The organism is Methylocystis iwaonis (assembly GCF_027925385.1).
In the GTDB taxonomy this organism is placed as follows: domain Bacteria; phylum Pseudomonadota; class Alphaproteobacteria; order Rhizobiales; family Beijerinckiaceae; genus Methylocystis; species Methylocystis iwaonis.
The window spans coordinates 57,672-170,726 of record NZ_AP027142.1 but is presented as its reverse complement, the minus strand read 5'-3'; the positions used below and the strand labels follow the sequence as shown (position 1 = coordinate 170,726).

Here is a 113,055-nt window from a genome sequence, read left to right as displayed (position 1 = left end):
TCATCGAGCAGCCGGCGGTGCGTATCGACCGGGTCGATGACGGTGAACCGGCTCTTGTCGAAGTCGAAATGGCGCTCGATCAGGGGCAAGATGCCGCGTCCGATGGAGCCGAAGCCGATCAGGACGATCGGGCCGGTGATTTTGCCATAGACGGGCCATACGGACATTTACTCTTGCCTCCTTGTGCGAATGGTGCGCCGCGATAAAGCAGGCGCGGGCGTCTTAATCAAGTATCGCGCCGGTTTATTGCGTCGCCTGCGCTTGACCTCGAGCGCCTGGCGCCCAAAATCCTGAGCATTCCGACAGGAGCAAGCATGGAACGGCCCGCGCGCCATGACGTCTCACCCGAGGCGATCGCCCCGACGGCCGACGTGCGCCCTGAGCCTGCCAAGGTCGCCAAGCCGGCGGGGCCGCAGAAGGCCCGGCCGGTGAAGCTGCTTGCGACCGACACGGTCGAGGACGCCGCCGTCTGCGTCTTTTCCTCCGCGCTCGACCATTTCGAGGCCAATGCGCCGGTCTTTCTGGCCGAGGAGCTGGCGGAAAGCGTGCATCAAATGCGCGTGGCGCTACGGCGTTTGCGGGCGGCGATCGGGACGTTCCGGGACGCGCTGGCCGGCCCTGCCCTCGCCGCGGCGCGCGATCGGGCCAAAACGCTTGCCTCAACTCTCGGGCAGGCGCGCAATTGGGACGTTTTCCTCGACATGCTCGCGGAGGGCCCCGGCGCGTCGCTCAAGGACGAAGCGAGCTACGAAGCGCTTCTCGCCGAGATAAATACGCGCCGCGCCAAGGCCTATCGCGCCGCGCGCGCGGCGGTCGAGGGACCGGAGGCGCGCGCTTTTCTTGCCGAATTTCGCGAGGCGATCGCCAAGCGCAATTGGACCGCGCAGCCGGAGGCCCGCGAAGAGGGTTCGGCGAAGGACTTCGCACAAGCAGCCCTCACCAAGCTGCGCAAGCGCGTCGTAAAGAAAGCCAAGGGTCTCGCCGAGCTGACGCCCGAGGAGCGGCATCAGGTGCGCATTGCTTTGAAAAAAGCGCGCTATGGCGCGGAGTTTTTCGAGAGCCTGTTTGCGCATGTCGACGACGCCGAGGAATTCTCCGCCGCGCTCGCCAAGCTGCAGGACGGGCTTGGCGACTATAACGACATGGAGACGGCGAATACGCTGCTCGACGAGATCGACGCCGAGGGCGCCACGGTCCTGCGCGCCTCGGGCTTCGTGCGCGGCTGGTTCGCCCATGCGGCCCAGGCCGGCGCGGCGCATGCAAAGAAGAGCGAGAAGCGATTGAGGAAGCTGGAGCCGTTTTGGGAGTAGCGCTTGCCCCCTCCCTGTCCCTCCCCCGCTTCGCGCAGGGCTGTCCGGGGAAATCATAGGGCCGCGAGCTGGAGCTGCAGACTAGAGAAGTCTCGGCCGGGCTTGGGCCTGATTGGCGGCTTGTCGATAAGCGCGATCGGCCGGCGGTCGAAGAGGAAGCGGCCGACGAGCTCGGCGAAACGCAGTGCCGCCATGTCGATCTTGTGGACGCAGGCGGCGATGCGCAGCAGGGTGAAGGCGATCATCGCGGCGAAGAGCTGCAGGCGCACGGCGTTTTCGGCCTCGCCGATGAAGCTCTTGATGTTGAGATGCTGCTTGATCCAACGGAACAGCAGCTCGATTGCCCAGCGGCCCTTGTAGAGCGCGGCGATTTCCGCGGCCGGGCGGCGCATGTCGTTGACGATGAGGACGATGCGGCCTTTGGCCTCGTCTCTTTCCACGGTGATGCGCCGCAGCGGCATGGGCAGCTTGGAATCGCCTTTGCTGGCCAGCGCCACCTCCTCGTCGGCGATCACGGCGAAGCCGTCGCCCCGCGCGCTTTCGGGGTCGAGCGGGCGGGCGGCGATCGCCCGGAAGCGGGCGTTCGCCTTCGGCCGGGTGACGAAGAAAGCGCCTTGCGCGGCGATCTCGGTCCACCAGCGATAGTCGCAATAGCCTTTGTCGAAGACATAAGCGGCGCCCGGCTCGATATCGGTTTTCTTGCCGATCTCTATGTCGTTCACATTGGCGGGCGTGACTTCCGCGCGAAGGGGCCGATTGGCGCGCGGGTCATGGACCACGTGCATTTTGAGGCCGTGAGTGCGGCCGTTGGAGCGGGCGTAATCGAGGAATTTGCTCAAAGGGATGGGCGTCGAATCGATGAGGCGGATCATGTCCGCGCCCTCCCGGCGCGTATGACGGTCGAGCGCGCCGGAGAGCATGGCGAAGAGATCGGCGAAGACGGCGACGGGCCGGCGGGCGTTGGCGTCGGAAAGGGTCGTGCGCGCGAGCCGCCGCGTCCCGAGGTGATAATGCGCGCGCGCGTCGGCGTTGAAGGCGGGAACGAGGGCGCGCAGGCTGGAGACCCCGGCAAGCTGGGCGTAGATGAGCGCGACGAGGTGATCCCAGCTCTTGAAGGATTTGTCGTAGGCGTCGCCGCCATGCCGCTCGACGATCTGCTTGAAGGCGCGCCGATCGACCGGCTTGAGCAGTTGGGCGAATACAGTAGAGTGCACGGGCATGTCCGGTCCTTTTTTCCAGTCTCGACAACCGGAAAATACCCGACAACCGTCGGGAAAACCGGGCATGCGCCCGCGACCTTTCGACTCATTCCCCGGACAGCCCTGCGCTTCGCGGGAGAGGGGACGCTCACGATTAGCGTCGTTTATGAAGGCCACGCTCTGCTCCCTCTCCCGCGAAGCGGGGGAGGGTTGGGGTGGGGGCTCACCCCACAACCGCGACATTCCCATCGATCCGCCCGAGCACTCCATTGGGCAGGCGCGGTCCGCCGCCGAGGTAGCGGTTGCGGTCGCGCACCATTTTGGTCACCGCCGCGAAGTCGAGCTTGCCCGAGCCCAGCAGCGGCACATGCTCGACGAGCATGACTTCCGCCGGGATCGACAAATCCGACGCCTCCTTCGATTTGGCGTAGGCCGCGAAATCGGCGCGGGTGGCGTCCTTCTGCTGGGTGACGAGCACGATGCGCTCGCCCTTGCGCGGGTCGATCTCGGTCGCCGCCGCGGAGAGCGCCTTGGGCCAAAGCTCGCCGGCGAGCTGCTCGATGGCGGCGAGCGACACCATTTCGCCGCCGATCTTGGCGAAGCGCTTGGCGCGGCCCTTGATCGTCACGAAACCCTGCGCGTCGATCGTCACAATGTCGCCGGTGTCGTGCCAGCCGCCCTCCGGCGCCTGCAGCACGCCCGGCTTGTCCGCCATGAGATAGCCCATCATCACATTGGGGCCGCGCACGAGCAGGCGGCCGCCTTCCTCGACGCCGGGCACGGGTTCGAGCTTGACGTCGACGCCGGGCATGATGCGGCCCACGGTCCCGAATTTGTTGAACATCGGCGTGTTGAGCGCGAGCACAGGCGCCGTCTCGGTGACGCCGTAGCCCTCGAGAATGCGAATGCCGAAGTTCTCGCACCATATATCGCGGGTCGATTGCTTCACCGGCTCGGCGCCGGCGACGACATAGCGGATCGAGCGGAAGTCATAGGCGTGGGCGCTACGCGCATAGCCGGCAAGGAAGGTGTCCGTCCCGAAGAAGATCGTGGCGTTGGTGCCATAGATCAGCTCCGGCACAATCCGGTAGTGCAGCGGGGAAGGGTAGAAATAGACCGGCACGCCGGAGATGAGCGGCAGCATGAAGCCGATCGTCAGCCCGAAGCAGTGGAACACCGGCAGCACGTTGAACACCTTGTCCTGGCGGCCGAAGTCGATGCGCGCCGCCGCCTGGGCGGCATTGGCGAGCATATTGGCGTGCGACAGCGCGACGCCCTTGGGCGCGCCCTCCGAGCCGGAGGTGAACAGCACAGCCGCCATATCGCCCGCCTTGCGCGCGACGACCGGCTTTTTGAAGCGCAGCAGGGCGGTCAGCTTGTCGAATGACGAGACGCCGGCGCGCATGTCTTCGAGATAGACGAGCGCGACTTTCTCTTCCAATGCGGCGGCGAGCTTGTCGAGCCTGGCCTTCTCGATGAAGGCGCGCGAGGTGAGGATGGTCTTGACGCCCGCCGCTTCGCAGCCGGAGAGAATATTCGCGGCGCCGGCGGTGAAGTTGATCATGGCGGGAACGCGCCCCGCAGACGTCACGGCGAGGAAAGTCACGCCCGCGGCGTTGGCGTTCGGCAGCATGATCCCGACGCAATCGCCCGCCGTATCGATCTTCGCGATTTTTTCGCCCAGCACGCGGGCGCCGATGAGGATCCTTTTGTAGGTGAGCGCGCCCGTCAGCGGGTCTTCCAGCGCGACGCGCGAAAAACCATGCTTGTCGCCCGCCCGCACGACGGCCTCGAAAATCGTCTCGTCCTGCTTGGTCGTGCGGAAGATCATGTCCGACATGATCTGATAGAGCGCCGCGCCCGCCGCCATGCGCCGCGCCTTGCCCTTCAATTCCTCATCAACCGTGAGGCGCACCGGCTCCTGCATGGTGAGGGTGAATTTCGGGAAAAAGCGGCGGCGCGCCTGATCGCGCGTCAGGCGCGAGAAGATGGTCGCTTCCGGCCCGTCGATCTTCACCGGCACGATCATGGCCCCGGATTTCTCCGCGATCAGACCGGCGCCGTCATAGACCTTCATCAGGCTGCCGGTGACGGTGAGGCGCCCTTCCGGAAAAATCACCAGAGACTCGCCGGCCTTCACGGCGTTGATCAGCGTGCGCGTGCCGAGCGGCTTGGTCGGGTCGAGCGGAATGGCGCGGGTGAATTTGAGAAAGGGCTTCACCCACCAACGCTGCGAGATGCCATGGTCGATGGCGAAGACCGGGTCTTTCGGCAGCACGGAGAGGATCGCCGCCGCGTCGAGGAAGCTGACATGGTTGAGGGCGATGATCGCATTGGCCCCCGCTCTCTCCAGATTGTCGAGCCCCTTCACTTCGAGCCGGTAGAAGGACCGAAAAATAATCGACAACAAGTCGAGGATCGGGTTCTTCACCACGGCGTAGCGAATCCAGATCGCCGACAGCAGCGCGACGGCGCCCATGCCGAGGAAAAGCTGCGCCAGGGTCACGCCCTGCGCCTGCAGAAAGGCGACGCCGGCGCCGCCCGCGGCCATATAGGCGGCGTTATGGACATTGACCGCCGCAACGGTGCGGGCGCGCTGATCGGCCGGGCTTTGCGCCTGAATGGCGGCGAAGGAGGGCACGATCATCAGGCCGCCCGCAAGCGCCAGCAGCGCGAGGTCGAGCGACGCGCGCAGCGCGCCGGGCTGGTTGAAATAATCGGCGATTGCGAGCGTGGGACTTTCCGTCGCGACGCGCGAAATCTCGGCGGCGCCAAGATCGAAGGACGCGATGGCGACGAGGGCGGCGCCGATTGCCGCCGGCAGCAGAACGATGCGGCCCTTGAGCAGAAAGGCGGCAAGCCCCGAGCCCGCGCCGATGGCGACGGCGAAAATCGTCAGATGCAGCGTGACGACGCTTTCGGCGCCATGCAGCGAATGCGTGACGAGCGGCGGCATCAACGACATGGCGATGGAGCCATAGAGCCAGAAGAGGCTCGTCACCGTCGTGAGGCGGCGCAGCGACGGCGCGGCGCGCAGCGCCTTCATCAGCTTGAAGGTCGAGCGGAAGATATTGGCGTCGATCTTGAGATCCGCCGCCGCGCTTTGCGTCGAGGGGATGAACCAGGCGGCGGCGTAGCTCGCGAGCGCCACCGCCATGACGCCGCCGACAAAGGCGAGCGCGCCATAGACTTCGTCATGCGCCTGCATGGCGAGGCCGCCCGCGATGGTGCCGGCGAGAATGGCGAGGAAGGTCGCGCTCTCGACGAGAGCGTTGCCGGCCGGCAGCTCTTCGCGGGTCAGATGATCCGGCAGAATGCCGTATTTGACCGGGCCGAACAGCGCGCCGGTGACGCCGAAGAGCGCAAGCGCCACAAAGAGCGTCGTCACGTCCGAGAAATAGAAACCCGCGGCCGAGAGGCCGGCGACGCCAATTTCGGCGAGGCTCAGGCGGCGCGCAATGGTCGCCTTGTCGAATTTATCCGCCATCTCGCCCGCGATCCCCGAAAGCAGGAAGAAGGGCGCGATGAAAATGGCGCCGGCGAGGGTGACGAGAGACGCGCCCTTTTCGCCGCCGATCTGCGCGAGGATCATCAGAACCAGCGCGTTTTTGAGGAAGTTATCATTGAAGGCGGCGAAGAACTGGCGCCAGAAGAGCGGCGCGAAGCGGCGGGTGGCCAGAAGCGATTGCGACATGGCGGTCAATCCAAAGGGCTGGGCCGGCGAAAATTGAACAGAGCCTGTTAAGGATCGGTCAAGACCGCCGGCCGATTACGAAAATCTACGCGGAGACGCCTTTGGAGACGTCCATCAGAAGGCGCTCGGTCTTGGCGTCTTCGATGCGGTTGAGCAGCTTCTCCGCCTCGACATTATCGCGGATCGTCTTGGTGAGGATGATGCAGGATTGCACCAGCATCACCACGCCCATGATGAGGAAGCCCTTCATCCAATGGTCGATCGGCATGGCGAAAACGCCGCCGCCCACCATCAGCGCGGCAATGCCGAAGGAAACATAGGAGAAGCCGACGAATGCGGCGGAATGTTTGATTGGTTGAGCGGACATTTTCATTTCCTTCTATCGGGACTGTAGTTGGGGCCTTGCTTTCAGGAGACGAGGCCGGCGGGCTGGCTCACGCCGCGCCCGCCTTTTCTTTCAGCCTTGCGAGAACATCCGCCGCGCGCGGCTTCACCGGCGGGCCGAAGCCGGCGTCGGCGAGGACCGCGTTGAGGTCCTGGGCTTTGTCGCGAGCGTCCAGATCGTCGAGAGCGGCTTCTGCGGCGCAGGCTTCCGCCTGCCGCTCCCGCAGGCGCGCCAATGTGGCTTCCGCCTCCGAAAGGGTCGATTGGCCGCAAGGCGCCTCTTCGAGCCTCCCGCGGCGCGCGACGCGGACGGCCTCGGCCGCGCGGGCGATCCGCCTGCCGCGCTCCAATTCGGCGAGGCGGGCGGATTGGTCGCGCAGATGACGTTCGAGGCTCTTGATCTCGACTGAGAACAGCGCGCGCGCTTTCTCGGCCGCCGTGGCGTCGCTTTCGAGGTCTGCGATATTTTCAGCGGCTTTCCGGGCAAGGTCCTCGCGCCCGGCTTTCAAGGCCGCGACGGCGCGGGTTTCGATCTCGGCGATCTGCGCTCGCGTGGCGTCGAGCTTTCGCTCCTCCGCCTTGTCCTGCGCGCTCGCCAGGGCGAGCGTCTTTTTGGCGCGTTCCACCGCCAGGGCGGCGTCGCGCATTTGTTGATCGAGGATGGCGAGCGCATGGCGGTCTGCGAGCCGTTCCTCGGCTTCGTACGCCTTGCCCCGGAACAATGTGACGACAGTCTTTAGCATTCGGGTTCTCCCCTGAGCGTTACTGAACAGTGTTCACAAGCCCTACTTAGCATCGCTGTGAACGAAGTTCAAGAAAACATTGAACGCGGCTCGGGGCTGTGCTCTAGGACATGCGCAAGTCTGGAACCGCTCAATAGGTTGCGCGGTTTTGAAACACCGGAAGAACGCCGCTCGCCATGGCGCGGCCGCCTTCCCCGCCCATTCTTGCCGCCGCGGCGGCCTTACGGCCTCGAAAGGAATGATCGGTGAGCGAGACCAGAACCGAAGCCGGAACGCAGCGACGCCAGAAGCTCAGGGAGCGCCTTCTCGATGTCGCCCGGCAGTCCGTCGCGGCGCGCGGCCTCGGCGGGCTGAAGGCGCGCGACCTCGCGTCCGAGGCCGGTTGCGCGCTCGGCGCGATCTACACGGCCTTCGACGATCTCGACGAGCTCATCCTGCGCGTCAATCTCTCGACGCTGGAGCGGCTGGGCGATTCCCTCGATGCCGCCTTGAGCCAGGCGGACCCGTCGGCGGCGCTGCTCGCGCTCGCCCGCGCCTATCTGGATTTCGCCCGCCGAGAAGAGCCGAGCTGGCGCGCGCTTTTCGAACATCGCCTTTCGGGCGGCGCGCGGGTGCCCGATTGGTATTCGGACGAGCGCAACCAATTGTTCGGGCGCCTCGAGACGCCGTTGGCCGCTCTCTTGCCTGGCTGGGACGAAAAATCGCGCGCGCGTCTCGCCCGCACGCTCTTCTCGGCGGTCCATGGCGTCGTGGCGCTCGGTCTCGAAGAGAAGCTCGAGGAAACGCCTCCCGAGGCGCTCGACGCGCAATTGGAGACCCTCGTGCGCCTCATCGCCGCTGGTCTGGCGCAAGAGGCGGCTCCAAAATCCTGAACGGCTTGCCATGCGGCATGGGAGCTGACATAGCCCCTTTATGGCCTACCTTCTGCTTTTCGCCGTCGCGATCTGGGCGGGCGCGCAAAATGCGCTCGCGGGCGGCGGCTCCTTCCTCATTCTGCCGACGCTGATGTTCACCGGCATGGACGCGCTCGCGGCGAACATCACCTCCTGCGTCGCGCTTTTTCCGGCGCAGGTCGCGACCGGCTGGACGGGGCGCAGCCACGCCAGAGGCGTTGGCGCGCTCACCTTGGCCTGGCTCTTCGTCATCTGCATTATCGGCGGCGCCATCGGCGCGGTGATCTTGCTGGAGACCCCGCGCGGCCTTTTCGCCCGGCTCGTGCCCTGGCTGGTGCTCTTCGCCACGGGGCTGTTCGCCTGGGGCAGCTTCTTTCGCAAGCCGGGAGAGGCGGAGGGCCATCTTTCTCCCGCCGGCGCCGGCTTCATTCAATTTCTCATCGCCACCTACGGCGGCTATTTCGGCGGCGGCGCCGGATTCCTGATGGTTGCGGCGCTCACCATGGCCGGTCAGGCGGTGCGCATCGCCAGCGCCACCAAAAATGTGCTCGCCGGCGTGATGAACGCATCGGCTGTCGTCATCTTCCTGTTTTCGCCAGACCTTCACTGGGAGCAGGCGCTCGTCACGGCGGCCGGCGCGACGATCGGCGGCGTCGGCGGCGCCCATCTCATTCACCGGATAGACGAGAAAATCCTGCGGATTTTTATCGTCGTCATCGGGTCGCTGCTGACAGTGGGGCTCTTTCTGAAAGCGCCGTAAGGCAAACTTTTAGAGCTATTTAGCGGCTTCGTTGAGGAAAGCGTAAGCAGCTTTGGAATAGGCTTGCGGTCTTGTCGAACTGCTTGCCGCGCGAGATTCCATGGCCGCCACCTTCTCGGACAAATCCCGGCAGCAGACCGGCGCCTTAAGCGACAGGCGCGCGGCCCCGAGGCACAAGTCTTACACCGATGTCTGGGCCGATCCGGGTGGAATGGAGCCGGCGATACCGTGCCGGATCGTCGATATTTCGACGACGGGCGCGAAGATCGACGGCTTGGGCGCGACCTTGCCCGACAATTTCATCCTCCATGCCGGCCAAGCGAAACATGTCGCCCGGGTGGTCTGGCGCCGGCAGACGCTGGTCGGGGTGGAGTTCCAGAAGGGATCGAAGCCGCCGCGGGACGGCGCCCGGCTCCCGGAGCGGCGCTAGCGCGCTTTCCGCTCGCATGGAATCATGCGAGCGATAAGAAATCGCGCAGAGTCAAAAAGCTGGAGCGCATTCTTATCGCAAAAGTCTATCAACTTTTGCGGAATGCGCTCTAGGCTTACTTGCCCATCGCCTTTTCGATCTCCGGCAGGAGCGTCGTCGCCACGGCCGAGGGCGACAACGGCCCGACGAATTTATAGGCGATGGTTCCGTCGCCCTTGATCACGAAGGTTTCCGGCACGCCATAGACGCCGAAGTCGATCGCCGTGCGACCCGCCGGATCGACGCCGACGCGCTGGAACGGATTGCCGCCCGCCTGCAGGAAGCCCAGCGCATTGGCGGGCTCGTCCTTATAGGACAGGCCATAGATTTCGACGCCTTTTTCCTTCAGCGCCGCGTCGCGCGCCATGGCCATCAGCACGGGATGTTCCTGCCGGCAGGGGGCGCACCAGCTCGCAAAAATATTGACGACGCTGACATGGCCCTTGCGCAGGTCTTCGGTCGACAGGCCGGGCGTGTCCTTGAGGCCATCGAGAGCAGGAAGGTTGAAGGTCGGCGCGGGCTTGCCGATCAGCGCCGAAGGGATGCGCGACGCGTCGCCGGCAAAGAGCCGGATGAGGAACAGCCCCGCGAGCAGGGCGAAAAGAATGAGCGGCAGAAAACGCAGCGGCGAACGCTGGGCGATGACGGGTTCGCTCACGCCGCGCCTCCTTCATCCCGCTGGCCCACATCCCTTTGCCCCTTGGCGCCGAAGCGGGCAAGCTCGCCCTTCAGGCGCCGGTAGTCGAGAATGATGCGCGCGGCGGCGCCGCCGATCGTCAGAAAGGCGATCGCATAGGCGATCGCCACGAAAGTTTGATGTTCGCTCATTGCGCGGCCTCGAGCGTGGGCGCCTCGCCTTCGTCCCGGGCCGCCTCCTGCAGCGCCTGCATCGAGAGGCGCGCGAGGCGGCGGCGCAGGATTTCGTTGCGGATCGCCATGAAATGCAGGGTCAGGAACAAAAGCGTCCCGCCGAGCGCCATGACGAGCAGCGGCCACAGCATGGAGCCCGAGATGGTCGGCCCGCCGATGCGGAAGACGGAAGCCGGCTGATGCAGCGTGTTCCACCAGTCGACCGAATATTTGATGATCGGAATGTCGATGGCGCCGACGAGCGTCATGATGGAGGCGATGCGCGCGCCGCGCGGGGTGTCGTCCATCGTCTGGCGCACGGCGATGAGGCCGAGATAGAGCAGGAACAGCACCAGCATCGAGGTGAGCCTTGCGTCCCACACCCAATAGGTCCCCCACATCGGCTTGCCCCACAGCGAGCCGGTGACGAGGCAGACGAAAGTGAAGGCGGCGCCGAGCGAGGCGGCGGTCTTCTGCGCGGCGTCGGCGAGCGGATGCTTCCAGACCAGAACGCCGAGCGAGGCCGAGGTCATCACAATATAGGCGAAGATCGCCAGCCAGGCCGACGGCACATGGATATACATGATCCGCACCGTCTCGCCCTGCTGATAGTCGGGCGGCGCGGTGAAGGCGCCGTAGAGCCCGACGGCGAGCAGAATGAGCGTGAGGCCGGAGAGCCAGGGCAGGACGATGCGCGCGAAATTGAGGAAGCGCGTCGGATTGGCGTAGTCGAGGATATTCGGCATCGTGGAACGTCGGATCCTTCGATAATCGGCCTCTGGATTCCCGATCAGGCTTCGCCTGTCGGGAATGACATCGCCTTTTAAGCGCCCGCTGTCATTCCCGACGCGCGAAGCGCGATCGGGAATCCAGCGCAGCGGCGCCCAACCCCCAGAAATAAGAAAGCGGACGCCGCTTTCCCGCGGCGCCCGCTTTTCTAGCCCTGTCCGCCCCGCTTAATTGGCCTTGGTCGGAGCTTTTGTCGAGTCCTTGGCGATTTCCTTGGTCTGCTCGGCGATGATCTGCGCCCGGGACTTGCCGTGCAGCAGGTCGATGGCCGCGGTCAGTTGCTTGTCCTTCTTCTCGTCCGGCGGGACATAGGCCTGCGAGCCCGACTTCTCGTCCTCGCCGTTCTTGAGATGGCCCTTGAGCGAGGCTTCGCCCTTGGTGTCGTCCTTGCCCTTCAGCTCGTCTGGCACGTCCTGCAGGATCTGCATGTCGGGATCGATGCCCTTGGCCTGGATCGAGCGGCCCGACGGCGTGTAGTAGCGCGCCGTGGTGAGGCGCAACGCGCCGGCCGCGCCGCCGAGCGGGATGATGGTCTGCACCGAGCCCTTGCCGAAGGAGCGCGTGCCGATGAGCGTCGCGCGCTTGTGGTCCTGCAGCGCGCCAGCGACGATCTCCGAGGCCGAGGCCGAGCCGCCGTTGATCAGCACCACGACCGGCTTGCCCTTGGAAAGGTCGCCCGGACGGGCGTTGTAGCGCTGGGTCTCGTCGGCGTTGCGGCCGCGCGTCGAGACGATCTCGCCCTTGTCGATGAAGGCGTTGACCACCTGGATCGACTGGTCGAGCAGGCCGCCCGGATTGTTGCGCAGGTCGATGATATAGCCCTTGAACTTGTCGGCCGGGATTTCCTGCTGCGCCTTGGCCATGGCGTTGCGCAGGCCGTCCGCCGTCTCCTCGTTGAACTGGGAGATGCGGACATAGGCGATGTCATTGTCCTGGGTCCGCGAGCGCACCGATTTGATGTGAATCTCGGCGCGGGTCATCTTGACCTCGATCTTGTCCTTGTCCTTGCCGCGGTAGACCGTCAGCTTGACCGGCGTATTGATCTGGCCGCGCATTTTGTCGACAGCCTGATTGAGCGTCATGCCCTGGACGTTCTCGTCGTCGATGGCGCCGATGAGGTCGCCGGACATGATGCCCGCGCGCGAGGCCGGCGTGTCGTCGATCGGCGTGACAACCTTCACGAGGCCGTCTTCCTGGGTGACTTCGATGCCCAGACCGCCGAACTTGCCCTCGGTTTGCGTCCGCATGTCCTTGAAGCCTTTGGCGTCGAGGTAGCTCGAATGCGGATCGAGCGAGGTGAGCATGCCGTTGATGGCGTTTTCGACGAGCTTCTGCTCGTCGGGCTTCTCGACATAATCGGCGCGGACCTTGTCGAACACATCGCCGAAGAGGCTCAGGTTTTTATATGTATCGGCGGTGGTGGCGGCGGCGGCCGGCGCGCCGATCAGAGCGCGGGCCTGTTGGCCGAGCGTCGCGCTTCCGGCTCCGATGGCGATTCCGGTAGCGATTAGAGCAGTTTTGCGAATCATCCGCCGACCTTCCGACTGTCTGACTTGGCCCACCATGGGCTCGAGTCGATCGAGTTACCGTCCTTGCGGAACTCGACATATAAAATGGGTTGTTTCGCGCCGATCGCGACGGTTGCGGCCGTCTGCGCGGCTCCGTCTCCCATGCTGGCCACCGGCTCGCCCGCCAGGACGAATTGTCCGACGTTCACGTTAGAGCGATTCATGCCGGCCAGGACGACATAATAGCCGTCGCCTGCGTTAAGGATCAAGAGTTGTCCGTAGCTTCTGTATGGTCCCGAGAACAGAACCCAGCCGTCGGAGGGCGCGACCACGACGCCATTGTCCCTTGCGCCGATGTAATAGGCTTTTTCCTTGCCGCCGAAACCGTCCGGCGCGCCGAAGCGCTTGAGCACCGGCCCCGCCACCGGGAAGTTGAGCTTGCCCTTGAGGTCGGCGAAGGAGACAGCGGGCGCGAGACGCGCCGCGTCCTTGAAGGGCGCCGCCAGCGCCTTGCGGCGTTGCTCCTCGCTGAGCTTTGCCTGCGCCGCCGCCCGTTCCTCATCGGCCTTGCGCGCCGCCTCCGCCGCCTTGCGGGCGGCTTCGCTTTCGGCCTCCATGCGCGTGATCAGATCTTTCAGGCTGGACGCCTGCCGCGCCAGCGCCGCAGAGCGCGCGGCCTCCTTTTGCATCGCCGATTGCGCGGTTTCGATCGCCTCCTGCCGCATGGCGATCAAGTCGCCGAGCCGCGCGCGTTGCTCGGCCAGCGCCTTCTTCTCCTCGCTCAGGCGGTCCTGCTCGTGGCGGGCCATGTCGCGAAGACGGACAAGCTCGGCGAGATCGTCCTGCAGCGCGCGCGCCTCGGCGCGCATTTGCGGCAGCATATCGCCCAGCGCCAGCGAGGCGCGCAGAGCGTCGAGAATATCTTGCGGGCGGGCCAGGAGCGCCGGCGGCGGGCGCCGGCCCATGCGCTGGAGAACCATCAGCACCTCGCCGATCGTCGCCCGGCGGCTATCCAGCGAGTCGACGATTTTTTTCTCATCGCCCCCAAGCTTAACCACTCTTTCTTCGATCTGGGCCGCGTGCTCTTCCGTCTCCTGCAGACGGCCGGTCGCCTCGAGCAGCACTTTGTTGAGGTTTTCGCGTATGGCGGCGTGCGAGGCGATCTCTCCTTCGAGCTTCTTCGCCCGCTCTCTCGCCTCGTCTATCGTGCTCTCGACCCCGCGCAGCTCCAGGCGCTTGATCGATAGATCGCTTGAATCGCCCGCCTTTTCCTCAGCCTGCGCGGAAAGGGCGGCGGCCAGCGACAGCAGGACGAAGAGACCACGCCCCTCGCCTGTCCGCAGTTGCTCGCTCGCCCATGTCATGCGCGCCATATAGCCTGGTTCCATGAAGAGCCGCGACTATGCCGACTCAATCTAGACCGAAATGCGGCGAATCCCAGCGATGATTGCCGCCGCGCGCGGGGTCGAGAAAAGCGCTTCTACCGAAGGGCCGAGCTTGCGCCGCCAGTTGGGCCGCTCCGCATCCGTGCCAGGGAGATTGACCGCGACGCTTTCGCCAGCCAGATCGTCGAGCTGCGCCATGGCGAGCAAAGACGGCGCGCGGGCGGCGAAGCGATGCAGCGCAGCTGCGAGCGCATCGTCGAACGCCGTATCTTCCGAAGCAGCGTTGAACAGCCCCTCGTCGCGCAAGGCGTCGAGCATCGCGCGCTTGTCTTTTGCGCGCGTTTCGCGCTCGGCCGCCGCCGCTTCAGGCGCGAGAAGCGCAAGCCTTTCTTTTTCGTCTATATCCGCGCCGCGCCACCAGCCTTCCAAAGTCGGGAGGTCATGGGTGGAGACGCAAGCCATGGCCTTTACCGGATAATCGCTCGGCCGGATGAAGCCCGCGCCGGCGCGCTCGAACCAGACGACGCGATAGCTCAGCATATTCGCCGCCTCCAGCCGCTCACGGAAGCCCCAGGGCAGGGTGCCGAGGTCTTCGCCGACGACCATGCAGCCGGCGCGCTGACTCTCCAACGCGAGTTGCGCGAGCAAGGTCTCGAGCGGGTAGGAGACATAGGCGCCGGCGATCGCCTTCTCGCCCTCCGGCACGAGGAAGAGCCGCGTCAGTCCCATTGCGTGATCGATACGCAGCGCGCCGGCGTGACGCATATTGGCGCGCAGCAGCTCGGCGAAATCCGCGCCGCCATCTTTCTCAACCGCCAGCGGGTTTAGCGCCGGCAGTCCCCAGCTTTGGCCCTCGCGGCTGAAGGGATCGGGCGGCGCGCCGATCGAGAAGCCGCCAAGGAGGCGCGACGCCTTGCTCCAGCTCTCGGCGCCATCCGGCGCGGCGCCGACGGCAAGGTCGCGGCAGAAGCCGAGCGAAAGGCCCGCGTCGCGCGCGTCTTGCGCCGCTTGTGCGAATTGGCGATCGGCGATCCATTGCAGGAAGCGATGGAAGCGGATGCGCGTTGCGTGCTCCAAAGCAAAAGCCGCAAGCGCATGTGGCGCGCCGTCGCGCAGCTCCGGCGGCCATCGGCGCCAATCCGCGCCGCCGCGCGTTTCGCTGATCGTTTCGAACAACGCAAAACGCGTGAGCGCCTCGCCGCCTTCCGAGACGAATTTCGTGAAGTCGGCGACGAGCGTGTGGTCTTGCTGCTGATGCGCCAGCGCATCGAAACGCGCGAAGGCTTTTTCGAGCGCCTGCTGTTTCAACGCATGAACGGCGGGATAATCGACCGTGTCGCGAGCCGAGAGCGCACGCGCAATTGTCTCATTGAAGCCGTCGCCAAGGAGGCTTTCGAGGTCGATGTAGAGCGAATCGAGAAAGCGTCTGTCCGACGGATAATAGGGGCTCGCGCGCGAGCGATCCTGGGAGGAGAGCGCATGCAGCGGATTGATCGCGACAAGCGCCGCGCCGGCCTCGGCGCTGTTTCGCGCGAGCCGCGCAAGCGTCGTGAAGTCGCCTATCCCCTGATCGCCGTCGCGACGCAAGGAATAGAGCTGCGCGGATATGCCGAAGTCGCGCCGCTCCTGCGGCAAATAGCATTGCGCGTGCGAGACGATCAGATGGCATGCGACGTCTTCATGCTCCGTACGCAGAATGTAGCGGCCTGCATCGAGGGGCGGCAATTGCGCCCGATACCCGTGAGTCACGCGACCATCCACGCCGCGCCACGCATAGGGGGAGAGTGTTGGAAGTTTTAGGACGCGCGCGTTGCCGCCGTTTTCATCCGATAAGACAAGGTTCCGTGGCGCGCGGGCATCAGTCGCCGCGAGGCGCAATGTAAGCGCTTCTCCCGCACGCGCGACGGCGTGATGCGGTAGCGCGCGTCGATCGCGCGCGTCTGCGAGGCGGGCGAGGCTGTCTGTGGCCTCAGTGCGCGTCTGTGCCGGCAATCCGAGGCGCTGCAGAAGATTCAAGAGCGTCTCGCGCGGAACCTCATGCGCTATACCGCCAACGTCGCGCCAATGCGCCGAGACTCCGGCAGCTTCCGCAAGATGCGCGAGCAGGGCGTCGGCTACGGGAGCGGGCGCGCGGCGCACGGTGGTTTTTTCTTCGACGAGAAGGAGGACGCTGCGCGCCGGCGCTGTCAGCCCGTCGGCAACGACCGAAACTCCGGCGCTGTCGGAGGCGTCGAAAGCCACAAGCCAGTCATAACCGTCGCGCGCCGGCGGCGGCGTCACCTCGCGAGGCGCCCGGCCGCGATGGATGATCACGAGAGCGCGGTCGCCATCCGCATAAAGAGACGCGATCAGCGTTTCGGCGTCGCCACGCCGCCAGTCTTCCTCGCGCATCGGCGCGCCGTCGACGCCGAGCCATTCGACGTCGGGAAGAAGCGTTTCATCCTGCGCGCCGCCATCGAGAAAACGGTCGTCACGCAGACAGACATGCGCTTTGCGAAGCGCAGTGAGCCGCGCCGCCGTCTCGATCAGCGAAGGATCAGCCCGCGCCCAATCGAGCCAGCTCGTTTCATTGTCCAGCGCATAAGAATTATTGTTGCCCCTTTGCGTATGGCCCAGCTCCGCGCCCATGGACAGCATGGGCGTTCCGCGAGAGAACAGCAGCGTTGCGAGCAGATTGCGCTGGTCGCGCGCGCGCGCCGCGATGGTTGCCGAATCGTCGGTCTCGCCTTCTGCGCCATTATTCCAGGAGAGATTTTCGGTCGTTCCGTCGCGCCCCTCTTCGCCATTGGCCGCATTGTGCTTGCGCTCATAGGAGACGAGGTCGCGCAGCGTGAAACCGTCGTGGACGGTGATGAAATTGACGCTGCGAGAGGGGCTGCGGCGCGGAAAGAAATCTTGCGAGCCGGCGAAGCGGGTGGCAAGCTCCGCCACGCCCGCAGCGTCGCCGCGCCAGAAGCGCCGCGCGCAATCGCGATAGCGGTCATTCCATTCGGCGAAGGCGGCCGGGAAATGCCCGAGCTGATAGCCGCCAGGGCCCATGTCCCAAGGTTCCGCGATGAGCTTCAAATCGCGCAAGACGGGGTCCTGCAGCAGCGCGGTGAGGAACGGCGCGTTTCGGTTGAAGCCAGAGGGATCACGCGCGAGCGTCGTCGCGAGATCGAAGCGGAATCCGTCGACGCCGCCATAGATCGCCCAGGCGCGCAGCGCATCCATGGCGAGACGCACGACGGGCGCGCGGTCGAAAGGGAGGATATTGCCGCAGCCGGCGTCGTTCACATAGCGCGCCCGGTCGTCGGCAAGGCGGTAATAGCTCGCATTGTCGAGGCCGCGCAGCGACAGCGTCGGCCCCCATTCGTCGCTCTCGCCCGTATGGTTGAAGACGACGTCGATGATGACGTCGAGCCCAACCGCATGCAGCGCATCAACCGCTTCGCGCACCTCGCGCCATCCGCCCGGCGCCAGACTCGGGTCGGGCGCCATCATGGCGATGGGGTTGTAGCCCCAGTAATTCGTGAGACCCAGCGGCGGCAGATGGCGCTCGTCTATCCAGGCGGCGCAGGGCAAGAGTTCAAGCGTTGTGACGCCGAGCTTTGTGAGATGCGCGATGGACGCTTCATGCGCAAGGCCCGCGAATGTGCCGCGCAACTGCGGCGGCACATCCGGATGCATCGCCGTGAAGCCTTTAACGTGCATCTCATAGATGATGGTGTCGCGCCACGAATGGCGTGGGCGCGAAGCCGCCGCCGCCTCCGGTCGCGCCATCACGCATTTGGCGACGAAAGGCGCGCTGTCTTCCTGAGCAGCCGCGCCGGAAGCGAACATGCTTTCGTGCAGCGTAGCTGCGCGATCGAGCATGAGCGCGTAAGGATCGATGAGAAGCTTCGCGGCATTGAAGCGGTGGCCCTCATGCGGCGCGTCGGGGCCGTAAGCGCGCAGGCCGTAGCGCAGGCCTTCTTTCAATCCTTCAATATGTGCGTGAAAGACATCGCCGGTTTTTGCGGGGAGGCGAATGCGCTGCGTCTCGGCGCCGCTTTCATCGAAAAGGCAGAGATGAATTTCTTCGGCATGGGCCGAGAAGACGGCGACATTGGCGCCCGTATCGTCGAGTGTGACGCCAAGTGGCTCGGGGGCGCCGGGGGAGATGCGCATCAGGCCCCCTCCCTAGCCCTCCCCCGCTCACGCGGGAGAGGGAATAGATTGTCGCTTTCATCAAGAATGCTGATCGTGAGCGTCCCCTCTCCCGCTTTAGCGGGGGAGGGACAGGGAGGGGGCGAGAAGCGCTTCAGCTCCGCGCCGCAATCGCCTCGCGATACAGCGCCGCATAGCGTTTCGCCGGATGGCGCCAAGAGACGTCCGTGCTCATGCCGTTCAATTGCAATTTGCGCCACGTGTCCTTGTCCCTGAAAATTTCCTGCGCCCGGCGGAGCGCGATGTCGAGCGCCTCCGCCGTCGGCGGTGAAAATTGGAAACCTGTGGCGACGCCGGCTTGCAGCGCCATCTCATTCGAGTCGACGATCGTATCCTTCAATCCACCGACACGCGAGACGATCGGCGCCGCGCCGTAGCGCAAGGCGTAAAGCTGCGTCAGCCCACAAGGCTCGAAGCGCGAGGGGACGAGGAAAGCGTCGGCGCCCGCCTGGATAAGATGCGCCAGATCCTCGCTGTAACCCACCCACACGGCGACGCGGCCGGGATAGGCGTCCCGCGCGGCGAGGAAGTTTTCTTCGAGATGTCTCTCGCCCGTGCCGATCAAGGCGAGCTGCGCGTGACGCGCCATGAGCGACGGCAGAGTGGCGAGCAGCATGTCGTGCCCCTTCTGCCAGGACATGCGGCTGACGACGCCGAGGAGAAAAGCCTCGGGGTCAGCGTCGAGATGCATACGCTTTTGTAGCGCGACTTTGTTTTTTGCGCGCGCCGAGAGGGTCGCGGCGTCATAGGTCGCTTCTATGCGCTCGTCCGTGGCGGGGTTCCAGACGTCTTCATCGACGCCGTTGAGAATGCCGCTCACGACGTCGGCCCGCGCGCGCAGCAGGCCGTCGAGCCCCATGCCGAATTCGGGCGTCTCGATCTCCTGCGCATAGCTCGGCGAGACGGTGGTGATGCGGTCGCAAAGCTGCAGGCCGGCTTTGAGAAAGCCGATCGCGCCGTAATATTCCACGCCCTCCATCCGGAAGGATTCCGGCGGCAGGCGCAGCTCGGTAAGCAGCTCCTTTGCGAACTGACCCTGGAAAGCGATGTTGTGAATGGTGACGATCGTCGCCGGCCGTGGCCTGCCGCTGTAATGCAGATAGGCGGGCGCAAGAGCCGCCTGCCAATCATGCGCGTGCAGGACATCCGGCGTAAAATCGGCGAGCGCGCCCTGCGCCATCTGCGCGCCGACCCAGGCGAGCGCCGCGAAGCGAAAGGCGTTGTCCGGATAATCGACGCCATTCTCATTCGTGTAAGGCCCGCCTTCGCGCGCATAAAGATGCGGCGCGACGAGCGTATAGACGATGCTTGCGCCCAGGCGCCCGGCATGGACCCATGCGGGCCCGCCGAAAAGATCGTCGAAAGACAAAACCGTCTCGCCCGCGCCGAGCGCCGCAAGCGCTTCCGGATAGCCGGGGATGAGCGTGCGCGTCTCGACGCCTTCACCCGCAAGCGCGCCCGGCAGCGCGCCGACGATATCGGCCAACCCGCCGGTTTTGACGAGCGGGCTCATCTCGGAGGCGACGGCGAGAACGCGTGGAGTCATGGCGTGAGCCTGTCGATCATCGGCTGCGTAATGAGGCAAATGCCCTGCTCGCTGCGACGGAACCGCCGCGCGTCTTCTTCGGGGTCTTCGCCTACGACGAGGCCCTGCGGAATGCGCACGCCGCGATCGACGACGACATTGGTAAGCCGCGCCGAACGGCCGACATCGACGTAGGGAAGAATCACTGCGTTCTCGACCGAGGCATAGGAATTCACGCGCACGCCGGTGAAGAGCAGCGAGCGGCGCAGCGTCGAGCCGGAGACGATGCAGCCGCCGGAAACGAGCGAAGAAAGCGCCTGCCCGCGCCGCCCCACCTGGTCGTGTACGAATTTGGCGGGCGGCGTGATTTCCGCATAGGTCCATATCGGCCAGTTGCGATCATAGAGATCGAGCTGCGGCACGAAATCGGTAAGGTCGATATTCGCCGCCCAATAGGCGTCGACAGTGCCGACATCACGCCAATAGGCGTGCGGCTCGCTCGCCGCGCGCACGCAGGAGCGCGAGAAATGATGCGCCACGGCTTTGCCGTGCTTCACGATGTAAGGGATGATGTCCTTGCCGAAATCATGCGTGGACGCAAGGTCCTGCGCGTCGCGGCGCAGTTGGTCATACAGAAACTTCGCCTCAAACACATAAATGCCCATGCTGACGAGCGCGCGATCGGGATGGCCGGGCATGGCGGGCGGGTCGGCGGGCTTTTCGATGAAGGAGATAATGCGGTCGTCATCGCCGACATGCATCACGCCGAAGCCGGACGCTTCGCTGCGTGGGATTTCGAGACAGCCGATGGTGACGTCCGCGCCCTGTTCCACATGCTGTTTGAGCATGTGTTCGTAATCCATCTTGTAGACGTGATCGCCGGCGAGCAGCACGATATATTTTGGGTCGTAGCCTTCGATGATGTCGAGGTTCTGATAAACGGCGTCCGCCGTGCCGAGATACCAATGGTCTTCGGAGACACGCTGGCTCGCCGGCAGAATGTCGAAGCTCTCGTTGCGCTCGACGCGAAAGAAGCTCCAGCCCCGCTGCAAATGGCGGATGAGGCTGTGCGCCTTATATTGCGTGGCGACGCAGATGCGGCGAATGCCGGAGTTGAGCGCATTGGACAATGCAAAGTCGATGATGCGCGATTTGCCGCCGAAATAGACCGCGGGCTTGGCGCGCCGGTCGGTCAGTTCCATCAGCCGCGAGCCGCGCCCGCCGGCGAGGACATAGGCCATGGCGTGGCGCGCGAAAGGCGGATTGTCATAGGCGGCCATCAGTCACACCCAGTCTGCGATTCGCGTTTCATTGTAGTCCGGCGTTGTCGAATTCGAAGAACAAAGTGGCGAGCGGCGGGATTTGAATCTCGGCCATCGCCGGGAAGCCGGCGAAGCCCTCTTCCTTCGCATCCACCCCGCCAAGATTGCCTTGCCCGGAGCCGCCGTAAGGACTGGCGTCCGAGTTGAGGATTTCGCGCCAGCGCCCGGCGTAGGGCAGGCCCAAGCGGTAATTGGGCCGCGGCACGGGCGTGAAGTTCGAGACGACGAGGATCGGCCGCGCGTGGTCGGCGCCGTAACGCAGAAAGGCGAAGACGGAACTCTCCGCATCGTCGACGACGACCCATTCGAATCCCTCGCTCTCGCAGTCCCGCCCATGCAAAGCCTCATGGCTGCGATAGAGATGGTTCAGGTCGCGAATGAAATCGTGCAGCCCTTTGTGGAAGGCGTGCGCCAGCAACCCCCATTCGAGCTCGCGCGCATAATCCCATTCGCTTGTCTGGCCGAACTCCTGCCCCATGAAGAGGAGCTTCTTGCCGGGGTGGCCCCACATGAAGCCGTAATAGGCGCGCGCGCCCGCGAAGCGCCGCCACTCGTCGCCTGGCATTTTCGAGACGATCGCGCCTTTGCCATGGACGACCTCGTCATGCGAGAGCGGCAGCACGAAATTTTCGGCGAAGGCGTAGAGCAGGCCGAAAGTGATCTCATTGTGCCGCCATTTGCGATACACGGGATCGAACGACATGTAGCGCAGCGTGTCGTTCATCCATCCCATGTTCCATTTGAAGCCGAAGCCGAGCCCGCCCATGTCGACGGGCCGCGTAACGCCGGCCCAGGACGTCGATTCCTCTGCAATGGTCACGACGCCAGGGTAGAGCCCGTAAACGAGAGTGTTGAAGTTTTGAAGAAAGGCGACCGCGTCTTTGTTGTCGTTGGAGCCGTCGGGATTGGGCGCCCATTCGCCGGGCTTGCGTGAGTAATCGAGGTAGAGCATGGAGGCGACGGCGTCGACGCGCAGCGCGTCGATATGGAAGCGGTCGCACCAGTAGAGCGCATTGGCGATCAGGAAATTTGCGACCTCGCGCCGCCCGTAGTCATAGATTGCCGTGTTCCAGTCGGGGTGAAAGCCGCGGCGCGGATCGGGATGCTCGTAGAGCGGCCCGCCGTCGAATTGCGCGAGGCCATGTTCGTCTGTCGGGAAATGCGCCGGGACCCAATCGAGGATGACGCCGAGCCCAGCCTGATGGGCGCGATCGACGAAGCGCTTGAAGCCTTCCGCGTCGCCGTGCCGCCGCGTCGGCGCGAAGAGGCCGATCGGTTGATAGCCCCAGGAGGCGTCGAGCGGATGCTCGTTGATCGGCAGAAGCTCGATATGGGTGAAGCCCATGTCGGCGGCGTAAGGGACAAGCTGATCGGCCAGCTCGTCATAGGTGAGGAAGCGCCAGCCGTCCGCCTTCCGCCAGGAGGGCAGATGAACCTCATAGATCGACATGGGGGCGCGGCGGGGGTCGCGGGCTGCACGCGCGCGCAGGTGGCTCTCATCGCCCCATTGATAAGGCGCAGAGGATGCGACCACTGAAGCCGTCGAGGGGCGCAGCTCCGCTTCGAAGCCGAAAGGATCGGCCTTCAGCGGCAGGAGATTTCCGTCGCGGCCGAGGATCTCATATTTGTAGACTGCGCCGGCCGCGACTCCGGGAAGAAATATCTCCCAGATCCCGCTATCGACGCGCTTGCGCATTTGCGCGCGTCGTCCGTCCCATTGGTTGAAGTCGCCGACGACGGAGACGCGCCTGGCGTTCGGGGCCCAGACGGCGAAATTGGTTCCCTCGACGCCCATATGCCTCGTGACATGGGCGCCCAGACGCTCGTAGAGCTTGCGATGCGCGCCTTCGACGAAGAGATGGTCGTCCATCGCGCCGAGGACGGGCGGGAAGGCGTAAGGGTCGAGGAAGCGCCACTGCGATTGGCCGTTCGACGCCGCCAGAACATAGGGCGCGCCCGGGTCCATAGGAGCGAGCCCCTCGAAAAAGCCGTCCGGGTGAACCCAGTCCAGCGCACCGACGGGCTGGCCCTGCGTCGTCTCGACTGCCAGCGTCTGCGCGCCCGGGATGAAGGCCCGAATGACGAGGCCGTCGCCGGTCTCATGGGGGCCGAGGACGCCAAAAGGATCGCCATGGCGGGCCGCGACAATCGCCGCGATCTCGCTCGGGTCAGCTCGCCAACTGGGTCGTGTCATGAGGATTGGATGATCCGGCGGGGTCCTATTGCGTATCATGGCCTCGCGCGCCCCATGCGGAAAGCCCCGGATCGGCGTTCCTCACGCGCTTTTCGCCGCGCCATTGCCAATCCGTCCTGTCTGCGCTAGCTCGACCCGGTCTTTTCCGCGTCCCTTCGGCCCTTCGGCCGCTCGTCACTTGAGGGAACGCGCGTGACGGAGCTTTCCCGCATGAAACTGCCTAATCAGTTCTACCGTCCGCTGGCCATTGGCGCGCCGGCTCCCTATCGCGAGCTGCCGGTCAAGGTCGAGCGCATGATCCATTTCGTGCCGCCGCATCTCGAAAAGATGCGCGCCAAGGTTCCGGAGATCGCCAAGCAGGTCGACGTCGTGCTCGGCAATCTCGAGGACGCGATCCCGGCCGATGCCAAGGAGGCCGCCCGCGCCGGCTTCATCGAGATGGCGAAGTCGACCGATTTCGGCTCGACGGGCCTCTGGACCCGCATGAACTCGCTGAACAGCCCCTGGGCGCTGGACGATATGATCGAGATCGTCGGCGCGGTGGGCAATAAGCTCGACGTCGTCATGCTGCCCAAGGTCGAAGGCCCCTGGGACATCGCCTATCTGGACCAGCTTCTCGCCCAGCTCGAGGGCAAGAACGGCGTGACCAAGCCGATCCTGATCCACGCCATTCTGGAGACCGCCGAGGGCGTCAAGAACGTCGACGCCATCGCCGCGGCCTCGCCGCGCATGCATGGGATTTCGCTGGGCCCGGCCGACCTTGCGGCCTCGCGCGCCATGAAGACCACGCGCGTCGGCGGCGGCCATCCGGAATATAAGGTCATCGCCGACGCCGATCCGGGCGCCGGGCTGCGCGCGACCTTCCAGCAGGACCTCTGGCACTACACCATCGCCAAAATGGTGGACGCCTGCGCCTCCGCCGGCATCAAGGCCTTCTACGGCCCGTTCGGCGATTTCTCCGACGGCCCGGCCTGCGAGTCCCAGTTCCGCAACGCCTTCCTGCTCGGCTGCGCCGGCGCCTGGTCGCTGCATCCGACCCAGATCGAGATCGCCAAGCGCGTTTTCTCGCCCGATCCCAAGGAAGTGGCCTTCGCCAAGCGCGTGCTGGAGGCGATGCCCGACGGCACCGGCGCGGTGATGATCGACGGCCGCATGCAGGACGACGCCACCTGGAAGCAGTGCAAGGTCGTGGTCGACCTCGCCAAGCAAGTGGCGGCCAAGGACGCTGATTTCGCCAGGATCTACGGTCTTTGACCGGTACCCCTCTTACGGGAGGGGCGGAAAACCAGTGACCACCGTCATTGCGAGGAGCGCAGCGACGAAGCAATCCAGGGCGGCTACCGCGGCTCTGGATTGCTTCGCGTCGCTCGCAATGACGCGCTGGTTCATAAAAATCATTGCCGCGCGGAAGGCCCCGATAAACCAGGGGAATGCCGCGCGCCAATTGCTGAGCATTTTACATATTCCGCACACCGGCCCGTTTAGGATTTTGCGCCCACGCTCCTTTTGAATAAGGAGCAAAGCCGCCATGAGCCAGACGCGCGACCCGACGCCCGAGAATGTCATCGAACTCGCCCGCTATATCCGCGACGGCGCGGGCTCGGGCGGCATGGAGGAGGCCGCGCGTCTCGCCGAGGAGCAGCTCGCCCGGCTCAAAGAGCTGGAGCTTCTCTACGTCGCCGACGAAGGCCATGCGGCCATCAGCCCGGCGGCGCGGGAGATGTTCTTCGAAAATGTGGGTTTGCTGCGCCGCCTCGGCGGAACGCGCTGATCCGCCGCCATTGACAGACGCGCCCCGACGCTCCTAAAAAGCGCGCTGATCTCGAAAGAGAAAAAAGTTCGACCAGCCGAGCCGCCCCATGAGGCGGCAGGTCAACGCCCGGCAGCGCGATGCGCCCCCGGGCGCGTTTTGCTTTGGCGCGGCGGCTGACGCAGGCGCTGCAGGAGTGACAAAATGTTCGAGAGCCTTTCCGACAAGCTCTCCGCCGTATTCGACAAGCTCACGCGCCGCGGCGCGCTGAACGAAGCCGACGTCAACGAGGCGCTGCGCGAAATCCGCCGCGCGCTGCTCGAGGCCGACGTCGCGCTCGATGTCGTGCGCTCCTTCTCCGACAAGGTGCGCGACCGCGCGGTCGGCGCCGGCGTCATCAAATCGGTCTCGCCCGGCCAGATGGTCGTCAAGATCGTCAATGACGTGCTGATCGAGACGCTGGGCGAGACGGCGCAGCCGATCGACCTCGCCGCTCGCCCGCCCGTCGCCATCATGATGGTCGGCCTGCAGGGCGCCGGCAAAACCACCACCACGGCCAAGATCGCCAAGCGGCTGAAGGAGCGTCACGACAAACGCGTGCTGATGGCGTCGCTCGACGTGAAGCGCCCCGCCGCGCAGGAGCAGCTCGCCGTGCTCGGCCGCCAGGTCGAGGTCGACACGCTGCCGATCGAGCCCAACCAGACGCCGCTGCAGATCGCCCGCCGCGCCATGGAGGCCGCGCGTCTGCAGGGCTACGACGTGGTGATGCTCGACACCGCCGGCCGCACCCATATCGACGAGCCGCTCATGCAGGAAATGGCGGACATCAAGTCCTACGCCAATCCGCATGAGACCCTGCTCGTCGCCGACTCTCTGACCGGCCAGGACGCGGTCAATCTCGCCAAGAACTTCGACGAGCGCGTGGGCCTCTCCGGCATCGTGCTGACCCGTATGGACGGCGACGGCCGCGGCGGCGCGGCGCTCTCCATGCGTTACGTCACCGGCAAGCCGATCAAGCTCATCGGCACCGGCGAGAAGATGGACGCGCTCGACGAATTCTCGCCGAGCCGCATCGCCAACCGCATTCTCGGCATGGGCGACATCGTCGCCCTCGTCGAAAAGGCGGCCGCCGCCATCGACGCGGAAGAAGCGCGCAAGACGGCCGCGCGCATGGCCAAGGGCAAGTTCGACCTTCAGGACCTTTGCGACCAGCTCGCCCAGGTCGAGAAGATCGGCGGCCTCGGCGGCATGATGGACCTGCTGCCGGGCGTCGGCAAAATGAAGGACCAGCTCGCCAAGGCCAATCTCGACGACAAGGTCATCAAGCGCCAGCGCGCCATCATCCTCTCCATGACGCCGCAGGAGCGGCGCAATCCGGACCTGCTCAAGGCCTCGCGCAAGAAGCGCATCGCCGCCGGCTCCGGCATGAAGGTCGAGGATATCAACAAGCTCCTCAAGCAGCATCGCCAGATGGCGGATCTCATGAAGTCCTTCGGCGCCGGCAAGCGCGGCGGGCTCATGGGCAAGGCCGCGCAGATGATGGGGCTCGGCCCCGGCGGCATGCAAATGCCCTCGCAGGAGGAGCTGCAGAAACTGCAGGAGAAGCTCGGCGGCGCCCCTCCCGGCGCCCCCGGCATTCCGGCCGCTCCCCCGGCCGATCTCCTTGCGCAGAAGCCGAACCTTCCGGGGCTCGGCGGCGGACTGCTGAGCGGGCTCAACCCGTTCGGAAAGAAAAAGTAATCACAAGACTCACAAGGAAACTGACATGTCTCTCAAAATTCGTCTCGCCCGCGGCGGCGCCAAGAAGCGCCCCTTCTATCGCGTCGTCGTCGCCGACTCCCGCTCGCCGCGCGACGGCCGCTATATCGAGAAGCTCGGCACCTTCGACCCGCTGAAGGCCAAGGACGCCGCCGACCGCGTCATTCTCGATCTGGAGAAGGCCAAGGAGTGGATCGCCAAGGGCGCGCAGCCGACCGACCGCGTCGCCCGCCTGCTCGACGCCGCCGGCGTGGTGAAGCGCGAGGCCCGCAACAATCCCGAGAAGGCCCAGCCGAAGAAGAAGGCCCAGGAACGCGCCGCCGCCGCGGCCGAAGCCGCCGCCGCCGCTGCGGACGCGGCTGCGTAATCTATCGCTTTTGCCCCCTCCCCAACCCTCCCCCGCTTGCGCGGGAGAGGGAGCGGACCGTCGCCTTCATCAGCGGAGCTGATCGCGAGCGTCCCCTCTCCCGCGTAAGCGGGGGAGGGACAGGGAGGGGGCCAAGCCGCCATGACCAAACCCAACCTCGTCCTCCTCGGCCGTTTCGGCGCGCCGCATGGCGTGCGCGGCGAGATTCGCCTGCAAAGCCACACGGCTGATCCGCTCGCGATCGGCTCCTACGGCCCGCTCACCGACAAAAGCGGCTCCAAGACCTTCAAGCTTCTCTCCGTCCGCCCGCAGGGTAAGGACATGCTCGTCGCGCGCGTCGAAGGCGTCGCCGACCGCTCGGGCGCCGAGCGGCTCACGGGCGTCGAGCTTTACATTGCCCGCGAAAAGCTTCCGGCGCCGGAAGACGAAGACGAATTCTACCTCGCCGATCTCGTCGGGCTGCGCGCCGAGGCGCGTGACGGCGAGTTGATCGGTCACGTCGTCGGCCTCAGCAATTTCGGCGCGGGAGATATTCTCGAAATCCAACCGTCGCAGGGCGAGACGATCCTGCTGCCGTTCACCAAGGCGGTGGTTCCGATCGTCGACGTTGCGGGCGGCCGGGTCGTCGTCGAGCCGCCGGCGGAAGTCGAAGGCCCGGCCGACTGACCTACGGAAAGGCGTCCGGGCGAGGATCAGAGAGCCTGACGACGCATTTCGCCGCAACCTCGTCGCCGACTCCGAGCCGCTCCTTGGCCCGCACGCTCGCCTTTATCGCGAGCAGATAGGGCCCCTCTTTTGAGGGAAACAAGGTCGTCTCCCAGACGCTGGAGCCGAGCGTCACAGTGACCGGCACATAGCCGAAGCCGGTGCGATTGATTCTGCGCTCTCCTTTCAGCCTTTTGGACTCCTCGCCGTCGAGAGAGAGAAAATACCAGCCGCCGGGGCCTGGATATTTCCAAATCGGGCCTCTGACCTCAAGTCTCAAAAAATTCATTTCAGCAAATCTCCGCGACGAGACCAGCATATCCGATCGCCCTTTCTCCCGCAGCCGCAGGCGTGCCATAACCCGCCCATGTGGCGCGCGACGATCCTCACCCTTTTCCCCGAAATGTTCCCCGGCCCGCTCGGGCTGTCTCTGGCTGGCGACGCGCTCGCGCGGGGCGTTTGGGAGCTGGAGACCAAGCAGATCCGCGAGCACGGCATTGGCCGGCATCGCGCCGTGGACGACACGCCCGCTGGCGGCGGCCCGGGCATGGTGATGCGCGCCGATGTTCTCGCGGCGGCGATCGACGCGGCGGCGCCTGAAGGCGATCCCCGCCCAAAGCTGCTCATGAGCCCGCGCGGTCTGCCGCTCACGCAGCAGCGGGTGCGCGCTCTGGCGGAGGGGCCCGGCGCGATCATCCTTTGCGCACGCTTCGAGGGCGTCGACGAGCGGATCATCTCCGCGCGAAACCTCGAGGAGGTTTCGATCGGCGATTACATTCTCTCGGGCGGCGAGATCGCCGCGTTGGCGCTCATGGACGCCTGCGTGCGGCTGCTGCCCGGCGTGATGGGCGAGGAGCTTTCGGGGGAAGAAGAAAGCTTCGAGGGCGGCCTTCTGGAATATCCGCAATACACGCGGCCGCGCGACGTCGAGGGGCGCGCGATACCGGACATTCTGCTCTCCGGCGACCATGCGAAGATCGCCAAATGGCGCCATGAAGAGGCATTGAAACTCACGCGGGCGAGACGGCCGGACCTTCTCACCCGCAAGTAGGACGGGCGGTTAGCAGAGCCCTTCCCCGTCTCGACGCATCGTCCCTCCACTCCCATGTCGTCGCCGGGCTCGTCCCGGCCATCCACGCAGCGCAACGACTGCTCATGTGAGGCGGATGGGTCCAGTCGGGCCAAATCTCCTAAGGGAAAACTAGGATTTCATTCCGTCCCCCGGGGGAGGCCGCGCCCATCGCATGGACGGCGCTCCAAATTGCCAATCCAAGCCATTGCGAACGTGTCGGCTATGTCCCCGAACACCCGTCGGTCATCTATCCGGACTGAACAACAAGCCCGGCCATGACGAACTCCCGCAGCCGTGAAGGGGAGCGTTCGTCGCACCCTATTTTTGCGACGCGATGCACTTTCCGGCGATTTCTCTCAGCCTCTTCCCCCGTTCGGCGTCATCCGTAATCCCAGCGAGCGCATGGCTGCGCGTCGCCTCCTCGGCGGTGCAAACGCAGGCGTTATGGCAAAAGCCCTCTTCGGCGCCTTCCGCGCGGCAGCTTCTGACGCATTCGGCGATGAAATCGCTCGCGGCGTCCGGCGGCGGCGCGAGCATGACGAGGCCGGTGAAGACCGCAAAGAGCACAGGCTGATGGACGAGATAGATGAGCAGGCTGTTGCGGCCCGCGAGGGATAGCCAGCCTTTCTCTCCGCGCGCGGGGAAAGGAATAGGCTGAGAAGCCTGCCGCGTCAGCCACGCCGGGGGCTGGCCCGCCTCGGCGGACGTCTGCTCCGGCTTCTGATCCTCCGCCTTCTCCCCATAAAGGCGGCGAATGATCAGCCGTCCCGCCCCGACGCCGATAAGCATCGCCCCGGCCCAGGGGAAAAACGGCCGCCAATCCTGAGTGTACGGCTCGGTCGTCGAAAGGCCCAGCCATTGCAGCCAGCTCGAATTGAAGGCCGGCGACGCCAAAACATGCGGCGCGGCGAAAAACAGGGCGCCGGCGACGAGCGCCGCCGGCCAGGGCAGGAAGAGAAATCCGACCGCGAGCAGGCTCGCCGCCGCGATGCAGTGAAGAATGCCGAAAAAGACGAAGGCGCTCGGGAAGACGATATAGGTGCCGACGCTCACCAGCCCCGCCGCGCCGGCGACGATCGCGAAGCGCCGCCAGAAGGCCCGCCACTGCATCCCATTGCGATGCGCCAGCGCCAGCGACACGCCGGCGATGAAGAGAAAAGAGAAGGCGATCGCATGGCCGAAGGCCTTCACCGGCGCCGACCAGGGAATGGATGCGGCGATATAGCCGAAATGGCCCAGATCCCAGGTCAGGTGAAAGGCGACCATCGCCAGAACGGCGAGGCCGCGCGCGACGTCGAGCGCGCCCCAGCGCCCGGCGGTCATTTGCCCGTAGCGCCCTGGAATTTGCTGAACACCATATCCGGCGCCGAGAGATTATGGCGCGAGGGCAGATGCCGCCCGACCCAGACCTCGGTAGCGCTGGCGCCGGGGAAGTCGATAACGGGGGCCTCCTCCCAACCCTTGCCGCGCTTCGAGCGCCACGCGACGATCGCCGCGTCGCTCATCGTCTCCATCGCATACATCGAGCGCAGCGCCGCGAAAGGCCGCCCGCCGGGCATTGCGTCGTCATAGGAGACGTCGAGCGTCAGCCGCTCCTGATCGATGCTCTTCAAAGAGACCTTCGCCTCGCCGCCGCGCTTGAATTTCAGCGTGAAACTGCGCGTCTTCGGATCGAAGACGATCTCCTCATAAGCGACGATCGGGCGTTCCTGCGTCTCGACGGGGCCGACGAGGAAGGAGGAGCCATAGGCGGTCCAGCGCATATCCTCGAAGGGCAGCGGCCGGGCGCGCCAATAGCCATCCGGCGGGTAGAAGACCATGATCTCCTCGGCGCGCTCGCGGTACCACATCCAGACCTGGATGAGATGGAAGCCCGTCTCCACCTGATCGCCGATGCGGATCGGCACGTCATTGGGCCGCCAGAAGGAGGGGAAGGTATAGCCGGTCATCCAGAATTCCGGCGTCTCCCAGAAGGTGCGGCGGCGCGCCTGGGCGAAGAATTTCGGATCGTGGGAGAGATCGCAGCTCGACCAGTCCGGCGCCCAGCGATCGGAGACGATCGTGTTGATGTAGGACGGATGCACCGCCTGGATCTGCAGGCCGCGAATGCGCGGCGAGACGAAGTCGAGCTCGATATTGTCCTTCTCGGCGCAGAGCTCCTGCACGGATTTATTCTCGACGCGCACTTGCAGCTCGTCGAGCTGCTCCTGAGCGGAAGGCTGCGCGAAAGCAGGCGTAGCGGCCAGCGCGCCGGCGCCCATGAGAAATCGGCGGCGATCGAAAGACGTCACGTGGGTTTCCTCGAAGTCCAGGAGTGTTGCGCCGCTTATTTCACGGCTCTCAAGGCGAAAACAAGGAGAGGCGCGTCTTTCTGCGATCTGCGCTCCAGCCATGCCGGCGTTTCGCCCCGCGCCAGCAAGGCGGCGAGCCCGTCCGGCGCGGCGGAAACGAGGGGCGAGGGCGTCTTGGCGCGGGCGCACCACACAACGAGCCCCGCGCCCGCCTCGCGCAGCATCGCCTCGGCCTTGTCCGGCGCGGCCATGAAGGCGTGGGCGGCGAGGAGATTGCCGTGATTGTCGCGATGGTAGGGCGCCGCAAAAACGCTGTGCGGCGTATGGGCGAGAATATGGCTGCCGAGATCGAAGGAGCCGAGGACCCGAGTCGGCGCCATCTCGGCGAGGGGCGCCAGCGCCTGCGGCGTCAGGCAGGCGCGCTCGCCATCCGCTTCATTGCCATCGCCTAAGGGAAGCGCCAGCGCGAGGCCGATCGGCGAAACGAGGATTGCAAGGAAGCCGGCGAGCGGGGCGCGTAGCACCGGGCTCACGCGCGGGCGTTCGACCAGCGCGACGATGGCGGCGGCGAGCGGCGCCATCGCGAGCGGCGTCGCGGAAGAGAAGACCCTTAGCTGCCAGAGACCGGCGGCAAAGCCCACCGCGACAAGAGCGGCTGTGAGCAGCCAGCGCCGGCGCGCGAGGCCCTGCGCGCGCCAAGCGAAGACGGTTGCGGCCGCGAGTCCGAGCGCGACGGGCGCGGCGGTGGCGACGACAAGGCCGGGCGCTTTGGGAAAAAGCGCAAAAAGCGGTTTCGCCTCAGCCACATGGGAAAGCCAGAGATCGCGTATCAGAGGATGGAGCCCCGCGAGCGGATCGCCGAGGCAATGGGGCGCAAGCAGGAGGATGCTCGAGAGCGTTGCGAGCCCGGCCCCACCCGCTGCGAGAAGGCGGGCGCGGAAAGTCGGGAGCCACGGAGCGGCCAAAGCCAGCGCAGCGAGCGACACGGCGCCGACGCAGAGCGCAGCAATGTGCGCGAAAGAGAAGGCGTCGCAGACGGAAGCGAAATAGCGGGCGCTCGGAACGGTGGCTGCGTAGAAGGCGGGAAAGGCGATGAGCGCGCCGCCCGCAAACCACAGAAGCCGCCCCCGCGCCGCCGCGCCCTCAAAGATGAAGAGCAAGAGGAGCGCCGCCATCATCACGGCGAAGAAGGGCAGGTTTTCGAGACTGATCGCGAAAGACAGCGCCATCAGCGCCGCGCTGGCGGCGAGGCGGCTCGCCTGTTTCCCATCGAGGCCTTGCAGAAAGAAGCAAAGCGACGCCGCCAATGTGACGATCTGCGGCGCATGGTGATCGATGCGGCCCGGCGCGAGTTGCAGAAACATCGCCCCCGACAGCATGGCGAGCCAAATCGCGAGGCTTCGCGCGCGGGGGCCCGAAAGAATGGCGGCGAGCCAGCCGACTACCGCGAAAAGCGCGGCCAGCAAAAGAAAGGGAAAGACGAGCCGCGTCGCCCGCTCCGCATATTCCGGCGCGAGAAAGCGCGAAAAGAGCAGATCGAGCCCCGCCAGCGGAACGTCGACGATCCGCGACCAATGCATCGGCAAGCCGCCCGGCGGATCGAGGCGATAGGCGGTCAAATCGAACCAGGGCTGGCCCGCGAGGAAATCGCGCAACTGCACGGCCCGCATGGCGTCGTCGGAATCGAAAAAGGCGCCCGTGCGCCAGACGGCCTCAGTGCGTGAGAAGGACAGCGCCGCCGCGCAGAGAAGCGCGAGAACGAGCACGATGCCCACGGGCAGGCGAGAGTCCGCCGCCTCCTGGCGGCCCGCGACGCTCGGCGCATCAGGCGTGGCGAAATCCGTCATCGTCCGTCCTTGGCTTCGCGCCAGTCGCGCCAGCGGATCATTCGAAATCCGCTTGATTGGTTCGTGTCATTCCCGACGCTCGCAGGGCGAGCGATCGGGAATCCAGAGCAAAACCAACGCATTTGCGGCTCTGGATTCCCCGTCGGGCTTTCAGCCCGCTGGGAATGACATTGCCCCCAAGCGCGCTGCTCAAACGGAAACGATCTCACGCATCGTGCTTGAACAGCAGGCCCCGGCGCGAGACGAAATTGAACATGAAGACGAACCCCGCCGTCGCCGCCTTGGCGATCGACAGGGCGAAGCCGAACTCCCCGACAAAGAGACGCATGAGGGCCTCGGTCAGCAGGAGGCCGATGACGCCCGTCACCAGAAAACCCAAAATCTCGACGCGCGGCGCGCGGGCGCGCCGTCCCTCGAACACGTAGCGGATGCTGAGGAGATAGATCAGGCCCAGGCCGGAGAGAAAGCCGGCGGCGGCGGCCTGCAGATAGCCGACGCCGAAGCCTTTGGTGAGCGACATCAGAACCGCGTAATCCAGCGCCAGCGCAAAGACGCTCGCCGCCGCATAGCGGATCATGTCGCGGATGAAGCGCGCGAGCCGCCCCGGCGCCAGACGCACCGCGAGCGCGCCATGCGCATCCGTCAGAAGCGACATGGTCACGCCACCTTCTGCGGCACGAGCCGTTCGCTCGCCAGCGCTTCCTCGGCTCCCGCGACGCCCGCCTCGGAATATTCGGCGTCCTCATTGACCCGCCAGATGTCGAAGACCTCTTCGCCGCGAATGATGTTGAGCGCGGCGAGCATGCCGGTCATCATGGCGTGGTCCTGATTATTATATTTGTGCATGCCATTGCGGCCGATCGGATGCAGCGTCGGGAAGCGCGCGGCGATCTCGCGGCGGATCGTCTCGACATTCTCGGCGTAAGCGTCGTCGTACACCGGATAGGCCTTGGCCTGCCGAACCACGCAGGCGTCCGTCACGTCATCGGGCTCCATCAGTCCGATCTGACCGATCTCGCGCTTGGCGAGCGCGATCAGCTCCGCGTCCGGCGCGGCCCACAGCCCGTCGCCCTCGAAACAGAAATATTCGAGCCCGAGGCAAGTGGAGACGCCGTCGGCGATCATCTCGGGCGACCAGCTCTTGAAGTTCTGCACCCGGCCGACCTTCACGGAAGGATCGTGGATATAGACCCAATTGTCGGGCAGCTCCTCCTGCGGGCGCCCGATCAGCACCACCGTCAGAAAGTCGCGATATTTGAGATCGCGAGCGTTGAAGAGGCTCAAAGGCTTTGGCTCGATGGCGTTCATCAGATCGCGCATCGGCGCCGACGACATCACATGGCGCGCGTGGAAGGTTTCGATGGCGCCATTCTGCCTGGCGGCGCGCACCGTCCAGAGCCTCGACGTCGCGTCGTAGTGAATTTGGTCGACGCTTCGGCCCATGAGGAGATGTCCGCCCATCTCCTGCATCTTGCGGGCGCAAGCCTCCCACATCATGCCGGGACCGCGGCGCGGATAGCGGAAGCTCTCGATCAGCGTTTTGGCGCCGGCCTCCGCCTTGCGCAGGCCGAGCGAACGGCGCAGGCCGTCTATGATGGCGGCGCCCAGCGAAAGCCCCTTGATGCGCTGCGCGGCCCAATCGGCGGAAATATCGTCGCAGCCCATGCCCCACACTTTTTCGGTGTAGGTCTTGAAGAAGATGCCGAAGAGCCGCTCGCCGAACTGGTTGCGCACCCACTGATGGAAGGTCTTGGGCTCCTTGACCGGGAAGGCCTTGGCCCAGGCGAAGGAGGCCATGCACAAAGCGCTTTCGAAGAGGCCGAGATTCGTCAGCGCCTCGAAGGCTTTCAGCGGATAGGCGTAGAACTTCCCCCGGTAATAGATGCGCGACAGGCGCGGCCGCTCCAGGAAATCATCGGGCAGGATCTCGTTCCAGAGGTCGAGGATCTCCTTCGACTTGGAGAAGAAGCGATGGCCGCCGATGTCGAAGAGGAACCCCTTGTAGCTGGCCGTGCGCGAAATGCCGCCGACATAGGTCGGGTCCCGCTCCAGCACCAATGCGTCGCGCCCGTGTTTGGCGAGCGTATATCCTGCCGTCAAACCGGCGGGGCCGGCCCCGATGATGATCGTCTCGACAATCTCGCCCATGCCAGCCCTGAAAAATCGGGCTCCTCGCCATGGCGGGAGCCCTTGCCTGAGCGGACCCCGGATCGGCCCGCCGCCCGGCAAGCATTGTGGTTTAGAGCCGTTAATGGGCGGTTACGTTAACATGACGCGTGGGCGCGCGCGTTCACCACATTGGCGCGAAGGGATAGGCCTGCCAGCTTCGAACCGTGCCATAATAATGATGTCGGACAGGCGCATAGGCCATGGCGTGCGCGTGGTGGCGCCGCAGGCTGGCGTAGCGGGTGGCGCGCACGGGCGGGGCACCTGTGATCGAAATGCTGCCGCCTTCCGCCTGCACAATCTCATAGAGGCGCTTGGCGTTGCCGGGCGCGAGGCGCACGCAGCCATGCGACGCGGGGCGGCCCAGGGCGCCGGTCGCGTAGGTGCCATGGATGGCGTAGCCGCCGCGAAAGAAGATCGAGTAGGGCATGGGCGACATGTGATATTTGCGGGAGTAATGCATCCGCTGCATGCCGGTCGGCGCATAGGAGCCGCGCGGCGTCGCATAGCCGGCCCGCGCCGTCGAGACAGGCCAGGTGTAGCTGCCCTCATTCGAGTCGACATGCATGGTCTGCGTCGACAAATCGATGTGGATGCTCGCGGTAGCGTGGGCGAGGCCCAAGGACATGAAAAAGGCCGCCAGAGCCAGCAAGACGATTCGCAAACGCATGACGCTCACCCTTTAGAAAAACTATTGTCGAGATTGTGCCGCAAGAGTGTCGAAACAGCAATGTAAATGAAAGGGTAAGGTTGACAGCGGATGATTACCTGAAAGAGGGCGAGCCTGCGTCTGGAAGACAAGAACGGTGAAAGAAATGCGCGCATTTAGACTTGTGACGACGCTGCTGGCGCTGGCCCTGACGGGCGCGGCCGGCGCTCAGGACAAGGGAACGCTCGATCCGAAGCCCCTGCCGCCGCTCGCCAACCCTTCCGACCCCGCAACGCCGGCGAAGGAGCTCTTCGGCCGCGCGACGGAGGGCGCGCCCTTCGAGCCGGACCCGATCGGCTTTTATTCGCGCGGCTGCCTCGCCGGCGGCGAACAGCTCCCCGTCAACGGCCCGCATTGGCAGGTCATGCGCCTCTCGCGCAACCGCAACTGGGGCCATCCGGCGCTTGTCCGTTTCCTCGAGAATTTCTCCGCCAAGGCGTCGCAGGCCTCGGGCTGGCCGGGGCTTCTCGTCGGCGACATGTCGCAGCCGCGCGGCGGGCCGATGCTGACCGGCCACGCCTCACACCAGATCGGCCTCGACGCCGATATATGGCTGACCCCGATGCCCAGGCGCGAGCTTACCCGCGCCGAGCGCGAGGAGATGTCGGCGACCGATGTCGTGCGCGAGGATCGCCTCGACGTGAAGCAGGACGTCTGGAGCGAGGGACACATCGCGCTTATTCGCGCCGCGGCGATGGAGCCCAAGGTGCAGCGTATTTTCGTCAACCCGGCGATCAAGCGCGCGCTCTGCCGCGTCGCCGAGGGCGAGTCCTGGATGCGCAAGGTGCGGCCCATGTGGGGGCACAATTACCATTTCCACGTGCGGCTCTTCTGCCCCGACGGCTCGAGCTGCAAGGATCAGGACGCGACGCCCGCTGGCGACGGCTGCGACCAGTCGCTGGCCTGGTGGTTCACCGACGAGGCGTTGCATCCGAAGAAATCGACGAAATCCTGGCCACCGATGACCATGGCCGCCCTCCCCGGGGCCTGCCAGCAGGTGCTGCGCGCGGAGTGACGCGGAGCCCCGTCATTGCGAGGAGCAAAGCGACGAAGCAATCCAGGGCAGCCATAGCGGCCCTGGATTGCTTCGCTTCGCTCGCAATGACGGCGGGTGGCGTGGCGATCAGGCCGCCCCGGTTCCGACCGGGCAGGAGACGCCCGTGCCGCCGAGCCCGCAATAGCCGTCCGGGTTCTTGGCCAGATATTGCTGGTGGTAGGCTTCCGCGTAATAGAAGGGCGGCGCGGGCAGGATTTCTGTGGTGATCGGGCCGTAGCCCGCCCTCGTCAATACCTGTTGATACAAAGCCTTCGAGGCCTCCGCCGCCGCAAGCTGCCCGGGCGTCGACGTGTAGATGACCGAGCGATATTGGGTCCCGACGTCATTGCCCTGGCGCATGCCCTGGGTCGGATCGTGGCTCTCCCAGAAAATCTGCAGAAGCCTCTCGAAAGGCATCCGGGCCGGGTCGTAGACGACCAGAACGACCTCCGCGTGCCCGGTCCTGCCGGTGCAGACGTCCTCGTAAGTGGCGTTCCTGGTCGTTCCGCCCGCATAGCCGACGGCGGTGACGTGAACGCCCTCGCCCGCCTGCCAGAATTTGCGCTCGGCGCCCCAGAAGCAGCCCATGCCGAAAAGAACCTGCTCGGTCCCGGCCGGGAAGGGCGGATCGAGCGGCGCGCCAGTGACGAAATGGCGCACGCCATGCGGAACGGGCGTTTCGCGGTCCGGGATGGGCCCCAGCCGCCGGGCGAGGTCATCGAAGATAGACATGAATCGAAGAATAACGCGCCGTTCAGCGGCGCCAATAGCGATTCGACGCCTCTCGCCTATGGCTGAAGACAATAAGGAAGGCTCCAAGGCCGCCCAAGGCGACGCTCACCGGCAGCAGGAGCAGCGTGGTCGCCACGGGGTCCCATAGAGAGGCCGATTTCGCCTGGACGCTCGATTCCAAAGACCGGTAGAGCGCCGGGAAAGAATCCGAGAGGCCGCTGCGCAGCGAGGTGACCAGAAGTGTCCCGCCGGCGATCGAGCGGGTGCCGTCGACGATGAGGGCGATGAACCCTCCCGCGAGCAGCAGCAATCCGAGAAAACGGGTCACAAGGCGCAGCATATGCCCAACAATAAGTGCATGGCGCGCCTCTGTCACGGGTGATCCTGTTTGAGGCGCCGCGGCTTTGGGCGCTTTGGCGAAGCATTAACCTTAATAGGTTCTGATTGGCGCAGAGGCCAGAACGCCCTCGAGCAGACGCTCGCCGGCCAGCTCAACGGGGCGCCCGCCGCTCCGCCGGAACCAAAATGCGCAGTCGTAACCAGTTCTCCCCCTTTGTCGACGCGTCCGGCGACTACATCCTCGAGGTGTCGCGCGGCCAGTTCAGCCGCAAGTTTCGCCTGTCGCTTTCGGCGCTCGCGGCCGGCGGCGCTGTCGCCGCCCTCCTCGTGGCCACGATCGTCGGCGCCGCCGCCTATCTGATCTTCCGCGACGAGCTGCTCGCCGGTCTGATCGATCGCCAGACCCAGATGCAATATGCCTATGAGGATCGCATCGCCGCTTTGCGGCTGCGCCTCGACCAGCTCGCGAGCCGGCAGTTCATCGACCAGGACAGCGTCGAGGGGAAGGTTCAAAATCTGGTTGTCCGTCAGGCGCAGCTCGAAACGCGCGCCGCCGTCGTCGCCCAACTGCTCGAACGCACCATCGCCCCCGACGCCGGAGTTACGTTGGTGACGCCGGCCGCGCGCGAGCCTTCGGCGCTGAACGCGGTAAAGGCGGTGAGGGCGGCCCTGCCGCTCGCAAAGGCGCCGCCCATTCCCGCCGCCGCCAACGGCCAGAAAGGCGCACTGGAGGCGGCCCCGCTCGGCTACGCGGCAAAGCCCGAACCCGAGGGGCTCGAGCTGCGGCTCGGCGACGATGACTCGAAGCCGCTGCCGCTCGCGCCCCCGAGCCCCGCGTCCAAGCGCGGGGAGGGCGCCCCCGTCGACACCTCGATGGCGCCGCGGACAGGTGCGCCGTCGCTCGCGCTGGCGCACGCCGCCGATCCCGGCGCGCCCATGCCGCTACGCCTCGAAAGCCTCGCGGTGTCGCTCGATCACGTCGAGCGCGATCAAGCGCGGCGTCTTTCCGGCATCGTGCGCCCCGCCATCGAGGCCGCGAGCCGTCTTCGCCAGGCTTTCGACATCGCGGGCGTTTCCGTCGATCGCTACATCAAACGCCCACGCAAGGATGCGGCGCTTGCGGTCGGCGGTCCCTTCGTCGCCGCTCCGGCGCGCGCCAGCGACAGCCTGTTCGAACGCGATCTCGCCGCAGCGCAATCGGCAGTCGCGACGCTCGACGGGCTGCGGCGCGCGCTGCCGACGACGCCGCTGCGCAAGCCGCTGGCGGGCGAGCTCCAGTTCACCTCGACCTTCGGCTATCGCACGGACCCCTTTTTCGGCCGCCCGGCGCTGCATAGCGGCGTCGATCTGCGCGAGGACTATGGCGCCCCGGTCAAAGCGACCGCCGCAGGAACCGTCAGCGTCGCCGGGCCGCAGGGCGGCTATGGCAATCTCGTCGAGATCGACCATGGCGGCGGCATGTCGACCCGCTATGGCCATCTCTCGGCGATCAACGTCTTCCCCGGCCAACAGATCGGGCCGGGCGCCGTCGTCGGCCGCGTCGGCTCCACGGGGCGCTCCACCGGCCCGCATCTGCATTACGAGGTGCGCATCGACGGCGAGGCGGTCGATCCATCGCGCTTCCTCAAAGCCGCCTCCGCGCTGGGCGGCATCGTGCAATGACTGTAGAGACGCGTATCGACGTTCATACAGGTGTTGACAGAATCGGCCTCCGCTGGAAGGTTCGCTCTATGGCGACGACGAAGGTTTTCAAATCCGGCAATAGTCTTGCGGTGCGCCTGCCGCGCGAAATCGCTTTTCCAGAAGGGTCGGAAGTCGTCGTGACGCGGCTGGGCGAAAGCCTCGTCGTGTCGCCCGCCCGTCTCGACATGAAGACGCTCGTGTCGCGTCTTGCCCTCGCCCCCGCGCCGCCGCCCCTGGAGCCGCCGGAATTCAAGCCGCCGAGGCGCGAATGGAGCGAAGCCGAGTGACGCCCCGCTACCTCCTGGATGCAACTGTGGTTTTTGCCGCGGCGAGCGGCGAGATGGCGACGCTCGCCAAGCTCTCGCGGCTGTCGATTTCCGACGTGGCGATCCCGGCGCTGGTTTATTGCGAGCTAGTCGGCGGCGCTGCGACGGCGGGAAAAAGCCCGAGGCTCGCCGAGAATGTGGCTTTGCTCGCGCAAAACGTCGACATCCTCCCCTTCGACCGCGCCGCGGCCGAAGCCTATGCCGCCTTGCTGCGCAAAATCGAGCCCAAGCGGCGGCGCATGCTCGACCGCATGGTGGCGGCCCAGGCCATCGCGGAAGGGCGAATCCTCATTACGCTCGCGCCACGCGACTTCGAGGATTTGCCGGACCTCTCGCTGGAAAGCTGGGCGGTTTAGGTAGGGGTGAACCATCGCGGGACTTGTGTGACTCCCGTGGCCCGCTAAAGCGGGAGAGGGGACGCTCGCGATCAGCATTCCTGATGAAGGCGCAATCTGCTCCCTCTCCCGCTTGTGGGGGAGGGTTGGGGAGGGGGCGCTTACTCCGCCGCCGCGCCTTCCTTTTCGCCGCCGTAGCGGCGCGCGACATAATCGTCGACGATGCGCGTGAATTCCTCCGCGATGCCCTCGCCGCGCAGCGTCATCGCCTTTTTGCCGTCGATGAACACCGGGGCGGCCGGCGTCTCGCCGGTGCCGGGGAGCGAAATGCCGATGTCGGCGTGCTTCGATTCGCCGGGGCCGTTCACGATGCAGCCCATCACCGCGACATTGAGCGTCTCGACGCCCGGATATTGCGCCCGCCAAATCTGCATGCGCTCGCGGATGTGCGATTGAATATCGCGCGCCAGCTCCTGGAACACGGTCGAGGTCGTGCGGCCGCAGCCCGGACAGGCGGCGACGAGCGGCACGAAGGTGCGAAAGCCCATGGTCTGCAGGATTTCCTGCGCCACCCGCACTTCCAGCGAGCGGTCGCCGCCGGGCTCGGGGGTGAGCGAGACGCGGATCGTGTCGCCGATCCCGTCCTGCAGCAGCACGCCGAGCGCCGAGGCCGAGGCGACGACGCCCTTGGTGCCCATGCCCGCCTCGGTGAGGCCGAGGTGCAAGGCATAGTCGCTGCGCTGCGCCAGCATGCGGTAGACGGCTATCAAATCCTGCACCGCCGAGACTTTCGCCGAAATGACGATGCGGTCTTTGGCGAGGCCGATTTCCTCGGCGCGGGCGGCGGAGACCAGCGCTGAGCGCACGAGCGCCTCGCGGGTCACGGCGCGGGCGTCGATCGGCCGGTCCGAAGCCGCGTTGATGTCCATGAGATGGGTGAGCAGCTCCTGGTCGAGCGAGCCCCAATTGGCGCCGATGCGCACGGCCTTGCCATGCTTGGCGGCAAGCTCGACGATCGCGGCGAACTGCCGGTCCTTCTTGTCCTTGAAGCCGACATTGCCGGGGTTGATGCGATATTTGGCGAGCGCCTCGGCGCAGGCCGGGTGATCGGCGAGGAGCTTGTGGCCGATGTAATGGAAGTCGCCGACGAGGGGCACGTTGATCCCCTTTTTGTCGAGCTTCTCACGGATATGCGGGACCGCCGCCGCCGCCTCGTCGCGATCGACCGTGATGCGCACCAGCTCCGAGCCGGTCTGGGCGAGGGCCGTGACCTGCGCCACGGTCGAATCGACGTCGGCGGTGTCGGTGTTGGTCATCGATTGCACGACAACGGGCGCGCCGCCGCCCACCGTGACGGCGCCGGGGCCCTCGCCGATGCGCACGGCGCAGGTGTTCTTGCGCGTCGCCGGCTCGGCGGCGATGGGGTCGGGCAGGCGGGTTTCGACGGCGTCGGTCATGGCTCTCGTCGCGGGCTCCGTTGGACTTTGGCCCTAGGTCGCGCGGAAATCGGCGCGGGTCAAGGTGAAGCGCAGGCGAACGGCGCTCATGTAATGACGTCTGCGTTACGTTGTGCTATGAAATCGAGATGTCGTCCAAGACGCAACCCGCAAAGCGTGAAACGCTCAATCTCCGCATCAAGCCGGATGATCGTTCGCTGATCGACCGGGCGGCGAAGCTCGTCTCCAAGAGCCGGACGGATTTCGTTCTCGACGCCGCGCGCAACGCCGCCGAAGAGGCGCTTCTCGACAAGAGGCTCTTTCGCGTGGATGCGGCGGCCTATGCGGATTTTCTCGCGCGGCTCGACGCCCCGCCTAATCCAAATGAAAGGCTGCGGCGGACCATGAAAACGCGCGCGCCCTGGGAGTGACGCTCGCCGCGCCGCGCCCTATCTCGGACGCCGACGATATTTCCGGTTTCGATTGCGGCGTTTTGGCGCTGGACGACTGGCTGAGGCGGCGCGCCCGCGCCAATCAGGCGAGCGGCGCCTCGCGCACCTATGTGGTCTGCGAGGGCGCCCGAGTGGTCGCTTATTTCGCGCTGGCGTCCGGCGCCGTCGATCTCGACGAGGCGACAGGGCGCCTGCGCCGCAATATGCCCGATCCGGTTCCCGTCGCCGTCTTGGGGAGGCTGGCGATCGACCGCGCGTGGCAGAAGAAGGGGCTCGGCCGCGCTCTTGTGAAGGATGCGCTGTTGCGCGTCCTTCTGGCGGCAGAAACGATCGGCATTCGGGGCATGTTGGTTCACGCCCTGTCGCCGGAGGCCGCGGGCTTCTATGAAGCAGTCGGCTTCGAACCCTCGCCGCTGGAGCCGATGACGCTCATGGCGACGCTTGCGGATTTGCGGGCCGCGCTGGATTAACCCATCTTCCGGCGCGGATCGTATCCATGCCGATCCCGCAGCTCCCGCATCTTGGCGTCGAAATCAGCGTCGGGCTCCTCCGGCAGCATGATTTTCAGCACGACATAAAGGTCGCCCGCCGGCTTGCCGTCGGTCGCGGGCAGGCCCTTGCCGCGCAGGCGCAGCACGCGCCCGCCATTGGAGCCGGCCGGCACGCCGAGCTCCACCTTGCCGTCGAGGGTGGGCGTCTGCACCTTTGCGCCGAGCGCGGCCTCATAGACCGCCACGGGCAGCTCGACCCTGAGGTCGCGCCCCTCCACCTTGAAATAGGGATGCGGGGCAAGCTTCACGGTCACCAGCGCATCGCCGGGCTCGCCGCCGCGCAGGCCCGGCTGACCCTGGCCGCGCAGCCTGATCTGCTGGCCGTCCTCCACGCCCGCCGGAATCTTTACTTCCAGCGTGCGGCCCGAGGGCAGGATCACGCGGGCCGAGCCGCCTTTGGCGATGGTCTCGAGCGGCACGGTCGCGGTCGCGACCACGTCGTCGCCGCGCGTGGGCGTCGCCTGCCGTCGCCTGCCGCCGAAGAGATCGGCGAACAGATCGCTGGGATCGAAACCGCCAGCGCCGGCGCCGGCGCCCTGCTGTCCGCCAAAGTTGAAGTCGTAATGCTGATCGCCCCCCGGAGCGCCCCCGGCCGTGCGCCAGCCGCGCGTAAATCCGCCCGGTCCCGCGCCGAATCCTTCGAAGCCGCGCGGCTTGCCGTCCGGCCCGATCTCGCCGCGATCGAATTGGGCCTTTTTCTTTTCGTCGCCGACGATTTCATAGGCCGTGTTGATTTCGGCGAAGCGCTCCTTGGCCTTCGCGTCATCCTTGTTGCGGTCGGGATGGTATTTTTTCGCGAGCTGGCGGTAGGCCTTCTTGATGTCGGCCGCGCTCGCAGATTTGGTGACTCCGAGAACGTCGTAAGGGTCGCGCATTTTGTCCAATCAGCCCATGGCGGCGCCCCCCGCAATCGGCGCGAGCGCATATGTCTGACAGACTATTTGGGAGAAGCGCGCTTCCAACGCAAGCGCCAGCGCGGGCGAAACTCCTTAGAGCTTCGTCGGCGCCTTGGCGAAATCAGCGAAGGCTTCGCCATTCGGGTCGAGCTCGCTCAGCGCATTGTTGACGGCGTCGATCTGGCTCGTTTCACCGCCGCCCATATTTTCTTCCGTCGCGCGCAAGAGGGCGCGGGCGTCGAGCTCCCAGCGCTTCAGAATTTCGATCTTCAACAGCTTGGCGAGCGCCTTGCTCTCGACGACCTCGGAAGGGATGTCGAAGACGGAGGCAGGGGAGATGAGGGCTTTTTCAATTTCGGCCGAGCCCAGGTTCAAGACTTTCATTTAATGCCCCGGTTTGGATTCCTTTCGGCTCGAACGCGCAAGCCAGCGCCTTGTTCCGCGAGCGCGACGGCCCTAGCCCATCGGGAGTAGCTTCGGAATGTTGGTCGAGGCGCTCAGGGTCGGGCGTCCACCCTCTTACGAGGTCGCTCAGGCGACCGCGTCCCAGACGAGCTTCGCGTTCAAGCCGACGATCAGGGTCGCAATCGCACAGGCCAGCAAGGTCGTGCGCCGGGGAGCGACGAGCGCGCCCATGATCTTGCGCCTCGCCGTAAAGGCGATGAGCGGAACCATCGCAAAGGGCAGCGTCAGGCTCAGCACGACCTGGCTCAGCACAAGGAGCCGCGCGGTCGCGGACTCGCCCGCTGAAAGGGTCACGGCAATGGCCGGCGCGATGGCGAGGGCGCGGGTGACGAGCCGCCGCGTCGTGGGCCTGAGGCGCAGACGGATGAAGCCCTCCATGACGATCTGCCCCGTGAGGGTGGCGGTCACGGTGGAGTTCAGCCCGCAGGCGATGAGCGCCACGGCGAAAAGCGTCGCGGCGACGGGTTCGCCCAGGAGAGGCGCGATGAGCCGATGCGCTTCGCCGAGCTCCGTCACCTCCGTCAGCCCGTGGGCATGGAAGGCCGCGGCCGCCAAAACCAGAATGGCGCCATTCACCAGAAGCGCGAAAAGCAGCGCGATCGCGCTGTCGATCACGGCGAAGCGCACTGCTTCCCGCTTCTTTTCGGTCGAGACGCCGACCGCGCGCGTCTGCACCACGAAGGAATGCAAAAAGAGATTATGCGGCATCACCGTCGCGCCGAGGATGCCGAGGCCGAGATAGAGCATCTCCGGGTCTGTGAAGAATTGCCGGCTCGGGATCAGCCCCTGCGCAACGGCCCGCATATCCGGACGCGCCAAAGCGAGTTGCGCGGCGAAGGACAGGCCGATGAGCAGCAGAGTCGCGACGACAAAGAGCTCGAGCTTGCGGAAGCCCAGCCGTTCGAAGGCGAGCACGAGAAAGGCGTCGAGCGCCGTCACAAGGATTCCAACCGCCAGCGGCAGGCCGAAGAGTAGCTGAAGACCGATCGCCGTTCCGATCACCTCGGCGAGATCGGTCGCGAAAATCCCGGCTTCCGCCAGGAGCCAAAGTCCGATCGCGACGGGAAAGGGCGTATGCGCCCGGCAAGCTTCCGCGAGATCGAGCCCCGCGCCGACCCCGAGCCGCGCGGAAAGCGACTGCAGCACGATCGCCATGAGGCTGGAGAGAACGGCGACAAAGAGGAGGGCCGCGCCGAATTTTGAGCCCGCCGCCAAAGCGGTTGCCCAATTGCCGGGGTCCATATAGCCGGTGGCGACGAGATAGCCCGGCCCGAGAAAGACGAAGAGTCGTCTCAGCAGCGCGCCGCCTTCGGGAACCGCGATCGAGCGGCGCAGCTCGGCGCTGACTCTCGCGGGGGCGGTCGGCGTCACGCATCTCCTCCAGCCTGGCCGGCCCGCTGAAGGAGCGCGACGTTCAGGCGTTCAATTTGCGAATTAGCGCCGCGAGGGCTTCCGGGAAGATCAGCTCGTCCGACGCCGCGATGGCGTCGGCGGACCACCAGCGCCAGCCGAGCGTGTGAATCTTTTCTTCCGGCGTCAGCAATTGCGGGCGCGGCTCGAAGCCCTCTGTCCTGATGAGGAAATATCGCTCGATCGCCTGCTGCCAGTCTTCGCCGATCTCGATCGGGAAGTCGCGGGTCGCGACAACAGGCCCCGGGTCGCCCGCCAGGATCAGCCCGGTTTCTTCGCGCAGCTCGCGGCGCAGCGTGGTTTCGAACGTCTCGCCTTCCTTGAGCGCGCCGCCGGGCGTCGCCCAGAAATGATGATGGCCGAGCGCCAGAAAATGCGGCGAGAGCCCGCCGGCATATTGCATGAGCAGCGCTTCGCCCTTGGGGTTGAGGATCAACGCGCGCGCGGCTTCACGCCGGGGCAGGACGAGCCCGTCCCATGGCGCGGCGATCTCGGGCCGCCCTTCGGCCTGCGCCCAATCGACGAGCGACCATTTCCCGTCCTCGAAGGCGATCCAATTGGGCGTGGCGTTGAGCACCGGGTGCTCCCGCTTCTCCGAGAGGCTCTTGCCCGTCGCCAGGCGCCAGGCGATGTCGAGCACGCCGGCATGGGCGAGGACAAGCACCGTAAGCCCGGCGCTTTCGCGGGCGATGTCGGCCAAAACCGAGCGCACGCGGCGAGAGAATTCGTTGAGCGTCTCGCCTTCGGCGGCGGCGAAATCGGCGTCGCGGGTCAGGTAGTGCTGGTAATCCTCGGCGTATTTGGCCTGCACCTCGGCATGGGTGTGGCCCTGCCAGACGCCGTCGTCCTTCTCACGCAGCCGCTGGGTCGCCAGCACGGTGAGACCTCGCGCCTCGGCGATGGGGGCGGCGGTGTTCATGGCGCGGCGCAAATCGCTCGAATAGACGCGGTCGAAATGGGCGTTCGCCAATTCGCGGGCGAGGGCCTGGGCCTGGGCGCGGCCGCGGGCGTTGAGCGCAATATCGAACTGCCCCTGAAAGCGCCTTTCAATGTTCCAATTTGTCTCGCCGTGGCGGGCGAGACAGATAATCGTGCGGGTCATCGCTGGTCTGGGGGCGGCCGAGCCGATAGGCGCGCGGGCCTTGCGCAAAAATCGCCCGCCGCGCCGAATACGCCGGGCTGTTTTGCCCCATTCCGGCGCAAAAGTCAGTCCGCTTTTACAGAAAGCAGGGAATGAGGCGCGTTCAGTGGCGCGCCGCGTAAGTGAATTCGCCGGCGCGAATCCTGCCCGGCAGGGCCTCGGCGAGCTTCACGACCGCCTCTTCGCCATAGGTCGCGACGAGCTCGCGCAACGACGCCATGAGCGCCGCCTGAGCGAAGGAATCGCTTTCGATCCCCGCCAGAATGGCCTCGGCGAAGGCTTCCGTAACATAAGCGAGCGCCGCCTGGTGTTGCTCACCACAGGTGTCGTCGAGAGATGCGAAGGGCGTCTGCGTCATGAGGGCTACATTAGACAAGCTGGCCGCGCCGCGCGACACGCCTCTTTCCAAAAGGTTAATTCGTGATTGAAAAGAATCCCTACGGATTGCCGAATCGATAGGTGAGATCCCGGGAAATCCTCCCGGCTTCATCGAGATAGCGGCTGGTGGCGGCCTTGGCGTTCGGCGTGCAGACGCGATAGGTCAGCTCATAGCCGCGAAAGCCGCGGTTGAAGGCCGAGACATATTTGTCCCGGCGGGGCCCGCTCGGCGCATCGGCGTCGAGCAGCGCCGACATCTTGTCCCGCCATTCCTCCCCGTCTTTCTCTCCGCAGAGGTCGCGCAAGAAAGCGAGGGCGCCGATGATTTCGGACAGGCGCATAAGCTGCCCCTCGTAGGGCGGGGGCGGGGCCTCGGCGCCTTGGGGCGCCGGCTTCGTTGCTTCCGGCTGGCCTTTGGCGGCCTCGCGCTTCTTCGGCTTGGCGTCGCGCTTTTTCTCGGCGTGCGGAATGTCGCGGGCGGGGCGTGGGGCCGCGCGCATCGGCCGGGCGGGGCCGAAGAAATCGAAAAGCCCCTGCGCGCCGGCGTCGAAGCTCAAAAGACACGCCCCCGCCAACGCGGCCGCACAAGCGGCGCGCCTCATGGATAGAGCCTATCCTTGCGCCAGTCCTGGCCCGGCGCGTCGCGGACGAACCGCACCCGGTCGTGCAGGCGGAAGGGTTTGTCTTGCCAGAACTCCATGGCGATGGGCGCGATGCGGAAGCCGCGCCAATAAGGCGGACGCGGTATGTCGCCGATCGCATATTTTGCGGCGTAGGTCGCGACGGATTTCTCGAGAGCGAAGCGGCTTTCGAGCGGCCGCGACTGCTGGCTGGCCCAGGCCCCGATACGCGAATCGCGCGCGCGGCTCTGGTAATAGGCGTCCGATTCGGCCTCGCTCACTTGTTCGACAGGCCCGCGCAGCCGCACCTGCCGGCGCAGGGATTTCCAGTGGAAGAGCGCCGCCGCCTTCGGATTCTCGGCGAGCTGCCGGCCTTTGTCGCTTTCCGCGTTGGTGTAGAAGACGAAGCCCTCGGGACTCCATTCCTTCATCAGCACCATGCGCGCGTCCGGCATGCCGTCGGCGCCGGCGGTGGCGATCGCCATGGCCTCGGGATCGTTGAGCTCTTTGGCTTTCGCATCCTGGAACCATTTGCCAAACAAGGCGAAAGGCTCCTCGGCGTCGACGAAGTCACCCGACGTTAACGCGTTCAAGCGAAAATCCTTTCCAGAGGGCCCTCGGGGGGCGGGGGCGTTTGTAAGGTGGCGCTTTGCTGTTCTTGTGTAAGAGACATATCGCTGCTGAAGGCTTTGCTCAATTCCCGCTCCCAGGCGTCCTTGTCGCCTTGATCGCCGCCGGCGCGCTTTCCGGCTGCTCGATCGCCATTCCCATGGGCGACTCGTCTTCTTCGGCCATGTGGCAGGGCGCGCCCGAGGATGTCACGGGCTCCATCGCCAAGCCGCCGCCCAAGCTTTCCCGCCATCTGGACAGCGAGGACGCGCGCCGCGCCAATGCCGCGCTCGGCACGGCGCTCGATCCGCAGGGCAGCGGCGCGAGCGTTCATTGGGATAATCCGCAATCGGGCGCCAAGGGATCTTTCACGCCGGTCGGCCAAGCCTATCCGCTCGACGGCAAAATCTGCCGCTCTTTTTTGGCCGAAGTTGCGGCGAGCGACAATGTCGAAAAGCTGCAAGGCGTCGCCTGTCGGGAAAAGACGGCGGAATGGACTTTGACCGAGATCAAGCCTTTCAAGAAAGGATAGGCCGCTCGCCTGTTCTTTTCCGAAAGCAAATCTGCTTGGGTCCAGCGCCCGGTCGCGATGGTCAAGCTTGCGACGACTCGCGGCCAGTGAAATAATTGCCAAGTCTTTATTTGCTCGGGCTTGGCTATGACTTCGATTTATCTGATCAATCCGGCGGGCGATTTTCCAACTTATTTCGGCGGAGAGGTTCTTGCAGCCTCCGGCGCGCCGGGCGGCGTGATGATGGCGGACCTTTCGAGCGCCACCATCGCCGCTCTGGCGCCCGCCGATTTCAACATCTCACTTTGCGACGAATCGATTTCGCCAGTTGATTTCGACCATCCGGCGGATTGGATTCTCATCACCGGCAAGGTGAGCCAACGCGGCCGCATGGTCGCCATCGCCGATGAATTCCGCCGCCGCGGCAAGCCAGTCGTCATCGGCGGCCCCTACGCCAGCTTGAGCCCCGCCCGCTTGCGCGGTCATTGCGACGTCCTGGTCTGCGGCGAGGCGGAGGCGATCGCAGGGGACATTTTTGCCGATCTGCGCGCCGGCAAGCCGAAGGACGGCTATTTTGGCGACAAGCCGTCGCTTGCTCTGTCGCCTTTGCCGCGCTGGGATCTTTACCGCAACGACCGCGCCATGCTCGGCGCGGTGCAGACCTCGCGCGGCTGCCCTTTCGAATGCGAATTCTGCGACGTCATCCAATATCTGGGGCGCAAGCAGCGCCATAAGCCAATCGCCAATGTCATCGCCGAGCTCGACGCGCTCTGGGCGCATGGCTATCGCACGGCGTTTTTGGCCGACGACAATTTCACCGCCTATCGGTCCCATTGCAAGGAGCTGCTCGCGGCCATCGCTGATTGGCGGCGCGACCGGCCGATGGAGTTCGTCACGCAAATCTCGATCGACGCCACACGAGACGACGAGCTGATCGACATGTGCGTCGCCGCCGGCCTGACCCAGGTTTTCATCGGCATCGAGACCCCGAATGTCGAGAGCCTGCGCGAGACCGGCAAGCGCCAAAATCTCAAGATCAGCCTCGTCGATGAAGTACAGAAGCTCGTCGACCGCGGGATTTCCGTGATGGGCGGCATGATCGTCGGCTTCGATCACGACGGGCCGAACGTCTTTGCGCAGCAATATGATTTCGCCATGGCGACGCCGATCCCGGTTTTCAGCCTGGGCGCGCTGATGGCGTCGGAGGCCACGCCGCTCTATGACCGCATCGCCAGAGAGGGGCGGCTTCTCACTGGCGGCGTCGAGACCCAGGCCGTGCCCTGGAGCTCCAACATCCAGTGTCGCACGATGAGCATGGAGGAGCTGCATTTCGGCATGCAGAATCTCTGCAACGCCCTTTACGCGCCCGCCGCCTTCCAGGAACGCATGCTGCGCCTCATCGAGACATTCGGGCGCCATCGCAACGGCTCGGCGCCGAGGCCGATGGACGCGAACGCGCTACGCGCTATCGAGAAGCAGGCGATGCAGGCGGCGATGCAGCGCATCGTCAAATATGGGCAGGCGGAAGGGCGCATGTGGAATAAAGTCTGGGGCGCCGCGGTTCGCAAGCCCGAGACAATGACCATCGTGGCGCGCATTCTGTTCCAATATGCGCAGGCGCGGCACATGTTCGACAGGGGCGATTATTGGGAGCCGCAGCTCTCGATGGCGCCGGCGCCACTGCCCGCCGTGCGGGAGGCGGCGGCGGTTTAAGCCGGCTTGCGGTTGATCAGCCACAGACCCGCAACGAAAATGCCCTTCGAGATGGGCAGGAAGATGAGCGCCGAGACGATCGTCACAATGGCGAGAATTCCCGCCTCCTGCCAATAGGGCATGAGCTCCCCGCGCTCCAGGAAGATGAGCAGCGGCACCACAATATGGGCGACGATGCCGATGGTGAACCAGGCCGGCCCGTCGTCGGCGTCGAGGCCCTCGAAGCTCTCGTGGCAATGCGGGCAGCTATCTTCGCGCGTCAGATAGCCTTTGAAGATATGGCCCTCGCCGCAGCTCGGGCATTTCATCCGCGCGCCTCGCAAAAGGATTTTTGTCGTCGTCGCCGCGTCGCTCATGCGGTCTCCTCGATTTTCGGGCTTTAAGCCTTTCTTCACGAGCGCGCCGCGCGAATCAAGGATTATGATTCGTGCCTGCTTTGTGCGCCTCCCGTGCCGGAAGTCCCCGATTGGCGCGGCGCCGGGGACGCGGCGGTTCATCGCTTGGTAAGGACGGTCGCTGGGGGCGCGAGGCTCGATGCGAGCCGCTCCCTGGACCGCGAGCCTTCAGGCTCGCATATCTAAGCGAGCCTGAAGGCTCGCGGTCCAGGGGCTAACGGACAAAAGCCGGGACGGGAGGACTCCCTCCTCCTTCGAGGCGCCGCCTGCGGCGGCTCCTCAGGAAGAGGAAGTCCTCGATCTTTCTTAGAACTTGAACTTGACGCCGCCGATGAAAGCGCGCGGCTGGCCGGCGATCACGGATGCGCCCGTATTCGTCGACAGCAGGGCCGCGTCCTGCTGTATGCCTGTCCTGCCGATCAGCCCATCGGTCATCACGGCGGCGCCGGCGACATAAGTGCGGTCGGTGACATTCTTGACGTCGAAGAAGATGTCGAAGCGCTTCAGCCAGCTTTGGGCGATATCTCTCGAATAATGCAGATTGAGGTTGAAGAGGCCGTAGCCGGGCGCCCAGGCCAGATTCGCATTATCGAGCGCATAGTCGCTCTTGTAGATATATTCGACATAACCGCCGAGGCCGGCGAACTGGCCGTAGGGAATGTCATAGCCGGCGCGCGCCGTAAGCGAGTGCGGCGCGACGTTGGGAATGGCTTTCCCGCTGCGGTTGTAATAGACCGTGGCCGACAGCGGATCCATGAAGTTTGTGAATTGCTGGTTGTTGTAAGTATAGGCCAGAAGGAATTGCGCTCCGTCGATTGGCCGCCAATCGGCGCTGACCTCCACTCCGCGGTGCACCGATTGCGGAATATTGAGCCAATAGAAAACCAGCGAGGGCGCTGTTAGCTGCATGATCTCGTTGCGAAACCACTCGTGGAACGCGGTGACGCCGACGGTCAGGTCGCGGGTCGGCGTCCAGTCGACGCCGAGATCGACGCCCATGTTGGTCTGCGCTTTCATCGTGCCGTTGTTGCCGACGCCATTTACCGTCGCTGTCAAATAGCTGAAATTCGGCGTGCCATAACCAGCCGCATATCGCGCGCGGAGCTGCCACTCGGGGTTGTAGCGCCAGGTCAAGGAGGCCTCCGGCGCCGTATTCCAATAGTCGTTGTCGATCCCGACCTGAGTCGGAGTCTGCACGGCGCCCCTCGCGGAGTAATTATAGACGGTGTTGACGCCCCAGACACGGTTCCAGTTGGAGCTGAAGCCGATCACCGCCGTCAGATCGGGACGCAAAGCGATCTCTTCGCGCGCCCGCAAGCTGATGTTGGAATGGTAGGAGTCCATTTTGCTCGTCGGACCTCCGGGCATTCCGTAGCTCCAGACGTTGGGAACCCAGGCGTAGGTCGGATTGGTGAGCTTCAGATTGTCATAGAAGAAGCCGAGATAGCTCGTCGTCGGAAAGCCGAACAAAGAGGCGCGGCGGGTGATGTCGGTGCTCGCCGAAATGCCGACAGTGGGGCCGTTCATATAAACCGGCCCGCCAGTGCCGCCGATAATTTTGACCGGCATCCAGGTGGCGGATCTGTTCTCGAGATAATCATAGGTGAATTGGCTGCGCCATGTCGTGGCGTCGTCGAAATCATGCTCCCAGCGCAGCCCGGCGATCTCGCGCTGAATATTGTGATGGTAGCCCAGTTGACTGGAGCTTTGTCTGATCGTCGCGCCGTAAATGCCGTTGGCGTAGGTGTTCAAATTATTGCAGAAGGGCACGTTCCCGGCCGTCGGGATCGCGCAGCCATAGTTCTTTACGTATGGATTGTAGTAATACTGGTTGAGAGACTGTCGAACCTGCATCTGGGAAAAAGTGTTATTATAGATCAGTTTCAGAATGAGGCGATCGGTGGGCGTCGGCGTCAGTTTGAGGAGGACGGTGGCGTTTTGGCGGTCGCCCGCCGTATGCGCGATATAACCATCGTTGCGCGTGTCCGAGGCGAAGACCGAGAGGTCCGCCTCGCCGAACGCCGGACCGGAAACCTTCTTCCCGCCGCGAAGGTAATTATTGAAATAGCCGAAGCTGCCGAATTCCGAACCGTATTCCACCCCGTCGATTTCAGCGCCCGAAAAGGAGCGGAAATTGACCGCGCCGCCATAGGCGTAGTTGCCGAAGAGCGCCGAGGAGGGCCCGCGATAGACGTCGACCCCGCTGAAGGAATGCGGATCGAGCATGTCGGTGCGGCCAAAGCCGTCGGCCGTCATGATCGGGAAGCCGTCCTCATACATTTGTATGTTTCGGGTATGTTGGTTCAAGCGGTTTCCCGAACCGCGAATATTGATGACGAAATCATAGGTCGGCGCGCCCGTTTCCTGGAATGTCACGCCGGGGCTGTAGCGCAGGAATTCCTGCACCGTGCTCATGGGCGTCGTTTCCAGGAAGTTGTGCTTGAGCGACGTGAAGGTCTGACCCGGCGGATCGCGATAGATCGGCAATTTGGCGCGCGAGGGCTCGAAGCCAGGGGCGGTGATCGGCGCGCCATCCGGAGCCTGCGCGGAACTGGCGTGCGGCGCCGATTGTCGAGGCGCGGGGCCGCCCACTTCGCGTTGGCGGTTCCCGACGTCGATGCGGGGCAAGTTCTGCTGAGCCGATACGCTCGACGAGCCCAGAACGAGGATGAGAGCGCCGACGGAGACGCCGCGCATCATAGGGATTTTGCTAATCACGGATCAAATTCCTTCAGGTTAGGTCAGGTCTCGAGGCGCGCTGAAATGCTCGTGTGACGATCGCCGCCAGCGCACATATGCGCTGCGCCTTCGTCTGCGACGTGGAGGGGACGGGATAGGAAGGCCGCGCTTATATACGCGGGCGTTTCGCGCGAAATATCAGGAGAAGTAAGCCGGGGGCCCGCGCGTCAGCGTCATTCGCGATCGAAGCGACGGTCGCGAGGCAGAGTCCTGCGTAGTTATCGGGAGCGCCGACTCGTCGTCGCCCGGAGAGAGCACAACGGCGACAACCGCGAATAAAGCGACCGCGGCGCTCCAGTGATCGCGGCTGCTGGTGGAGCAAAGGACGCATTCGTGCTGATGGTCGGAATGCGTTCGATCGCCGCTGTCTGTGTCGTTCGCGCAAATCACTTGCGTCGCGGCCAGCGAAACGCCCGGCGCATCGCTCTGGACGTGGCTTGCGCCGAAAGGCGACAAGAGAAAGGCGATCACTTGCAGCATGGCCAGACAAATGATCGCTTGCGCGCGATACGCGCGCAGGCAGTCCGTCATCTGGTCGTAAAAATGCCGCATAATTTACTGTCTACGGCCCGCCGTCAGACTGTCAATTCGCTAAACGAAAGCGTAACCAAATAAGCCGCCGCCGTTGCGCGTCTGCAACATTCTGATGCACGAGCGCGGAGCCTGGGCTATCTGGATTGTAGCCGTTTCAGCAGCAGCGCTATCATAAGAGGAACGCCGCCTTCCGCGGCGCAGGAGGAGCGCGCCATGTCATCTCCCTTCGGCAAGCGCCTGATTGTTACGAGCATTTTGGCGATCCTCGTCATCCCGGTCTTCTTCCTGTCCGCGAGGGTGTTTTCGGCCTGGCAGGCAGGCTACGGCTGGGCGGAGATGGATTGGGACGGCAAGGGGCGCACGACGCCTCTCGATTTTCTCAAGGCGGCGGAGATCGGCAAGCGGCCGGTTCTGGTCAACGACCGTTCCTGCGTCGAATATTTCCTCTATCGCGACGGCGTGACCGTGAAGACACGTTGCCCGTGAGGCTGATCTAGGGCTTTTTCCGGCGCCGAACCGAATCGCGCATCAGCGTCAGGCACTCTTGCGTCGAGGCCATGTCGAGCGCCGTCAGCCCGAGACCCGTCTCGAACGCCGGATCGGCGCCCGCCGCCAGGAGCTGCGCCACGGCCCTGGCTCGGCCCGACGAGGCGGAGAACATCAGCGGGGTCGCGCCCGTGCAGTTGACGTGCTGAATGTCGGCTCCGGCTTCGATGAGAAGCCTGATGTTTTCCGCATTCTCGCCGACGCAGGCAAGCCACAGGGCCTGGTTGCCGTCAGCGTTCTCGGCGTGGATGTCGGCGCCGGCGGCAAGCAGCTCGCGCGCCAGGGCTGGGGGCGCGAGCCGGACCGCGAGCATCAGCGGCGTCGCTTTGTCCTTGTTGAAGACATTGACGGCGTCGCGAGGGAATCCCTGTTCCGCAAGGAATGTTTGCAGCGCGTCGCTGAGATCGAGGGTGGCGCTCATCCGTTCGGCTCACGAAAATAGGGACCGAACGGCGTATGCGAAGTTGAGGCCAACGGCGCCATCCCCGACGCGCGCGCCGATTGGACACACGGGGACTCACCGCCGTCATTGCGAGGAGGCGGCGCCGACGAAGCAATCCAGGGCCTGGATTGCTTCGCTTCGCTCGCAATGACGGGCTCTGAGTAAAGCCAGCGCTCTTGCGGCTCTGGATTCCCGGTCGGGCTTTCAGCCCGCCGGGAATGACAGTGCCCCAATGCGAGCTGTTCAAACGGAAATAGTAGGAACGCTTACTTCACGCCGAGCAGTTCGACGTCGAAAATCAGCCAGGAATTGGCCGGAATGGCGTTGCCCATGGCGCGCGCGCCATAGCCGAGCTCCGGCGGGATGATCAGCGTGCGCTTGCCGCCGACCTTCATGGTCTCGACGCCCTCGTCCCAGCCCTTGATGACCTGGCCCATGCCGAGCGGAAAATCGAAGGGCTCTCCCCGATCGCGCGAGCTGTCGAATTTCTTGCCCTTGGCGCCGTTCACATAGAGCCAGCCGGTGTAGTGAACGGTGACGTTCTGGCCGATCTTCGGCGAGGCGCCGGTTCCCGGCTTCGTGTCGATATATTTCAGCCCGCTCGCCGTGAGCGTGGTCTCTGGCTCGGCGCGGACAGTGGCCGGCGCGACGGCGAGGCCCGCCGCGGCGGCAAGGATCGCGACCGCAAAAGTCTTCGAGAAAAAGCGCATTTTTTCCTCCGGGATGTTTGTAGCGGCTTTACGCCATGATGCCGTTGTCGCGCGCGAGCTGCAGCAGGTTCTTCTGGGGGCGCGCGCCGACATGCGAGATAATCTCGGCGGCGGCCATCGCGCCGAGCGCGGCGCTGCGCTCATGCGGCAGGTCCCTGGCGTAGCCGGCGAGGAAGCCCGCGGCGAAGAGGTCGCCGGCGCCGGTCGTGTCGACGACTTCCTCGACCGAAAAGGCGGGCGCGGCGATCACCTTGCCCTCGCTCGTGACGACGCAGCCCTTTTCCGAGCGGGTGACGACGCCGAGCAGGCCCTTTTCGGCGCGTAGCGCCGCGAGGGCCGCGTCGAAATCCGCCGTTTCGTAAAGCGCGTGCAGTTCGCTTTCATTGGCGAAGAGAATATCAACGACGCGGTCGCGAATCAGCGAGAGGAATTCGGCGCGATAGCGATCGACGCAGAAGGAATCGGAGAGGCTCAGCGCCACCGTGCGGCCATGGGCGCGGGAGACTTTCGCGGCGCGCAGAAAGGCCTGCTTCGCGCCCGGCGGGTCCCAAAGATAGCCTTCCATATAGAGGATTTTCGCGCCCGCGACTGCGGTTTCGTCGATATCCTCCGGCTGCAGCGCCTGGCAGGCCCCCAGAAAGGTATTCATCGTGCGCTGGCCGTCGGGCGTCACGAAGATCAGGCAGCGCGCCGTGGCGGCGCCGTCGGTCGCGTGCGGCGTGTCGAAGACGACGCCGGCCTTGCGAATGTCATGGGTGAATTCACGGCCCGCAGCGTCATCCTTCACCTTGCCGACGAAGCCGGACTTGGCGCCGAGACTGGCGAGGCCCGCCATGGTGTTGGCGGCCGAGCCGCCCGAGATGACCGTCGTCGGCCCCATCAGCTCGTAGAGCGCGTCGGCGCGCTGTTCATCGACAAGCGCCATGGAGCCCTTGATCAGCCCGGCGCCGACCAGCACGTCGTCATCTGCGCGGGAAAGAGTGTCGACGATGGCGTTGCCAATGCCGAGAACATCGAGAGTGGTCATAGAGCGATCCGGGTATGGGCGCCAAAAGTAAAACCGGCCGACCCTTACGGGCGGCCGGCGCCTGTTTAACATCGTGCGACCGGCGCGCCTAGCTAGTCGATCACATAGCGGAAGCCCATGCGGACTTGCTGGCTGATCAGATTAGTGGAAACCACGTTGTTGTAGCGGTCGACGCCGGTGATTTTGCCCATATTCGCGTAACGGTAGCCGACGTCGATCTTCCAATGGTTGTCGATGTCGTAGGAAAATCCGCCCATGAAGGCATAGGCGAAGCGAACATAGGTGTCCTGGTATTTCGTGTCCCAATTGGCCATGTAAGTGGCGTTGGTGCGGGGGTCTGTGTAGGTCACGCCCGCATAAGGGACGCCATTATACATATACCAGTTGGACGACACTCTCTGGTAAAGCACGTTGAGGCCGACGCCGGCGCCGACGTAAGGCGTGAAACCCCACCAATTGCCCAAGTCGATATAGGCGTTGGCCAGGGTGAGCATCGACTCGGTTCTGTTTCTGACCCAGGGAAAACAGGCCGAGTAGATGGGATTGACCAGCCCGGGATCGCCGAGGGGATTGGGCTGATAGAGCCCGATCGTGCAAGGTAGCCCGATATCGTTGCGCACGCCGCTCTTCTGATAGAGGCTCTCGTAGTCGACCGTCACGTCGGCGCGCAGAAAATCATTGAATTTGTAGCCGCCGCCGAGACCGATGGTCCAATTGTTGGGAAAGCTGTTCGACAAGGTGACGCCGTTGAGCTCGGTCGGCGTGGTGCGAGCGATGCCCAGATCGCCCCGCAAATACCAGTTCGAGCCCCATTCCACAGGGCCTTCCTCGACGAATTGCTGCGGTTGAATGGCTGGAAAGTCCGCGGCCTGCGTCGCTGGCGCGATAAGCGCGCCCAGCAGCGCGGTGGCGATCGTCGCGCGGGCGCGCAAAAACGGGCGAACCATTGCTATCTTCCTTGGTCGAGACCGAACGGGCGCGACGGCCACGCTCGGGAATGAAGGAAGAATGATCGATCATGCTTAATGGCGGCTTAATCCGCCAGCATGGTTTCCGTCTTCTTTATAAACAAAAAAGGCGTCCGCGACTGAGCGCGGGCGCCTGAGGCTCTCTTCGGTCGGTCGTTCTTTAGAATTTCACGGACGACAGAACGATCTCGATGATCAGCACATAGACAGAGGCCGTCACAAAGGCCGGGATCGGCCGCAGCGCCACATGCCGGAACAGGAAGGCGTAAATGAAGACGAGCCAGATGATGATCGGGAACAGCAGGAAACGTGTCAGGCGTTCGGTCGGCAGCGGCGGCGGCAGCGCGACGCCGACGATGAAATGCATGACGATATAGGCGCCCGCCCCGACGGCGCCCAGGATCGCCAAGGCGCTCACGGTCTTGATGAATCTGTCCTCCTGCTTGAGGTAGCGGAGCAGGAGCAGCGTCGCGCCGTAAAGCACGGCCGCGGTGGAGAGGCCGTAGAAAATGCTCACCGGCAGCGAATGGGAGAAATATTGCGCGCCGATCTGTAGCACGACATAGGCGGCGAGCGCGCCCTTCATCAGTTGCTCCGAGTCAGGGAGCGAGAGCTGCGACGCCTCTAGATTGAGCATTTTGAGGACCGTCCTCGGCGTCGGATCGTTGATGAACGGAATGTTTAACGCCATGAGCGTTGGTCCCCTTGGTCGGCGGCGCCGAGCGGCGCGAAAAAGCCGCGCTTTGTCGTTGCGCGCGGCCCATTGTCGCCTCTCTAACATGCTTTTGCGCCTACCGAAACCAAGGGCGCGGTCAGGGCAGGCGCGTCAGCCAATCCTCGCGCGCGACGACCGCGACGATGCGCCGCGCTGCATCCGCCCAGGAGACGTTGAGCGTCCTGGCCGGATCGGCGGGGAGCCGGCCCGCCAGGAAGGCGCGCATCGCCTCGGCAATCGCATCAGGGTCGTTGACGCGGAAATAGATCGCGCCGTCGCCTCCGACCTCCCGGAATACGGGGATGTCGCTGCAGATGGCGGGGCGGCCGTGCTGGGCCGCTTCGACGATCGGCAATCCGAACCCTTCGGCATAGGAGGGCAGGAGCAGCGCCCGGGCGTGGCGGTAAAGGTAGGAGAGCTCGCCGTCATCGACGTCGCTGAACCAGAAGAGACGTCGGCCGAACTCCGGATGGTTTTCCATCCCGGCGGCGATCGCCTCCTCAAACCAGCCGCGCCGGCCGACGACAATCAATCGCAGATCGACGCCCGAGCGCCACAGGGCGTCGAAAGCCTGCAGCGCGATCCGGTGCCCCTTGCGCGGCTCGATCGTGCCGACCATCAGGAAAGCGGGCGCGTCTCCAGAGATGGCGGCGGCGATCTTCTCCCGCGGCGTGGCCGTCGGCGGCGCAGCGAGATCGGCGCCGCATTGGAACCAGCCGATCTTCAGGCCCGGCCGATGGGGTAGGCCCTCTGCAGCGATATAGTCCGCGAGTTCCTCGGCGACCGTGCGGGAGATGGCGAGAAAGGCGTCGCTTTCGAGAAGCGCCTTGCGCAGCCAGGCGCGATAGCGCGGCACCGTCACCTCGTGACAGGCGTGTGGGTAAAGCTCGGGGATGAGGTCGAAAATGCAGGTGACGATCTCGCCGCCGTTCGCGCGGATGCGCTCGAAAATGGACCGCGCGCCTTCAGGCGCGCCTGTGGTCCGGGTGAGCTCCTCGAAAGCGTTCCAACTGTCCGAGAGCATCAGGAAGCGATCGCCGGGCGCGATGGCGACTTCGACGTCGTCGCCCGTCTCCGCGCCGCCGAGGGCGGCCGTAAAGGCGTTGGCCGTATAGAGCTTGCCGTTCTCGCAGCGCACGGCGAAAGCCGGGATGTCGAAGCTCGCGCTGGAATGGCAGGCGCGCGCGACTTCCTTGACCACGCGCTGTATGCCCGTGCCTGCGTCACGCTTGACCGTGCCGGTCACGTCGATGAGGAGCCGCCGGGCCGGCAAGGTCGGCGTCGAGGCCGTTATGGGAAGCGACGTCTCGGCCTGCGCAGGCGCTTTCTCGGCCTGTGGCCGGAAATAGGCGGCGATCGCCGCGCCGGCGTCGGCGAGCCGTTGCTCGACCGGCCGCAAAAAGCGATAGACGTGGCCGGAGACCGAATAGGTCAGCCGATAGCGTTCATGAGTAAGGTGCAGAAGCTCTGCGCGGAGATAATCGAGCTGAAATTCGAGGAGGCGGATGCGCTCTTTGTCCTTTGAGGACTCCTCGCTCATGCCTCGACGCCTGCGTATTTCGCGCGCCATTCTTCCAGCAGCACGCGCAGCATGTCATTCGCCGTGTAGCGCGGGGCCCAGCCCGTCGCGGCGCGCAGCTTGGAGGCGTCGCAGGCGATCGCGGCGATATCCGTCGAGGAGGGGCGCAGCAAGTGCGGGTCGACCTCGACGTCGAATGGGCGTCGCGCCATGGCGCGCAATTCATCCAGAAGAGATGCGATCGTGCGCGCCTCGCCCGAGCCGATATTGAAGGTCGAGACGCGCTCGGGGAGGTCGTGGGCGCGGGCGATCAGACGCATATAGGCGTCGACCACGTCGCGTACGTCGAGGAAGTCCCGCTCCTTCGAGAGATCGCCGACCCTGATGTGCGGCTCCGACTTGCCCGCCTCGATCGACGCGATCTGTGACGCGAAAGAGGACAGGACGAAGTTGTGATTCCTCTGGCCGGGGCCGGAATGATTGACCGGGCGCACGACGATGAGCCGTCCTTCCTGACCGAGAATATCTGCGAGCGCGCCTTCGGCCGCCGCCTTGGAGCGGCTGTAAATATCTAGCGGCCGCAGTGGTGCGTCTTCATTGAGCATCCCGTCGCGGAAGCTCGCGCCGTAAATCGCCGCCGAGGATGAGAAGAGCGTAACGGCCCGCGGCGCATGTTGCGCGATGGCCGCGGCGAGGCTGAATGAGCCGTGGAAATTCACACGCCAGGTGTGCTCGGCCGCCCTCGCGGCGAGACCGATGGACGCCTGCCCCGCGAGATGGACAATGAGATCGGGACGCAGCTCCGCCACGAGCCGGTCGATCGCGGCCTCGTCGAGGAGATCAGCCGTCGTGGACTCGAAGGCGGCGTTCGCGCCCGCCTCGCCCGGGCGCAGAAGCAACATGCGAGCGGCGCCGGGATAGGCTTCCACCAGGGCGTTGGTGAGATGGGCGCCGACGAAACCGGCGCCGCCCGTCACTAAAATCCGCTCATAGGCCGCCGCCATCGCCGCGCTCTTTCGTGTTTGGCTCAAGCTTCGCGCCGCAGGCGCTCCAGATCGGCGTCGACCATTTCGCGAATCATCTGATCGAGGTTGATCTCGGGCTGCCAGCCCAGCGCCTTTCGCGCCTTGCGCGAATCGCCGAGCAGCACGTCGACTTCGGCCGGTCGGTAGAAGGCAGGGTCGATGACCAGATGCCTGCCCATGTCGAGGCCCGCATGGTCGAAGGCGATCTTGCACATGTCGCGCACGGTCGTGGTGACGCCCGTCGCCACGACATAGTCGTCGGGCTTGTCTTGCTGCAGCATCAGCCACATCGCCCGCACATAATCCTTGGCGTGGCCCCAGTCGCGCTTGGCGTCGATGTTGCCGAGCCGCAGCTCGCTCGCCTGCCCGAGCTTGATCTGGGCGACGCCGCGCGTGACCTTGCGGGTGACGAATTCGACGCCGCGCAGCGGGCTCTCGTGGTTGAACAGAATGCCGGAAGAGGCATGCAGGCCGAAGCTCTCGCGATAATTCACCGTGATCCAATGGCCGTAGAGCTTGGCGACGGCGTAAGGCGAGCGCGGATAGAAGGGCGTCTTCTCGCTCTGCATGGGCTCCTGGATGAGCCCGTACATCTCGGAGGAGGAGGCTTGATAAAAGCGGGCGTTCGGCGCGCCGAGGCGCATGGCCTCGAGCACGTTGGTCACGCCGACGGCGGTGACATTGGCGGTGAGCAGCGGCTGGCGCCAGGACGAGGCGACGAAGGACTGCGCCGCGAGATTATAGATTTCGTCGGGCTCGACCTCCTCGACCGTCCGCAGGAGGCTCGAGAGATCGATGAGATCGGCGTCGTGCAGATGCACTTTGCCGCTGATTCCGAGCCAGCGCAGACGGTGGTCCTCGACGCCGCGATGTGAGGAGCGGCGGATAACGCCATGCACCTCGTAACCCTTTTCGAGCAGAAACTGCGAAAGATAGGCCCCGTCCTGCCCCGTAATGCCCGTCACTAGCGCGCGCTTGGTCATCAATCTTCCCTGTCCAATGCTTCGGCTGAAGGGCTTACTGAATCGCGCCCGGCGAGGCAAGTCGCAGCAGAAAGCGCGTTTTCGGGGCCGAGAAAGGAAAAGCCGCCGACGCGGGCCGGCGGCGAAGTTTCGGGAGCCCTGACGGCTAAATCAATCCGCCTTTTTGGCTTCGTCTGTCCCGGGCGCGGGCAGCTTGCCCTCCGGCGTCGCCTGATCGATCGCCACGGGGAGATATTGCGCGAGAAGGTCGCGCGCCTTGTTGATGTCGACGCCGGCGCTCGCCGCCAATTTCTTCACGTTCTCGATGCCGATGGCCTGACCGACCTCGATCGCGTTGATCGCCTCGTTCTTGCCGGTGGAAACCCAGGAATCGACCTGACGCTTGAACCCGCCCTCCTGGAACTGCTTGACCACGGCGTCGAGGCCCCCCTGCTTTTCGACGTAATCCTTTATGAGGCTGAGCGCTTCTGCGCCGATGGCGCCGCCGACAATTGCCTTGAGCCAGCTCATCTGTCTTCTCCATTCAAACGGGCGGCGCTGCGCCGCGCCGGGACGACAGATAGGGATCGAGCTGCGGCGATACAATGACGCGGCGACCTGGGCCGCGTCGCCCGGAGGCGGCTGGTTCGGCCTAAATCAGCGGCTCGCTGGCCTTTTCCCACCAGCGCAAGATACCGTCCCAAATTCCTGCGCGCTCTCCGCATACCAGAACAAAGCGCGATCCTCGGGGGCGATGACCCCTTCCTCGATCAGGAAATCCGGATCGAACACACGCCGCCAATAGGCCTCTCCGACGAGAACGATCGGTAGCGGCTTCAAGACGCGGGTCTGCGACAGGGTGAGGGTCTCGAAGACTTCGTCGAGCGTCCCATAACCGCCCGGGAAGGCGACGAGCGCCCGGGCGCGCAAAACGAAATGCAGCTTGCGCATCGCGAAATAATGGAAGTGGAAGCAAAGCTCCGGCGTGATGTAGGGGTTGGGATATTGCTCGCGCGGCAGGGCGATATTGAGCCCGCCGGTCTCGGCCCCGGCGTCGAATGCGCCGCGATTGGCCGCCTCCATGATTCCCGGCCCGCCGCCCGTGACGATGGCGAGGCGCCGTTCGCCGGGAAGGTTCCCGGCCGCGCCCACGATCCCGCCGAACGCCCGCGCGATGTCGTAAAAACGCGCCTTCTCAGCGATCGCTGGGCGGTCCTGGCGCGACGGGCGGCTTCCGGGGCATCCGGCCGCGCCGTCGCTTCCGCCTCGGCATGCTCGAGCCGTTGTCGCGCCGCCCCGGGCTCAACAATGCGTGTCGAGCCCCAGACCACGATCGTGTCTGTCACCCCATGGCGCTGCAGCAGCAGCTCGGCCTTCAGATAATCGAGCCCGAGTCTTGGGCCGCGCGCATCGCCGGTCGCGAGAAAATCAACGTCGGAGTCGGCCTCTCGATAGGCTGGGCTCGCGAGCAGGGCCGCCAGCCGCTGCGCTGCTTCGGGGTCGTCATCGAGAGGTTTCGGCCGCTCTTCCGGGAGCGGCTCGCGGCGTCGGAAGGGATCGGGCGGGGCGGGCTCTTCGCCGTCGGAGTGGTCGATCCCGCTCATGCCGCGCGCCTTTCTTTATTTCCGTTGCGCTGGGAGGTATAGACGGCTCGGACGCCGCTAGAGGCGAAGAAAGCTGGACGCAAGGGCGAAGGACGATGGCCGGGCATAGTCAGTTCAAGAATATTATGCACAAGAAGGGCAAGCAGGACGCGATCCGCTCCAAGCTCTTCTCCAAGCTCGCCCGCGAAATCACCGTCGCCGCCAAGATGGGGCTCCCCGATCCCAATATGAACGCCCGGCTCCGCGCCGCGGTTCTGGCGGCCAGGGCCGAGAATATGCCCAAGGACAATATCGACCGCGCGATCAAAAAGGCCTCGGGCGCCGATTCGGAGAACTATGACGAGGTGCGCTACGAGGGCTACGCCCCCGGCGGCGTCGCCGTCATCATCGAGGCGCTGACCGACAATCGCAACCGCACGGCGGGCGAGGTGCGCTCCTATTTCACCAAGGCGGGCGGGGCGCTGGCCGAAACTGGCGCCGTGTCCTTCATGTTCGACCGCGTCGGCCTCGTCGAATTCGACAAGAAGGTCGCCTCCGAGGACGCGATGATGGAGGCCGCGATCGAGGCCGGCGCCGACGACGTCTCCTCGACCGACGAAACTCATGAGATCGTCACCACGGTCGAAAGCCTGCGCGACGTCGCCAAGGCGCTGGAGGACAAATTCGGCGAGCCGAAGAAGGCGGCGTTGGTCTGGCGGCCGCAGAACACGATCAAGGTCGACGACGAAGCGGGCGAGAAGATCCTGAAGCTCGTCGGCACGCTCGAAGACAATGACGACGTGCAGAACGTCTACGCCAATTTCGAGATTTCAGACGCGCTGATGGCCAAGCTCGCGGGCTGAGATTGTTGGTCGAATAGCGGTCCAGCGTCGTTGATCCCGATACCTCCCCTTTACGGGGAGGTCGGCGGCCATAGGCCGCCGGGTGGGGCCCATGCAGCGACGACAGGGGTTGGGGGCCTTACCCCACCCGTCGCGCTTCGCGCGCCACCCTCCCCATAAAGGGGAGGGATAAGCTCACGCCCGGCTTTTGCCCGGTTGCCCGGGAGAGAAACGCGCTCCGAAAGCGAGCCCGACACGATGCATGTGAAACGCCGCTACCATCACGGTTCCCTCAAGCAGGCGTTGGTGGATGCGGCGATCGAGATATTGGCCGAGGGCGGGCCTTCCGCCCTCACTTTGACGGAAGCCGCCCGCCGCGCGGGCGTCACCCCCGCCGCTCCTTACCGGCATTTTTCCGGTCGCGGCGCGCTGCTCGCCGAGCTTGCCCGCCAGGGCTTCGAGACCTTCGGCGCGCGGATCGAAGCGGCCTGGGACGAGGGCCGGCCGGACGCCCAATCCGCCATGCGCGCCATGTGCGCGGCCTATCTCAAATTCGCCCGCGAGGAGCCGGGCCTCTACGTCGCCATGTTCGGCCAAGCGGCGACGCTCGCCGATCCCCAGGCGGGCGGCGCGGCCGACCATGCGCTCGAAATCCTGTGGCGCGCCGCCGTGGCCTGGCTGCAGGCGGCCGGCGCGCCGGCGCAGGGCGCGCGCCATGTCGCGCTGCAAATCTGGGCGGCGGCGCATGGCGTCGCCATGCTGACCATCTCCGGCCATTTCGATCCGGCGAAAACGGCCGACCCCGCCACTGTCCTCGAAGGCGCGGTGCAGGGGGTGATGGCGGCGGCTGTCGCGAAGGCCAAGGGGTGATACCGTTTCCGTTTGAACAGCTCGGATTGCCATTTGAATCCAGAGCCACAAGAGCGCTAGTTTTGTCCAGCGCCCGTCATTGCGAGCGAAGCGAAGCAATCCAGGGCAGCGATGCGGCCCTGGATTGCCTCGTCGGCTCCGCCTCCTCGCAATGACGGCGGTGATACCCTGTGTATCCAAACGGCGCGAGCGTCAGCGATGGCGCCGAACCAATCGAGCGGATCTCGTATGAGAACCCTACGACTGCCCAGCCGATCCGGCGCGATCGCCTTCCCCTGAAAGCAGGCCCCCTGCCGGCTGCGTGCAGTGTCGCACAGAGGCCCGAGCTTCTTCCTCCTAATTTGGCGTCGTCGGTTCGAGGGGAACCGCCGCCAAGGGGGATACGACAATGAAAAAATCTCTCAATTGCGCGCTCGTTGCCGGCGCTCTTTCCGTTTTTGCCTTCGGCGCTTCCGCCAAGGCCGAAGTCGTCATCGACGTCGATCTCACGACGCAAAACATGCACGTCCAATCCGCCACGGGCTCTTATGACTGGCCGGTCTCGACGGCGCGCGCCGGCTTCACGACGCCGCGCGGTCATTTCGCGCCGATCGGCATGGAGCGGATGCATTACTCGAAGAAATACCACAACTCGCCGATGCCCTATTCGATCTTCTTTCGCGGCGGCTACGCCATTCACGGCACTTACGCGCTGTCGGCGCTCGGCACGCCCGCCTCACACGGCTGCGTCCGTCTCTCTCCGGAACACGCCAAGATGCTCTATGAAATGGTCCAGAACGAAGGCGCGAGCATTTCCATCGTCAGCTCTCCCGCCCGTTACGCCAGCCGTTGATGGCGGGCCCGGAGCCTCGTGTGTCGGCCGGGAAGCGGGCCGCACTATTTGAACCGGGCGTCTCCTAAAGGAGCTCCGGCCATGTTCACGCTCTACTACCACCCCGGCGCCTGCTCGCTTGCCGCCCATATCGTGCTCGAATGGATCGGCGAGCCCTATGCGACGAAGGAAGTCGCGTTCGGCGACAAGGACTATCTCAAGGTCAACCCCGCCGGCGCCGTGCCCGCGCTCGACGATGGCGAAGGCTGGATATTGACCCAGGACGCGGCGATCCTACGCTACCTCTCCTTACGCTCTCCCAAGGCGGGCCTCGCCATCCATGGCTCGGCGCGGGAGGAGGCCGAGGCCGACCGCTGGAGTTTTTTCATCACGGGCGATCTTCACCCCGCCTTCTTCCCGCTCTTCGTGCCGAACCGCTACACGCGTGCGCGGGAGAAGAAGGCCTTCGACGATATTCGCGACGCGGCGAAAGCGCTGGCGCACAAGAAATTCGCCATCATCGACGCGCATCTGGCCGGCCGGCGCTTTTTCCTGAGCGAGCGGCGCAGCTATCTCGACGCCTATATCTTTCCCATGGAGCGCTGGGCGCAAAGCCTGCTGGACGACGGGCTGTCGGGATTTCCGTCCGTGCGCGCCCATCACGACATGATGGCCGCGGACCCGGCGGTGAAGAACGTGCTTGCGGCGGAAGGGGCGTGACCGCGCGGAGGCGGTGCCGACGCAGCAATTCACTGCGGCGGTTACCGCCCTGGATTGCGTCGCTTCGTTCGCAATGACGGGCGAGGGTTCCATTGGATGACAAATGCGCCAGCTATCCGGCTTGATTCTCCGCCCCGCCTCCCTTAACCTCTGCGCGCTAGATCAAGATAGGCGGGGCGCGATGCGCGGTCTTCTCGTAGTAGATGTGGCGCCGGAGACGGAGCGGGAGTAGGCCCGCATTCCGCCTATGGCGCTTGACCCAAGGCCCCGGAGAGGGCCTTTTTTATTGCCCGCCGCTGAGTTGAAACGGAAAAATGACCATGTCGAAGGAAATGACCGGCGCAGAAATGGTGGTCGAGGCCCTGAAGGATCAGGGCGTCGAGATTATCTTCGGCTACCCCGGCGGCGCGGTCCTTCCGATCTATGACGTCCTTTTCCATCAGGAACAGGTAAAGCACATTCTCGTGCGCCATGAGCAGGGCGCCGCCCATGCGGCCGAGGGCTATGCGCGCTCCTCCGGCAAGGTCGGCGTGCTGCTCGTCACCTCGGGCCCCGGCGCCACCAACACCATCACCGGCCTTACCGACGCGCTGATGGATTCCATCCCGCTCGTCTGCATCACCGGCCAGGTGCCCACGCATCTCATCGGCTCCGACGCCTTCCAGGAATGCGACACGGTCGGCATTACGCGCCACTGCACCAAGCACAATTACCTCGTGAAGAATATCGCGGACCTGCCGCGCATTCTGCACGAGGCCTTTTATGTCGCGACCTCGGGCCGTCCCGGCCCGGTGGTGATCGACATTCCCAAAGACGTGCAATTTGCACGCGGCGAATACTCGGCGCCGCGCGTCGCGCAGCACAAGACCTATCAGCCCAAGCTCGACGCCGATATGGACGCGATCCGCGAGGCGGTGAAGATGATGGCCGCCGCCAAGCGGCCGATCTTCTACACCGGCGGCGGCGTCATCAACTCCGGCCCCTCGGCCTCGACCCTGCTGCGCGAATTAGTGAGCCTCACGGGCTTTCCCATCACCTCGACGCTGATGGGTCTTGGCGCCTATCCGGGCTCCGGCCAGAACTGGCTCGGCATGCTCGGCATGCACGGCACCTATGAAGCCAATAACGCCATGCATGATTGCGATCTGATGATCGCGGTCGGCTCGCGCTTCGACGACCGCATCACCGGGCGTCTCGACGCCTTCTCGCCGGGCTCGAAGAAAATCCATATCGACATCGACCGCTCGTCGATCAACAAGAACGTCAAGGTCGATCTCGCCATCGTCGGCGACTGCGCCCATGTGCTCGAAGCCATGGTCCGCATCTGGCGCGCCGAAGCGATGCACGCCGACAAGCAGCCGCTCGATCAGTGGTGGTCGCAGATCGCGGAATGGCGGGAGAAGAAATCGCTCGCCTTCCGCAACTCCGACACGACCATCAAGCCGCAATACGCCGTGCAGCGTCTCTATGCGCTGACCAAGGACCGCGACTCGTACGTCACGACCGAGGTCGGCCAGCATCAGATGTGGGCCGCGCAGCATTATCATTTCGAGGAGCCGAACCGCTGGATGACTTCCGGTGGGCTCGGCACCATGGGCTATGGCCTGCCCGCCGCGATCGGCGCGCAGCTCGCTCATCCCAGCGCGCTCGTCATCGACATTGCGGGCGAGGCCTCGATCCTGATGAACATTCAGGAACTCTCGACGGCGATCCAGTTCCGCCTGCCGGTGAAGGTCTTCATCCTCAACAATGAATATATGGGCATGGTGCGCCAGTGGCAGGAGCTGCTGCATGGCGGGCGCTATTCGCACAGCTATTCGGAGGCGCTGCCGGATTTCGTGAAGCTCGCCGAAGCCTTCGGCGCCAAGGGCATCCGCTGCTCCGATCCGAAGCTGCTCGACGCCGCCATTCAGGAGATGATCGACTATGACGGGCCGGTGCTCTTCGACTGCCTCGTCGACAAGGTCGAGAATTGCTTCCCGATGATCCCCTCGGGCAAGGCGCACAACGACATGCTGCTCGCCGATCTTTCGGACGACGCAGGCGTCGACATCGGCGCGATCATCGACGAAAAGGGCAAGATGCTCGTTTAAGTTCCGACGCGCTTCGCTGCCCCATGATTTTTGCGCTGTCATTGCGCGCAGCCTTCGGCTCGCAATGACGGCGGTTGCTGAACAGGCCGACACCCATGAACGCTCCAGCTTCCCCGCCGTCCCCCTATTCCGCGGCGACGCCGAACTCCAAGGTCGAGTCGCACACGCTTTCCGTGCTCGTCGACAATGAGCCCGGCGTGCTCGCCCGCGTCGTCGGCCTGTTTTCGGGGCGCGGCTATAATATCGAGAGCCTTACCGTCGCCGAGGTGGCCCATGCCGAGCATCGCTCGCGCATCACCATCGTCACCTCCGGCGCCCCCGAGACGATCGAGCAGATTCATCATCAACTGGAGCGCATCGTCCCCGTGCGGCAGGTGACGGATCTCACGCTCTCGAAGCGGGCGCTCGAGCGCGAGCTGGCCATGGTCAAGGTGCGTGGGCGCGGCGACAATCGCAACGACGCGCTGCAGCTTGCCGAGGCGTTCCGCGCCCGGGTGGTCGACGCGACGACCGAGAGCTTCATCTTCGAACTGACGGGACGGCCCGAGAAGATCGACGAATTTGTCGATCTCATGCGCCCGATCGGTCTGGTCGAGGTCTCGCGCACCGGCGTCGCCGCCATTTCGCGCGGACCGGAACAGATCTAGGCGTCGCGGACGAGGTTGCGGCGCAAATTTTGACCTTGACGGCCGCCCCGCGTAGAAGGGGCGCGACATTCGATGACGTTATGGGCGGTCCCGTCATCCGCCAAAACAACAGACACCCAAGGGAACGACAGGAAATGCGCGTTTACTATGATCGGGACGCCGACATCAATCTGATCAAGGGCAAGAAGGTCGCCATCATCGGCTATGGCAGCCAAGGTTTTGCCCATGCGTTGAACCTGAAGGAAAGCGGCGTTCCGGAGGTCGCAGTCGGCCTGCGTCCGGGCTCCGCCTCCGCCGCCAAGGCGGAAGGCGCCGGCCTCAAGGTGATGAGCGTGCCGGAGGCCGCCAAATGGGCCGACGTCGTCATGATGCTCACGCCCGACGAGCTGCAGGGCGAGATTTACGCCAATGAGCTGGCCCCGAACCTCAAGCAGGGCGCGGCGCTCTTCTTCGCCCACGGCCTCAACATCCACTTCAACCTCATCGAGCCGCGCAAGGACCTCGACGTGCTGATGGTCGCCCCCAAGGGCCCCGGCCACACGGTGCGCGGCGAATATCTCAAGGGCGGCGGCGTGCCTTGCCTCGTCGCGGTCCATCAGGACGCCTCGGGCAACGCCAAGGACATTGCGCTCTCCTATGCCTCCGCGATCGGCGGCGGCAAGGCCGGCATCATCGAGACGACCTTCCGCGAGGAATGCGAGACCGATCTGTTCGGCGAGCAGGTCGTGCTCTGCGGCGGCCTCGTGGAGCTGATTCGCAATGGCTTCGAGACGCTGGTCGAGGCGGGCTACGCCCCCGAGATGGCCTATTTCGAGTGCCTGCACGAGGTGAAGCTCATCGTCGACCTCATCTATGAGGGCGGCATCGCCAATATGAATTACTCGGTCTCCAACACGGCCGAGTATGGCGAATATGTCACCGGCCCGCGCATCGTCACCAAGGACACCAAGGCCGAGATGAAGCGCGTTCTCGAGGATATTCAGTCGGGTAAGTTCACCCGCGACTGGATGCTCGAGAACAAGGTCAGCCAAACCTCGTTCAAGGCGACGCGCGCGCGCAACGCCGCGCATCCGATCGAGGAAGTCGGCGCGCGTCTTCGCGCCATGATGCCTTGGATCGGCAAGAACAAGCTGGTCGACAAAGAGCGAAACTAAGGCAAAATATGGCCGGTGCGGGAAGGGGCTCCCGCGCCGGTTTCTCGCGACGGGGGCAGGAGGCATGCAGAGTGGGGGCAACCGCACGGTTGGGCTGACCGCCGCGGAAATGCGTCGCCTCATCTCCGAAATGCTCGAGCTGCGCATGCGCCGCGATTACGCGCGCTTTGCCGCCTATCTCGACCCTCGGGTCGTTGTCTATTGCAACGCATGGCGAGAGGGAATTGTCGGGCCCGACGTTTGGAACGGGGCCCCGGCGCTGCGCCAGCTTTTCCGCCGCACGGACGAGGATTATTTCCCGCTCGAGCATGAGATCCTCGACATTATGGTCGACGGCGAACGCGCCGCGGTCCGCTGGCGGGGCGATTGGCGGCGCCACGCCACCAGCAAGATCTACACAATAGACGCCGCCCATTTCCTGCGCTGGGGCCCTGGCGGCCGCGTCGTCGAGATGCATGAGTTCTTCGACGCCCATAGCCCCGCGCTGTCCGCCGCGCCGATTCAGCCGAATTTCGAAAGCCTCTTGACGCCTTTGCCCTCCGGTTTGAGCCGCGAGGATATGGAACAGCGGGCGCGCCGCCTCGTCAGTTTCGAAGCTGACGGGCCCGATCTCGACCTTCTGCGCGAATGGTGCTCCCCGGACATCGTCTGCGAATTCATGGGGGATCGACTGCGCATTCCCTATGCGGGCCGTCATAAAGGGATCGAGACGATGCTCGGCATTATCCAGGCGATCCGCGTCGATTTCGAACAATGGCCGCTTGTCGTGCCGGAAATGATTGCGGATGAGGCCAGAGTGGCGGGACGCCGGCAGGTGGCTTGGCGTCACCGTGGCACCGGTCGGGCCGGATGTTCGGAGCTGGCCGATTTTGTCAGATTCGAGGATGGGTTAGTCGTCGAATTTATCGAGTTCAGAGACACCGGCACGCTCATACGCATGCAGGACTGACTGCTATTTGGGCTTCGCTGGCGCCGCTTACGGGCGTAAGCGTGTCGACAAAGCGGCCTCGCCTGCATAATTAATCAGAAACAAGCCAAGCCGCCTGAGGGGCAGACGGCTTGGCGCGGGGCGAATGGAGCCCTCGAGGCGCAGGCTCAAATGCACGGGTGGGACTGGCGTTCGAACCAGGACGCCGACAATGAGACGCGCAGGCGCGTCCACGACCTCTTGAAACGGCGCATGGCCGGCGACGCGCCGGGCGTCCTCGACTATTTCGCCGACGATGTGGAAATCAGCCACAACGGCGCAACTGTCGGCTATTTTCCAACCGGCCAGTGGCGTGGCCGCGAGGCCTTGCGCGAGAATTTAAGACGCACCGACATCGAATATGAGCCACTCGACGCAGAGGTTCGGTCGGTGCTCGTCGAGGGCGCCGCCGCTGCGCTCCATTGCGTCGCCAATTGGCGACGCCGTGCGACCGGCCGAGTCTACGCCATGGACATGGCTTATTTCCTGCGCTGGCGGAAGGACAAGATCGTGCGGATGCACGAGTTCATCGATCATCACGCGGCCTCGCGCGCGGTCGATCCGCCGGGAAGTCTGGAAAAGCTGATGCGCGCGCCGGAGCCCGGTCTCGCCCGGGACGAGATGGTCCAGCGGATGACGGACGTCGGAAGCTTTTCCCGCCAGGGGCCGGACGTCGCGCTCTTCCGGCAATATTGCTCGCCGGATGTCGTCTGCGAATTTGTCGGCGATCGCTCGAAGATATTCTATGCGGGCCGCCACCGCGGGATCGACGCTCTCACCAATATCATCCGGACTGTGGGCATGGAATTCGAGCAGGTAGGCGGCGCGGCGCCGGAGATGATCGTCGATGGCGGGGCGCTCGCCGTTCGCCGCTCCGTGGAGTGGCGCCACCGCGGCACGGGCCGGCGCGGCGTTGTCGACCTTGCGAATTTCGTACGCTTCGAAGACGGGATGATCGTCGAGCTCGTGGAGTTCCGCGACAATGTCGCGCTCCTTCAGATGCAGGGCTAGTTCGAGAGAGACGTGACGAGAAGCCTCTCCTATCACCTCCTCGACGTGTTCACCGACCGCCGCTTCGCGGGCAATCCGCTTGCGGTCGTGGAGCTCGACGCGCCGTTGCGGGACGCCGAGATGCAGGACGTCGCCCGCGAGTTCAATCTCAGCGAGACGGTGTTCCTCTCGGAGCCGCGGGATTCGACGAACAGCGGCCGCATCCGCATTTTTACGCCCAAGCGCGAGCTGCCCTTCGCCGGCCACCCGACTATCGGCGCGGCCGCTCTTTTGGCGGAGCAGCGGGCGGGCGAGCTTCTCTCCCGGCATGGGATCGTGGTGGCGCTGGAGGCCCAGATCGGCGTGCTGCGCTGCGAGGCGTTGCGGGGCTTCGGCAAAGCGACTTATGTCGAAGTCACGCCGCCCTTCACGCCGCAGCGCCACGACGGCGCGCCGTCCGCCGCAGCGCTCGCCACGGCCTTGTCGCTTTCGGTCGAGGACATCGGCTTTGGCGCGCATGTCCCGGTCGTTTACGCGGCCGGCCCGGCCTTCGTCTTCGTTCCTCTGCGCTCGCGCGAAGTTCTCGATCGGGCCCGCCGGTCGCCGGATGCTTTTTCCGCGGCGCTGGGCGCGGCCGTCGGCGCCTATCTTTATACGAGAGAGACAGTCGATACGGCCTGCGCCATCAACGCCCGAATGTTTGCCAATGGGGTCGGCATAGACGAAGATCCCGCAACTGGCGCCGCCGCTGCGGCCTTTGCTGGCGTGGCGCTGGAGTTCGAACGTCCCGCCGACGGCGAGCATCAGCTCTTCATCGAGCAGGGGCACGCAATGGGCCGGCCGTCGCGCATCACCTTGCGGATGGCGGTCGAGAACCGGGAGCTGACGCGAATCGCCCTTGGCGGCCAGGTGGTGCGCGTCGGGCAGGGGAGGCTGTTCATTTGAGCGACGCGCCGCGGATTGTCGAGGTCGACCGGCTCGATTGCCGCCTCGTCGCCCATCATTGGGCTTACGCCGAGGCGGCGGCCGAGGAGATGGACCGGCATTGGGCCGAGCGGGTCGCGCATAATCCGACCCTCTATGACGGGCCCGTGCTGCTCGCCTGCCGCGCCGAGGTCGTCGAGGACGCCGGCCATCGGACTCTCAAGCTCGACGCCTTCGAGACCCGCTTTTCGTATTTCCTCGGCTGGCGCGAGCTCGGCTGGCGAGATACGAGTGTTTTCAATTGCTTCGCCATGCCGGCCGTGCGCTCCAGCGACGGCTGCTATCTCCTGGGCGAGATGGGCCCCGGCCATTCTGTCGCCGGCTACCGCTATTTTCCCGGCGGCACGCCCGACCCCTCCGATGTCATCGAGGGCGGCGTGGTCGATCTGGAGGGAAGTCTCGTGCGCGAGCTTCTCGAAGAGACCGGCCTTCACGCCACTGAGGGCGTCGCGGCGCCGGGCTGGAGCGTGATTTTCGATGGCCAGCGCATCGCCTGCCTCAAGCGGCTCGACTGGCCGGCGCCGGCCTCGGCGATAAGAGAACAGGTGCGCGCGCATATTGCGGGAGAGCCCAAGCCCGAGCTCAGCGATGCGCATATGCTGGCGCCGGGGCGTCACGCCGATCCACGCCTTCCGCCCTTCATGACCGCTTTTCTGGCCCATGCGGCTGCTTGGGCCTGAAATTCCCCGGCTGAATTTCCACTTTGCTCGGTATAGATTGCCGGCCATGACACGAACGGAAACCTTCGGCGCGGCGCCGGCGCCCACGCCCTGCGCCGGAGACGAGCGCATTGCCGCCATCCGGGCCGGGCTTGCCGGCCGGGCCCTCGTCTTCGTCGGCATGATGGGCTCGGGCAAGAGCGCGATCGGCCAGCGCCTCGCGGCGCGGCTGGGATTGCCCTTCGTGGACGCCGACGCCGAGATCGTCACGGCGGCCGCCGGCATGACGATCCCCGAAATCTTCGCCAAATATGGCGAGCGCTACTTTCGCGACGGCGAGCGCCGGGTGATCATGCGGCTCCTCAATGCGGGGCCGATGGTGCTGGCCACCGGGGGCGGCGCTTTCATGGACCCGCGCACGCGCGAGCGCATCGGCGAACGGGCGATCTCCGTCTGGCTCGACGCCGATCTGAAGACGCTGATGAAGCGCGTGCGCCGCAAGAACGACCGCCCGCTGCTCCACACCGACGACCCCGAAGAAACGCTGCGCCAGCTCCTCGAAAAACGCCGGCCGGTCTATGAGCTCGCCGACATCCGCGTTCAATCGCGCGACGAGCCGCAGGACGTTATGGTGGAGGAGACGCTCGACGCCCTTTTCGCCAGCCTGCCGCGCGTCGCCGCCGCCCGCGCCGCGCAGAAGAAGGATTTTACCAAGGCCATGACCCATCTGCATTTGGACCGTCCGCAGACCGAGCAGGGCGCAGCGCATCGAGAGACCGTGCATGTCGCGCTGGGCGGGCGTTCCTACGACATTCTCATCGGCTCCAACCTCCTCGAAGAGGCGGGCGAGCATATCAAGCGCGTCGCGCCCGGGGCGGCCTGCGCCATCGTCACCGACGAGAATGTCGCCCGGCTGCATCTGGCCACGCTCGAAGAAAGCCTGAAAAAGGCGGGCATCCGCTATACGACGATCGTCGTGAAGCCCGGCGAAGGCTCCAAATCGCTCGCGACCTTCGGGCGCGTCTGCGACGAGGTGTTAGAAGCCAAGATCGAGCGCCGCGACCTGATCGTCGCCTTCGGCGGCGGCGTCGTCGGCGATCTTGCGGGCTATGTCGCCGCGAGCGTGCGGCGCGGCTCGCGCTTTGTGCAAATCCCGACGACGCTCCTCTCGCAGGTCGATTCCTCGGTTGGCGGCAAGACCGGGATCAACTCCTCCTTCGGCAAGAATCTCCTCGGCGCCTTCCACCAGCCCTTGCTGGTGCTGGCCGACGTCGACGTTCTGCGCACCCTCTCCCTGCGCGAGTTCCGCGCCGGCTACGCTGAGGTGGTGAAATATGGCCTCATCGGCGACAAGCGCTTCTTCGAATGGCTGGAGGCCGACGTCGAGGCGGTGTTCCACAGCCGCGTCGAGCAGATTTGCGCCGTGGCGGTGAGCTGCGAGACCAAGGCGATGATCGTCGCGCGGGACGAAACAGAGCAAGGCGACCGCGCTTTGCTCAATCTCGGCCACACTTTCGGTCACGCCTTCGAGCTGCTCACGGGCTACGACAGCGAGCGGCTCGTCCATGGCGAGGGCGTCGCCATCGGCATGGCCTGCGCCGCGCGCTTTTCCGCGCGCCTCGGCCTCTGCTCGCGGGAAGACGCCGACCGCATTGCGCGGCACCTCGCGAGCGTCGGACTGCCGACAGAAATTCGGCAGATCCCCGGCTGGAACGCCGACGTTCACGCCATCGTCAGCGCCATGTATCAGGATAAAAAGGTCGAAGCCGGCGCGCTGACCTTCATCCTCCTGCGCGCGATCGGCGAAGCTTTCATCGCGAAGTCGGTCGAGCCGACCGAGGTTCTTGGCTTCCTCAACGACGAACTGGCGCGGTAACGGTCATGCATGGGCTCGACACCGGGGGCGGCGGGTCTTTCGCGTGGACGGACGTGCTCGTCGTCATCGCCTGCGTTCTGCTGTCGGCTTTCTTCTCCGGCTCCGAGACGGCGCTGACGGCGGCCTCGCACGCCCGCATGCATACGCTCGAAAAAGAGGGCGACAAGCGCGCCGGAACCGTCAACCGCCTGCTGCGCCAGCGCAACCGCATGATCGCGGCGCTGCTGCTCGGCAGCACTCTGGTGAATATTGGCGGCTCGGCCTTCACCACGAGCGTGCTGACGGCGGTCGCTGGAGAGAACGGCGCGGTCTATGCGACGATCCTCATGACGGTTTTGCTTCTGGTCTTTGCCGAGGTTCTCCCGAAAACCCTCGCGATCAATCACCCCGACGCCATGTCGCTGCGCGTCGCGCGCTTCATCACGCCTTTTGTTTCCATCTTCGGGCCGTTGCTCGCGGCGGTGGAATGGATCGTGCGGTCCGTGCTGGGTCTCGTGGGCGTGGAGATCGGCCACGGCCGAACGGTGATCTCGCCCTATGAGGAGCTCAAGGGCGCGGTCGATATTCTGCATGAAGAGGGCGAGGTCGAGCGCTCGGCGCGCGATATGTTCGGCGGCGTGCTCGATTTGCAGGTGCTGCATGTCGCGGATGTGATGATCCACCGCACCAAAATGCGCACGATCGACGCCGACCTTCCTCCTGTCCAGATCGTGCGCGAGGTGCTGTCGTCGCCGTTTACGCGCCTGCCGCTGTGGCGGGAGCGGCCGGATAATTTCGTCGGCGTGCTGCATTCGAAGGATCTGCTGCGGGCGCTGGACGCCGCTGGCGGCGACGCCGCGAAGATCGACGTCGACGAGGTGATGTTCGCCCCCTGGTTCGTGCCGGAGGCGACGACGCTCGAAGATCAGCTCGAGGCCTTCCTCAAGCGCAAGACGCATTTCGCGCTGGTCGTCGATGAATATGGCGAGGTGATGGGCCTCGTCACGCTCGAAGACATTCTGGAGGAGATCGTCGGCGACATCCGTGACGAGCACGATCTCGCCGTGCAGGGCGTTCGACCGCAACCGGACGGTTCGGTTCTGGTCGATGGCGCAGTGCCGGTGCGCGATCTCAACCGCGTCATGGCCTGGAGCCTGCCGGACGAGGAGGCGACGACCATCGCCGGCCTCGTGATCCACGAGGCGGGCGCGATCCCCGAGGCCGGCCAGGTCTTCACCTTTCACGGCTTCCGCTTCGAGGTGATGCGCCGGATCCGAAATCGCGTGACCGCGCTGCGGGTGACGCCGCAGGAGGCCGAGGCGGGGATTTGAGCTGATCCCGCCGTCATTGCGAACGCAGCGAAGCAATCCAGGGCGGCCACCGCGGCTCCTGGATTTCTTCGCTGCGTTCGCAATGACGGGGACGCCCACCCCTCTGTCATCTCGTTGTGACCTGAATCTGTTGAATGACGCAAGACTAATCCGATGGCGGGGAGGCGAACACGCTCATGCCCGAACAGAATCTTGCGAACTTCCGCGCCAATCTGGCGGTCGAGCCCGAGCCCAAGCGCTACCGCACCCTCTTCCTTTCCGACCTGCATCTCGGCGCCAAGGCCTCACAGGCGCATCTGCTGCTGGATTTCCTCAAGCACAATGACGCCGAGACGATCTATCTCGTCGGCGACATTGTGGACGGCTGGAAGCTGCGCAAAGGCTGGCATTGGCCGCAGGCGCACAATGATGTGGTGCAGAAGCTGCTGCGCAGGGTGCGCAAGGGCGCGCGTGTCATTTACGTCCCCGGCAATCACGATGAATTCGCGCGCGACTATACCGGCCTGACCTTCGGCGGCGTCGAGGTCATGCATCATGCGATACACGAGACCGCGACGGGCAAGAAAATGCTCGTCATCCATGGCGACGAATTCGATATCGTCGTGCGCAACGCCCGCTGGCTCGCTTTGCTCGGAGACTGGGCCTATGACGCCGCCATCGCGGCCAATACGGTCCTCAACCGCGCGCGCCGCTTGTTCGGCGTCGGCTATTGGTCCTTCTCCGCCTGGGCGAAGCTGAAGGTCAAAGAAGCGGTCAATTTCATCGGCGATTTCGAGGAGACCCTCGCCGCCGAGGCCGAGCGCCGCGGCGTCGATGGCGTCGTTTGCGGCCATATCCATCATGCGACGATCAAGACGATCAACGGCATGCTTTATGTGAACACCGGCGATTTCGTCGAGAGCTGCACGGCCATCGCCGAGCATGAGGACGGTAGTTTCGAAATCCTGCGCTGGCGCACGACGGCGGCTGAGCGCGCGGTCGCGTCGGCCAATCAGCCTGTGAAGGCGCTGCCTGCGCCGAAGGCGGCGGCTGCGTAAGATGCGGATACTTGTTGCGACGGATGCGTGGCGCCCGCAAGTCAACGGCGTCGTGCGGTCTCTGGAATCAATCGCGCAGGCGGCGCCGCCTCTCGGCGCCGAGATCGATTTTCTCACGCCCCGCGACTTCAATTCCTTTCCCATGCCGACCTATCGCGAGATATCGCTCGCACTGGCGACGCCCCGCGCCGTGCGCCGCCGGTTGGCCGAGGGCTACGACCATATCCATATCGCGACCGAAGGCCCCATCGGCCTTGCGGCGCGGGCCGTGTGCCTGCGGGACAAGCGCGTCTTCACGACGAGCTTCCACACGCGCTTCCCCGAATATATCCATGCGCGCACCGGCCTGCCGGTGGGCCTAGCCTATGCCGCGCTACGCCGCTTCCATAACGCCGGCGCCGGCGTGATGGTCGCGACGCCGAGCCTGGCGCGCGAACTCGACGCGCGCGGGTTTCGCCGCCTGCTGCGCTGGTCGCGCGGCGTCGACCATTCGATCTTCACGCCGACAGCGAAAATCCCGCTCGATTTCCCCCGGCCGATTTTCCTCTATGCCGGGCGCTTGGCCGTGGAGAAGAACGTCGAGGCCTTCCTCGCGCTCGATCTGCCGGGAACGAAGCTCATCGCCGGCGACGGCCCCGACCGCGCGGCGCTGGAGGCCCGATTCCCTGACGCGCGTTTCCTCGGCTTCAAGACGCCTTCCGAGCTGGCCGCGCTTTACGCGTCTTCCGACGTCTTTGTCTTCCCCAGCCGCACCGACACGTTCGGCATTGTGCTGCTGGAGGCGCTCGCCTGCGGCCTGCCGGTGGCGGCCTATCCGGTGATGGGGCCGCTCGATGTGGTGGGCGGCAGCAATGTCGGCGTATTGGACGAGGATCTGCGCGCGGCGGCGCTGGCCGCGCTCGACATCCCGCGTGAGGCGGCCCACGCCTATGCGTGTTCCTTTACCTGGGAAAATTGCGCCCGCGAGTTTCTGGACAATATTGCCTATGCGCGCGGCGCGGCGTCGCTCGGCGCGGTCGGTCTCGCGGCCCTGAAGAAGTCAGGAGAACAGCGCGAGGCGGTCGACAAGGGGCAGACCGTCCAGCCGTGATAGCGCCCCGAGGCGCGGGTCGTCGGCGGGGGACGTCTGTTCGGGTCGAGGAGCGGCGATAACGGGCGCGCATTGTTCTGCGTGCGCCGTAGTTTCCCCATCAGGGCCGTCGCCCTCAACGGCCTCCCCGGCCAAACCCGCAATCGCGCCGGCTTGCGCGTCGAGCCGCGCCCCCAGCCGGTCGATCGCCGCCAGCAGACGGGCGTTGTCCGACCCGCGCGCGCGCCGCGCATATTCAGCGAGGAATAAGCGGCCGCGCGCCGTCGCCATGAGCGCCGATTCCAGCGCCTCGTAATCCGCCTGTTGGAGGGCGGGCGACGAAGAGGTTATGGTCATGAAAAGGACCGCCTGCTGTGCCGAGCGAATCGGCGACGGAACGCAGCATCGCCGAGCTGGCGCGTTATGCAAGCGCCGTTACAGGAAGACAGAATGAGCCTCTCGCCGGAGGAGATCGAACGCTACGCCCGCCATCTTGTTTTGCGCGAAATCGGCGGGCCGGGCCAGCAGAAGCTCAAGGCGGCGCGGGTGCTGGTCGTCGGCGCGGGTGGGCTCGGCGCGCCCTTGCTGCAATATCTCGCCGCCGCCGGCGTGGGCACGATCGGCATCGTGGATAATGACGCCGTATCCCTCTCCAATCTGCAGCGTCAGATCATCCACGAGACTTACGGCGTCGGTCGCCTGAAGGTCGAAAGCGCCCGGGAAGCCATCGCCCGCCTCAATCCGCATGTCCGGGTGGAGCAGCATGCGATGCGGCTCACCGAAGACAATGCGCGGGCCCTGATCGCGCGCTACGACGTCGTGGCGGACGGCTCGGACAATTTCGCCACCCGCTATCTGGTGTCGGACGCGTGCTTTTACGAGAAAAAGCCGCTGGTCACGGCCGCGGTCGGCGGGTTCGACGCCTCGCTCACGACGCTGCGCCCCTTCGAGGCGGGGGCGGACGGCGCCCCCAACCCCACCTATCGCTGCCTCTTCCCGGAGCCGCCGCCGCCCGGAACCGTGCCGAGCTGCGAGGAGGCCGGCATTCTCGGCGCTTTGACGGGCGTCGCCGGCTCCATGATGGCGCTCGAAGTGATTCGCGAGATTGTCGGTTTCGGAGAGGGGCTCGTCGGCCGCCTGCTCCTGATCGACACGCTCGCGATGCGCTTCGAGACTTTGCGCTACGCCTGGGACCCCGAGAATCTGCTGTCGGGGACTACTTCGCCGCGATAACGGCGATCTCGACCTTATATTCCGGCGCCACGAGCTTCGCCTCGACCGTCGCGCGGGCGGGCGGGTTCTGCTTGTCGACCCAGACGTCCCAGACGCTGTTCATCTCGGGAAAGGTCGAAATGTCGGAAAGATAGATGGTGACGGAGAGGATCTTCGCCTTCTCGCTGCCGGCCTCGGCGAGCAGCTCGTCGATCAGGCCGAGAATTTCCCGCGTCTGGTCGGCGACGGAGCCGCCCTTGGTCTTTTCGGCCACCTGGCCCGCCGTATAGACGGCGTTGCCGCGCACGACCGCCTTGCTCATGCGCGGGCCCGCGCCAATTCGCCTGATATCACTCATAATGCCTCCCGGAGTTTGCGCCGAGGGTTTAGGCGAAGCTCGGCCGGCCGGCAAGAAGCGAGAAAAGTTTCGCTCGCCCGCTGGACAAGAGGCGAAGCCCTTTCTATAAGCCCCTCCACGCGCTGCGCGCGCGCCCAGGTAGCTCAGTTGGTAGAGCATGCGACTGAAAATCGCAGTGTCGGTGGTTCGATTCCGCCCCTGGGCACCACTCCCATCCTCCGAAATCCTGCTCTTAATTTAAGGGAGCCCCGCGGGCGCCCCTCTCTTCGCAATCGTACGCTCCGATATTCGGCGACTTACCTCCGCGCCCTTGCTGGCCCCTTGCTAGAAAGGCGTCCGCCTCTACTTTCGCGACATTCGAAATGGCCATCGTCAACCCTTGAGCGTCACCATGCGCGACAGGTTACCGGGTGCGTAGCGCGTCCGAGCGCCGCGGGTTCGTTGCTATCTGCCGATGCCGTCTCAACGCCAAAGGAGCGGCGGTTGTCCGTGCTTCGAATGGAATCGAGAATTTACTATTAATGGTAGCCTCCACTTTATTCGTGAGCGCCTTCGTAACCTCTGCGTGGGCGCCACGCGAATTGGCTTCTGAAATTCGCTGTAATTCGCAAGCTCAATTCTGGAGGACCGCATGAGCTCAGTTGCGGGAAATTTCGCAGATAACGGGCCAATTGCGCCTGAGCTCGAAATCGGCCCCAATCAAAGCATTCGGGCGGCGATCTTCCTCAGACGTTCCAAACTGGCGGAAGACGCGCGGGTGGATTGGGTCGATTACGCCAAAGGCTTTTGCATTGTGCTCGTCGTTATGATGCATTCGACGCTGGGAGTTGAAAATGCGCTGTCGTCGGAGGGTTTCGTTCACCCGTTCGTCGAGTTTGCAAAGCCGTTCAGGATGCCTGATTTCTTTCTGATCTCGGGCTTGTTCCTTGCCAAGACGATCGAACGGGACTGGCGGTTATATCTCGACCGCAAAGTCCTGCATTTTGCCTATTTCTACGTTCTTTGGCTGACGATACAATTCGCCTTCAAAGCCCCCGCCATCATCGCCCATTCAGACGGCTGGACGGCCCTTCGAGATTATCTGACAGCTTTTGTCGAGCCCTTCGGGACGCTCTGGTTCGTCTATATCCTGTCTGTCTTTTTCGTGACCACGAAGCTGCTGAAGGGCGTGCCGCCGCTCTTGCTCTACGTCCTCGCCGGCGCCTTAGAGGTCGCTCATTTCCACACTGGTGTGCTACTCATCGACGAATTTGCGGCGCGATACGTTTTTTTCCTCACGGGATATATCTTCTCGTCAGAAATCTTTGCTTTTGCGGCGGCGGTTCGGTCTCGCCCGGCGCAGGGATTCTTCGGCCTCCTGGTTTGGGGCGTCCTGAACGGGCTCCTCGTGTCTGTCGGCTATGCGCAATTCCCGTTAGTATCGTTCCTTCTAGGTCTCTTCGGCGCGCTCGCCGTAATTTCAGTCGCTGCGCTCCTGGCGGAGGTGAAGGTCTTCGGCGTGTTCCGCTACTTCGGCCGGCGCTCTATTGCAATCTATCTCGCATTCTTCCTGCCGATGGCGCTGGCGCGCGCTGTTCTGGTGAAAACCGGCGTCATCAGCGACGTAGGCCTCGTCTCGATGATCGTCACCTGTTCGGGCCTAATGGGCGCGCTATCGATCTATCATGCCGCCGAGCGATTGGGTTGGCGCTGGCTTTTCGAGCGGCCGAGAATGTTTCGCATTGCGCCAATCAAGATCGAGCAGTCTTTGGAGACTTGAACAATTGCAAAGGCAATCGGCGGACCGAGCGTCGCAGGTCGGCCCGCCGCTTCGTACTACGGATTACAGAAAGTCAATAACGAAAATACAGTCGAACGCGATCTTGTTCGCGCTTGCAAGCTGGCTCAAATCGACCGCGCCGGAGAGACGGACTGTCGCGGCCTTTCCACGAAACCTGCCGTCGCCAGAAAGAACTTCATTGCTTCCCGGTACGGGGATCGAACCTGTGATGTGCGTCGCGGGAGACGGAGCGGCGGTAGGGCTTACAGGTTGAACCGTCGTGCGGCCGCGCGACACCAGAGTACCCTCGCGGAAATGGAAAATGGTCGTGGCGGTCAGCGATGTCCCATTGCCCTCCGGCGTGACATCCGACAGGCAGTCGGTCGCGGTTCCAATGATTTCGCCCTTCCGCACGTCGACCAGTTGAAGATCGAAGCAGTTGGCTTGCGTCGAGCCTTGTGGCGTCCTTGGCACAGGCCTTACCTGGCCTATTGCGGCGCCGCGCAAGGCGACGACGAGACTTTTTGTGTCGTCTGCCTGGGCGGGCAGAGCGAGCATAATGCCGGCGGCGGCGAAAAACCGCGTGAAAAATTGCATATTCATAGGTCCAGTTTCCTTTAGTGGAAGCGGCGACGCAACGAAGATGATTTCGGAAAAGTCGCTGGATGGTTACTGTTGCAATTGCGGAAAGACGAAAGAGATTGTGTCTCGGGAGCGCTACTGGCGTCTCATGCGTAACCTCGGGTGAGATTGCGCGAACCAAAAGTCTGATCGGCGCCGCCCCTCCAAACCCAGCGTCGATCACCGCGAGGATCGCGCTGTCCTTGCGCCTTTACGTTCGCGCAGGTCTTTGAGATGAACGAACGAGATGTCGCCTCACGATGAGCGCGTATAGGGATGAATCGGCATCCGAAGCTTGAAAAGACTATTGCTGACGCGGCGCGCGATGTCGCAACCATGATGTCTTGCGGGGCAGGCGCGCCTTGCGGCCGATCTCGGAATGCCCATGACCCCGTCATTCATTATCGCGGGGGGCGGTTTCCTTGGCTGGCCGGTGTCGACAGACTTATTTCCAAACGCGAAGCACTGCGACAATCCGGTCTGTCCCCCGAAGCCGTAAGTTCATTGCTCTGTGAAATATGTCAGGAAAGACATGGCTTCCCGCGACGTCCAATCGACTTCGCCCGTGATGTAACCGACGACCGAACCACGTTTATCTATCACATAAGTTATCGGCATCCCGTAGAGGGTGAACGGCGCATTTGCTTCTGCATCTGCGCGGGCGGCGATCTTTTGCCGGTTATCCAGATAAATGGGGAGTTCGTTCACGTCCATGCGCTGCAGAAACCCTGCGACGGCATTTTTTCCCTGCGTATCGACGGAGATCGGGACGATTTCGAGCTTGCGAGGATTCGCCTGCGCCCTCAAACGCTGCAGCGAGGGCAATTCTCTTCGACAGGGCGGGCACCATGTCGCCCAGAAGGCCATGAGAATCACTTTTCCTCGGAAAGCGTCCAGTCGCATCGACTTTCCGTCGAGTCTCTCCAAGGAAAGCTGGGGCGCGTCAGACCTGGGCCTCAGTTCGACGAATTGCGAACTATTGGTTTGCAGCGCCGGCATGTCGGCCTGAGCTTGCGCCGGCGACAAGGACAACGCCCCCTCGAGAGCGAGGGCGGCGAGCGCGAAAAGCGCCAGCCAAACCGCATTTGTCATGGATGACCCTCTTGTACATCCACGGCGCCAGCGCATTCGAACTCTCAGGCAGGGAGGCGACGTCGAGAGCGGGCGCTCTCCTGTCGCCACCGCCTGAGAGTCGACGCACGGCCGACGTTTTTGGGGCACGATACCGACCGCGGCGTCGTAATCGGTTTCGTGAGAACGCGTGGAAAGGTTACGGATGATCAGGCGCGCCGTTCCCGAAAAAGCAAAAAATCGAGGGAGATTTTTCCGGGACCTCGCGCAACGAGAATGAGCAGCAGCGTCGCCCAGTAGACATGCGCGGTCCACCAAGCGTCGGGATATACGAAAAACTGGATGACCAGCGTCATGATAAGCAAACCCAACGCCGAGATTCTCGTTGCAAGGCCAAGAAACACCAGCAGAGGCAGAATGAATTCGAGCCCCGCTGTCAGCAGAGCGGCTTTCTCGGGCGGAAGAAACGGCAATTTATAATCATTCTCGAACAACGTGACCGTCGCGTCTCGCAGGCTGGTCGGAATCTGGATCGTCATATCGTAGCCGAAATATTCTCCGCCAATCGTTGGTCCTTCAATTTTTGTCTGCCCCGAGATGAAGAAAGGCCGGGCGGCGACAAAGCGCAGAACAAGCGCGAGCACCGAGTAAGGAATCGCGTCCAGATAGTGTGCGATCGAGTGAAACAGTCTCATGGGGGTCTCCGGCTCAACTGTCGGCGGCGGGGAGAAGAGGCTTCAAGGCCACGATCGCGCCAGACGAGATCAGCAGCCCGGCGCAAGCGGCGAGGTCGAAGCGCGGCTCCCGCGCTTGCGCAACGGGGGCCGCGGAAGCAAGCGTGTGGCCCTCGGCGAGGGCGCACATGAAATGAAATCCTCCGGCGGGGAGTCGGTGAACCTCGACGTTCCGATATGGACGGACGATCAGCGCATCTTCCGCCACGGAAGCATCCAAAGTTTCGACCTCGGCGTCGAAGCTGTTCGTGAGCCAGATCGATACGATCGGATAGCTTGATGACCGCAGAAACAAGGAGGGATGCAAATGCAGCCGGGATCGGACGATCTCCTCTCCGGACAGGGCGCGAAGATCGTGATTCGTAAGCGGCGTCGCGTCCTCTGCATCGCCACAACGCGCAATGTCGAACTCTAACCGGGCGACATCCGGAAGGTAAGGCAACTCGAGAGCTGGATCGAATGCCACGACGAAGTCGGGGAAGGAGACGCCATATTCCGAGAGCACCGGAGACGCCGGAGGCGAACGCCTTATATATTCCTGCGCCATGCCTCTAAAAAAATCGTCGCCTACGAGTCTGCGGCAGACGGGGAACTGGGCTTCCAGCGCATGTATGAGGCTGGAAAACACGTTGTTGCGATAAATCGCGAAACGGCGCGCGACATCGGGCGCTTCGAGGGGCTGCGGAGGCCGGGCGTCGGGATCGAGCAACGCTGCCGCGAATGGCCCGGCATGGTCGAAAGAACGCATGGTCAGGCGCGTCCTCTCGATGGCGCAGTAAGAGTTCGAGCGTTTTGCAGGATGGTCCTGGCGCTTTGGGCTTCGTTCAAGAGCGTCGCCCATTCAGGGACGTCGTTGTCCCATTCGATCACAGTCCGAACGGGTCCGCGCTTCGCCAGCACGCGCTCGTAAAGCCGCCATACGGGGTCCGGGACCGCCGAGTTGTGCGTATCGATCAGGAGCAGGTCGCCGTCTTCGTTCGGCGACTCCGCATATCCGGCGAGATGAATTTCCTCCACCGCAGACATCGGAAAGGCGTCGATATAGGCGTCCGGGTCGAAGCAATGATTGCATGCGCAGACAACGACATTGGTTACATCGAGCAATAGGCCGCAACCGGTAAGCTCCGTAATTCGCCTGAGGAACTCCGTTTCGGCGAACGACGAGTCTTCGAAGCGGCAGTAGGTCGCTGGATTTTCGAGGAGTATGCGCCGCTTCAACGCATCTTGAACTATCTCGATGTTGGACGCGACGCGGTGAAGCGTTTGGCTCGTATAGGGCAGGGGAAGCAAATCGGCGAAATACCGCCCCGCATGTGACGACCACGCGAGATGCTCGGAAAACAAATGCGGCTGAAATCGATCGACGATGCGGCTCACGCGTGCAAGATGCTGGCGGTCGACGGGATCGAGCCCGCCAAGCGACAATCCCACACCATGCAGGGAGAGGGGATAGTCGCGCCGAATGCGTTCGAGCTGAGCAATTCGTGCGCCGCCGGCGCTCATATAATTTTCCGCGTGAACCTCGAACATGTCGACGCAGCCTGGCGCATCAGCGATATCGTCGGCGTGCTGCGGTTTGAAACCGACGCCGACGCTGCACGCGCCGGATTCCACCGAGTCCATCGTTTTCCCCGTTCCACGACGTCGGATTCGTCAATTGGCGATGGGGTCGAGGCTGCCCTTTCCCTTGGGCGTGACAATCGAGGTGCAGGTTCCCTTGGGAACATATTTCCAGGCGTCGCCCTGATAATTTTTGGTCGCTGATCCCGCGCAACTGGAGCCAGGACCAGCCGCGCAATCGTTCTTTCCTTTCAACGACACACCGTAGCATTTTTCCTGCTCGATCTTGGCGCTGGCCGAGTCGATCGACGACAGCGCCGTCGCGAGCGCGCCCGCAACGATCAACATTGTGCAGGTGCGATTATCGTTCATTATTTCCTCCTCTACGGGCCTCAGCGACCCGTTCGCATCAGATTGTCTCACTCCTGTTCTTCGCGCCTCGATGCGTGAAAGTTACCAAACGAGCGGCGCCGCACCGAGAGAGATCGTCACGTCACGGCTCGACGCTGATATTTGTAATCAGCCCGTTTTCGACCCAGGCGGAGAGGAAGCCCGCAATCAGGTGGCTGACGTCTTCGCCGTTGAATTTGAACGACAGGAGCGAACAGACGTCGGAAAATTTCTTTCCTAGCATCGCCTCATTGAGGGCGAGGCGTTCGTCGGGGCCCAGGACGCAATGGAAAACCTCACATTCGCGCCGCCAAACTGCGACCACATCGTTTTCGGCCCGATCGGCCGTCCCGAGCGCCTCCAATTGGTCTCGCAATGATTCATATAGCGAGACGGTTCCGTGTTCGAGGTCGAGCAGGGTCAGGCTGGGATGGAACGAGAAAACGACATTCGGCCAGAGGTCCACGTCGATCTGATGTAGCGCCTCAAAGTCCAAGGCCGCCGCATCGGCCGCATCGAAAGCATCCGCGAGCGCGCGCTCGAATCGCGCGAGATCGCAAGAACGTGGATCAGCGCTCCAAGATTGCGAGCTGAGCATGAATTCCGGCAGACCGCTCGCATACCATCGCGCATTGCGATGTGACGACGGCTTCGACAAAACGTATTCTTCGACAAGGCGACCAAAGCGGTCATCGCCGAGATGGCGACGCAAGACGGAAAAATCTGTTGCGATGAATTCCGCCAGGCGCAGGCGGTAGGCGGTGTGGTAGACGCCGAAAGCTGCCGCGCGGTCTATCCGCCGCGGCGGCGCTATGAATCCAAGCTCGCTCGCATCCGGTTCTTCAGGCTGGAGAATCGCTGCCTGAAAGGCTCTCTGGAAAGAAAGGAGACTCACGCGAGGACCTTTTTCGAGTCGACCGACGCCGCGATCCCTCGCATTTTTTCCACCTCTCGCATCAACTCCTCGAACGGAGGGAATTGATCGTCCCGCTCGATCATCGACGAAACGTCGCCAAATCTATTCCGGGCGTGCGCGTACAGCTCCCAGACGTCTCCGCAGACGGGGTGATCGTGCGTATCGACCTTGTGGGTGACGTAATCGCTGTGACCAGCGAGGTGTATTTGCTGGACGCGATCCGCCGGAAGAGTGTCGATATATCGGACCGGATCGAAGCCATGATTGAAGGAGGAGACAAATACATTGTTGACGTCGAGCAGCAGGAGGCAATCCGCGCTTTCGGCGAGTTCGGTTAAAAATTCATGCTCGCTCATCTCGGACCCCTCGACCGAAACGTAAGTGGACGCATTCTCGACGAGGATCCTTCGGCCCAAAAAATCCTGTACGCGCATGATGCGCTCAGCGACGTGACGGAGCGTTTCGGACGTAAATGGAATTGGCAGCAGGTCATGCAGATTCGCGCCGTCGACGCCTGTCCAGGCGAGGTGATCCGAAATCCAGGCGGGCTCTATCCGCGCAGCGAGCGCCTTCAATGCGGTCAAATAATCGAAATCGAGCTGATCGACGGAAGCCAGAGACATGGAGACGCCATGCATCACGATCGGGTACGAGGCTCGAATACGATCGAGAATCACGAGCGGACGCCCGCCCGGAACCATGCAATTCTCCGAGATGATCTCGAACCAGTCGACCGCCGGATTGCGCTCCAGAATGTCGGGATAGTAGATCGGCCGCAAACCGAGCCCGAAGCCGAGCGAGCGAGGCGTCGTCACGTCGTTGACCATTCCGAGATTGTGGGGCGGGACGCGCGCGATTTCTCGCCGGTCCCGCCAGGACCATTACATCGTCTGAACCGTGCCGCCCTTGGCTTCACACGCCTTCGCGGATTTCGCCGGCAGCCAGCCCTGGCCCTTGCATGAATTCATGCCTTTGCACGAGCTGCTTGCCGTCTTGCAGGCGCCCATGCTCTTGCAGTTGTTGATGCCGGCGCAATGAACGGGCTCGGCGGGCGCCTTCTTGGCGAGCGCGCTGGACGTGGCGACGCCGCTGGCGGCGAGCGCAATGGCGGCGGCGGCGAGGGTCGCGCCCGAAAGGATGTTGGTCTTCATCGTCTTCCTCTGTCGTGGAGATTATACGCGCGTGTAAGCGCTTCGCTGCTACTCGACTACGCGGTTCAATTCGCAACGGACGAGCCGAAAGTTACATGCATCATGGCGCAAGGCGTCGCCTTCTCGCGCAGGTTGAAATACAACCTTTGGTGGGTTGAAGGTCTGTCGATTTCAGAAATAATTATTACGGGGCGTCCCCTTAGGGGGAAATCGAGGGCATTACTCACCGAAAATCATCATTTGAGAGAATGCATTCGCGTCGCGCATCGCGGCGGGGTGTGCGCGGACGCACGTCTCCGACTTCACAAAGCTTACATTTCTCCCGGGTGCGGTGATCGCGCGCGGGCTGGGTAACCTGGTTGCACATGGTGTCGCCGGGCGCTGGTTCCTTACGTCTGAAAAGCAGTAGCGGACGCGAAGACATAATGTCTTTCGTCCGAATACATAGCTATTGTCTTCGCTTGCGGTCGATATAGTTCCGACAAATACTGATCGTGACAGAAGATCGATAATTGTGAACTTGACTAAGCTGCAGCCGTGCTTTTTTTACTGTGCGGGCGGCAATGGAGGGGCTGAACATGGTAAACCAACGCGATGCATTAAAATTGGGGCTCAACGCCGCCGGCGCGGGAATTGTCGCGCAAGAAGCGCGAGCGGTTCCGCAAAGCGGCCTGCTTTTTCGCGACGGCTATGTCCCGGGCTTTCAGGCGCATCCAGGTCCTCATCGGGCGCCCGCTTTGGGGGGGGCGAGGGGCATTACTCACCCAAAAATAATAATTTGAGAGAATGCATTCGCGTCGCGCATCGCGGCGGGGTGTGCGCGGACGCACGTCTCCGAATTCGCAAAGCTGACATTTCTCCCGGGTGCGGTGATCGCGCGCCGGGCTGAGTAACCTGGCCGCACGCAACGTCGCCGGGCGCTGGTTCCTTACGTCTGAAAGCAGTAGCGGACGCGAAGACATAATGTCTTTCGTCCGAATACATAGCTATTGTCTTCGCTTGCGATCGATATAGTTCCGACAAATACTGATCATGATAGACGATCTACAATTTTGTACTTGACTAAACTGAGATGATGCTTTTTTGCTGTGTGGGGCAATGGAGGGGCTGAATATGGTAAACCGACGCGATGCATTAAAATTGGGGCTCAGCGCCGCCGGCGCGGGAATTGTCGCGCAAGACGCGCGAGCGGTTCCGCAAAGCGGCCTGCTTTTTCCCGACGGCTATGTCCCGGGCTTTCAGGCGCATCCAAGTCCGCCTGCGACGCCTTTCGTGGCGCCCTTATATGTTATGCCGACCGCGCAGCCGGTGTCTGTCGGCGCCCTGGGCACGCCGCCGGATCCGGCGCGGCATCAGCGCTACAACGAGTTTCTTCCCAAGAAATTCTACAAGCAGGTGCTGTCGGAGATTAAGTGGGTCTATCATCCGGAGGGGCCGTATGCGAACGGCTCTTGGGCATATGGTTTCAACGGCGCGACGCCGGGTGAGACCTTCTACAGCCGCTACGGCGAGCCGATCCTCGTTCGTAGGATCAACAATCTGCCGCCGGTCGGAACGGGCAACATTTCCTTTGCGCTGCCGTCGTCCACGATTCATAGGCATAACGGCCACCAAGCGTCGGAGAGCGACGGCAACCCGGCCGACTTCACGTTTCCTGGCGAATTCTGGGATCATCATTATCCTGAAATATACGCCGGCAATGATCCGCGCGAAGCGTTGAGCACGCTGTGGTATCATGACCACCGTCTCGATTTCACGGCGCCGAACGTCTATGCGGGGCTGTCGGGCTTTCATCTGGTGTTCGACGAAAGGGATTCCGGCAATGAACGGGATCCGAACCCTAAGGCTTATCGACTGCCGAGCGGCAAATACGACGTCCCGCTGATCCTACACGACGTGCTGTTCAATCAGGATGGCCAACCGATATGGGACTTCACCGGCGCACATCCGATCACCGATTCGCACGAATTGGGCGGCTACGTCGGCAATCAAGTTTACACCAACCACGGCATGCTCGGTGACCGCTTCACGGTTAACCGGCGCATCCAGCCCTACTTTCAGGTCGAACGACGCAAATACCGCTTCCGTCTTTTGAATGGCGGTCCGTCGCGTCTCTACAAACTCTATCTGACCAAGCAGGGCAAGGACGCGATCCCCTTCGTCGCGATCTCGAATGACGGCAATCTCCTCCCGCAACCGATCCTGACCGACAATGTCGATCTCTGGGTCGCCAATCGTTGCGACATCATCGTCGACTTCTCGAAGTTCAACGCCGGCGACAAGATCTATCTGACGAACCGCCTCGGCATGCGAACAGACGGCGCTGGTCTTTCGGGCCATCTGCTGGATCAAGGCGACCTGATCATGCGCTTCGACGTCGTCGGCCCCATGGCCTTCGATCCGAGCCGCATTCCCGACGAGTTCCGTGAGCTGCCGCCGATCAACCTCAAGGACGTCAAGCGCGAGCGCCTGTTCGTCTTCGACTATGACAATGGTCTCTGGACGGTGAACGGCAAGCTCATGGTTCCGAGCCGCATCGACGCCGCGATCGAGCAGGGCACGGCCGAAATCTGGACAATCCGAAACGGCGGCAACAACTGGTCGCACCCGATCCACACACACTTCGAAGAATTCCAGATCATCGAAAGGAATGGAAAGCCGATCGCGCCAGGCTCCATGCTGAACGCCCGAAAGGACGTTGTCGAGCTCGGACCGGGCGACGAAGTCAAGTTCTATGGCCACTGGCGAGACTTCCTCGGCAAATATGTCATGCACTGCCACAACGTCGTGCATGAGGACCATTCCATGATGATCCGCTGGGACATCGTGAAGCCCGGCCAGGGCTTCTGATCCGCCAGCAACAATTCCAAGGAGAGTTAGATGAACGAGAGGCGTAAATTCCTCGCGGGGCTGTCGCTCGCGGGTTTGCTGCCTGCCGTCAACGCCGCGCAGGCCATGACGACCGGGCAGGAGAACGAGCATGTCCATAGCGGCGTTCAGCTCTATGGCCGCAGCCAATTGCCGGAAACGGCCGTCGAGACGCACGACGGCCGCAACGTGCAGCTCTACGGCGATCTCATCCGTAACAAGGTCGTCATGATCAATTTCATGTCGATCGCGAACGAGGAGAGTTTCCCCATCACAGCGAGCCTCGCGAAAGTCGCGAAGCTGCTCGGCGACCGGATGGAAAAAGAGGTTCGGATCATCTCCATAACCGGCGATCCTGAAAACGATACGGTGGAGCGTCTCGCGGCCTTCGCCGAAAAATTCGGCGCGCCAAAGGGCTGGACCTTCGTCCGCGCGCCGAACGGCGGCAATGCGGCTTACGCGTCGCGCCTCTATAGGCATGGCCGGGATCCCTCTCGTCCCGCCTCCGTCGATCTCGTTCACTACGGCAACGACGCTGTTGGCTTGTGGGCCAGCTTCCCGGCCTTGATCGCGCCGGACGACGCGCTGTGGCGGGTCAAGTCGGTCATGAATGGAAAGCCGGTGACGGGCGAACTCGTCCAGGCTGGTCCGCGTCGCCTCGACGAGGACGGACCTTCCTTCAACAATCGGGCCATTTGAAGCGATCGGAGCAACGTCATGAAGTGGAATTATTCACCCAAGGTGACGATCGCCTCGACGGCGATCGCCCTTTTCCTCGGCGGTTCGAGTTTCGCGCAAGTGCCGCCCCCGCCGGATAGCCGCGTTCCTAATCCTTTCCCGATGCCTTCGAGCTACACGCGCATCGACTCGGCAGATGGAAAGACGACGACTTTCATTACGCCGGAAGGGCCTTTCCCGAAGTCGGATCCGTGGGTCAATCCGACGAATCTTCTCCCCACGCGCTATGAAAATGTGAAAGGCGCCGACGGGAACGAAATTCCAAACACACTGTCGTCTACGCCACAGCATCCCTACAACCTTCACCCCGATCCGGTGATCACGCCGATAAACAAGACATCGCCTACGGACGACCTCGCGGGGATTTTCAATGCCTGGCGCCGGAAGGACAATCCTGGACGGGGCGACGACCGCGGCCACGGCGACGACAAACACCCTTATTCGCCTTCGGGCTTCAAGCAGGCGGACGTCCAGCGCGCCCTCGACATTCTCGAGGGAAATCCGATCTCGGATCGGGCCTATAGCGGCATCCCCATGATGCACTATGATGGCCCGAACAAGGTGAAGAAGGTTATCCCCGTCAAGGACGCGAATGGCAAGGTCATTGGCGGCAACGTCAATGTCCATCAGGTCTGGTTCGATACGCATATCGAGTCGGACACCGCGTTCATCGACCCGTCGGACGTCCTGGATGTTCCCTTCACCGTCACTTACACGCTCGATACGCTGAATCGAGGCCGCGAGGATTTCGCGCCGATGCAGATGTATGTCGATCCGTCGGGCGGCAATGGCGCGATCCCGCTCGTCACCATGGACTTGACCTTCTTCCCGATGGAAGACGGCACACGCACGGTGATTCCGCTGTCCATGGCGCCGGGCAAGAACTTCAACCTCACCTACCATTGGGGTTGGCGCCGGCATCCCCCGCGCGTCGAGGTGCAGGAAAACGCCCTCAAGGTTGCGATGGGCCGCACGCTCGTGCAGTGGGAAACCGACACTTTCGGCGAAAATCCGCGCGCGAGCCAGGCGGCAAAGGAAGCGGCGATCGGCATGATCGGCGACCTCGCCCCGTCGAAGCGCATGTGGAAGGCTTTCCGCAAGCTTCAGCAGGGTGGATTCAATCCCTCGGTCATCGCAGAAGCCGAGCGCGCCTTCTTCCAGTGGCAGGATCGTAACGCGCTGCCGGATGGCGTGACTGAGGATCCGAACGCGGACATGACGTTGTTCTATGCGGACAACACGATCTACGGCCACCAAAAGGGGATCGTCGTCAACAATCAAGCCCAGCCGATTCTGGAGAAGTGGCATCTGCGCGGCGCAGAGGTGAAGGTCAAGCTGATCAATGGCGACTACTTCCCCCATGGCTATGTCGCGGTCGATTTCGGCGGCATGCGCGGTTGGGAAAACACGTTCCAAAATACGTTGCCGGTGAACGGCGCGGGCGCTTTCTTCACCTTCGGCCGCGCCTGGTGGGAGATGAACACGCCGACTCCGGTGCTTGTCCCCGCCGCTACGCCGGGCCCTGCTTCGCCGGGACCGCGCTACAGGACGTCGGAGGAGGAAACGAAGGAGCTCGACGAGATCAAGCCGGAGATCTTCGCGCACCGGAATCTCTGGCAGCGTGAAATGGATCCCGAGGGCAAGACGGTTCACCGGGGTCGTTTGACGCCGAGCTACCCGGTGTCCAACGGGGACGTGCTGGGCGAGCATACAGTGATCCTGAAGCTCAATTACGAGCCGTCGCTTCGCTTGCGTCTTTACCAGTTCGATCCACTCCATCACGAGCAGGCAATCTGGTCGATCCATTAATGAAAATGCAGGCGCCGGAACTACCGGCGCCTGCCCGGCAAGAGGCGACGATGGCAAATTTCGGTATCGCCCCCCGCCTTCCTATATGGGTGGCGCTTTCTGTTTCGCTCTCTCTCGTAACATTGGCCGGGTCGCGCGCCGCCCAGCTCGATACAGGGATCGTTCGTAGTGAGTTGCGTTTCGTCGCGCCTGAAATCACCCTGACGGACGACGCCCGGCGCCCCGTGCGTTTGGATCAGCTTCTGGCTGAGCGCCGACCGGTCATCGTTCAGTTCATTTTTACGAGCTGCACGACCATTTGCGGCGTCCTCACCTCGACTCTGGCGGCGGCTAGGAACGAGTTATCGGCGATAGGCGGCGACTACCAAGCTATTTCGATCACGATTGACCCCGATTACGATACGCCCGAGCGCCTGCATGAGTTTGCCGGGAACTTCCCGCTCGACGACCACTGGAGGCTGCTGACGGGACGCAGCGACGACATTGCGCGGGTGCTTGCGACCTTTGACGCACGCTTTGCAAATGATGCAAAAGCAAACCATCGCGCTTACACTTATCTCCGCGGGGCTCCCGATCAGCCTTGGGTCCGCATTGAAGGACTCATCAACTGCAAGCAGCTCGTAAGCGAGTACCGATCCGTTGTCGAAAACGCCCACCACCTACATTGAGCGCGCCGCGCGCGCGATTTCGGTAATCCTGTCGTTCGGCGCACTCCCGCCTTTGGCGACCGCCGGGGAGCCGGCCCCAGACGCCGCTCTCGGCGAACGCCTGTATTTCGAAGGGCGGAAAGTCGACGGCTCGCCGCTCTTGGCAAAAACGCAGAGCGATGTGCCTTTGCCTGGTTCGCGCGCGGCTTGCGTCACCTGCCATAGACCGAGCGGATTCGGAACCAGCGAGGGGGGCTATTTCGTCCCTCCCATCAACGGCGCGACGCTGTTCAGCGAGCGGAAACTCGACCGCGGACGTTTCCTTCTCAATCGCTTCGAGCAGGCGCAACCGCAGCGCTATCGCGCGCGCCTCAGCCAGCCGCATATGCGGCCTGCCTATGATTTCGATACGCTCGGACGCGCTTTGCGAAATGGCGTCGACGCGGCGGGGCAAGAGCTCGATCCCATTATGCCGCGCTACGAGCTTTCGGCCGCCGATGTAGCGAATCTTCAGGCCTTCCTGAAAAACCTCTCGGCGAAAATCGATCCTGGCGTCACTGACGAGGAGCTTCATTTTGCGACGGTCGTCAGTAAAGATGCGGCGCCACAAGACCGCGCCGCCATGCTTTCTGTCATCGAGGCGTATTTCGATTGGGCGAACAAGAATTCCGGCGGAGAACGCAGCCGAGAAGGATTTTCTCCCTACCATCAATCCGAGCTCATCTCCGCAACACGCAAATGGCGTCTGCATGTTTGGGAGCTCGACGGAGCGCCGGAGAGCTGGCCGGAGCAGTTGGAACAAAAATATCGAGCTCAGCCCGTCTTCGCGCTCGTTTCCGGACTGGCGCCCGTCTGGGGCCCGATCGCCGAATTTTCCGACAGCCAGAAAATTCCCGCTCTTTTTCCCAATACGGAACTGCCGGGAAACCGCAAGGATAGTCGGACCTTCTACTTCACTCACGGCCTCGAGTTGGAAGCGAAGGGTCTCGTAACGCTTTTCTCGCGCCGCACAGGGGAAAAGAAGCGGGTTCGGCAAATTGTCGGCGAGGGGCCTCTCGCGGCCGAGCCGGCCAAGGTTTTCGAGCAAGGAGCGCGCGCAGCGGGCGTCGACGTGGAGACGATCGCCGCGGCGGACAACATTGCTGGCGGCCGTCGACCAGCGTCGAAAGGCGCGACCGACGCCGTCGTCCTGTGGCCCGGACAAATGGACGATGAAAAGATCGCGTCCTTGTTGTCTGTGTCGCCTGCCGCGACTCCTCTTTATCTACCTTCACACAAACTGGATTTCGCGAGAAGCAAATGGGCGCAGCCTTTCGCAGACCGTCTCTTTTTCGTTGACCCTTACGAGGTCGACGTCGGGTCTCATCCTCTATCCTTCCGCGTACGCGCATGGCTCAATACGCGTGGCGTTCAAATCACCAATCAAACGCTTCAGTTCCAGACATATTACGCCCTGTCGCTCCTCGACGCCGCGGTTGGGCGTCTCAAGACGGACTTCTTCCGCGACTATCTTGTCGAGAATGTCGAGCACGAAGCGGAGGGAGATCTCAACCCGGGCATATTCCCGCGTCTTTCTCTCGGTCCCGGACAGCGGGTCGCTTCTCACGGCGTTTTCGTCGTGCGGACCTCGCCGGACGGAAATGATGCGGTCGAGCCTGTCGGAGACTGGATGATTCCATGACAAGCGGCGGCGAAGCTGCGCTCCCGGCGCGCTTCGCATCGCTTCCAAAGGCGCTGCGACTATACGGTCAACAGCACGCCCCCGATGATGCGCTCTTGCCGGCGCTATCCGGGCCGAACGGGGTATTTGCGCCGCAACCCGGAAAGATGCCGAAATGGCGTGAGAAATCCCCGATAAAGTCGAAATGGTTTGCGAAGCGGCTTTCGGCGAGCATCCGCCAGCTATTGCCGCAGACCGGAAAAATGCGTCCCTTTTCGAATTTGTGATGTTCGTCGAGCTCGAACACATGCGGCGCATCTGAAACGCCGCCCTTGTAGATCACGGCCTGCCCGTAATCTTCACAGGCAGGTTCGAGACCCTCGATTTTGAACAGACGATAAGTCGCGGAATAAAAGCGCGCATTGCCGATCTTTTGCTCGATCTGGGGATCGGCGATTTCCAGCGGTCGACTTGTCACGAGACGGGGATCGCCGAAGCCGGCGGCCTTTGCGAGGGAAAGAAAATCTCCCCAATAAAGCGCGCCGCCGAGACATTCTCCATAGATCACGGGGTCGGCGCGGAGGGCCTCGTCGAGACGGCGATCGGCGTAGACATCTGCGAAATAAAACTCGCCGCCCGGCTTGAGCAGCTTGAATGCGCCTCTCAGCACTGCAAGTTTGTCGATGGACAGATTGACGACGCAGTTGGAGACGACAACGTCGAAAGTTCCGGCTTCGAGGCCCAGAGCATCGAGCGTCTCGATATATCCGCGCATAAATCGCACATTGCTGCGAGGAAAGTCGAACTTCGTCCTGTGCCATTCGACATGAGCTTCGGCGACGGCGAGCTGCTCGGGGGTCATGTCGACGCCGACGACTTCGCCATCTGGGCCGACGAGCTGCGCAAGCGCATAGACGTCACGACCGGAGCCACAACCGAGATCGAGAACGCGGCGCCCGCCCAATAGCTCGGGAACGACGAGCCCGCAGCCATAATATTTCGCGAGCACTTCCTCGTGGATATTGGCCAAAAGCCCCTTGACCCGCTCGGGCATGTTGTCAGATGTGCAACAAGCCTTTGTCCTCAGATCTTCCGAGCCTTTCAGGGTTTTCCCGTAGTAATCCTTGACTGCCTGAATCTTCATTTGCTCGTCTCAGCAATGAGAGATCGTGTCGTTCTCAAGCGCAGTCAATTCTGCGGTTCGCCAGTAGAGAAGCCGACGACCGAACAGCGCAGCGAAGGCAGATAACGCAATGACCGAGCCGAACTGCCAGACGAGAACCATTATGGCGGACTCCTGCCTGTGGACCAAAAGCATCGCGGCGGCGCTCAGCGACGTGGCGGCGAGCGCCGAGAGACCGGTCGTCAGGTGAGGCGCAATCGGCGCGCCGCGTCTGACCATGACGAAGATCAGCACAGCCGGCGCCGCGCTTGCCGCCGCGATTTTCCACACGCAACTGATATCCAGGTTGAGATGCAGCGCCCGGATTCCGGACAGGGCGATCTCGCGCTGGCATCCTTCGCCGATAAAGGCAAGCCACAGAGCGAGGAAGGGGAAAGGCGCGAGACGCTCCCACAATGGCCGGCCGGGGCAGGTCGAACAGAAAGCAGCCGCTCCGGCCATCATGCCGGTCAAGACAGCGGCCGCCAATTCGATCATAAACCGCGGTTCTCTAATTCGAACGGATAAATCTTGTCGTAGCCCCACGACAAAAACCATGGCCCCCATGAACGTGAGGGACAGAAGAAACCAGACAGCCGTCCGGACGAAGGGGTGCGGTAAACGGCGCACGGGCAAAGCGCCGCGGGCTAGCCGATGAATGAGCTCTTCGGTATTCATCGCTTCGAGCTCTCTTTTTTCAGGTAGTCGCGCATTGTCTTTATCGCCCGGTGGACGCTGACTTTCAGCGAGGCCACGCTCCTGCCGGTCGCGACCGAAGCCTCCTGGAGCGATAGACCTCTTATTTTCATAAGCTCGATCGCCTCACGTTGTCCGTCGGGCAATTGCGACAGCGCGCGCCGCAAGAATTCCTGGTCATCTGAGACCTCCTGTTCGCTCTTCGCGTCATCCCCCGAAAAGGTTTCTGGCAAGACATCCACCGTGGTCTCATGCGCGCTTCGTGCCGATTGCCGCCTCAGAGCGTCGATCGCTCGGCGAGCGACGATCGTCATGAGCCACGGCATAAAAGGGCGTCCCGGATCGTAGGTGTGCCGGACGGTGTGGATCGAAATCAAAATTTCCTGAACAATATCTTCGACGTCCGATGCGCCGGGTCGCTTGTAGGCGACCGATCGTCGAAGCAAGGGAAGCATCTCGGTCAAAAGCGTCGCATAGGCGGTGTTGTCCCCCTCTTGTGCGGCGCTCATCAGCGTCCGCCACCGCGCCTCGCGCGCCGTATTCGCGCGGTCGTATCTCTCAGTCGGCATGCGATTGTCACCCTCGGAATAGAGCTTCGGCGTCGTCAGGCGCACGCTCTCCAGCCCGGTATCCACGCCCTCATAGCAGCTTTCGGCGTCCGATTGGGTGGCGAAGTCAGCTAATTATCGGATTGGCCCCGATCGCAGAGCCCCCGTCTCATCGACGGCTCCTGGGGACGACAGCGAATGCTCCGTCTCCCGGAGGGGCTCTGCAAGTGAACATGCCCCCCGCATCCATTGCAGATGGGGGCGGCGTCCGGTTCGATCAGGCGGGAATCAAACCTCGGGGCCTGTGGCCGAAGGATCGCGTTCGATCGGAATCTTGCAGAAGCCTTGAGCCGGAACATCGAGCGCCGCATTGAATTTCGATGAGAGATTTTGGAAGGCGATCAAGCCCGTCAGCTCGACGATCGTGTCGTCGGGCCATTGTTGTTTCAGCCTCGCACGCAGCCCGTCGCTGACTCCGGGCGCCGTGATCGTCATGGCTTCCGCATATTCGAGCGCGAGTTTTTCCTCCTGCGAGAACAGGTCGCTATCGCGCCACTTCGAAAGGGCGTCGATCTTGTCCATCGCGACCCCGCGCTTTGCGAGCGTCGCCGAGTTGATGTCCACGCAGAATGCACAGTGATTGATTTGGGAAACCCTGACCGTGACCAAAGAACGCAGGGTGGGAGAACAGGGGGACCGCCGCCGATCGAGGGCGCCGTAAAGTAGCGCCACGGCCGCAAAGACCCAGGGAGACCGCCCCCACAACAGGCCGGGATCGAGAACGCGGCCATATGTTCGCTTTTGCTTCCAGAAAAAAAGCCGGATGAACCACGGATAATCGGACAAATCCTTTGCCGGGATGACGGACATTCTCTGCTCCGAAAGTTGATGATCAAGGTTGCGACGCCCGGTCGCGACGCAGAGCGACCGGCAGAAGCGCGAGCAGGCCGAGGCCGACAAGGGCGCCGATCATGGACGGGCTCAAAAGTTCTTCCAGCCGCACTTCGCCGCTTGCATCGAATATTTTAGCCAGACCGGCGCCAAAGGCCGCGTAGATGATCGCTGATGGGATGACGCCGATCGAGGTCGCCGCCACATAGGATTTCAGGCGCATCCCCAGCGCCGACGCGGCCAGATTCACCGCCCAGAATGGAAACGCTGGCACGAGGCGGAGGAACAGCAGATAGCTGAAGGCGTCCTTGCGGAAACCTTTCGCCGTCCGGGAGAGCGTGGGGCCGGCGCGCTCGAACAGCATGTCGCCAAGAGCCGAGCGCGCGATGACGAAAAGCAGGGTCGCTCCCAATGTCGCGCCCACGACGGACAGCGTTACCCCAAAGGGGACGCCAAACAAAAATCCCCCGGTGAGCGTCATAATCGTCGAGCCTGGCAGGGAGAGAGCGACAATTGCGGCATAGACGGCGACGAAGACGACGCCAGAGAGAGGACCGTGAGATTGGACGAAAGCAACGAGCAATGCGCGATTGTCTCTTACCGCATCGAGCGTCAGGTGACGATCCAGGCGAAACGCGAAGGCTGTCGCGATAACGACGAGCAGAGCAAGAATAGGCGCGTATCGCGCGAATCTCATCCGAAAATCCTCAGGAAACGCACCAGCCTTCGTGTGCGTGGCGAGAACAGCGCCGGCGTATAGTAACTTCCCGCAGCGCGCTTCGAAATCTCGCTCAAGGTCGGATAGGGAGTGATGAGATTTGCAAGGGCGCTGATCTCGAGCCTCTGAGAGATCGCCAGCGCCCAGGGCATTATCAGCTCACCCGCATCGTGGCCGACCATTGTCGCGCCGAGAATGTGCCCGCGCTTTGTGGCGACGACTTTCAGAAAGCCGCGCGTGAGCCCTTCGGTTTGCGCCCGATCATTGTCCTTGAAATCCGCGCGCAGGATACGCACGGCGTCGCCATAGCGTTCTCTCCCCTCGCTTTCGCTCAGGCCCACCTGTGCGAGTTCGGGGCCGGTGTAGATAACCCTTGGGAACGCCGCTGGCCTGTTTCTCGCCGGCCATCTGAACAACGCGTTACGAAGGACGATCCCAGCGTGATAGCTCGCCATATGGGTGAATTGAGGCCCGCCGGCGGCGTCGCCGGCGACATAGATGCGCTTGTTCGTCGTGCGTAACCTGGCGTCGTTGTCGACGCCTTTCGCGCAATAGCGGACCCCGGCCGCTTCAAGGCCGAGCGTCTCGACGTTCGGCCTTCGGCCCGTGGCGACCAACAGATGTGAGCCAGCGATCCGCGTCTCTTCCCGATCTTGCAGAAAGACGGCGACGCCGCCCCGCTCCTTTTCGACCCGCGAAAGACGGACGCCTTCCAAAATAGCGACGCCGTCCGCGAGGAGCGACTGCCGCACGACATCGACGGCGTCTTTGTCTTCTCTCGGCAGTATGCGCGCCATCTCCACCAGCGTCGTCTTCGCGCCCAAACGGCGGTAGCCCTGCGCGAGTTCGCACCCCATCGGTCCGCCGCCGACGACGATCAGATGTTCCGGCAAAACCGCATTGTCGAAGATCGTGTCGCTCGTCAGAAAGGGGACGTCATCGAGGCCCGGAATATCGGGAATGGCGACGCGGCTGCCGGTGGCGATCACGAAGCGTCGGGCGCGGATGAGTTTCCCGTCGGCTTCGACCGTCCGATCGTCGATAAACCGGGCGCGCCCCTTTATCACCGTGCAACCGAGGTCGGTAAAACGCTCGACGGAATCATGCGGGGCGATAGAAGCGATCACGCCGCGGACATATGCATGGACAGCAGCAAAGTCGACGCGTGGCGCGCCGCCATCGACGCCGAACCGGGTAGCGTCGCCACAATTTTTCGCCGCCTTCGCGGCTGCCAGCAGCGATTTCGACGGGACGCAGCCCGAATTCAGGCAATCGCCGCCCATGCGGTTGGCTTCGATCAGCACCGTGCTCGCGCCCATCTGCGCCGCCCCGGCGGCGACGGAGAGACCAGCCGAGCCCGCGCCGATGACGCACAAGTCGCAATTGATCGTCTCAGACATCGGCGCTCGGCTGCGCACGACAGGAGGCGCCGCCGAGGACGCAAAAGCGGGCGCAGAAGACATGGTTGAGGCTGATGGGCCGAAGGGATTCGGCCAAGGTCGATCCCAGCTCGAAGTCTTCCGAATGAGGCAAAAGCGTGCAGGAGACGACCGTCGCGCGCTCCGAGCCTTTGCGCCTGACCACCATGCGAGAGGTCGCGCACATCATATCGTCGGGCTTTCTCCCCAATATGCTCCAGCAACCTTCGCTGATCTCGGGAACATCTTCGGCTGCGTCCATCTCCGGGAAAAGAACCAGCCGTTCTTCGGTCGCTCCAAACCCCACTCCAAGACGGTCGAAAAGCGACTGGAACCCTTTGCGCGCTTCGACTTCCGTCTCGCCCCACGCCAGGCGCGAGGCGATCGTCACGCTGAATTGGTTGGAAACGAGCCAGCGGATGCCCTCGATCGCCGGCTCCCAGCTATTCGGTCCCCGAATCCTTTCGTGGCCGTTCGGCTCGTAGTGGTCGAGCGACACTCTGATCGCGAAGCTCCCGGGATATTCTTGACGCAGGCGAAGCAGCGCCTCCTTCACGCGCTGCATGGGTTTCATGGCGTTGGTGAGTGCGATGACGCGATGGCCGGCGGCCAGGCTGTCCTCGATCATCTCCATTATGTCAGGATTCATGAACGGTTCGCCGCCCGTAAATCCGATCTCGATGCGCGCGCCCGGGAGGGCGAGGTCCTCGACTTCACGAAGGAAGGAAGCCGCGTCGGCGCGCGTCAAATAAACGAGGGCGTCATTTCGCGGAGAGGACTCGATATAGCATCCGTTGCAGGCGAGATTGCAGAGGGTGCCGGTATTGAACCACAAAGTCTGCAGGCGCTGGAAAGAGACGGCGGCCCGCCGCTCGCCTTTGGCGGTGACCTGGGGATCGGCAAATTTGGCGATGGGCCGCGGGAAGCCTTCCCGGGCGGGTTGTTGGTCGCCTGGCATTGATCACCCCGCCTCCCCATTCGCTGATTTCGCGCGTCTGATATGAAAGGTTTCACTCGACGGCGCCGAATCGTCGCGTCGACTGATTATAGAGCCCGATCGTCCCGGGCTCTCGGGGGAGCGTCGCCGACAATGAAATTGTCGATCATCATTCCTGTGCTGAACGCATCCCGAACCCTGGGACAAACAGTTGCGGCTCTGGCGCGGGGCCACGACGAAATTGTGATGGTAGACGGCGGCTCTACCGACGGCAGCGTGGCGTTGGCCGAGGCGCTCGGCGCCCGCGTCATCGCGGCCCCGAGGGGACGCGGCGCGCAGCTTCGCGCCGGAGCCGATGCGGCGCAGGGCGACTGGCTGTTGTTCGTTCACGCAGACACGATTCTGGAGGAGGGCTGGCGGGAAGCCGTCTCGCGCTTTTGCGCTGTGCCGGAAAACCGGGCGAAGGCGGCGGCGTTCCGCTTCGCGCTCGACGATCCGTCGCTGCAAGCGCGCCGGCTTGAAAGGATGGTCGCGTGGCGCGTTCGGAAGCTCGGCCTGCCCTATGGCGACCAGGGATTGCTCATCCACCGTGATTTCTATCGAGCGCTGGGGGGATTCGAGGCGCTGCCACTGATGGAGGATGTCGATCTCGTCCGCCGGATCGGTCGTGATCGACTTGCGGTCCTTCCTGTCTCCGCCCGCACGTCGGCGGCGCGCTGGCGCCGGGAGGGCTGGTTCAGACGCAGCGCGCGCAATCTGCTCTGTCTCTCGCTGTATTTTGCGGGCGTTCCGCCGCATATGATCAAACGCATCTACGGCTGACCATGGGCGTTCGCGCGCATCTCATCATCTTTACGCGCTGGCCGCAGTTCGGGGCGGGCAAGCGACGCCTCGCGGCGGACATTGGCCCCGTTGGCGCGTTGAGGGTCCAGAGGGTGCTGCTCGCAAACACCCTTCGCCGATTAGGGACCGACACACGCTGGCGGACCTGGCTTGCAGTGACGCCCGATCGTTCGGGCCCCTGGCCGATGCGCTTGCCGCTTTTGCCGCAAGGCGACGGCGATCTGGGGCGCCGCATGATGCGCGTCGCCAAAGCGCCTCCTCCAGGACCTGTAGTCATCATCGGCTCCGATATTCCAGGCGTCACACGGGAGGAAATCGCGCGCGCGTTCCGTCTCTTGGGAGATCGGGATGCGGTGTTTGGACCCGCAGCGGACGGAGGCTTCTGGGCGGTGGGGTTCCGACGCCGACCGCGTTTGGTCGATCCGTTTTCCGCCGTCAGATGGTCGACGCCCCATGCGCTTTCGGACAGCCTGGCGAAGCTGACAAAGGCGTCGGTGGGGATCATCGGCGTTCACGAGGACATCGATGACGCTGCTTCTCTTGCGCGCCAGAGCGACTATGGAAATTTTTTCGCGAAAAGGTAGCGGTTATCCACGCGACTTGCCGCGGGATATCGGCGGCGTCGAGTTCACAGCGGAAGGCCTTGGCTTCCGTCGGGCTGAGGAATGATCGGCTGGCTTGAGCGGTAGTTGATGACGATCTCCCCCAGTTACCGGCCCTGCGCGTCGGTCGCCAAGATATTGTATGCCCCCTGTACCATCCGTGTGCCCCGTGCCGACGCGGGCGACGTCCGTAGGGCTTACGCCCGCAGCGAACAGGGAAGGGGTGTCGGAAGCAGCCTTAGCGTTCGGGCATTAAAGGGGCTTTCGGATCCGGCGCGCCAATCTCGCTTACCGCGCCTATCAAGATGCTCCCGTGGAGAGATCCTCGCTCCCTCCTCCGCCATTCTTTCAATTTATCTACTGACGCAGTCACATCGACAACTCGCGCGGGATGTTCTGTCAAGCTCGGAAATGAGCCGCGCAAAGAATACGTTCTCGTTTTCGTTAAAGAAGAAGTGTCCTCCGGCGAACATGAGCAGCGCCGTCTGACCGAGCGTCTCCTCTCTCCAGGCGGAAAGGGCGTCCTCTTCAATCATATCGTCGCGCCCGCCCAAAACAACGATATCGAGAGAGAGTTTTTCGCGCTTCTTGAAGGAAAAGCTCGAACAAACGGCAAAATCGGCGGCGAGCGTATCCAACGCGAGTCGAAGCAGCTCCTTCGACTTAAAGAGCTCGGGGGGCGTGCCGTTCAAACGCACAAGCTCTCCGATAAGGTCTTCGTCGGTTTTAAGGCGCGCTAAGCGCTCGTCGCGGCGCCGAGAGGGCGCAGCGCTGCAAGTTGCATTGGCGGCGTCCAGGTTGGTCGCGGCTATTTGCATCGGCCCGATCTCACGGCGGCGGCGTTTACGCCCAATCCTTTTGGGCCACCTGGGAGCCGGCTCTACCGCAGCGGCGACCTCGGACGTTGGCGAGATGACGGCGTGATCGACTTCCTTGGCCGCGTCGATCATCAGGTGAAGATCCGCGGCCATCGCATCGAACCCGACGAAGTCGCCGCCTCTCTTCTGACCCATCCCGGAGTTGGGACCGCAACTGTCATTGCGCGCGCGGCCACGCCGGGCGTTTATCAACTCGTCGCTTATGTTGTCGCACAGGCCGACGCCATTGAGGTCGACGAACTGCGGCGCCATCTGCAGCAAACGCTTCCCGACTATATGATCCCGTCGGCTTTCGTCTTCCTCGACGCCCTACCGCTGACGCCCAACGGCAAGATCGACCGCAAGGCGTTGCCCGAACCCGACCTCGACGCGCTGGCGGCGCGCGCCTATGTCGCGCCGCGCACGCCCACCGAGGCGGCGCTGTGCCGCATCTGGGCAGACGTTCTTCGGCTCGAGCGGGTCGGCGTCTACGACAATTTCTTCGAACTCGGCGGACATTCGCTGCTGGCGATGACCCTGATCGAGAAGATGCGGCGTGAAGGATTGCGCAGCGATGTGCGCTCGCTCTTCGTCCAGCCGACGCCGGCTGGACTGGCCGTCGTCGTCGGACGGGAAAGCGCGATCGTCGTTCCGCCCAATCTCATTCCTGCTGGCTGCGACGCGATCACGCCCGGGATGCTAACGCTGGCGGATCTTACTCAAGCGGAGATCGACCGCATTGTCGCGGCGGTTCCGGGCGGCGCAACAAACGTGCAGGATATCTATCCGCTGACCCCGCTGCAGGGAGGTATACTCTTCCATCATCTCATGGCGACAAAGGGGGATCCATATCTATACCCAACTATCCTCGCCTTTAATAGCCGCGAACGTCTTGATGCGTTTTGCAACGCACTGCGGGCAGTCATCGCGCGCCACGACATATTGCGTACGGCGGTGATGTGGGACGGCTTGCGGGAGCCGATGCAAGTTGTGTGGCGGGAGGCTTCGCTTGCCGTGGAGGAAGTTAGCCTCGACTGGGCGGCGGGCGATGCTGCGCAACAACTGCTTGAGCGCTTCAGTCCTCGCCAATTTAGAGCCGATGTTCGTCAGGCGCCAATGATTCGTGTCTTCTGGGCAAAAGATGCGGCAAACGACCGAGTCGTATTGCAATTGCTTGTCCACCACTTGGTCCTGGATCATGCGGCTCAGGAATTCCTGCTTGGCGAGATCGCAGCCTATGTAGTGGGCCGGCCGACGAACTGGCGCCTCCGATTCCCTTCCGCAATTTTGTTGCGCAGGCCCGGCTGGGGGTGAGTCAGGCGGAGCATGAAGCGTTTTTCAATGCGATGCTTGGCGACGTGACGGAACCGACCACGCCGTTCGGGTTATTGGACGTGCGGGGCGACGGCTCTGGCGTCGCGGAGGCCGAGCTCGACCTCGATCCGCGTCTCTCGAGACGCCTTCGCGGGGCAGCGCGTCTGCTTGGGGTGAGCCTTGCGAGCCTGTGGCATCTGGCCTTTGCGCAAGTGCTGGCGCGCGTTTCGGGGCGCAACGACGTGGTGTTCGGCACGGTTCTGTTCGGCCGCATGCACGGCGGCGCAGGCGCGGACCGGGCGATTGGGATGTTCCTCAACACGCTGCCGATCCGCGTGCGGGTCGGACAGGAGAGCGTCGAGGAAAGCGCACGCGGCATGCATGATCGCCTGACAGCTTTGCTGCGGCACGAGCACGCGTCTTTGGCGTTGGCGCAGCGTTGCAGCGGCATCGAAGCGCCGGCTCCCTTGTTCTCGGCCTTGCTAAACTATCGCCACAGCGCGCATGAGGGAGCGTCTGTGCTCGCCTCGCAGGGGTTGGAAGGTGCTACCGAACTTTATTGGGACGAGCGAACCAACTATCCGTTTGATGTTTCGGTCGACGATTTTGGCGACGGTTTCGGTTTGAATGTCCAGACTCGATGCTCGGTCGATCCCAATGCCGTCTGCTCCTATATCCAGGCCGCGCTTACAGGCCTTGTCACGGCTCTTGAAACGGCGCCCGAGACGCCGGCGCTGACAATCGATGTGCTGAGCGAAGCGGAGCGCCATAAACTTCTCGTCGAATGGAATGATACGGCGGCAGATTATCCGAAGGATGGTTGCATTCACGAACTGTTCGAGGCGCAGGCGGCGAAAACACCTGAAGCTGTCGCGGTCGTGTTCGAGGAGCAAAGTCTGACTTATGGCGAATTGAACGCCCGAGCCAATCAACTGGCGCATCATTTACGTCGCCTTGGCGTTGGCCCCGAGACGCTGGTTGGCGTGTCCATGACGCCATCAGCCGACTTCGTTATCGCAATTCTTGGTATCCTCAAGGCCGATGGCGGATACGTTCCAATCGACCCATCGTACCCTTTAGAGCGTACCAGATACATATTGAAGGACGCCAACCTAAAGTTGGTTCTGGCCTCGGAAGAGGTTGCCGGCAGCCTCGCCCATTTGCCAGATCCAAATGTCGCCATAGGAATCGATTCACTTCAGCTTGAGTCACTTCCAAGATCGGCGCCGCCGCGGCGGGCAAACGGACAAAATACGGCCTACGTGATTTATACGTCAGGTTCCACTGGGCGCGCTAAGGGGGTGCCGATTTCACATAGCAATGTTGTTGCGTCCACGTCTTCCCGTGCTCATTATTACGGCGCTTCTGTTCAAAACTTTCTGCTGATGTCGTCATTCGCCTTCGACAGCTCCGTCGCGGGACTATTCGGAACGCTTTGTCAAGGCGGAGCGCTGCATATCACTTCGGAAGAGAGACGCCGTGATCCGCGCGGAATTGCGCAATTGGTAGCCGAGCGACAGATAACGCATTTGCTATGTCTTCCTTCTTTGTTCTCCGCATTTTTGGAAGCTCTCGAGCCTCATAGCGGTTCTAGTTTGCAAGTCTGCATCGTTGCTGGCGAGGAGTGCAAAAGCGATCTGGTGTTCCGGCATTTTAGTGAGCTCGCGCATGTCAGGCTTTACAATGAATATGGACCGACCGAGTGCTCCGTTTGGAGTACGGTACACCAATGTGAGAGCCCGGAGGAAAAGACGGTTTCCGTTCCGATTGGCCGCCCGATATCGAACACGCAAATATATCTTCTTGACGGGTCTCTTGAGCTTGTTCCGGTTGGCGTTTCTGGAGAGCTCTACATTGGCGGGGCGGGTCTCGCGCGTGGCTATCTTGACCGGGCCGATCTCACGGCGGAACGATTTGTCCCCAATCCGTTTGGTTCTCCCGGGCAGCGACTTTATCGCACGGGCGATCTGGCGCGCTACCGTCAGGACGGGAACATCGAATACCTTGGCCGCACCGATCATCAGGTGAAGATCCGTGGCTTCCGGATTGAGCTTGGCGAGATCGAGGCCGCGTTGGGGCGCCTGGAAGCGGTGCGTGAAGCGGTGGCGCTGGCGCGGGAGGATTCGCCGGGCGACAAGCGGATTGTGGCTTATATTGTCGGCAGAGGTGGGGCGGAACCGAACATTGAGCAGCTACGCGGGTCGCTGATGAGCGATCTGCCCGACTATATGATCCCGTCGGCTTTTATGTTTCTCGAAGCGTTGCCGCTGACGCCCAATGGCAAGGTCGACCGCAAGGCGCTGCCCGCGCCGAATTTCGATGCGCAGGGGACGCGCGCCTATGTCGCGCCACGAACCACCACGGAGTGGCTGCTCCTAAAGGAATTCAAGAATGTTCTTGGCCTGGAATCAATAGGAGTCGATGACAACTTCTTCGAACTCGGCGGGCATTCGCTGACAGCAATAAAGCTGATCGATGGAATTCGGCGCAAGATCAGCGGAGACTTGCCCACGATGGCGATCTTTCAAGCGCCAACGGCGAGAAAGCTTGCGGAGATGATCTCCGGTCATCAAAACGATAATCGATCTCTCGTCGTTCCGCTGTGTAAGGGGGGAGGAAATCCGCCGATCTATTGCATTCACCCTGCGGGAGGGTCGCCAATTCGTTATCAGGCGTTCGCGGATTCGCTGCAGGGGCTCGCACCGGTTAACGGCATTCAATCGCGTCGCATATTTGATGATCGACATATCGACGAATCGCTTGAGAAAATGGCTGAATGCTATGTTCGCCAGATTCGTGACCATCAGCCTCAAGGACCTTATTTTCTACTGGGCTGGAGCAGCGCTGGCGTTACAGCAGTTGCAATCGCGGAGAAGTTGGAAGCGCTCGGCAAAAAAGTTGCTTTCGTGGGGGTAATCGATTCGTTTCTTGATTTCCCTAGCTTTGGCGATGGTGTCGATATTGCAAACGGTCCGACCGCCGTTCTGGACGGTTTTAGAGAATTTGCTATATTGGAAGGTAAGAATCCGGATGAACTTTTGACGGACGAAGATCGCAAGCATCTCTTGGCTATGTCTGATCGGTTATCGGCCAAGGAACAAGTCCGATACATCGCGGTCTGGGGTCAAGAGCGGGGCTACTGGCAAGGGGTATCCAGCGAGTTAATTGACTTCATTTACACGGATACCGTGAACGCCATCAGAATGATTTGCGAACACGATCTAAAAAAAATTCGGGCGCCCATCCATTATTGGGCAGCACAGCAGTCGCTTAAGGCCGACGAAGCGACAAAATCCGAGTGGTCTCAGATTACGCAAAGCGGTCTGAAATTTCAGATCGTAGCCGGCGACCATACCTCGATCGTGTCGGACCCGATCTTGCATGCGCAAATTCGAGATACATTGACCGCCATCTGGCGTGGCCACGCGGCCGACGCCTCATCGGCGAAACATGAAGCAATGCTGGAATGATTTGATACGCGGCCGAGTAACAATTTTGCAACAGTGTGGCAGTTCGGTTCGGCAGTGCTCGATTCAATTCTTGAACTTTACCGTAGCTTCGACGACGATTTCATCGTCGGAGCCTCGGGTGAATCTCACTTCCCAGATTCGATCACAGGGGTAGGAAAGGTGGCATCCAAGACGATTCGGGCCCGTGGGCTGGCTGGGAACTGGACCAGTCGGCTCGCCGTCGCCGCGGCTGCTTGGCTGTTCGTTCTGCAGGCGCTTGCCGGATTGTGCTTCTCGCATCTTCCTGCAGGCTCGGCGCACGCTCAGATTGACTCGTCGTTGTCACAACCCTTGTCAAACTGCTCGGCGATTGACATTGCAGATAAATCGACGCCTCCAGCAGGTAGCCAAATTGCGCTATGCTGTGTTTTTCATCATGGCGGCGATGACCAATTTTTGCCTCCCACCCGCGCGAAACGGATTGACGACCAAGCCTATTCAAATAATCAGCCTGCCGTTCCCAGAATCTTTGACGATACTCGTATCGCTGACGTTGAGCGTACTGGCTGGCTGAGTTCCTGGTCCGCGCTGGCCCCTCCTCGTACCTCCTGACTCTCATCGCCGTTCGAGGCCGTGCGTCTCGCTCCCATTGAGATATTAGCGGCTCAAACGCCGCATCAGGAATATGGCTATGCTTCTCAGTGTCTTCACGCGCGGCGTTTCCGCCGGCGCGCTCACTCTTGCGTTCTCCACCTGGGCCGTCGCCCAGCAGTCCCTGCCCACGATCGACGTGGGCGGCCAGCGACGTGCGGCGGCTGCGCGCACGCCAGCGCACCGCGGCCAAGCTGCTTCGGTCGGTTCGGTCGGGCAGCCTTCGACGGCAGTTCCGCTCAATACGTCCGGCCTGCGGCTCGAGCCGAAAACGCCGACCGAGGCCTATATCGTTCGCAATGCCGATTCGGCGACCAAGATGGACGTTCCGATCAAGGAGATTCCTCAATCGATCGAAGTGATCCCCAGGCAGGTGCTGGTCGATCAACAGGTGACAAACCTCAAGGACGCGGTCAGCAATGCCAGCGGCGTGCTCTCGAACAATCTCGAGGGCCTCGGCGCGCAGTTCCATATACGTGGATTCAGGCAGAACTTCATATTCAGAAATGCGCTGTCCTTGTCGCAATTTACCAGTATGCCAATGCTTGTGGACACCGCCAATGTCGAGCGCGTCGAGGTGCTCAAGGGCCCCTCGTCGATACTTTTCGGCAGAGCGGATCCTGGCGGCGTCATCAATATCGTCACCAAGCAGCCGCTTGATGAGCCGCTCTATCGCGTCGACCAGCAGGTCGGCTCCTATGATCACTACAGAACTCAGTGGGATGTCTCGGCGCCCATCGCCGAGGTTCCCGGCCTCGCCTACCGGGTGTCGGGCGCTTATCAGAATAATGGCTCGTTTCGCCAGTTTCAGGGTGGACGCAGTGCGTTTCTCGCCCCGGTCGTGCGTTATAGCCCGTCGGCCTGGACAGAGTTCACGGCCGAGGCCGAACTCCTGACCTCCAGGATACAGCAGGATCTCGGACTTCCGAGCGGCTCGCTTTTTGGCCCCCTGATCGCGCCACTCCCGCACACGCGTTCGTTCCAGGAGGCGAACGACCCGAAGGACACTTTCGATCGATATCTCGTCAGCTATAACTTCCGACAGAATCTCAACGAAGACTGGAAGGTGACCAATCGTTTTCTCTATCAGGACAGTCGCTCTGCCTCGAACATGTTGTCGAACGCGGGCTTTGGCCAGTTTGCTTACGACACGAGCTTCAACCCCGAGCAGTTTTTTCAGATGAACAGGCAAACGCAGTTTCAGGACTTTAAAAGGTACAATCTTTCGACAAATATCGACCTCAGCGGCAAGTTCGAGGCGCTCGGCGCCAAGCACAATTTTCTGTTCGGGCTGGATTACGCGAATCTAGGTTACGACTATGTCTATAATTTTGGGTTCGATAATTATCCGATCAACATCTACGCCCCCGTTTACGGAACCGTGCCGAACTCGGCGTTCTATGACTCCGTCATCGGGCGCGGCTACAAGTCCAGCTCCTCGGTCGTGGCGCGTCAGAAAGGAATGTACGTTCAGGATTATATTACCTTCGACCGGCTGCATCTGATGATCGGCGCGCGCTACGACATCGCCGACCTAACGAGAGGCAAGTCGCGATCCAACTTCGGCCTGTTCCCGGTTCTGGCGTCCGACAAGGAACTGGCGATCGCGGCTCGCCTTCGTCAGCCAACCACCATCTCTACCGGCTGGAGCCCGCGCGTCGGCGTCGTCTTCGACATTCTGCCCGAACTCAGCGCCTACGCCAGCTATTCCAGATCTTTCGGCCCACAGGCTGCTTTCGACGCCAAAAGCGTCGCCCTCCCACCGGAGCGT

General features: G+C 63.4%; 111 protein-coding genes and 1 tRNA gene (2 of these 112 running past the window's edge). 49 read left to right on the top strand and 63 right to left on the bottom strand.

Translation table 11 applies throughout. The annotated features are described in order from the left end of the window. A protein-coding gene (locus QMG84_RS00835) for a homospermidine synthase (RefSeq protein WP_281929779.1) crosses the window boundary here: on the bottom strand, positions 1–167 show its 5' end (the start). 1,267 nt of this gene lie to the left of the window's left edge; only the first 167 of its 1,434 coding nucleotides appear in the window; it begins with the start codon at positions 165–167; the stop codon falls past the left edge of the window. Between the two features lie 147 nt (positions 168–314). Here QMG84_RS00835 and QMG84_RS00830 point away from each other — a divergent pair, with 147 nt between their 5' ends. Beyond that, complete coding sequence (locus QMG84_RS00830) at positions 315–1,310, top strand: CHAD domain-containing protein (RefSeq protein ID WP_281929778.1); 996 nt, start codon at positions 315–317, stop codon at positions 1,308–1,310. A gap of 53 nt (positions 1,311–1,363) precedes the next feature. Here the strand turns inward: QMG84_RS00830 and QMG84_RS00825 are convergent, their stop codons facing one another. The 4 genes from QMG84_RS00825 to QMG84_RS00810 all read right to left on the bottom strand — a co-directional run bounded on the left by QMG84_RS00825 (position 1,364) and on the right by QMG84_RS00810 (position 7,330). Continuing rightward, a complete protein-coding gene (locus tag QMG84_RS00825) occupies positions 1,364–2,530 on the bottom strand; it encodes an IS4 family transposase (protein WP_281927877.1) in 1,167 nt (388 codons plus the stop codon). Positions 2,531–2,732: 202 nt separating this feature from the next. After that, positions 2,733–6,203, bottom strand: a complete 3,471-nt coding sequence (locus QMG84_RS00820; protein WP_281929776.1) for an acyl-[ACP]--phospholipid O-acyltransferase — start codon at positions 6,201–6,203, stop codon at positions 2,733–2,735. 85 nt (positions 6,204–6,288) lie between these two features. Beyond that, positions 6,289–6,576 carry a YiaA/YiaB family inner membrane protein gene (locus QMG84_RS00815; RefSeq protein ID WP_281929774.1) on the bottom strand — a complete coding sequence of 96 codons (288 nt, stop codon included), beginning with the start codon at positions 6,574–6,576 and terminating at the stop codon, positions 6,289–6,291. A 61-nt stretch (positions 6,577–6,637) separates the two neighbouring features. After that, complete coding sequence (locus QMG84_RS00810) at positions 6,638–7,330, bottom strand: PspA/IM30 family protein (RefSeq protein ID WP_281929773.1); 693 nt, start codon at positions 7,328–7,330, stop codon at positions 6,638–6,640. Positions 7,331–7,575: 245 nt separating this feature from the next. Between QMG84_RS00810 and QMG84_RS00805 the strand changes: the two genes are divergently transcribed. From QMG84_RS00805 to QMG84_RS00795, 3 genes are all read left to right on the top strand, one after another. Continuing rightward, positions 7,576–8,202: a TetR/AcrR family transcriptional regulator gene (locus QMG84_RS00805; RefSeq protein WP_281929771.1), complete on the top strand. Its 627-nt coding sequence runs from the start codon at positions 7,576–7,578 to the stop codon at positions 8,200–8,202. Between the two features lie 40 nt (positions 8,203–8,242). Next, complete coding sequence (locus QMG84_RS00800) at positions 8,243–8,983, top strand: sulfite exporter TauE/SafE family protein (protein ID WP_202070946.1); 741 nt, start codon at positions 8,243–8,245, stop codon at positions 8,981–8,983. Positions 8,984–9,083: 100 nt separating this feature from the next. Then, complete coding sequence (locus QMG84_RS00795) at positions 9,084–9,413, top strand: PilZ domain-containing protein (RefSeq protein WP_202070947.1); 330 nt, start codon at positions 9,084–9,086, stop codon at positions 9,411–9,413. A 115-nt stretch (positions 9,414–9,528) separates the two neighbouring features. Here the strand turns inward: QMG84_RS00795 and QMG84_RS00790 are convergent, their stop codons facing one another. From QMG84_RS00790 to glgB, 9 genes are all read right to left on the bottom strand, one after another. Further along, positions 9,529–10,110 carry a DsbE family thiol:disulfide interchange protein gene (locus tag QMG84_RS00790; protein ID WP_281929768.1) on the bottom strand — a complete coding sequence of 194 codons (582 nt, stop codon included), beginning with the start codon at positions 10,108–10,110 and terminating at the stop codon, positions 9,529–9,531. Next, the gene (gene ccmD / locus QMG84_RS00785; RefSeq protein WP_281929766.1) at positions 10,107–10,280 is read right to left on the bottom strand and encodes a heme exporter protein CcmD; all 174 of its coding nucleotides are present in this window, start codon (positions 10,278–10,280) and stop codon (positions 10,107–10,109) included. Before ccmD ends, QMG84_RS00790 begins: the two co-directional genes overlap by 4 nt. Next, on the bottom strand, positions 10,277–11,047 hold the full coding sequence (locus tag QMG84_RS00780) for a heme ABC transporter permease (RefSeq protein ID WP_281929764.1): 771 nt from the start codon (positions 11,045–11,047) through the stop codon (positions 10,277–10,279). The genes ccmD and QMG84_RS00780 overlap by 4 nt, the downstream gene beginning before the upstream one ends. 210 nt (positions 11,048–11,257) lie before the next feature. Further along, positions 11,258–12,619, bottom strand: a complete 1,362-nt coding sequence (locus QMG84_RS00775) for a S41 family peptidase (RefSeq protein ID WP_281929762.1) — start codon at positions 12,617–12,619, stop codon at positions 11,258–11,260. Continuing rightward, the gene (locus QMG84_RS00770; RefSeq protein WP_281929761.1) at positions 12,616–13,971 is read right to left on the bottom strand and encodes a murein hydrolase activator EnvC family protein; all 1,356 of its coding nucleotides are present in this window, start codon (positions 13,969–13,971) and stop codon (positions 12,616–12,618) included. Before QMG84_RS00770 ends, QMG84_RS00775 begins: the two co-directional genes overlap by 4 nt. Before the next feature lie 42 nt (positions 13,972–14,013). After that, positions 14,014–18,132, bottom strand: coding sequence for a glycogen debranching protein GlgX (gene glgX / locus QMG84_RS00765; protein ID WP_281929759.1), 4,119 nt, complete (start codon positions 18,130–18,132; stop codon positions 14,014–14,016). Between the two features lie 133 nt (positions 18,133–18,265). After that, entirely contained in the window at positions 18,266–19,717 is a 1,452-nt protein-coding gene (gene glgA, locus QMG84_RS00760) for a glycogen synthase GlgA (RefSeq protein WP_281929757.1), read from the bottom strand. Beyond that, a complete protein-coding gene (glgC, locus tag QMG84_RS00755; RefSeq protein ID WP_281929755.1) occupies positions 19,714–20,976 on the bottom strand; it encodes a glucose-1-phosphate adenylyltransferase in 1,263 nt (420 codons plus the stop codon). Before glgC ends, glgA begins: the two co-directional genes overlap by 4 nt. Before the next feature lie 28 nt (positions 20,977–21,004). Next, the gene (gene glgB, locus QMG84_RS00750) at positions 21,005–23,212 is read right to left on the bottom strand and encodes a 1,4-alpha-glucan branching protein GlgB (protein ID WP_281929753.1); all 2,208 of its coding nucleotides are present in this window, start codon (positions 23,210–23,212) and stop codon (positions 21,005–21,007) included. A 210-nt stretch (positions 23,213–23,422) separates the two neighbouring features. Here glgB and QMG84_RS00745 point away from each other — a divergent pair, with 210 nt between their 5' ends. From QMG84_RS00745 to rimM, 5 genes are all read left to right on the top strand, one after another. Continuing rightward, positions 23,423–24,466, top strand: a complete 1,044-nt coding sequence (locus QMG84_RS00745) for an HpcH/HpaI aldolase/citrate lyase family protein (RefSeq protein ID WP_165049620.1) — start codon at positions 23,423–23,425, stop codon at positions 24,464–24,466. A 274-nt stretch (positions 24,467–24,740) separates the two neighbouring features. Next, a complete protein-coding gene (locus QMG84_RS00740) occupies positions 24,741–24,983 on the top strand; it encodes a hypothetical protein (RefSeq protein ID WP_202070958.1) in 243 nt (80 codons plus the stop codon). Between the two features lie 183 nt (positions 24,984–25,166). Continuing rightward, positions 25,167–26,702, top strand: coding sequence for a signal recognition particle protein (gene ffh, locus QMG84_RS00735; RefSeq protein ID WP_202070959.1), 1,536 nt, complete (start codon positions 25,167–25,169; stop codon positions 26,700–26,702). Between the two features lie 25 nt (positions 26,703–26,727). Beyond that, positions 26,728–27,087, top strand: coding sequence for a 30S ribosomal protein S16 (gene rpsP / locus QMG84_RS00730; RefSeq protein WP_165049614.1), 360 nt, complete (start codon positions 26,728–26,730; stop codon positions 27,085–27,087). Between the two features lie 141 nt (positions 27,088–27,228). Next, positions 27,229–27,753 carry a ribosome maturation factor RimM gene (gene rimM / locus QMG84_RS00725; protein ID WP_281929749.1) on the top strand — a complete coding sequence of 175 codons (525 nt, stop codon included), beginning with the start codon at positions 27,229–27,231 and terminating at the stop codon, positions 27,751–27,753. A 1-nt stretch (position 27,754) separates the two neighbouring features. Here rimM and QMG84_RS00720 read toward each other — a convergent pair whose 3' ends face one another. Beyond that, entirely contained in the window at positions 27,755–28,081 is a 327-nt protein-coding gene (locus QMG84_RS00720) for a DUF1905 domain-containing protein (protein WP_281929747.1), read from the bottom strand. A 78-nt stretch (positions 28,082–28,159) separates the two neighbouring features. Here QMG84_RS00720 and trmD point away from each other — a divergent pair, with 78 nt between their 5' ends. Then, on the top strand, positions 28,160–28,843 hold the full coding sequence (gene trmD, locus QMG84_RS00715; RefSeq protein WP_281929746.1) for a tRNA (guanosine(37)-N1)-methyltransferase TrmD: 684 nt from the start codon (positions 28,160–28,162) through the stop codon (positions 28,841–28,843). 339 nt (positions 28,844–29,182) lie between these two features. Here the strand turns inward: trmD and QMG84_RS00710 are convergent, their stop codons facing one another. From QMG84_RS00710 to QMG84_RS00685, 6 genes are all read right to left on the bottom strand, one after another. After that, on the bottom strand, positions 29,183–30,187 hold the full coding sequence (locus tag QMG84_RS00710) for a heparan-alpha-glucosaminide N-acetyltransferase (protein WP_281929744.1): 1,005 nt from the start codon (positions 30,185–30,187) through the stop codon (positions 29,183–29,185). Further along, positions 30,184–31,125 carry a hypothetical protein gene (locus QMG84_RS00705; protein ID WP_202071502.1) on the bottom strand — a complete coding sequence of 314 codons (942 nt, stop codon included), beginning with the start codon at positions 31,123–31,125 and terminating at the stop codon, positions 30,184–30,186. The genes QMG84_RS00710 and QMG84_RS00705 overlap by 4 nt, the downstream gene beginning before the upstream one ends. Before the next feature lie 65 nt (positions 31,126–31,190). Continuing rightward, positions 31,191–33,002 carry a hypothetical protein gene (locus QMG84_RS00700; protein WP_281929742.1) on the bottom strand — a complete coding sequence of 604 codons (1,812 nt, stop codon included), beginning with the start codon at positions 33,000–33,002 and terminating at the stop codon, positions 31,191–31,193. Positions 33,003–33,207: 205 nt separating this feature from the next. Further along, positions 33,208–33,657 (bottom strand): GtrA family protein, encoded by a 450-nt coding sequence (locus QMG84_RS00695; RefSeq protein ID WP_281932070.1) that lies wholly within the window; start codon positions 33,655–33,657, stop codon positions 33,208–33,210. 2 nt (positions 33,658–33,659) lie between these two features. Further along, positions 33,660–35,150 carry an NAD(P)/FAD-dependent oxidoreductase gene (locus QMG84_RS00690; RefSeq protein ID WP_281929741.1) on the bottom strand — a complete coding sequence of 497 codons (1,491 nt, stop codon included), beginning with the start codon at positions 35,148–35,150 and terminating at the stop codon, positions 33,660–33,662. 142 nt (positions 35,151–35,292) lie between these two features. Further along, the gene (locus QMG84_RS00685) at positions 35,293–35,838 is read right to left on the bottom strand and encodes a L,D-transpeptidase (RefSeq protein WP_281929740.1); all 546 of its coding nucleotides are present in this window, start codon (positions 35,836–35,838) and stop codon (positions 35,293–35,295) included. 145 nt (positions 35,839–35,983) lie between these two features. Here QMG84_RS00685 and mepA point away from each other — a divergent pair, with 145 nt between their 5' ends. After that, entirely contained in the window at positions 35,984–36,892 is a 909-nt protein-coding gene (mepA, locus tag QMG84_RS00680; RefSeq protein ID WP_281929738.1) for a penicillin-insensitive murein endopeptidase, read from the top strand. A gap of 108 nt (positions 36,893–37,000) precedes the next feature. On the opposite strand, the gene msrA is transcribed toward mepA, so the two are convergent. Continuing rightward, positions 37,001–37,645: a peptide-methionine (S)-S-oxide reductase MsrA gene (msrA, locus tag QMG84_RS00675; RefSeq protein ID WP_281929737.1), complete on the bottom strand. Its 645-nt coding sequence runs from the start codon at positions 37,643–37,645 to the stop codon at positions 37,001–37,003. 22 nt (positions 37,646–37,667) lie between these two features. Next, entirely contained in the window at positions 37,668–38,021 is a 354-nt protein-coding gene (locus QMG84_RS00670) for a hypothetical protein (protein WP_281929736.1), read from the bottom strand. A gap of 149 nt (positions 38,022–38,170) precedes the next feature. Between QMG84_RS00670 and QMG84_RS00665 the strand changes: the two genes are divergently transcribed. From QMG84_RS00665 to QMG84_RS00655, 3 genes are all read left to right on the top strand, one after another. After that, positions 38,171–39,646 (top strand): M23 family metallopeptidase, encoded by a 1,476-nt coding sequence (locus QMG84_RS00665; protein ID WP_281929734.1) that lies wholly within the window; start codon positions 38,171–38,173, stop codon positions 39,644–39,646. Between the two features lie 68 nt (positions 39,647–39,714). After that, a complete protein-coding gene (locus tag QMG84_RS00660) occupies positions 39,715–39,954 on the top strand; it encodes an antitoxin (protein ID WP_202070971.1) in 240 nt (79 codons plus the stop codon). Then, the gene (locus QMG84_RS00655; RefSeq protein WP_281929731.1) at positions 39,951–40,349 is read left to right on the top strand and encodes a PIN domain-containing protein; all 399 of its coding nucleotides are present in this window, start codon (positions 39,951–39,953) and stop codon (positions 40,347–40,349) included. The genes QMG84_RS00660 and QMG84_RS00655 overlap by 4 nt, the downstream gene beginning before the upstream one ends. 140 nt (positions 40,350–40,489) lie before the next feature. Here the strand turns inward: QMG84_RS00655 and ispG are convergent, their stop codons facing one another. Continuing rightward, positions 40,490–41,785, bottom strand: coding sequence for a flavodoxin-dependent (E)-4-hydroxy-3-methylbut-2-enyl-diphosphate synthase (gene ispG, locus QMG84_RS00650; protein WP_281929730.1), 1,296 nt, complete (start codon positions 41,783–41,785; stop codon positions 40,490–40,492). A gap of 128 nt (positions 41,786–41,913) precedes the next feature. Between ispG and QMG84_RS00645 the strand changes: the two genes are divergently transcribed. Beyond that, positions 41,914–42,195: a type II toxin-antitoxin system TacA family antitoxin gene (locus tag QMG84_RS00645; protein ID WP_281929728.1), complete on the top strand. Its 282-nt coding sequence runs from the start codon at positions 41,914–41,916 to the stop codon at positions 42,193–42,195. Then, complete coding sequence (locus QMG84_RS00640; RefSeq protein ID WP_281929726.1) at positions 42,192–42,686, top strand: GNAT family N-acetyltransferase; 495 nt, start codon at positions 42,192–42,194, stop codon at positions 42,684–42,686. The genes QMG84_RS00645 and QMG84_RS00640 overlap by 4 nt, the downstream gene beginning before the upstream one ends. On the opposite strand, the gene QMG84_RS00635 is transcribed toward QMG84_RS00640, so the two are convergent. From QMG84_RS00635 to pdxH, 7 genes are all read right to left on the bottom strand, one after another. Beyond that, positions 42,683–43,642, bottom strand: coding sequence for a J domain-containing protein (locus QMG84_RS00635; RefSeq protein ID WP_281929724.1), 960 nt, complete (start codon positions 43,640–43,642; stop codon positions 42,683–42,685). The genes QMG84_RS00640 and QMG84_RS00635 overlap by 4 nt on opposite strands. 114 nt (positions 43,643–43,756) lie before the next feature. Then, the gene (locus tag QMG84_RS00630; protein WP_281929722.1) at positions 43,757–44,047 is read right to left on the bottom strand and encodes a hypothetical protein; all 291 of its coding nucleotides are present in this window, start codon (positions 44,045–44,047) and stop codon (positions 43,757–43,759) included. A gap of 147 nt (positions 44,048–44,194) precedes the next feature. Further along, positions 44,195–45,499: an Nramp family divalent metal transporter gene (locus QMG84_RS00625; protein ID WP_281929720.1), complete on the bottom strand. Its 1,305-nt coding sequence runs from the start codon at positions 45,497–45,499 to the stop codon at positions 44,195–44,197. Between the two features lie 43 nt (positions 45,500–45,542). Further along, complete coding sequence (locus tag QMG84_RS00620) at positions 45,543–46,640, bottom strand: histidine phosphatase family protein (protein ID WP_281929718.1); 1,098 nt, start codon at positions 46,638–46,640, stop codon at positions 45,543–45,545. Positions 46,641–46,782: 142 nt separating this feature from the next. Then, positions 46,783–47,055, bottom strand: a complete 273-nt coding sequence (locus tag QMG84_RS00615; protein ID WP_370568466.1) for a hypothetical protein — start codon at positions 47,053–47,055, stop codon at positions 46,783–46,785. 61 nt (positions 47,056–47,116) lie between these two features. Further along, positions 47,117–47,659 (bottom strand): TIGR02301 family protein, encoded by a 543-nt coding sequence (locus QMG84_RS00610; RefSeq protein WP_281929716.1) that lies wholly within the window; start codon positions 47,657–47,659, stop codon positions 47,117–47,119. Further along, positions 47,656–48,270, bottom strand: a complete 615-nt coding sequence (gene pdxH / locus QMG84_RS00605) for a pyridoxamine 5'-phosphate oxidase (protein WP_202070982.1) — start codon at positions 48,268–48,270, stop codon at positions 47,656–47,658. The genes QMG84_RS00610 and pdxH overlap by 4 nt, the downstream gene beginning before the upstream one ends. Before the next feature lie 131 nt (positions 48,271–48,401). On the opposite strand from pdxH, the gene QMG84_RS00600 reads away from it, so the two are divergent. Continuing rightward, a complete protein-coding gene (locus QMG84_RS00600; RefSeq protein ID WP_281929714.1) occupies positions 48,402–48,818 on the top strand; it encodes an RT0821/Lpp0805 family surface protein in 417 nt (138 codons plus the stop codon). A gap of 126 nt (positions 48,819–48,944) precedes the next feature. Further along, on the top strand, positions 48,945–50,510 hold the full coding sequence (locus tag QMG84_RS00595; protein WP_281929712.1) for a B12-binding domain-containing radical SAM protein: 1,566 nt from the start codon (positions 48,945–48,947) through the stop codon (positions 50,508–50,510). On the opposite strand, the gene QMG84_RS00590 is transcribed toward QMG84_RS00595, so the two are convergent. From QMG84_RS00590 to QMG84_RS00580, 3 genes are all read right to left on the bottom strand, one after another. Beyond that, positions 50,507–50,866: a DUF983 domain-containing protein gene (locus QMG84_RS00590; RefSeq protein WP_202070984.1), complete on the bottom strand. Its 360-nt coding sequence runs from the start codon at positions 50,864–50,866 to the stop codon at positions 50,507–50,509. The genes QMG84_RS00595 and QMG84_RS00590 overlap by 4 nt on opposite strands. A gap of 345 nt (positions 50,867–51,211) precedes the next feature. Continuing rightward, the gene (locus QMG84_RS00585; RefSeq protein WP_281929710.1) at positions 51,212–53,623 is read right to left on the bottom strand and encodes a TonB-dependent receptor family protein; all 2,412 of its coding nucleotides are present in this window, start codon (positions 53,621–53,623) and stop codon (positions 51,212–51,214) included. 159 nt (positions 53,624–53,782) lie between these two features. Further along, positions 53,783–54,196: a hypothetical protein gene (locus QMG84_RS00580; protein ID WP_281929708.1), complete on the bottom strand. Its 414-nt coding sequence runs from the start codon at positions 54,194–54,196 to the stop codon at positions 53,783–53,785. A gap of 195 nt (positions 54,197–54,391) precedes the next feature. Here QMG84_RS00580 and QMG84_RS00575 point away from each other — a divergent pair, with 195 nt between their 5' ends. Next, entirely contained in the window at positions 54,392–54,664 is a 273-nt protein-coding gene (locus tag QMG84_RS00575) for a hypothetical protein (protein WP_202070986.1), read from the top strand. A gap of 7 nt (positions 54,665–54,671) precedes the next feature. On the opposite strand, the gene QMG84_RS00570 is transcribed toward QMG84_RS00575, so the two are convergent. From QMG84_RS00570 to QMG84_RS00525, 10 genes are all read right to left on the bottom strand, one after another. Further along, on the bottom strand, positions 54,672–55,145 hold the full coding sequence (locus QMG84_RS00570; RefSeq protein ID WP_281929706.1) for an ankyrin repeat domain-containing protein: 474 nt from the start codon (positions 55,143–55,145) through the stop codon (positions 54,672–54,674). Between the two features lie 287 nt (positions 55,146–55,432). Next, positions 55,433–55,876 carry an FKBP-type peptidyl-prolyl cis-trans isomerase gene (locus tag QMG84_RS00565; protein WP_281929704.1) on the bottom strand — a complete coding sequence of 148 codons (444 nt, stop codon included), beginning with the start codon at positions 55,874–55,876 and terminating at the stop codon, positions 55,433–55,435. A gap of 28 nt (positions 55,877–55,904) precedes the next feature. Continuing rightward, positions 55,905–56,903, bottom strand: coding sequence for an adenosine kinase (locus QMG84_RS00560; protein ID WP_281929702.1), 999 nt, complete (start codon positions 56,901–56,903; stop codon positions 55,905–55,907). Between the two features lie 92 nt (positions 56,904–56,995). Further along, complete coding sequence (locus QMG84_RS00555; protein ID WP_202070990.1) at positions 56,996–57,850, bottom strand: outer membrane beta-barrel protein; 855 nt, start codon at positions 57,848–57,850, stop codon at positions 56,996–56,998. A gap of 181 nt (positions 57,851–58,031) precedes the next feature. Then, positions 58,032–58,562 carry a hypothetical protein gene (locus QMG84_RS00550; RefSeq protein ID WP_281929700.1) on the bottom strand — a complete coding sequence of 177 codons (531 nt, stop codon included), beginning with the start codon at positions 58,560–58,562 and terminating at the stop codon, positions 58,032–58,034. A gap of 121 nt (positions 58,563–58,683) precedes the next feature. Then, the gene (locus tag QMG84_RS00545) at positions 58,684–60,126 is read right to left on the bottom strand and encodes a glycosyltransferase family 4 protein (RefSeq protein ID WP_281929698.1); all 1,443 of its coding nucleotides are present in this window, start codon (positions 60,124–60,126) and stop codon (positions 58,684–58,686) included. After that, complete coding sequence (locus tag QMG84_RS00540; RefSeq protein ID WP_281929696.1) at positions 60,123–61,136, bottom strand: GDP-mannose 4,6-dehydratase; 1,014 nt, start codon at positions 61,134–61,136, stop codon at positions 60,123–60,125. The genes QMG84_RS00545 and QMG84_RS00540 overlap by 4 nt, the downstream gene beginning before the upstream one ends. Then, complete coding sequence (gene gmd, locus QMG84_RS00535; protein WP_281929695.1) at positions 61,133–62,113, bottom strand: GDP-mannose 4,6-dehydratase; 981 nt, start codon at positions 62,111–62,113, stop codon at positions 61,133–61,135. Before gmd ends, QMG84_RS00540 begins: the two co-directional genes overlap by 4 nt. 150 nt (positions 62,114–62,263) lie before the next feature. Continuing rightward, positions 62,264–62,623 (bottom strand): YidB family protein, encoded by a 360-nt coding sequence (locus QMG84_RS00530; RefSeq protein WP_281929693.1) that lies wholly within the window; start codon positions 62,621–62,623, stop codon positions 62,264–62,266. Between the two features lie 126 nt (positions 62,624–62,749). Beyond that, positions 62,750–63,244 (bottom strand): LOG family protein, encoded by a 495-nt coding sequence (locus QMG84_RS00525; RefSeq protein ID WP_281929691.1) that lies wholly within the window; start codon positions 63,242–63,244, stop codon positions 62,750–62,752. A 197-nt stretch (positions 63,245–63,441) separates the two neighbouring features. Here QMG84_RS00525 and QMG84_RS00520 point away from each other — a divergent pair, with 197 nt between their 5' ends. The 16 genes from QMG84_RS00520 (at position 63,442) to QMG84_RS00445 (ending at position 79,725) form a co-directional block, all read left to right on the top strand. Beyond that, entirely contained in the window at positions 63,442–63,738 is a 297-nt protein-coding gene (locus QMG84_RS00520) for a hypothetical protein (RefSeq protein ID WP_281929689.1), read from the top strand. 53 nt (positions 63,739–63,791) lie between these two features. Further along, a complete protein-coding gene (locus QMG84_RS00515; RefSeq protein WP_281929688.1) occupies positions 63,792–64,538 on the top strand; it encodes a YebC/PmpR family DNA-binding transcriptional regulator in 747 nt (248 codons plus the stop codon). 237 nt (positions 64,539–64,775) lie between these two features. Beyond that, positions 64,776–65,387, top strand: a complete 612-nt coding sequence (locus QMG84_RS00510) for a TetR/AcrR family transcriptional regulator (RefSeq protein ID WP_281929687.1) — start codon at positions 64,776–64,778, stop codon at positions 65,385–65,387. A gap of 388 nt (positions 65,388–65,775) precedes the next feature. After that, entirely contained in the window at positions 65,776–66,219 is a 444-nt protein-coding gene (locus QMG84_RS00505; protein WP_281929686.1) for a L,D-transpeptidase, read from the top strand. A gap of 81 nt (positions 66,220–66,300) precedes the next feature. Further along, on the top strand, positions 66,301–66,918 hold the full coding sequence (locus QMG84_RS00500) for a glutathione S-transferase family protein (protein WP_281929685.1): 618 nt from the start codon (positions 66,301–66,303) through the stop codon (positions 66,916–66,918). A 320-nt stretch (positions 66,919–67,238) separates the two neighbouring features. Next, positions 67,239–69,011, top strand: coding sequence for an acetolactate synthase 3 large subunit (locus tag QMG84_RS00495; RefSeq protein WP_281929683.1), 1,773 nt, complete (start codon positions 67,239–67,241; stop codon positions 69,009–69,011). A 95-nt stretch (positions 69,012–69,106) separates the two neighbouring features. Next, a complete protein-coding gene (ilvN, locus tag QMG84_RS00490; protein WP_281929681.1) occupies positions 69,107–69,658 on the top strand; it encodes an acetolactate synthase small subunit in 552 nt (183 codons plus the stop codon). Positions 69,659–69,792: 134 nt separating this feature from the next. Further along, the gene (gene ilvC, locus QMG84_RS00485) at positions 69,793–70,812 is read left to right on the top strand and encodes a ketol-acid reductoisomerase (protein WP_202071003.1); all 1,020 of its coding nucleotides are present in this window, start codon (positions 69,793–69,795) and stop codon (positions 70,810–70,812) included. A 64-nt stretch (positions 70,813–70,876) separates the two neighbouring features. Next, complete coding sequence (locus tag QMG84_RS00480) at positions 70,877–71,761, top strand: nuclear transport factor 2 family protein (protein ID WP_281929679.1); 885 nt, start codon at positions 70,877–70,879, stop codon at positions 71,759–71,761. 150 nt (positions 71,762–71,911) lie between these two features. Next, positions 71,912–72,790 carry a nuclear transport factor 2 family protein gene (locus QMG84_RS00475; RefSeq protein WP_281929678.1) on the top strand — a complete coding sequence of 293 codons (879 nt, stop codon included), beginning with the start codon at positions 71,912–71,914 and terminating at the stop codon, positions 72,788–72,790. A 12-nt stretch (positions 72,791–72,802) separates the two neighbouring features. After that, the gene (locus QMG84_RS00470; RefSeq protein ID WP_281929676.1) at positions 72,803–73,714 is read left to right on the top strand and encodes a PhzF family phenazine biosynthesis protein; all 912 of its coding nucleotides are present in this window, start codon (positions 72,803–72,805) and stop codon (positions 73,712–73,714) included. Then, complete coding sequence (locus QMG84_RS00465) at positions 73,711–74,433, top strand: NUDIX hydrolase (protein WP_281929675.1); 723 nt, start codon at positions 73,711–73,713, stop codon at positions 74,431–74,433. The genes QMG84_RS00470 and QMG84_RS00465 overlap by 4 nt, the downstream gene beginning before the upstream one ends. 46 nt (positions 74,434–74,479) lie before the next feature. Beyond that, positions 74,480–76,288 carry a 3-dehydroquinate synthase gene (gene aroB / locus QMG84_RS00460; RefSeq protein ID WP_281929674.1) on the top strand — a complete coding sequence of 603 codons (1,809 nt, stop codon included), beginning with the start codon at positions 74,480–74,482 and terminating at the stop codon, positions 76,286–76,288. Between the two features lie 5 nt (positions 76,289–76,293). Next, positions 76,294–77,598, top strand: coding sequence for an HlyC/CorC family transporter (locus QMG84_RS00455; RefSeq protein WP_281929672.1), 1,305 nt, complete (start codon positions 76,294–76,296; stop codon positions 77,596–77,598). 176 nt (positions 77,599–77,774) lie between these two features. Continuing rightward, positions 77,775–78,635 carry a UDP-2,3-diacylglucosamine diphosphatase gene (locus QMG84_RS00450; protein ID WP_281929671.1) on the top strand — a complete coding sequence of 287 codons (861 nt, stop codon included), beginning with the start codon at positions 77,775–77,777 and terminating at the stop codon, positions 78,633–78,635. A gap of 1 nt (position 78,636) precedes the next feature. Further along, complete coding sequence (locus tag QMG84_RS00445) at positions 78,637–79,725, top strand: glycosyltransferase family 4 protein (RefSeq protein ID WP_281929669.1); 1,089 nt, start codon at positions 78,637–78,639, stop codon at positions 79,723–79,725. On the opposite strand, the gene QMG84_RS00440 is transcribed toward QMG84_RS00445, so the two are convergent. Next, positions 79,675–80,061: a hypothetical protein gene (locus QMG84_RS00440; protein ID WP_281929668.1), complete on the bottom strand. Its 387-nt coding sequence runs from the start codon at positions 80,059–80,061 to the stop codon at positions 79,675–79,677. The two genes, QMG84_RS00445 and QMG84_RS00440, sit on opposite strands and share 51 nt — an antisense overlap. A gap of 93 nt (positions 80,062–80,154) precedes the next feature. Here QMG84_RS00440 and QMG84_RS00435 point away from each other — a divergent pair, with 93 nt between their 5' ends. Continuing rightward, positions 80,155–80,937 (top strand): HesA/MoeB/ThiF family protein, encoded by a 783-nt coding sequence (locus QMG84_RS00435; protein WP_281929667.1) that lies wholly within the window; start codon positions 80,155–80,157, stop codon positions 80,935–80,937. Here QMG84_RS00435 and QMG84_RS00430 read toward each other — a convergent pair. Next, positions 80,921–81,274, bottom strand: a complete 354-nt coding sequence (locus tag QMG84_RS00430) for a RidA family protein (protein WP_202071014.1) — start codon at positions 81,272–81,274, stop codon at positions 80,921–80,923. The genes QMG84_RS00435 and QMG84_RS00430 overlap by 17 nt on opposite strands. Positions 81,275–81,406: 132 nt before the next feature. On the opposite strand from QMG84_RS00430, the gene QMG84_RS00425 reads away from it, so the two are divergent. Next, positions 81,407–81,482: transfer RNA gene (locus tag QMG84_RS00425), tRNA-Phe, on the top strand. 423 nt (positions 81,483–81,905) lie between these two features. After that, on the top strand, positions 81,906–83,033 hold the full coding sequence (locus QMG84_RS00420) for an acyltransferase family protein (protein WP_281929665.1): 1,128 nt from the start codon (positions 81,906–81,908) through the stop codon (positions 83,031–83,033). Positions 83,034–83,096: 63 nt separating this feature from the next. On the opposite strand, the gene QMG84_RS00415 is transcribed toward QMG84_RS00420, so the two are convergent. The 9 genes from QMG84_RS00415 to bufA2 all read right to left on the bottom strand — a co-directional run bounded on the left by QMG84_RS00415 (position 83,097) and on the right by bufA2 (position 89,476). Beyond that, complete coding sequence (locus QMG84_RS00415) at positions 83,097–83,636, bottom strand: hypothetical protein (protein ID WP_281929663.1); 540 nt, start codon at positions 83,634–83,636, stop codon at positions 83,097–83,099. A 519-nt stretch (positions 83,637–84,155) separates the two neighbouring features. Next, positions 84,156–84,680 (bottom strand): TlpA disulfide reductase family protein, encoded by a 525-nt coding sequence (locus tag QMG84_RS00410; RefSeq protein ID WP_281929662.1) that lies wholly within the window; start codon positions 84,678–84,680, stop codon positions 84,156–84,158. A gap of 254 nt (positions 84,681–84,934) precedes the next feature. Beyond that, the gene (locus QMG84_RS00405; RefSeq protein WP_281929661.1) at positions 84,935–85,420 is read right to left on the bottom strand and encodes a DoxX family protein; all 486 of its coding nucleotides are present in this window, start codon (positions 85,418–85,420) and stop codon (positions 84,935–84,937) included. Positions 85,421–85,433: 13 nt separating this feature from the next. Further along, on the bottom strand, positions 85,434–86,207 hold the full coding sequence (locus tag QMG84_RS00400; protein ID WP_281929660.1) for an HvfC/BufC N-terminal domain-containing protein: 774 nt from the start codon (positions 86,205–86,207) through the stop codon (positions 85,434–85,436). 2 nt (positions 86,208–86,209) lie between these two features. Next, entirely contained in the window at positions 86,210–87,082 is an 873-nt protein-coding gene (gene bufB / locus QMG84_RS00395) for an MNIO family bufferin maturase (RefSeq protein ID WP_281929659.1), read from the bottom strand. A 30-nt stretch (positions 87,083–87,112) separates the two neighbouring features. Then, positions 87,113–87,391, bottom strand: a complete 279-nt coding sequence (locus tag QMG84_RS00390; protein ID WP_202071021.1) for a BufA1 family periplasmic bufferin-type metallophore — start codon at positions 87,389–87,391, stop codon at positions 87,113–87,115. Positions 87,392–87,512: 121 nt separating this feature from the next. Continuing rightward, the gene (locus QMG84_RS00385) at positions 87,513–88,304 is read right to left on the bottom strand and encodes an HvfC/BufC N-terminal domain-containing protein (RefSeq protein ID WP_281929658.1); all 792 of its coding nucleotides are present in this window, start codon (positions 88,302–88,304) and stop codon (positions 87,513–87,515) included. Beyond that, positions 88,301–89,140 carry an MNIO family bufferin maturase gene (bufB, locus tag QMG84_RS00380; protein WP_281929656.1) on the bottom strand — a complete coding sequence of 280 codons (840 nt, stop codon included), beginning with the start codon at positions 89,138–89,140 and terminating at the stop codon, positions 88,301–88,303. The genes QMG84_RS00385 and bufB (QMG84_RS00380) overlap by 4 nt, the downstream gene beginning before the upstream one ends. 66 nt (positions 89,141–89,206) lie before the next feature. Further along, on the bottom strand, positions 89,207–89,476 hold the full coding sequence (gene bufA2, locus QMG84_RS00375; RefSeq protein WP_281929654.1) for a BufA2 family periplasmic bufferin-type metallophore: 270 nt from the start codon (positions 89,474–89,476) through the stop codon (positions 89,207–89,209). 1,113 nt (positions 89,477–90,589) lie between these two features. On the opposite strand from bufA2, the gene QMG84_RS00370 reads away from it, so the two are divergent. Genes QMG84_RS00370 through QMG84_RS00350 form a run of 5 tightly spaced genes read left to right on the top strand, consistent with a single transcriptional unit; the run spans position 90,590 to position 97,219 of the window. Beyond that, entirely contained in the window at positions 90,590–92,326 is a 1,737-nt protein-coding gene (locus tag QMG84_RS00370) for a multicopper oxidase family protein (RefSeq protein ID WP_281929652.1), read from the top strand. Between the two features lie 30 nt (positions 92,327–92,356). Continuing rightward, positions 92,357–93,043 carry an SCO family protein gene (locus tag QMG84_RS00365; protein WP_281929650.1) on the top strand — a complete coding sequence of 229 codons (687 nt, stop codon included), beginning with the start codon at positions 92,357–92,359 and terminating at the stop codon, positions 93,041–93,043. A gap of 18 nt (positions 93,044–93,061) precedes the next feature. After that, positions 93,062–94,891 carry a hypothetical protein gene (locus tag QMG84_RS00360; RefSeq protein WP_281929648.1) on the top strand — a complete coding sequence of 610 codons (1,830 nt, stop codon included), beginning with the start codon at positions 93,062–93,064 and terminating at the stop codon, positions 94,889–94,891. Then, complete coding sequence (locus QMG84_RS00355; protein ID WP_281929647.1) at positions 94,891–95,559, top strand: SCO family protein; 669 nt, start codon at positions 94,891–94,893, stop codon at positions 95,557–95,559. Before QMG84_RS00360 ends, QMG84_RS00355 begins: the two co-directional genes overlap by 1 nt. After that, entirely contained in the window at positions 95,531–97,219 is a 1,689-nt protein-coding gene (locus QMG84_RS00350; protein WP_281929645.1) for a c-type cytochrome, read from the top strand. The genes QMG84_RS00355 and QMG84_RS00350 overlap by 29 nt, the downstream gene beginning before the upstream one ends. Before the next feature lie 67 nt (positions 97,220–97,286). Here QMG84_RS00350 and QMG84_RS00345 read toward each other — a convergent pair whose 3' ends face one another. From QMG84_RS00345 to QMG84_RS00315, 7 genes are all read right to left on the bottom strand, one after another. Continuing rightward, entirely contained in the window at positions 97,287–98,342 is a 1,056-nt protein-coding gene (locus tag QMG84_RS00345; RefSeq protein WP_281929643.1) for a methyltransferase domain-containing protein, read from the bottom strand. Positions 98,343–98,351: 9 nt separating this feature from the next. Then, a complete protein-coding gene (locus tag QMG84_RS00340) occupies positions 98,352–98,990 on the bottom strand; it encodes an NrsF family protein (RefSeq protein ID WP_281932069.1) in 639 nt (212 codons plus the stop codon). Positions 98,991–99,034: 44 nt separating this feature from the next. Then, entirely contained in the window at positions 99,035–99,691 is a 657-nt protein-coding gene (locus tag QMG84_RS00335) for a sigma-70 family RNA polymerase sigma factor (protein ID WP_281929641.1), read from the bottom strand. 201 nt (positions 99,692–99,892) lie between these two features. Continuing rightward, positions 99,893–100,474 (bottom strand): carboxymuconolactone decarboxylase family protein, encoded by a 582-nt coding sequence (locus tag QMG84_RS00330; protein WP_281929640.1) that lies wholly within the window; start codon positions 100,472–100,474, stop codon positions 99,893–99,895. A 22-nt stretch (positions 100,475–100,496) separates the two neighbouring features. After that, positions 100,497–101,192, bottom strand: a complete 696-nt coding sequence (locus tag QMG84_RS00325; protein WP_281929638.1) for a TVP38/TMEM64 family protein — start codon at positions 101,190–101,192, stop codon at positions 100,497–100,499. Next, complete coding sequence (locus tag QMG84_RS00320) at positions 101,189–102,613, bottom strand: dihydrolipoyl dehydrogenase family protein (protein WP_281929637.1); 1,425 nt, start codon at positions 102,611–102,613, stop codon at positions 101,189–101,191. The genes QMG84_RS00325 and QMG84_RS00320 overlap by 4 nt, the downstream gene beginning before the upstream one ends. Next, complete coding sequence (locus tag QMG84_RS00315) at positions 102,606–103,589, bottom strand: radical SAM protein (RefSeq protein ID WP_281929635.1); 984 nt, start codon at positions 103,587–103,589, stop codon at positions 102,606–102,608. Before QMG84_RS00315 ends, QMG84_RS00320 begins: the two co-directional genes overlap by 8 nt. Positions 103,590–103,721: 132 nt before the next feature. On the opposite strand from QMG84_RS00315, the gene QMG84_RS00310 reads away from it, so the two are divergent. Beyond that, positions 103,722–104,390 (top strand): TIGR04283 family arsenosugar biosynthesis glycosyltransferase, encoded by a 669-nt coding sequence (locus QMG84_RS00310; RefSeq protein WP_281929633.1) that lies wholly within the window; start codon positions 103,722–103,724, stop codon positions 104,388–104,390. Between the two features lie 2 nt (positions 104,391–104,392). Further along, the gene (locus QMG84_RS00305; protein ID WP_281929630.1) at positions 104,393–104,995 is read left to right on the top strand and encodes a TIGR04282 family arsenosugar biosynthesis glycosyltransferase; all 603 of its coding nucleotides are present in this window, start codon (positions 104,393–104,395) and stop codon (positions 104,993–104,995) included. 371 nt (positions 104,996–105,366) lie between these two features. Here the strand turns inward: QMG84_RS00305 and QMG84_RS00300 are convergent, their stop codons facing one another. Further along, entirely contained in the window at positions 105,367–105,963 is a 597-nt protein-coding gene (locus QMG84_RS00300) for a thioesterase II family protein (protein ID WP_281929628.1), read from the bottom strand. On the opposite strand from QMG84_RS00300, the gene QMG84_RS00295 reads away from it, so the two are divergent. The 4 genes from QMG84_RS00295 to QMG84_RS00280 form a co-directional block, all read left to right on the top strand. Beyond that, on the top strand, positions 105,934–107,184 hold the full coding sequence (locus QMG84_RS00295; protein WP_281929627.1) for a condensation domain-containing protein: 1,251 nt from the start codon (positions 105,934–105,936) through the stop codon (positions 107,182–107,184). The two genes, QMG84_RS00300 and QMG84_RS00295, sit on opposite strands and share 30 nt — an antisense overlap. Continuing rightward, on the top strand, positions 107,181–110,654 hold the full coding sequence (locus QMG84_RS00290; RefSeq protein WP_281929625.1) for a non-ribosomal peptide synthetase: 3,474 nt from the start codon (positions 107,181–107,183) through the stop codon (positions 110,652–110,654). Before QMG84_RS00295 ends, QMG84_RS00290 begins: the two co-directional genes overlap by 4 nt. A 33-nt stretch (positions 110,655–110,687) precedes the next feature. Beyond that, on the top strand, positions 110,688–111,245 hold the full coding sequence (locus QMG84_RS00285; protein ID WP_281929623.1) for a hypothetical protein: 558 nt from the start codon (positions 110,688–110,690) through the stop codon (positions 111,243–111,245). Positions 111,246–111,324: 79 nt separating this feature from the next. Next, a protein-coding gene (locus QMG84_RS00280; RefSeq protein ID WP_281929622.1) for a TonB-dependent siderophore receptor crosses the window boundary here: on the top strand, positions 111,325–113,055 show its 5' portion. It continues 666 nt past the right edge of the window; 1,731 of the gene's 2,397 nt are visible here — the first part of the coding sequence; its start codon is at positions 111,325–111,327; its stop codon lies beyond the right edge, outside the window.

Excerpts from the sequence above, each read along its gene's own strand:
- QMG84_RS00305 (WP_281929630.1), top strand. The coding sequence starts at position 104,393 with ATGGGCGTTCGCGCGCATCTCATCATCTTTACGCGCTGGCCGCAGTTC.
- QMG84_RS00330 (WP_281929640.1), bottom strand. The coding sequence starts at position 100,474 with ATGTCCGTCATCCCGGCAAAGGATTTGTCCGATTATCCGTGGTTCATC.
- QMG84_RS00685 (WP_281929740.1), bottom strand. The coding sequence starts at position 35,838 with ATGCGTTTGCGAATCGTCTTGCTGGCTCTGGCGGCCTTTTTCATGTCC.
- glgX (WP_281929759.1), bottom strand. The coding sequence starts at position 18,132 with ATGCGCATCTCCCCCGGCGCCCCCGAGCCACTTGGCGTCACACTCGAC.
- rpsP (WP_165049614.1), top strand. The coding sequence starts at position 26,728 with ATGTCTCTCAAAATTCGTCTCGCCCGCGGCGGCGCCAAGAAGCGCCCC.
- ispG (WP_281929730.1), bottom strand. The coding sequence starts at position 41,785 with ATGACCGACGCCGTCGAAACCCGCCTGCCCGACCCCATCGCCGCCGAG.
- QMG84_RS00565 (WP_281929704.1), bottom strand. The coding sequence starts at position 55,876 with ATGCGCTTTTTCTCGAAGACTTTTGCGGTCGCGATCCTTGCCGCCGCG.
- glgB (WP_281929753.1), bottom strand. The coding sequence starts at position 23,212 with ATGACACGACCCAGTTGGCGAGCTGACCCGAGCGAGATCGCGGCGATT.
- QMG84_RS00620 (WP_281929718.1), bottom strand. The coding sequence starts at position 46,640 with ATGACCCGCACGATTATCTGTCTCGCCCGCCACGGCGAGACAAATTGG.
- QMG84_RS00690 (WP_281929741.1), bottom strand. The coding sequence starts at position 35,150 with ATGGGCGAGATTGTCGAGACGATCATCATCGGGGCCGGCCCCGCCGGT.
- QMG84_RS00500 (WP_281929685.1), top strand. The coding sequence starts at position 66,301 with ATGTTCACGCTCTACTACCACCCCGGCGCCTGCTCGCTTGCCGCCCAT.
- QMG84_RS00705 (WP_202071502.1), bottom strand. The coding sequence starts at position 31,125 with ATGGGCGCCGGCGCGCTGGCCGCTACGCCTGCTTTCGCGCAGCCTTCC.
- QMG84_RS00480 (WP_281929679.1), top strand. The coding sequence starts at position 70,877 with ATGCAGAGTGGGGGCAACCGCACGGTTGGGCTGACCGCCGCGGAAATG.
- QMG84_RS00810 (WP_281929773.1), bottom strand. The coding sequence starts at position 7,330 with ATGCTAAAGACTGTCGTCACATTGTTCCGGGGCAAGGCGTACGAAGCC.
- QMG84_RS00795 (WP_202070947.1), top strand. The coding sequence starts at position 9,084 with ATGGCCGCCACCTTCTCGGACAAATCCCGGCAGCAGACCGGCGCCTTA.
- QMG84_RS00665 (WP_281929734.1), top strand. The coding sequence starts at position 38,171 with ATGCGCAGTCGTAACCAGTTCTCCCCCTTTGTCGACGCGTCCGGCGAC.
- QMG84_RS00720 (WP_281929747.1), bottom strand. The coding sequence starts at position 28,081 with ATGAATTTTTTGAGACTTGAGGTCAGAGGCCCGATTTGGAAATATCCA.
- QMG84_RS00595 (WP_281929712.1), top strand. The coding sequence starts at position 48,945 with ATGACTTCGATTTATCTGATCAATCCGGCGGGCGATTTTCCAACTTAT.
- QMG84_RS00325 (WP_281929638.1), bottom strand. The coding sequence starts at position 101,192 with ATGAGATTCGCGCGATACGCGCCTATTCTTGCTCTGCTCGTCGTTATC.
- QMG84_RS00700 (WP_281929742.1), bottom strand. The coding sequence starts at position 33,002 with ATGACGGATTTCGCCACGCCTGATGCGCCGAGCGTCGCGGGCCGCCAG.
- QMG84_RS00575 (WP_202070986.1), top strand. The coding sequence starts at position 54,392 with ATGTCATCTCCCTTCGGCAAGCGCCTGATTGTTACGAGCATTTTGGCG.
- ilvC (WP_202071003.1), top strand. The coding sequence starts at position 69,793 with ATGCGCGTTTACTATGATCGGGACGCCGACATCAATCTGATCAAGGGC.
- aroB (WP_281929674.1), top strand. The coding sequence starts at position 74,480 with ATGACACGAACGGAAACCTTCGGCGCGGCGCCGGCGCCCACGCCCTGC.
- QMG84_RS00455 (WP_281929672.1), top strand. The coding sequence starts at position 76,294 with ATGCATGGGCTCGACACCGGGGGCGGCGGGTCTTTCGCGTGGACGGAC.
- QMG84_RS00695 (WP_281932070.1), bottom strand. The coding sequence starts at position 33,657 with ATGTCGCTTCTGACGGATGCGCATGGCGCGCTCGCGGTGCGTCTGGCG.
- QMG84_RS00630 (WP_281929722.1), bottom strand. The coding sequence starts at position 44,047 with ATGAAAGTCTTGAACCTGGGCTCGGCCGAAATTGAAAAAGCCCTCATC.
- QMG84_RS00440 (WP_281929668.1), bottom strand. The coding sequence starts at position 80,061 with ATGACCATAACCTCTTCGTCGCCCGCCCTCCAACAGGCGGATTACGAG.
- QMG84_RS00475 (WP_281929678.1), top strand. The coding sequence starts at position 71,912 with ATGCACGGGTGGGACTGGCGTTCGAACCAGGACGCCGACAATGAGACG.
- ilvN (WP_281929681.1), top strand. The coding sequence starts at position 69,107 with ATGAACGCTCCAGCTTCCCCGCCGTCCCCCTATTCCGCGGCGACGCCG.
- QMG84_RS00710 (WP_281929744.1), bottom strand. The coding sequence starts at position 30,187 with ATGACCGCCGGGCGCTGGGGCGCGCTCGACGTCGCGCGCGGCCTCGCC.
- QMG84_RS00510 (WP_281929687.1), top strand. The coding sequence starts at position 64,776 with ATGCATGTGAAACGCCGCTACCATCACGGTTCCCTCAAGCAGGCGTTG.
- QMG84_RS00745 (WP_165049620.1), top strand. The coding sequence starts at position 23,423 with ATGAAACTGCCTAATCAGTTCTACCGTCCGCTGGCCATTGGCGCGCCG.
- QMG84_RS00825 (WP_281927877.1), bottom strand. The coding sequence starts at position 2,530 with ATGCCCGTGCACTCTACTGTATTCGCCCAACTGCTCAAGCCGGTCGAT.
- QMG84_RS00590 (WP_202070984.1), bottom strand. The coding sequence starts at position 50,866 with ATGAGCGACGCGGCGACGACGACAAAAATCCTTTTGCGAGGCGCGCGG.
- QMG84_RS00315 (WP_281929635.1), bottom strand. The coding sequence starts at position 103,589 with ATGCCAGGCGACCAACAACCCGCCCGGGAAGGCTTCCCGCGGCCCATC.
- QMG84_RS00800 (WP_202070946.1), top strand. The coding sequence starts at position 8,243 with ATGGCCTACCTTCTGCTTTTCGCCGTCGCGATCTGGGCGGGCGCGCAA.
- QMG84_RS00445 (WP_281929669.1), top strand. The coding sequence starts at position 78,637 with ATGCGGATACTTGTTGCGACGGATGCGTGGCGCCCGCAAGTCAACGGC.
- trmD (WP_281929746.1), top strand. The coding sequence starts at position 28,160 with ATGTGGCGCGCGACGATCCTCACCCTTTTCCCCGAAATGTTCCCCGGC.
- QMG84_RS00505 (WP_281929686.1), top strand. The coding sequence starts at position 65,776 with ATGAAAAAATCTCTCAATTGCGCGCTCGTTGCCGGCGCTCTTTCCGTT.
- QMG84_RS00815 (WP_281929774.1), bottom strand. The coding sequence starts at position 6,576 with ATGAAAATGTCCGCTCAACCAATCAAACATTCCGCCGCATTCGTCGGC.
- QMG84_RS00570 (WP_281929706.1), bottom strand. The coding sequence starts at position 55,145 with ATGAGCGCCACCCTCGATCTCAGCGACGCGCTGCAAACATTCCTTGCG.
- QMG84_RS00430 (WP_202071014.1), bottom strand. The coding sequence starts at position 81,274 with ATGAGTGATATCAGGCGAATTGGCGCGGGCCCGCGCATGAGCAAGGCG.
- QMG84_RS00310 (WP_281929633.1), top strand. The coding sequence starts at position 103,722 with ATGAAATTGTCGATCATCATTCCTGTGCTGAACGCATCCCGAACCCTG.
- QMG84_RS00660 (WP_202070971.1), top strand. The coding sequence starts at position 39,715 with ATGGCGACGACGAAGGTTTTCAAATCCGGCAATAGTCTTGCGGTGCGC.
- QMG84_RS00545 (WP_281929698.1), bottom strand. The coding sequence starts at position 60,126 with ATGAGCGAGGAGTCCTCAAAGGACAAAGAGCGCATCCGCCTCCTCGAA.
- glgC (WP_281929755.1), bottom strand. The coding sequence starts at position 20,976 with ATGGCCGCCTATGACAATCCGCCTTTCGCGCGCCACGCCATGGCCTAT.
- QMG84_RS00300 (WP_281929628.1), bottom strand. The coding sequence starts at position 105,963 with ATGATCGACGCGGCCAAGGAAGTCGATCACGCCGTCATCTCGCCAACG.
- QMG84_RS00435 (WP_281929667.1), top strand. The coding sequence starts at position 80,155 with ATGAGCCTCTCGCCGGAGGAGATCGAACGCTACGCCCGCCATCTTGTT.
- QMG84_RS00530 (WP_281929693.1), bottom strand. The coding sequence starts at position 62,623 with ATGAGCTGGCTCAAGGCAATTGTCGGCGGCGCCATCGGCGCAGAAGCG.
- QMG84_RS00775 (WP_281929762.1), bottom strand. The coding sequence starts at position 12,619 with ATGATTCGCAAAACTGCTCTAATCGCTACCGGAATCGCCATCGGAGCC.
- gmd (WP_281929695.1), bottom strand. The coding sequence starts at position 62,113 with ATGACCAAGCGCGCGCTAGTGACGGGCATTACGGGGCAGGACGGGGCC.
- QMG84_RS00560 (WP_281929702.1), bottom strand. The coding sequence starts at position 56,903 with ATGACCACTCTCGATGTTCTCGGCATTGGCAACGCCATCGTCGACACT.
- QMG84_RS00370 (WP_281929652.1), top strand. The coding sequence starts at position 90,590 with ATGGTAAACCGACGCGATGCATTAAAATTGGGGCTCAGCGCCGCCGGC.
- QMG84_RS00520 (WP_281929689.1), top strand. The coding sequence starts at position 63,442 with ATGGCGCTGCAGCAGCAGCTCGGCCTTCAGATAATCGAGCCCGAGTCT.
- QMG84_RS00740 (WP_202070958.1), top strand. The coding sequence starts at position 24,741 with ATGAGCCAGACGCGCGACCCGACGCCCGAGAATGTCATCGAACTCGCC.
- QMG84_RS00355 (WP_281929647.1), top strand. The coding sequence starts at position 94,891 with ATGAAAATGCAGGCGCCGGAACTACCGGCGCCTGCCCGGCAAGAGGCG.
- rimM (WP_281929749.1), top strand. The coding sequence starts at position 27,229 with ATGACCAAACCCAACCTCGTCCTCCTCGGCCGTTTCGGCGCGCCGCAT.
- QMG84_RS00320 (WP_281929637.1), bottom strand. The coding sequence starts at position 102,613 with ATGTCTGAGACGATCAATTGCGACTTGTGCGTCATCGGCGCGGGCTCG.
- QMG84_RS00830 (WP_281929778.1), top strand. The coding sequence starts at position 315 with ATGGAACGGCCCGCGCGCCATGACGTCTCACCCGAGGCGATCGCCCCG.
- QMG84_RS00580 (WP_281929708.1), bottom strand. The coding sequence starts at position 54,196 with ATGCGGCATTTTTACGACCAGATGACGGACTGCCTGCGCGCGTATCGC.
- QMG84_RS00400 (WP_281929660.1), bottom strand. The coding sequence starts at position 86,207 with ATGCGTTCTTTCGACCATGCCGGGCCATTCGCGGCAGCGTTGCTCGAT.
- QMG84_RS00420 (WP_281929665.1), top strand. The coding sequence starts at position 81,906 with ATGAGCTCAGTTGCGGGAAATTTCGCAGATAACGGGCCAATTGCGCCT.
- glgA (WP_281929757.1), bottom strand. The coding sequence starts at position 19,717 with ATGACTCCACGCGTTCTCGCCGTCGCCTCCGAGATGAGCCCGCTCGTC.
- QMG84_RS00390 (WP_202071021.1), bottom strand. The coding sequence starts at position 87,391 with ATGAACGATAATCGCACCTGCACAATGTTGATCGTTGCGGGCGCGCTC.
- QMG84_RS00645 (WP_281929728.1), top strand. The coding sequence starts at position 41,914 with ATGTCGTCCAAGACGCAACCCGCAAAGCGTGAAACGCTCAATCTCCGC.
- QMG84_RS00820 (WP_281929776.1), bottom strand. The coding sequence starts at position 6,203 with ATGTCGCAATCGCTTCTGGCCACCCGCCGCTTCGCGCCGCTCTTCTGG.
- QMG84_RS00345 (WP_281929643.1), bottom strand. The coding sequence starts at position 98,342 with ATGAAGATTCAGGCAGTCAAGGATTACTACGGGAAAACCCTGAAAGGC.
- QMG84_RS00405 (WP_281929661.1), bottom strand. The coding sequence starts at position 85,420 with ATGAGACTGTTTCACTCGATCGCACACTATCTGGACGCGATTCCTTAC.
- QMG84_RS00780 (WP_281929764.1), bottom strand. The coding sequence starts at position 11,047 with ATGCCGAATATCCTCGACTACGCCAATCCGACGCGCTTCCTCAATTTC.
- QMG84_RS00555 (WP_202070990.1), bottom strand. The coding sequence starts at position 57,850 with ATGGTTCGCCCGTTTTTGCGCGCCCGCGCGACGATCGCCACCGCGCTG.
- bufA2 (WP_281929654.1), bottom strand. The coding sequence starts at position 89,476 with ATGAAGACCAACATCCTTTCGGGCGCGACCCTCGCCGCCGCCGCCATT.
- ccmD (WP_281929766.1), bottom strand. The coding sequence starts at position 10,280 with ATGAGCGAACATCAAACTTTCGTGGCGATCGCCTATGCGATCGCCTTT.
- mepA (WP_281929738.1), top strand. The coding sequence starts at position 35,984 with ATGCGCGCATTTAGACTTGTGACGACGCTGCTGGCGCTGGCCCTGACG.
- QMG84_RS00495 (WP_281929683.1), top strand. The coding sequence starts at position 67,239 with ATGTCGAAGGAAATGACCGGCGCAGAAATGGTGGTCGAGGCCCTGAAG.
- QMG84_RS00365 (WP_281929650.1), top strand. The coding sequence starts at position 92,357 with ATGAACGAGAGGCGTAAATTCCTCGCGGGGCTGTCGCTCGCGGGTTTG.
- msrA (WP_281929737.1), bottom strand. The coding sequence starts at position 37,645 with ATGTCTATCTTCGATGACCTCGCCCGGCGGCTGGGGCCCATCCCGGAC.
- QMG84_RS00610 (WP_281929716.1), bottom strand. The coding sequence starts at position 47,659 with ATGAGGCGCGCCGCTTGTGCGGCCGCGTTGGCGGGGGCGTGTCTTTTG.
- QMG84_RS00770 (WP_281929761.1), bottom strand. The coding sequence starts at position 13,971 with ATGGCGCGCATGACATGGGCGAGCGAGCAACTGCGGACAGGCGAGGGG.
- QMG84_RS00415 (WP_281929663.1), bottom strand. The coding sequence starts at position 83,636 with ATGAATATGCAATTTTTCACGCGGTTTTTCGCCGCCGCCGGCATTATG.
- bufB (WP_281929659.1), bottom strand. The coding sequence starts at position 87,082 with ATGGACTCGGTGGAATCCGGCGCGTGCAGCGTCGGCGTCGGTTTCAAA.
- QMG84_RS00515 (WP_281929688.1), top strand. The coding sequence starts at position 63,792 with ATGGCCGGGCATAGTCAGTTCAAGAATATTATGCACAAGAAGGGCAAG.
- QMG84_RS00635 (WP_281929724.1), bottom strand. The coding sequence starts at position 43,642 with ATGCGCGACCCTTACGACGTTCTCGGAGTCACCAAATCTGCGAGCGCG.
- ffh (WP_202070959.1), top strand. The coding sequence starts at position 25,167 with ATGTTCGAGAGCCTTTCCGACAAGCTCTCCGCCGTATTCGACAAGCTC.
- QMG84_RS00450 (WP_281929671.1), top strand. The coding sequence starts at position 77,775 with ATGCCCGAACAGAATCTTGCGAACTTCCGCGCCAATCTGGCGGTCGAG.
- QMG84_RS00360 (WP_281929648.1), top strand. The coding sequence starts at position 93,062 with ATGAAGTGGAATTATTCACCCAAGGTGACGATCGCCTCGACGGCGATC.
- QMG84_RS00550 (WP_281929700.1), bottom strand. The coding sequence starts at position 58,562 with ATGGCGTTAAACATTCCGTTCATCAACGATCCGACGCCGAGGACGGTC.